Raw genomic sequence first — 110,888 nt, 5'->3', positions numbered from 1 at the left:
CCCCCAGGATGCGCTTGGTATTGGCCTTGGTAACGATCTCGATGCCGCGTTCGGTGAGCGCCTTTTCGAGCATATAGGCGGCGGCCGGATCGAGCTGCCGCTCCATGATCGTCGGCATCAGGTGGATGACGGTAACGTCCATGCCCTGACGCTTGAGACCGTAAGCCGCCTCGAGACCGAGCAGACCAGCGCCGATGACGATGGCGCGGCCACCATGCCTGCTGCCGGCGAGCATTTTCTCGACGTCGTCGAGATCGCGATAGGCGAGCACGCCTGGCAACTGGTGGCCGGGCACGGGAATGATGAAGGGGCTGGAGCCGGTGGCGATCACCAGCTTGTCGTAGGTGGCGGTGATGCCGTTTTCCGCCGTGACCGTGCGAGCGACCCGATCGATCTCTGCGACCTTCGCGCCCTTGTGCAAGGTGACGCCATTTGCGGCATACCAGGCGTCTTCGTGGATGACGATATCCGCATAGGCCTTCTCGCCAGACAGCACCGGCGACAGCATGATGCGATCATAGTTGACGCGTGGTTCGGCGTTGAAGATCGTGACCTCGTAACGATCAGGGGCCTTTTCGAAAAGTTCCTCGAGCATGCGGCCGGGCGCCATGCCGTTGCCGATGATCACGAGTTTCTCGGGAGCTTGGTGAGCCATGGGAAATCACTCCGCAGCTTCGACGAAACGGTGGCGCTCGTAGAGGAACTTGAGCACCGCTTCGCGGCATTTGAGATAGGTTCGGTCGGCCGCAAGCTCGATGCGCCGGCGCGGACGGGCAAGCGGCACGGCGAGGATCTCGCCGATGCGCGCCGACGGACCATTGGTCATCATGACGATGCGGTCCGAAAGCAGCACCGCCTCGTCGACATCATGGGTGATCATCAGCACCGTGTTGCCGAGTTCGGCATGGATCTGCATCACCTGGTCCTGCAGGTGGGCGCGGGTCAGCGCATCGAGCGCGCCGAACGGCTCGTCGAGCAGCAGAACCTTCGGCTCCATGGCCAGCGCCCGGGCGATGCCGACGCGCTGTTTCATGCCGCCCGACACCTCGGAGGGGCGCTTGTCGCCGGCATGCGCCATCTGCACCAGCTCGAGATTGCGCATCGTCCATTCATGGCGCTCCGCCTTCGACTTCGTCGAACCGAAAACCTTGTCGACGCCGAGGCGAACGTTCTCGTAGACCGTTAGCCAGGGCAGCAGCGAGTGGTTCTGGAAGACAACGGCGCGGTCCGGTCCCGGCTCGTCGGCAACCCGGCCGTCGAGCAGCACCACGCCAGTGGTGGCCTGTGTCAGGCCGGCGACGATGTTGAGCAGCGTCGACTTTCCGCAGCCGGAATGGCCGATGATCGAGATGAATTCGCCCTTGTCGACGGAAAGCGAGACCTGCTTCAGGACCTCTGTCCTGACATTGCCGCGTTCAAAACTCTTGTCGATCAGTTCAAGCGAGAGATAGCTCTTGGTCATGATCTTTACCTTTCTCACGCGGTGGCAGTGCCGCGGGTGACGACGCGGCCGACGAGGGCGATGAGACGATCGAGGAAGAAGCCGACGATCCCGACGTAGATCAGCGCAACGATGATGTCGCTGATCAGCGACGAGTTCCACGCATCCCAGATGAAGAAGCCTATGCCGACGCCACCGATCAGCATTTCGGCGGCGACGATGGCGAGCCACGACAGGCCGATGCCGATGCGAAGACCGGTGAAGATGTAGGGGGCTGCCGCCGGCAGCATGATCTTGCCGAAATATTCGAAGGCATTGAGCCGCAGCACCTTGGCGACGTTCTGGTAGTCCTGCGGAATGTTGCGGATGCCAACGGCGGTGTTGATGATGATCGGCCAGATCGCCGTGATGAAGATCACGAAGATCGCCGACGGGGTACCGTCCTGGAAGGCGGCCAGCGACAAAGGCAGCCAGGCAAGCGGCGGTACCGTGCGCAGCACCTGGAAGATCGGATCGAGGCCACGCATGGCCAGCTGGCTCTGGCCGACCAGTGCACCGAGCGCGATGCCGACGACTGCAGCGAGCGCATAGCCGATGGCCACCCGCTGCAGGCTCGCCGCAATGTGCCAGAACAGGCCCTGGTCGACGCCCTGGCCGACATAGAAGGGATGGGCGATCAGCTCCCAGCTTTCCTCAAGCACCCGTGTCGGAGACGGCAGGCTGGAATCGGGCGCCGAACAGATGATCTGCCAGGCGATGAGGATCAGCGAAAGCGTGACGATGAGCGGCGCGACGTTTGCGGCCCCGGCGGCGAGCCGCGCCAGCAGCGGACGGCTGCCTGCCTGCTTCACCGAGCGGGTAAAGGCAATCACGGGGGCCGCAGGCCGCGACGCCGGCTGGTCCTTGAGTTTGAGGTTGGTGACGGACATACCGTTCTCCTTGGAATTCGAAACCGGATGCCGGCGAGCGACGCCCGCCAGCACCGCGATGGTTCAGGCGACGCGCGAGATCGAAAGGCTCTTGAGATAGGCCTGCGGGTCCGCGGGATCGAAAACCTTGCCGTCGAAGAATTTTTCGATGCCGCGCGATGTCGAGGACGGGATATCGGCAACGCCGAGATCCTTGGCCGCCTCACGCCAGATGTCCTCGCGATTGACCTTGGCAACCAGCGCCTTGATATCGGTATCGGGCGCGAACTTGCCCCAGCGGATGTTCTCGGTCAGGAACCATGCATCGTGGCTCTGGTAGGGATAGGAGGCGTGGTCTCGCCAGAATTTCATGAGATGCGGGCTGGCCTCGACGACCTTGCCGTTGCCGTAGTCGTATTCGCCCTTCAGCCGATCGACGATGTCCTTCGGAGGAACGTTGAACCAGCTGCGCTTGCCGACGATCTTCGCCAGTTCTTCCTTGTTGGCCATGTCGTCGCACCATTGCGCCGCTTCCTGGATCGCCATGGTGAGCGCCTTGGCGGCGCGCGGGTTCTTCTCCACCCAGTCGGCGCGCATGGCGAAGGATTTTTCCGGATGCTCGTTCCAGATCTCGGCGGTGTTGACGGCTGTGTAGCCGATCTTCTGGTTGACGAGCTGCTCGTTCCACGGCTCGCCGACGCAGAAACAGTCCATGGTGCCGACCTTCATGTTGGCGACCATCTGCGGCGGCGGGACAACGATGGTTTCGACGTCCGTGTCCGGATCGATGCCGCCGGCAGCAAGCCAGTAGCGCAGCCACAGATCATGGGTGCCGCCCGGGAAGGTCATCGCCACCTTGGCCGCAGCGCCTTCCGCCTTCTTCCTGGCAAAGGTCTCCTTCAGGGCAGACGCGTCCAGACCGACCTTGAGATCGGCATAGGCGCCACCGACAGAGATCGCCTGCGCATCGAGGTTGAGGCGAGCGAGGATCGCCATCGGCAGCGGCTGGTTGTTCTGCGTCACCTTGCCGGTCGAAATGAGATAGGGCATCGGCGTCAGGATATGGGCGCCGTCGATGCCGGCACCGGCCGAACCGAGCACCAGGTTGTCACGCGTCGTGCCCCAGGACGCCTGCTTGACGACGTCGACTTCGGTCATACCGTATTTGTCGAAGAAGCCTTTCTCCTTGGCGATGATCAACGGCGCGGAGTCTGTCAGAGCAATGAAGCCGAGAACGGCCTTGGTGGTCTCGGGACCGGCCGATTGTGCAAAGGCGCCGGTCGGGAAGGCCGTCTTGACGGCACCGAATAGGGCGGCCGTCGCCGTGGTCTTCAGCAGGCTGCGACGGGTCAGTCCGCCGGTCAAAAACTTGGTCATGCGCAGGTTCCTCTGCTGCTGCCGGGCAAAGCCGGACATAAAAAAACGCCGCTTGGAGATTGCGTCCGGGATCAGGAGGAATCCTCGGGAAACAAAAACCTTGCGACGTCAGTGTCTCTGGCAAACGCGATCTGGCGTTTGAACTCGCCTCAATCGCCGTTGACCGAAGCGATTTCTAAAATGCAAAGGCCGTGCCAGTTCGAATGGCCACAGCCTAGAGTATTGATATAAAAGGAGAAAAACTCGATCGACACAAATGAACAACAAAATAGCTGCTTTAGACTCTGCTGAATTATTGTGCGCCGCACACAACGGGTCTGGCGACTCTGCCCAAACAAGCAGCGCCGGACAGCGTCAGTTGTCGGCGTCAAACGGCGCCGCACTGCCTCTGGTCCGGACCGGGAACGCCTCGACATAGGCCTCGATGGCGGCCGGGTCGAATACATGTCCGTCCATGAAACGATCGTCGGCAGATGCGCCCTCAATCCCGATGTCGGGCCCCGCCGGTACGGCGTCCTTCCCGAGAGCGAGGCGATAGAGATCCGGGCGGTATGCAGACGCCGCCGCCGTCAACCCTTCCGCGCTGATGCTCGCCTGCCCCCAACGCGCCATCTGGCTGTAGATCCACAGCGCATGGCTGGAGCGGGGATAATTGGCGAAGCCGCGATGGAAGACGAAATAGTCATCGATGACCCGGCGCTGCCCTTCCGAGTCGATGGTGAACTCGCCGGAAAGCACGCGGCGGATGATTTCTACCGGGGCGCCGACATAGTGCTGGTCGGCCAGCACACCGGACAGGCTATCGCGATTTTGCGGATCGTCACACCACTGCGCGGCGGCATCCAGCGCCACGATCAATCGCGAAACGGTCTCCGGATTGGCCTCGGCCCATTCAGGGCGCATGCCGATGACCTTTTCCGGCGCCGACGGCCAGATATCCTGCTTGGCGGCAACAATCCGGCCGACGCCGCGCTCGGACGCGACCATGTTCCAGGGCGCACCGACACAGAAACCATCGATCGCGCCAGCGGCGAGCGCGTCGGAGGTCATCGGCGGCGGCACGACCACGAGCTTGACGTCACGATCCGGATCGATGCCGCCGGCAGCCAGCCAGTAGCGGAATTCGTAATTGTGCGAGGAAAAAGGATAGGTGACACCCAGGGTCGGCGGCGCTTCGCCCAGTGAGGTCATGCGCGCAAGCACGGCGGCAAGCGCCCGGGCATTGGCAAGCGCGTCTCCGGCTCCCCCAAGCCCACCCTCCTCGACCATCCTGGCATAGAGCCGGTTGGACAGCGTGATGGCGTTGCCCCCGCGCCCAAGCGAAAAGGGCGCGATCGCCGGCGACGGGTTGGAGCCGAGACCGAGCATGGCCGCGACCGGCATCGGCGAAAGCATGTGGGCAATATCGAACTGGCGAAAAGCCAGCCGATCGCGAACATTGGCCCAGGACACGTCCTTGACCAGGTCGAGCGTCAGGCCTTCCCTGCGGGCGAAACCGAATTCGCGCGCGGCGATCAGCACAGATGCGTCGACAAGCGGGATGAAACCGGCACGCAGCGTGCGGGCACCCTCGCCACGCAGCTTTTGCGGGGCCGACAAACCGCGACCCGTCGGGGTCTGGCCGCTGCCGAGATCGCCGAAATTGGCCATGACGTTCACTCCACTCACTCCTTGCAGCAAGCCGATGCGCAGCACGTCTTTGCCATCACATCAACAGGCCGGCAGCCGTCACCACGCTTTGCGCGATTTCCGACATCTTCTTCTTTTCGTTCATCGCCGTCTGGCGCAGCAGGGCAAAGGCTTCTTCCTCCGACAAACCGCGGATCTTCATCAGGATACCCTTGGCGCGCTCGACGACCTTGCGCTCCTCAAGCGCCGATCGGGCATCGGCCAACTCCCTCTGCAGCCGGCTGAAGGCATTGAAGCGGCTGACCGCCATGTCGAGGATCGGTTTGACGCGTTCCTTCTTCAGTCCGTCGACGATATAGGCCGATACGCCCGCCTCCACCGCCGCCTCGATCGAGGCCGTGTCGGAGCGATCGACGAACATCGCGATCGGCCGCCCGACCGTGCGCGTCAACTGGAAGAGATGCTCCATCATGTCGCGATTGGGGTTTTCGATATCGATGACGATGACATCGGGCCTGAGGCTGTCGATGATGCGCGCGACGCCCTGCACCTCATGAATGACGGTGACCTTACGATGACCCGCCTCGTGCAATCCTTCCTCGATGATCGAGGCACGGATGGCGTTCTCGTCGATGACGAGAATGGTGAGGTCGCGGTTTGTCATGGCACAATCATGATGCAGCGCAGCAATTTGCGCAACATATTTGCCTATTTTCTTGACAAATTTGTTTCCGCCTATTTTTTAGGCCAATTGCTCACCACGTTGGCGTCAACCGGTTCACGGGAATTCCACGCCAAACGACGGTCGCATCGAGGCCACATCGCCGGCCGCGCAAAAACCTGCCCGCGCCGCATGCAAGGCGAACGGTCTCACGAGCGAAGCGGCCCGATTACGGAAGCGGTAAGCCTAGTTCTTCTCGACCTGTTCGGCCAGACGCCGAAGGCCTGGCAAATCACAGAGCAGCAGCTTCTGCCGCCCGCCCTGAACCAGTCCCCGTCCCTCCCAGGCGCTGAGAATGCGCGAGACCGTATGAAGGGTCGTGCCGGTCATTTCCGCGATATCCTGGCGGGAGATCGGGAAATCGATGCGCACGCCGAGCTCTTCGCGTTTGCCCGCCTGTTCGGCGAGCCGCAGGACCGCGTGCGCGACGCGGCGCTCGACTTCCTCCGTCGACATCTCGCGAATGCGGGTATGGGCCTCGTCGAGCCGCTGGCCGATCGTGTGCATCGCATTGATGGCCAGATGCGGATTGCTCTCGACGAACACGTTCCAGAGCTCGGTCGGCCAGGCAAGAACCAGGCTTTCCGTCGCCGTCATCGCCGTGCCCGGATAGTCGCTGCGCTGCAGCGCGCGGGCAAAGCCGAACAGATCGCCCGGATTGACGACACGCACGATGATCTGTTGGCCATCACGGGTGACCTGCGTGACCTTGAGACGCCCGTGCAGCAGCAGGTAAAACGAGTCTGCCGCAGCCCCCTGCTCGAAGACCGCTTCATTCTGAGGAACGCGCCGCACCGTCGCATGCGCAAGAAGCCTGTCCAGCTCCTGGTCGCTCATCTTTTGAAACAGCGGGAGGGATTTGACGAGTGTTCGGTCCAGTGCAGCCACGTCGTTTCCTGTCTCCTGCAGATCGGCGATGCGGGCTGCTATATCACGTGCGACCGAACCGAAAAAGCAGCCAGCGTCCACTCATCGCCTTGCAGGGCCGACAATGTACGCCTGCGCTGTTACACCGCACCGGGGAAACGGCGCTCGAAGGCGTACAGCATGTTCGCATACCAACGATCATCGCGAACCAGGCGGAAGCCGAGATTGTCCGGCGGCACGCCGACGGCACACCCGCCGCTCTTCGGATCGCGAATGAAGAAGCTCATCGATGCGCGGTGCTTGCCGTCGACGACGTAGATGCCGCAGGCCGGTGCCTCCTTCAGCACCTCGCCGTCCTCGCCGACCGTCACGCGACGGTGGCAGGTTTGCGTCCACTCCCACACGTTGCCATCGAGATCGGCGACGCCGAATTCGTTCTCGCCGAACGTGCCCGACGGTTGCGGCATCGGGTTCTTCGACTTCTGCCGGGTCGACTCGCGCTCGTAGTCCGCAAGCCACCGGAGCGCCGGATTGTCCTTGCTGCCATCGATGCCGAGCGCATCGTCGGGAAACTTCTTGCCGGCGGCAAATGCCCATTGCCGATCGGTCGGCAGCCGCCAGACCTGGCCGGTCTTTTCGGTCAGCCAGGCGGCATAGTTGCTGGCGTCCGTGTAGTTGACACCGGTCATCGGCGTATCATTGCCAAGGCTTGCCGCCGGCTCGCCCTTTTCGCAGGCGCCGTCTTCGACGCAGCGTTGATAGTCAGTGCGACTGACCTGGTACTTCATGATCCTGAACGGTTTTGCCAATGTCGCATCGACAAGCGGCGCATCGACGGCAAAGCCATTCTTGATGAAGTGGCCCTCGGCCCGATACTCCATGCTGCGCGGTTCAATCGTCACCGTCACCGGCGCTTCGACGCGGGTATCGACCGATGTGTCGAGATCATCCAGCAGCCCGACCTTGGCCGAAAGCACCCCGCCGATGGCAACCAGCAGCAAGGCGGGAACGGCAACGGAAAACACCGAGACCGCATTCTTGTGACGTCTATCGCGCATGACCTTCCCCTTCTGTTGGCATGCGCCGATGAACCCGGCGCATGTCTTGTCGCTGGCTCGCGCTGTCTGAAGTCCCCCTCGGACAGCGCAGCCAATTGGCCGGCCGGGGTTACATCGACGCCGGCTTGACGACCGAGGTCATCAGATCGTCATTCCACTCGCCGGTGACCTTGAAGTGTCCCGCCGCGCCCAGCTCGAAAGCCTCGATCAGGTTGTGGTTGACGTAGGCATAGATGCCCGGCTGGCGGAATGTGTAGAAGGCCGCGCCGGCAGTGCCGCCCGGAATGAACCAGGTTTCCTGGTCGAGCTCCGGCGGGTTGCGGAACTTGCCGGTTGCCCAGACATAGTCGCCGTGTCCGCCGATCAGGTGCGGCCGCGTATCGCGGTTGGCCTGCGAGTGGATGACGAGCACATGCTCGCCCACGGCTGCCGTCAGCGCCTTCTCGCCGGTGAGTGCTCCGACCGCGCCGTTGAAGACGACGTGGGTCGGCGTCAGCGTGCGCATGGCCTTGACGGTATCTTCATAGGCTTCGCCGGGCGTTTCGTATTTCTTGTAGTTGCCGGCCTCGTCGCGCGGAATGTAAAAGTCCTGCTCGCCCACATAATAGACCTTGTCATAGGTCAGCGGCTGTCCCTTCTCGTCCTTCAGCCCGTCGCGCGGCAGCACCATGATGGCGCCGTTCATGCCCGAGGTAACGTGCCAGGGCACCATGCCTTCCGGCGCGCAATGATAGACGAAGACGCCTTGCTTGGTCGCCTTGAAGCGCAGGGTCGTCTCCTCGCCGGGATTGACCTGCGTCAGGCCGCCGCCGCCGAGCGCACCCGTTGCCGCGTGAAAGTCGATATTGTGCAGCAGCGTGTTGGTCGCGGGGTTGATCAGCCTGAGTTCGACATAGTCGTTCTCATGGACCACCATCAGCGGGCCGGGAACCGAGCCGTTGAAGGTCATGGCGTGCACTTCGGTGCCGTCGCCGTCGATCACCAGCTTCTTTTCTTCGATGGTCATGGTGAATTCGACCACGCGCGGGCCGGTCTTGGCGACCTGATCGTGAGCGTGAACGAAGGGCGGCGCGACCAGGTCGACCTTGACCCGCTCCAGTGTCGCAATGTCGACCGGTGCCGCGCCCGTAGCCGCGGGAGCGGCGGCCGTTGCGGCCTGGGTCGAGGTCGCCGTCAGGATCGGCGTCAGCGCGCCAGCGAAGGCGGCGCCGGCCAGGATCGTGCGGCGAGTCATCTGCAGCTGTTCTGTCATCATTGCTCTCCTTTGGCACGACCGCGCGACCGGAATAGTCGTCCGAAAATCGTGCCTATATTCAACGTGTTACGGCGGCCTCTGCCGTCCCTGGCGGGCTCGCCTCAGGTTTTGACCACCTGTTTTCCAGCAGTCATGTCTCAAGTAGAACCGGGAGCGAACGGCGTCTTTGTCATGGAACAAATCGGCCGAGGAAGGCGACGTTTTTCTGCAAATCTTCGCGCGGGAATGAATTGGCCGGGCTCTATAATTGCGTTTTCGCAAAGAGACCTCGGCAAGCCCCGGATACATCGATCCCATCCACCCGTCCGCTCGGTGAAAGAACAGGATCGAACAATGATTAGTCTCCTCAGCAAACCAAGGCCCAGCGGAGGAATCCCGCGCGGGATCGCCACCACTGGTCCCGTTCTCTTTTCCTATGGCTTCAGGCCATTCTTTCTCGGCGCCAGTCTTTGGGCGATCTTCGCCATGGCCGCATGGATCGCCGCCCTGACCACGGGCACCGACTTTGCCGGGGCCTACGGGCCTGCCCATTGGCACGCGCACGAGATGCTGTTCGGCTTCTCGTCCGCCGTTCTCGCCGGCTTCCTTCTGACCGCGGTTCCGAACTGGACCGGCCGATTGCCCGTTTCCGGGTGGCCGCTCGCCTACCTGTTCGGTCTGTGGCTTGCCGGAAGGCTGGCGCTGCTCATAACGGATGTCATCGGAGTGACGCCGGCGGCCATCATCGAAGCGCTGTTCATGCCGGCATTGCTCGCGATCTGCGCGCGGGAAATCATCGTCGGTCGGAAGTGGAAGGATCTGAAGGTCGTCGGCGGATTGGTTCTTCTCTCGACTGCCAACGCGTGGTTCCACATCTCCGTCATCCGTCAACTCGACGTCGATGCAGCAGCACGGCTGGCGATCGGCGCCTATGTCATGCTGATCATGATCGTCGGCGGCAGAATTCTGCCGAGCTTCACCCGCAACTGGCTGAACAAGTTCGGCCGGACAGACTTTCCGGTTCCCTACAACCGCTTCGACACTGCGAGCATCCTCGTCGGTGTCGCGGCTTTAGCCTGCTGGACCTTCTCGCCCCAGCACATCGTCACCGCCGCCGTCGCAGCCACCGCCTCGTTGATGCAGGCGGCCCGGCTTATCCGCTGGCGCGGGTGGACGACGTGGCCGGACAAGATCGTGTTCGTCTTGCATGCCGCCTATGCCTTCGTGCCCCTCGGCTTTGCCGCCGTCTCTGCCGGCGCGGTCGGCGCGCTCGACGGGTACCCGGTCATGCATGTGATGACCGTCGGTGTCATGGCCTCGATGATGCTGGCCGTCATGACGCGCGCAAGCCGCGGACACACCGGACGGCCGCTGGCTGCCTCGAACCTAAGCTGCGCCTCTTACATCGCGATCATCGGTGCGGCTTTGGCACGACCCTTCGCCGAAATCCTGCCAACTCACTACCATCACCTGCTCGCCCTTTCGGGTGCTCTCTGGATCATGGCCTTTGGGTTGTTCTGCATCGAATACGGTCCTATGCTGGTTCGCGCCAGGCGCGCACCCAGAGGCGCCGCATAACACGCCCTGAAAGTCACATCCCACAAGCAAAAAAGGTTGCCGCAGACACGGCAACCTTCATCAGGCATTCACGGCTGTCGACCGGCAGCTGCCTAGTGCATCATTTCAGGGGTCCATGGCGGCTCATAGGTGAGCCGCACTTCGGCATACTCGACGCCCGGCACATACCAGACGCAGTTCTGCACCGCCTCCTTGAGAAAGGCAGTCGCCGGGCAACCCTTTATCGTCGTCGTCATCGTCACCCGGACAAGGCCGCCTTCCTGGACGGCGATATCATAGATCAGACCGAGATCGACGATATTAGACCCCATCTCCGGATCGACGATCGTGCGCAGCGTGTCGCGGATTCTGTCGACCAGTTCTTCGCTTTCAGCCGGCTGCATTTTCGTGCCCCTTGCGTCCGCCGACGCGGATCAGGATGCGATAGGTTTCTCCGGTCGCATCAAAGTTGCCGGCCCATTTGTGCCCGCGCTTGGCAAGCTCCGGGTAGAGAAACAGCGGTTCGCGCGCCAGCAGTGCGAAAAGCACCTCGCCGGCCAGCATCTTTTCCACGACGGCGAGGATGCGAACCATGGGCTCGGGCGGATCCAGATCCGTCAGGTCGAGCTGGCGTGCTGGGTCCGGCCAGGTATCGAGATCCGTATCGCCGGCCGAAACCCTGATCTCGTCCACCTGTTCCTCCGGTGTGAACAGGACTTCCCAATCGCCGTTGCCGAGAGGTTGATCCTGATATGCAAAACCACGGCCGGCCATGACGCTGAAGAGCGGCACCGGCCGGAACGTGGCGATCAATTTCAGCGGCTGGCCGGGTGCGAGACCGTCGACGGCGCTCATGATGGCCTGGAACGGATCGCTGCCGCTCTTCAGAAGCGGCCTGACGTCGAGCTCATAGGGGTCTTTGGTCATGGTTGTCTCCGTGACTGAAACGATGGGAAGAAAAGATGCGGACCGGTGAACCCGCCGGGAAGTCGAAGATTGCTCGGCACGTTGCTGAGCCGTCGTGTTGCCACGAACTCGAAGACCAGCGCATTGACCGCAATCAACTGGCCAAGGCTGCCGGCTCGAAACAGCCATGTGCTGTCGAGATAAAGCGCGACCGAGGCAACGGCCACGGTGAGATAGAAGAGCCGGAACCAGAACGCTGCTCGCGTCTCGACGACCAGATCCTGAACCCGCGGCGTCGGCATGCGTCCGAGCAGAGGGCCGTAGCATTCGAGCCAGGTGATGAAAGGCACGATCTTGTAGAGCTGCGCCAACCCCATGCCGGTCAACCAGCCGAAGGTGACGAGATAGACGAGCGGCCCCACGCCTTCCGGGATCTGGCCGCTGATGAGCAAAGCCACGAAGATGACGGTCGCGACAATCAGTGCGGCGAACGCGCCGATGCCGGCGCGGCTGTTTAGCTCGATCAGCTTGCGCTTTCGCCCGCGGTAGATCCTGACGATGTCGGCCATGTAAATTCCGATGGCGATCACGCTGGCAAGCGCGGCAACGACAAGCACTGTTGTCCGGCCGGCAAAGCCGACAAGGATCATCGGCACGATGCAGACGATCATGCCGAGGGCCGCAGCGCCCAGTATCCAGACGGTCCTGCTGCTGCGTCGTTCCCGGTCGGGCGACAGCATGAACATGGTCAGGAGCCGGTAGCTGACCCCCATGGTCGTAAAGCTCAACCAACCACCCAGCCCCAGTGCCGCGTGAAGCGAAACACCTTCGAGCGTCAGATCGATCGCGCCCGGCGCATCGGCAAGTCCGGAAAGGACGAATGCGTAGGTGCCACCAAGCAAACAAGCGATGACGAGCGACCCGAGGCCGGCAGCGACGAAACGCGCAGGCAGCGGCAGCGGACGCGCCTGCCATAGTGTCGTTGCAAAGACGCTGACGAGCAGGCCGAAACCGGCAATCGTCACAGTCGCCCCCACCGGGAGCAGGAGCGGCGAAAGGCCGTCGGTACCCGCGAGGCTGGCAAATCCTAGGACCAGGCTGGTTATACCGACAACCAGCAGCACCAAAGCTGGAAAAGCCAGGTGCGGAAACGAAAGCGGCCGACCAACGAGAACAGGCACGAATTGCAACAGGGCTCCCGCCATCAGCAGGCTGAGCCAGCCAAGCGCAATGGTATGAACGAGTGCCAGGGTTTCAGGGGCTTCGATGGAAGAAACCGGATATCCGAAGCCGAGAACCATCATCATCTCGCCGATGGCGAGAAAAATCAGCGCCGCCGCGAAATAGGACATCGTCCAGCGAGATAGCGTGGCTCCGAACATAGCGGTTCATCCTGAACGATGAGCATTTCCAGGAAAAGTGAGGAACGGTCTTCCGCCGGGAAATGCGTAAACACAAGGGAATTGCGCGTCTGCGGCCCCGCCCAAACCGCAAACGCTTTGGCTGTGGGCGCCCTCTCAGTGGCCGCTGCTGCTGCCGCAGCAGCAATCGCAGCCGGAAGCCTGTTGCCGGCCGATCTCCACCCGCCAGACGTCGGGTCCGTTTTCAAGGTATTCCCAGGTGAATTCACCGGGATAACGGCTTTCCAGCTGGTAGTGCAGCGGGCGGGGATCATGGTCGTTGACGATGATGAAGGAGCCGCCTTCGGCCAGCGCATTGAGCATGCCGAAGATCTTCGGATGGCGCTCGACGGGCGGAATGGTACGCACGTCGATGAAGGGCTTGGTTTCTGTTTCTGCAGTGGTCATTTCAGTCCGTTCAGGGCGCCGTTGTTGCCTCGGTTTCCGGGAAACGCCGACGCAAACGGCCCGGATTTGCAAAGCCTAGTGCCACCGGCAACGCGACATTTTGTCGAAGCGCAAACAAATCCCGCTTTGCCGCCTGTTGCCCGCTTACTTGGCTTTTCGCAAAGAACGAGGACGGCCATCCGGCCTAGAACGGTTCGATCGTTCGACATCGATAGGAACCGCCATGCAGTCCACCGCCCTCATGAAATACGCCGAGATGCACTTGCCGCGTTACACCAGCTATCCGACCGCGCCGCGGTTTTCCGCCGGCATCGGTCGCGACACCTACGCCGATTGGCTCGGCGCGGTCCCGGCGGACAGGGATGTTTCTCTCTATCTGCACATCCCCTTCTGTCGGTCGATGTGCTGGTACTGCGGTTGTCACACCACGATTACCCGGCAGGACGAGCCGATCCTCGATTACCTCAATGTGCTGAGGCAGGAGATCGGCATGGTCGCCGATCATGTGTCGGGACCGCTGCCGATCGGCGAGGTCCATTTCGGCGGCGGGACGCCGACGATCATCGAACCGGAAGAATTCCTGGCCCTGATGGCACTCCTGCGTGCGCGTTATCAGTTTGGTGCCGAAACGGGCGTGGCTGTCGAAATCGATCCTCGCCGCCTGACCGTCGCCATGGCGCAGGCGCTTGGCGAAGGCGGCGTCAGGCGCGCCAGCCTCGGCGTGCAGAGCTTCGACCCGGTCGTGCAGAAGGCCATCAACCGGATCCAGAGCGAGCAGCAGACGGCCGACGCGGTGGCCCATCTTCGCAACGCCGGTGTCGCAGGTATCAATTTCGACCTGATCTACGGGTTACCGCACCAGACGGTTCGCTCCTGCGTCGAGACGGTCCAGGCTGCGACCGCGATGCGACCGGAACGCTTTGCCGTCTTCGGCTACGCGCATGTGCCATCCTTCAAGAAGCACCAGCGTATGATCGACGAGGCCGTGCTGCCCGACGCTTCGGCGCGCACCGATCAGGCGCTCGCCATCAGCGAAGCGCTTTGCCAAGCGGGTTACCGCCAGATCGGGCTCGACCACTTCGCCCTGCCCGACGACGATCTGGTGCTCGCACAATCGGCCGGCGTGCTTCGGCGGAACTTTCAGGGCTACACCACGGACAATTGCGAAACGCTGATCGGCTTCGGCGCCTCGGCAATCGGCCGCTCGCGAGACGGCTATGTGCAGAACGAGGTTCCTCCGGGGCTTTATGCCAGCCATATCGCCTCCGGCCGACTGGCAACCACGAAGGGTTACCGGCTGACCGAGGAAGACCGCCTGCGTGCCGAAATCATCGAGAGGTTGATGTGCGACTTCACCGTCGACATCAAGGCAATCGCCACCGCACACGGACGAGACCCGGATTTCCTTCTCGGCGGCAATGTTCGGCTGGCAACGATGGTCGATGATGGCGTGCTCGATATCGCCGATGGCGTCTTGACGGTCAGGCAGGATCATCGCTTCGTGATCCGCGCCGTCGCCGCAGCGTTCGATGCCTACATCGACGACGGACAACGCACGCACAGTAAAGCCGCCTGAACCGCTGACAACACCCAACAAAAAAGGCCCGGTCGCAACCGGGCCTTTTTCTGTTTCAAGTAACGTCCTATCCCGCGAGGCTTCGGTATATCGCCGGTAATGCCGCCGGCAGCCGGGCGATATTGCCGACCAACGCATAGCCGTTATGGCCGAACATGGCCGGCACGTAGGACTGCGCCTCGCGGTCGACGGTAACCGCAAAAGTGCTGATGCCGCTGCGGCGCGCTTCCATGACGGCCTTGCGGCTGTCCTCCAGCGCGAAGCGCCCTTCGTAATGATCAATGTCATTCGGCTTGCCGTCGGTCAGGACCAACAACAGCTTCTTGCGGTTGGGCTGTTTCTGCAGTTCGGCTGCGGCATGGCGGATGGCGGCCCCGATGCGGGTGTAGTATCCCGGCTTCAGGGCGGCGATACGGCTTTCGACGAGCGAACTCATCGGCTCGTCGAAAGCCTTGACGCTCTCCACCTTTACCCAGTCGCGCCGGCGCGAGGTGAAGGTGAGGATCGAATGATTGTCGCCGCAGGCAGACAGGCCGTGGGCGAGAATGAGCAGGGCCTCCTTCTCCACGTCGAGCACCCGGCGATTGTCGGACCAGGCATCGGTCGAAAGCGAGACGTCGACCAGGATCGTGACCGCGAGATCGTGAACCTGCGTGCGGCTCATCAGGTGGATGCGATCGCTCCCCTGCCCGCCTGCAGCCAGATCGGTGCGGGCGCGCACCACGGCATCGAGATCGAGGTCAGCGCCGTCGATCTGCGCGCGCAGGATTTCGTTGCGCGGCCGAAGCACCTCGAACTGGCGCCGTACCCGCCGGATCAGGCTCCTGGTTTCCGCCGTAAGCTCAGCCCGGTCTTCGGTGCCCGAGGCCGGGCCCGCCAAGACGCGGCAATGGTCCTTGAGATAGCTCGACGTCCTGTAGTTCCATTCTGGATAGGTCAGCTCCGATGTCAGCGGCGTCGGATCGACGGCTTCCGGCGGCAGGTCGAGATCGAAGCGGAAACGGGCGGACGGGCGACCCTTCCGCTCGCCCAGCGTCATCTCGTCAAGATCCTGCGCCGCTTTGTTGTCGTGTTCGTCGCTGTCGTCGGATGGCCGGTCGACATTGACCATCTCGGCCATCGCCAGGATCTTCTCGAAGCGATTGAGGATGAAGGGGCTGCGATCACCCTTGCGGTTCTCCGGGCTCTCCCGGACGGCCACGTGGCGTTCGGTCTCGGCGATCTGGCTGGAGGCGGCACCTGTTGCCGCGACATCGTCATCGCGTTCTGTCGTCGTTTCCGGCCGCAGCAACGTATCCGGCCACAGCGGGACCGGCAGCAGCGGCAGATATCCCGGCGGGGCGCGATGCGGGAAGATCACCGGCAAGGTCGTATCCAGCTGGCCGGCCGCCTTGCGCAGCAACCGCAGCACGCGGTTTTCGACATGCTGCTCCACCGACGGAAGGGAGCCGCGCTGACGCTCGACCAGAACGGCTTCGGCAAGACGGCAGTACTTGTGGCGCATGCCAGGAAAGCGCTGGAAGACCTCGGCCACGGTCTCCTGCGCCCGGGACAAATATGTCAGGTCAGCCAGCAAGGGATCCGCTTCGTCGCGCGGGACGAGCGGCATGGTCGCCATGTACGCGACCAGCCAGAAGTAGAGATCGATGTTGAGGCGTCTGTCTGGAAAAATGTCAATCTCGCCGGGCAACATCAGCGAAGCGTGATCCCGGCCGGGCTGAACGAGCTTTTCCTCGCCGAGCCCCATCTTCTGTCGCCACTTCAGCCGATGGCCCGACGTGCGGCCGCGCGCCGGCACGATCTGGACGGCGGTTTCACCGCCGTGCCCCCGAAAGCAGATCGCCAGCATCGGCATCATGTCGACCAGCTTGACGGCCTCATCGGGATAGCGCCGCCAGGTACCCGTGTTGCCGATAAAACGGTGCCAGGCGCGCCCGACAGTTTCTTCGAGTTCGAGGAAATCCAGCATGGCGCAATCCTCAAGCGATCAGGGAGGCAGCAACCTCGAGAAGGGCTGCGCGCACGTCCGGCTCATCGGTCAACGGCTCGATCATCGCGGCACGCACCGCATCGCGGACAGGCATTCCGGCATCGATGAGGCAGGCGCAGTAGACCAGCAGGCGGGTCGATACTCCCTCCTCAAGATCATGCCCCTTGAGGGTGCGCAGGCGGTGAGCAAGGTTGACGAGCGGTGCCACCTGGCTTGCAGCCAGTCCGCTCTCACGCGAAACCACCTCGATCTCCTCGTTGCGTGGCAGGAAATCGAACTCGATGGCGACGAAGCGTTGCCGCGTGCTGGGCTTCAGGCTCTTGAGCAGGTTCTGGTAGCCGGGGTTATAGGAAACGACCAGCATGAACGCCGACGGCGCTTCGAGCAGCTCGCCGGTCCGCTCCAGCGGCAACATGCGGCGGTCGTCGGTCAGCGGATGCAGCACGACGGTGACGTCCTTCCGCGCCTCGACGATCTCGTCGAGATAGCAGATCCCGCCTTCGCGTACGGCCCGTGTCAGGGGACCGTCGACCCAGACCGTATCGCCGCCCTTCAACAGGTAGCGCCCGGTCAAGTCCGCTGCTGCCAGATCGTCGTGGCAGGAAACGGTGGAAAGCGGCAGGCCGAGTTTTGCCGCCATATGGCTGACGAAACGGGTCTTGCCGCAACCGGTCGGCCCCTTGAGCAGGAGCGGCAACTGTCGGACCCAGGCATTCTCGAACAGCGCGCACTCATTGCCCGAGGGACTATAGGCGGGAATGTCGATCGATACCGGAACCAGGCTTGGTTGAACAATGCTCATGGCATGTCTCCGTGAAAGGGGGGAGGAAAAGATTGGCCGGTCCGGCCGAGCCGGACCGGCGCGTTCATTCATTCAGCAGGCTGCATCGAGGCACTCAGCTTCTCGCTACGCTCTTTGCCGGGGACGAAGATCGCCCAGACGAACATCAGCGCCGAAATCATGACGAAGACGCCCGAGCCGAGGCGGATCCAGTAGAACAGCGCCAGCTGGTCCTGGACGTCCATGTAGCTCTCGCCCAGAACCCGCTGCAGATGGGACTGAAGGACACCGGCAAAGGTCAGCGCGAAGGTCATGACCGACATCGCCGTGCACATGATCCAGAAGCTGACCATGGAAAGCATCTGGTTGTAGGGCGCGCGCCCGCGGATTTCGGGGATCGCATAGGCCATGACCGCAAGGTTGAGCATGACATAGGCGCCGAAGAAGGCGAGGTGCCCGTGCGCGGCGGTCACCTGGGTGCCGTGGGTGTAATAGTTCACCGACGACAGCGTGTGCAGGAAACCCCAGACGCCGGCACCGAAGAAGGCCATCACCGAGCAGCCGATCGACCACAGCAGCGCCGCCCTGTTCGGGTGTTTGCGCCCGGCCTTCCAGGTCATCACGAAGGTGAAGATCACCATGGTGAAGAACGGTGCGACCTCAAGCGTCGAGAACAGCGAGCCGATCCACTGCCAGTAACCCGGCGCGCCGATCCAGTAGTAGTGGTGGCCGGTGCCAAGGATGCCCGAAAACAGCGCCAGGCCGACGATGACGTAAAGCCATTTCTCGACGACTTCCCGGTCGATCCCATTGAGCTTGATCATCAGGAAGGCGAGCACCGACGCCATGATCAGTTCCCAGACGCCTTCGACCCAGAGGTGAACGACGTACCACCAGTACATCTTGTCGAGCGCGAGGTTGATCGGGTTGTAGAAGGCGAAGAGGAAGAAGATCGCAACGCCCCAGAGCCCGAAGATCAGGATGTTGGTGACGGTCGTCTTGCGGCCCTTAAGGACTGTCAGCGTGATGTTGTAGAGGAACATCAGCGCGACGATGACGATGCCGACCTTGATCGCGAAGGGTTGCTCAAGAAACTCGCGGCCTTCGTGGATGCGCAGGAGATAGCCGACGACGGCGATGGCAGCGGCGATCAGGAAGATCCAGAACTGGGCGATCGCGATCTTGGTGCTGTAGAGCTCGGTCTCCGCCTCTTCCGGCAGGAGGTAGTATGTTGCGCCCATGAAGCCCATCAGCAGCCAAACTATGAGGGCGTTGGTGTGCACCATGCGAACGATGTTGAAAGGCAGCAGTTCGGACAGGGTATTGGGAAGGACATAGATGGTGCCGGCAAGCACGCCGAACAGCACCTGAGCGAGAAACAGGCCGATCGCTCCGTAGAAATAGAGCATTGCGACCTTCTGGGTCTGGTATTTCATGATTTCACACTCCAATCGCAACGCTTAGCCGGCCTCGTTCGGCGGCCAGTTCTGGGTCTTGATGCGGCTCGTCCACTCCAGGAAATCGGCGAGGTCGTTGAGCTCCTGTTCGGTGAGGTTGAACTGCGGCATCTGGCGGCGGCCTTCGATGCCGCTCGGCTGGGCGGCCATCCAGGCCTTCATCGTTTCGCGTGCACCTTCCGGATCGGTCTCGCCGCCCCAGCGCTTCCAGACATTGCCGAGCTCGGGCGCGAAATAGGCGCCTTCGCCAAGAAGCGTGTGGCAGTTGATACAGGCGTTCTTCTCCCAGACGTGCTTGCCGCGGGCGACTGCGTCCGTCAGCGTCGACTCGTCGGTGGAGACCGTCCGCATGTAGTAGTGGCTGTGGGCGGTGAGCCCGACAAAGATTGCAAAAAAGAAGAAGGACCCGCCGTAAAAGACGTTTCGGGCCCCGGTCTTGGTGAGGCGTTCTGCCATCACGTGATCCTTTCGACTTCAGCCGGCCTTAGACACCGGGGCCGGCTTTACTGATCCCCTCCCCGCCTGGCGCCGCGACGTGCGGCGCCGAACTATCGGGGCGCGAACCATGTCTAGGGATTTCCGGAAGGCCTTCTTTGCGTTTTGGCAAACAAGACAAAGAGTGGTTTCAAGCAGATAGCGTCACGCCCATCGCAAGCTTTGCCAGCGCCAGAAGCGCAAGGATCGCCGGCCACGCCAGGAGCCCGAACCGCAGCCCGGCCGGCGCCTGAGCGAGGCCCATGAAATCAAGGGCAACAAGCCGGCACTTGATCACCGCCAGAACCAGGAGGGCCGCTGTTGCTGCAGCCGTTCCGCCCCAGAGCGTCATCAGGATCATGCCGCAAGCAACGAGCAGGACCAGCGTCGCAAAGGTCTTCCGTAGTCGACGTTCATTGTGATGGGTCATGGCGATCACACGAGATAGACGAGCGGGAACATCACGATCCAGACAAGGTCGATCACGTGCCAGAGCGTGGTGATCAGCACGATGTTTCCGGGGCTCGGGCGCCAGGCGACCAACAGCAGGATGGCGCTGCCGAAGCCGACGTGCAGCAGGTGGAAGCCGGTGATGAGGAAATAGAGTTCGAAGAAGGCGCCGAACTGCGGCAATCCGGCCGCGCCGATTTCGGTCGAATATTCGAAAAGCTTGATGGCGACAAAACCAAAACCGAAAAGGGCTGCCAGAACGAGCGCGCGCCGGCGTGCGGAAATCGAAGCGGCCGGGCGCGCCGCCAGGGCCGCCTGCCAGCCGCTGGCCAGAAGTACGAGCGTATTGATGCCGGCGAGCAGCGGATTGAGATGCGACCGGGCTTCCGCAAACGCGTCCGCCCGGAGGAACCCGACCACCAGAAAGCCAGCGAGCAGGATGCCGAATGCCGCCAGCTCGCTCCACACCAGCACCCAAAGCAAAAGGTCGTCGGCGGATGCCTGATCTTCTTGGTCTTCCGTCGGAAGGACGTGCCCGTCCATGCGTCAACTCCTTTGCCAGAACCGCCGTCAGCTAGGCAGGCAGGCGCTTTCTGTCTTTGCGATTGCGCAAAGAGGCGGTCCAACCGGACTGATAGCAGCAGGAGCAATCCAGGAGTTTTCCGATGACAGACGCACAAATCGGCCTTTCCGTCGCAACCCCGATCATTGTCGGGTTCGCCATCCTTCTCTACCGCATGGGCGTTCTGCAGCGCGCCGCGACCCTGTCGGCCGTGCTGTTCTCCATCGCGATCGCCGTCGTGCTGTTTCTCGACCCTTCGCAGTAACTGCATCACGCCGCGGCGTTCTTCCGCGGGACGTCATCCACTTTGCGAAATGTCAAAGATCGCCCTATCGATTGCGCCTAGAGGATTGGGGGATGACAAATCTCGATCACGGAGCGGCCGATGCCTGGACAAGATGCCCTGGAGGAAGGCTATCAAAGCCTCCTCGAATTGTGCGATCGCCTTGAGGCCGTTGCCGACTCCCTGCCGCGCCGCATCGATACGGCGAGCTGCCGCGAGGTTGCGGACAAGCTACCCTCGACACTGCTGATCGTACACAGGCTGGAGGAAGAAATCCTGTTTCCAGCGATCGCGGCTGTGCGATGCCAGGACGACGGACAAAGGCTGATCGAACGCCTGCGCGACGAGCACCGGCATGATGGGCAATCGGCCGAGCAAGTTGCCCGCGTCCTCAATGAACTGCTTCATGGCCGCAGTCCGCACAGCTGGGAGGCGATCGGCTACATGCTGCGCGCCTTTTTCGAAACCGTCCGGCGCCATGTCGCGACCGAACGGTTGCTTCTCGCGCAGAGGGTTTGAGGTCCGGTCGATGTACAATTTCCTTCTGGCATTCACAGTTTTCCTTGCCCTTCACATGGTGCCGGCATTGCCGAGGTTGCGTCAGCGGCTCATCACGTTGCTGGGGCGGCGAACCTATTTCAGCCTCTATTCGCTACTGTCGATCGTCGCGCTGATCTGGGTTTTTCAGGCAGCGCTCGCGCTTGATTTCATCCCGCTCTGGGAGCCGGCCCAGTGGCAGGCCTGGACGACATTCATTCTCGCGCCATGCGGCGTCTTCCTCGTCCTCGCCGGCCTGTTCAGCGAAAACCCGCTGTCGATCTCCATTTTTCAGGGCAACGAACGGAAAGGCGCAATCGTCAGCGTGACGCGCCATCCGGTCCTCTGGGGCTTCCTGCTTTGGGCCGTCGGCCATGTCATCGCCAATGGCGACCTGCGCTCCCTGGTGCTCTTCGGTGGCTTCGCGCTGTTTGCGCTCGGTGGGTTCTTCATGGTGGAAAAGCGTGTGCGGCGGCGCCTCGGGGATACCTGGCCGGCGGCCCGGCAAGGTACCTCGGTTTTTCCCTTCGCCGCGATCCTGAAAGGCCAAGCGCGCCTGCGAGCCGATTCGGTGATGATCCTGTCGGCCTTCGCGACCGCTGCGGTTACCTTCTGGCTGCTGGCGGGCGGCCACTACGCGATGTTCGGCGCAGATCCGTTGTTGCAGGCATTGCCTTTCGGCTGAACTTCCCCCTGCCAGGCGACGGCAAGAGGCGCGATCGGCAATGCGAGAAGATCGATCGCCCTTGCGGCGAGATGATCGACGATCGCCTCGACGCTATCAGGCCGATGATAGAAGGCCGGGACCGGCGGCATGACGATCGCGCCCATCTCCGTCACCGCGCACATGTTGCGCAGGTGCCCGAGATGAAGCGGCGTTTCGCGCGCCATCAGCACGAGACGGCGACGCTCCTTGAGGTGCACGTCGGCGGCGCGCACGATGAGATTGTCGGCAAGCCCATTGGTGATCGCCGCAAGCGTGCGCATCGAACACGGCGCGACGATCATGCCGGCGGTCGGAAACGATCCGCTGGCGATCGCAGCGCCGATATCGCCGTGGTCATAGGTCCGGTCCGCCTTCTCCAAGAGCCGCAACAGTGCATGTCCGCCAACCTCATGGGCGAGCGTTCGATGCGCCGATGGCGACAGCACCAGATGCAGTTCCACTTCTTCGATCCGCGCAAGCCGCTCGGCAATGCGCAACGGAATGGCGGCACCCGATGCACCGGTGATCCCCAAGACAATACGGTGCCGGCTCATGATGTTTTCCTTTCAAGCCCGAGTTCGGCCCAGATAGCATCGACCTGGCGCACGACGTCGGGCGTCATATCGAGGACACGCCCCCATTCGCGATCGGTCTCCGAACCGATCTTCGTCGTTGCATCGAGCCCGAGTTTGCCGCCGAGGCCGGTGCGTGGCGACGCAAAGTCGAGATAGTCGATCGGCGTGTCGGCAACGACGGTGACATCGCGGCTGGCATCAAAGCGCGTCGCCAATGCCCACATCACATCTGGCCAGTGGCGGACATTGATATCCGGGTCGACGGCGATGATCAGCTTGGTGTAGCTGAACTGCGGCAGCATCGACCAGAGCCCCATCATCAGGCGCTTCGCCTGTCCGGGGTAACGCTTGTCGATCGCGACCACCATGGCGCGATAGGAACACGCTTCCGGCGGCAACCAGAGATCGGTGATCTCCGGGAACTGCTTCTTGGCAAGCGGAACAAACAGCGTGTTCATCGCCTCTCCCAGCCGCGAAGGCTCGTCCGGCGGCCGACCGGTATAGGTGGAGAGATAATAGGGTTTGTGGCGGGTGGTGATGGCGGAAAGCGTCATGACCGGAAACGGCTCGACCGAATTGTAGTAGCCGGTGTGGTCGCCATAGGGCCCTTCGTCGGCGGTCTCGGTTGCCGACACCGTTCCTTCCAGCACGATCTCGGCCTGTGCCGGAACGGCCAGCGGCACCGAGGTTGCGGCCACGAGCTGCGTTCGGCTCCGGCGCAAGAGGCCCGCGAAGTTGAGCTCGCTCATCCCCTCCGGCAGCGGCATGACCGAGGCAAGGATCGTTGCCGGATCGGCACCGATCGCCACCGCGACCGGCATATCGCGCCCCTGGCGCTGCCACAGACGGTGGTGCCGCGCACCGCCGCGATGGGCAAGCCAGCGCAGGATCACCCTGTTACGGCCGAGCACCTGCATGCGATAGATGCCGACATTGACATCGAGCGGGTCGTCCGGCGCGCGGGTGATGACGAGCGGCCAGGTGATCAACGGCGCCGGCTCGCCCGGCCAGCACCATTGGATCGGCAGGCGGCCGAGGTCGATATCCGCGCCGCGCCAGACGACGTCCTGGCACGGTGCGGCTGTCACATGCTTCGGACGCAGGAACAGAGCCGAGCGCAGTAGCGGCAGCCGATCCCAGGCATCGCGCAGAGACGCTGGTGCGCGGGGATCGCGCAGGTCCGCGAGATCGCGCGCAAGGCTGGCCAGTCCGCCGTCGCCCAGACCGAATCCGCGCTCGATCCGGCGTTCGGTGCCGAAGATATTGGCGAGCAGCGGGATGTCGTGGACCCGCCCGGAGGCATCGACGGGTCGCTCGAAGAGAAGCGCAGGGCCGTGATCGGCCAGAATGCGCCGATGGATTTCGGTGATCTCATGGACCAGGGATACGGGGCGAGAGATGCGTTTCAGCTCTCCCTCACGCTCCAGCGCACAGGCAAAATCCTGAAGCGATGCAAATCCCCTGGCTGGACGGAAGCTCTTGTTCATTCCGCCTCTTAGGGGCGGCTAATGCCCGATGTCTTTGACGTGGGACAAACAGCGGCGGCGACACGGCGACTAGCATGCCGCCATTCTTTGCTCCGTTTTCATGCAGGCAGCCCATGACCCTACCCTTTGCGATGACCGCACCGTTGCGGTTCGCGCCGCTTCCTCTCATCGAACACGCCACGCGGCTCGTCTTTGCCCAGGTCGTTCGGCAGCACCCTGATCTTTTCGACCGGCTCGGGGAGCACGCCGACAAACGCTATGCCTTCGTCCCCACGGACCTTCCACTGGGCTTTCTGATAGAGCCGGCGGCTCGACGCATTTCCGTTCACCGCAAGCCGCACCTGCCGGCCGCCGACGCCTGCATGGGCGGCACCTTCGTACTGCTCCTGGCGCTGCTCGAGGGTCAGCTCGATGGCGATGCCGTATTCTTCTCCAGAAGCCTGACGATAACGGGCGACATGGAGGCCATGTTGGCGCTGCGCAACGCGCTCGACGACTGCAATATCGACCTGCCGGCGGATATCGCCCGCATGAGCGGCCCGTTCGCGCCCCTGGTTCGGCGCGCGGCCAGCGAAATCAGGACACGCGCATTGTCGGGGGAGGCCGCGAGATGGAACTGATCTGTCCGGCAGGCACGCCGGCCGCCTTTCGCGAGGCCGTGGATGCCGGCGCCGATGCCGTCTATTGCGGCTTTCGCGACGAGACCAATGCCCGCAACTTTCCCGGCCTGAATTTTTCCCGCGACGAGCTGAAGACGGCGATTGCCTATGCCCGCCGACACAAGGTGATGACCTTCGTCGCCATCAACACCTTCATGCGCGCTGGACAGGAAAAGCTCTGGCATGACGCCGTCGATGATGCCGTGCGCCTTGGCGCCGATGCCCTGATCCTCGCCGACTTCGGCCTGATGGCCTACACCGCCGAGCGCCATCCGCAGCAACGGCTGCACGTCTCGGTGCAGGCGTCCGCCTCCAATGCCGATGCGGTCAAATTCCTGGTCGAAACCTTCGGTGCGAAGCGTGTCGTGCTTCCGCGCATCCTCACCATTCCCGATATCGCCCGCCTTGCGCGCCAGATCAGCTGCGAAATCGAGGTCTTCGTTTTCGGCGGGCTTTGCGTGATGGCGGAGGGACGCTGCTCGCTGTCATCCTACGCCACCGGCAAATCGCCCAACATGAACGGCGTCTGCTCGCCGGCAAGCCATGTGCGCTACCGCGAGGACGGTAGCGAACTCGTGTCGGAACTCGGTGACTACACGATCAATCGGTTTCCCGCCGGCGAGGCCGCCGGTTACCCCACGCTCTGCAAGGGCCGTTTCGACATAGCCGAGGAGCGGGGATATGCCTTCGAGGATCCGGTTTCGCTCGACGTCATGGACCATATCGATGCCTTGCGCGATGCCGGCGTCGGAGCACTGAAGATCGAGGGGCGCCAGCGCGGCAAGGCCTATGTCGCCGAGGTCGTTTCCGTCATGCGCCGCGCTGTCGCTGCCGATGCAACTGAGAGACCCGCCTTGCTGTCGCGCCTCAGGCGGCTCAGCGAAGGACAGAAGACGACGTCGGGCGCCTATGAAAAGCGGTGGAGATAACGACATGCCTGCTACACCCCACCTCTCGCTCAGTCTCGGACCCTTGCTTTACCTTTGGGACGGACCCAAGTGGCGTGACTTCTATTTCCGCATTGCCGACGAAGCCCCGGTCGACCACGTCACCCTCGGTGAAGCGGTCTGCTCCAAGCGCCTGCATTTCATCGAGCCGCATGTCGCCGAAGTCATCGAACGCCTGGAGGCCGCCGGCAAGAAAGTCAGCCTTGCTTCGCTGGCACTCGTCACCCTGGAGCGCGAGAGCCAACTCGTGCGCGGCCTGGTGCGCGACAGCATCCACCCGATCGAGGCCAATGATCTGTCTGCGCTCGGGTTGCTTGCCGGCAAACCGCATTCGATCGGCCCTCTGATCAATGTCTATAATGGAGCCACCGCCCGCTTGCTGGCGTCGCGCGGCGCGACCAGCATTTGCCTGCCACCGGAGTTGCCGATGGCGTCGGTCAGCGAGATCGTTCGTGATGCGCCTGACGTCGCGTTCGAAATCTTCGGCTTTGGCCGCGTGCCGTTGGCAATCTCGGCGCGTTGCGCTCACGCCCGTTCCAAGGGCCTGGTGAAGGACAATTGCCAGTTCATCTGCGGCGACGACAGCGATGGGCTCATTGTCGAGACGCTTGATCGCCAGCCGTTCCTCGTCCTCAACGGGGTCCAGACCATGTCCCACACATGCCAAAGCCTGTTGCAGGAACTTCCGGCACTGACTGCCGCCGGCATCAGCCGGATCCGGCTATCGCCGCAGGACTGCGACATGGTGACGGTCGCCCGCATCTATGAATCCGTCGCCGCCGGGCTGATGTCTGCGGCCGAAGGCCTTGCGCGTCTGGTGGCCGCCTATCCCGGCGTGCCGTTGTCAAACGGGTTTCACTATGGCCAGACCGGCGCATCGTGGATCGAAGCACCTGCCGGCGCGCGCCATGGAGGTGAAAGATGGCAGATGCGTTGACCCTTCCAGTTCGCGAGCCGACTGACGATGCCGATCCCGCTGACATCGTCGCCGGTATCCGTCGTCTGATTGCAGGCGCGACTCTCGATTGCGCCTGCCGGGCGGAAATCGATCAGTTGCTCCTCCAGTTCGAGCGGTTGGCCGCCGGCCGGTACCGGCGCCGCCGGCTGGACCGCGCCAGGTATCAACGCCGGCGCATTGCCGCCATCGCGGAACTGCTTTGCGAACTCGATGAAGTTGACGATGAGGAGGTGGATGGCAGCCTGCTGGCCGAAGCGCAATTGCTGTTCGAAGACATTGCCGAAGCCGCACGCACCGGCGCTGTCATCCTCGCAGGCGCACAACAGGTGGACCGCAATACCGAGGCCAGCGCATGACGACTGAGCGAGGCACCAAGGGCAACCTGCCCGAGCTGGAATTGGCGAACGATCCCGGCGTCGAAAATGCTACGTCCCTTTCCTTGCTGACGGATGGCCGGCTTCGCCATCGCCGGCACCTTTCTTGGCAACGTGCCGAGCACACCCTTTCTTCACCTGGTAACGGGCCGGTTCGTTCGCGCCTCGCCGGAACTTGAGCGTCAGCTGACGGCCGACGGCACCGGGCGGCTCGCCGTGATCCACCCGGTGCGGGTCGATCACGCCTCACGCTGGCTACTGTCGATCTCTCCTTCCGGCGGCGCGGCGGCATCATCCTTGAGGCCGTGCTTGAAATTGCGAATGCCCTTGGCGACATCCCCCATCAGCTCCGGAATCTTGCCCCGTCCGAACAGGACCAACACCACCGCAAGCACGATCAACCAATGCCAGATACTCAAAGACCCCATGTCTGTACTTCCTTGAAACTTTTCCGATGCGGCCGGGCGGCGACTGCTCGCCGGCTGCAACACAGGATTAGCGCGCGTTCGGCGGCATATCCTTGTCAGGCGACAAACAGACGGCAGCGTTCCTCGATTTTCGAGCCATGATCCGGCACGGCGCTGCCTGCTTGCAATTCATGTGCACCGGGCGCAGGAATCACCGATGATACCGATGGCCCGGGGGCCATTCACCTGCAGCGGCTCGATCCGCGCCGACCGGTGCCTGCATGGCAGCAACCGACAGCGCGCCACGGACTTCCGTCGGGCGCCGTGGCACACAGATCAGGCGAAATCGGTTGGCCCTGCGGTTGGGCAAACATTGCCCGTTTCGGCCGGGGCCGAGCAACGATTTGACTTATGTCATGAGCGGTGAATAATGTCAGGGAATGACAGCATGAAGGATCCCCATGCCTATCCGCAACACCGACCAGATCATGCACAAGGCCGCATGGCTCTACTACAGCCATGGGCTACGGCAGGATGAAGTCGCGCAGAAACTGGGCATATCACGTGCCTCTGTTGCCACCTATCTCAGGCGGGCACGCGAGACCGGTATCGTCAATATCAGCACATCGACGGAGCTTTTTACCGACGATGTGCTGGCGCGCGAACTGGAGGACGCAACCGGCGTGACGACCGCCTGGATCGTGCCGGAGGATCGACAGGCCATGGACCCGACGGCGGAGATGCCGGTGCTGGCCGCATCCGTCTTCCTCGAGCTGATCAACAAGGGCGACCGCGTCGGCGTCGCCTGGGGACGCACGGTTTACCACATCGCCGACGTGATGCCTTTCGCCGATCTGCGCGGCGTCACGGTGGTGCAGCTCTGCGGCAACCTCGGAGCGCCCTATTCCTATCGGCCTGATCAGTGCACGACGGAGATCGCGCGCCGGCTCAATGCCGAAGGCATCAATTTCTACGCGCCGCTGGTCCTGTCATCCGAACGGCTGGCCGAGGAGCTTCGCGGCGAACCGGTGATCCGCGAGCAGCTGTCGACGATCGCCGACTGCCATCTGGCGCTCTATTCCGTCGGCGGCATCGAAGACGACAGCCATCTCGTCAAATGCGGCGCGCTCAGCGCCGATGAAATGCACCGCATGGGCGAAGAAGGGGCCGTCGGCGTCATCGCCGGGCAGCTGATCGACGGTGACGGCCAATGGGTGAACTGCGCCCACAATCGACGCTGCATCTCCGCCGATCTCGGATCGATCCGCGCCATCGAGAAGCGCATGCTGGTCGTCCAGGAAGACAGCAAGTTCGAGCCGTTGATGGCCGCGCTGAAGGGCGGCTTCGCCTCGCATCTCGTCGTTACCACATCGATGGCGCGCCGAGTGATCGACCGCTGGCGGCGCGACGGCCTCGGCCGGGTCCAAGCAGCAACCGCCTAGGTCGCTCTTGGAACACGGCCCGACGCGCAAGGTCGGCAACATGCAAACGGGGCAGCCTTTCGACCGCCCCGCTTTCTTTCAAATTGACAGTACGGATCAGGGCTTCGGCATCCATGCCGGCATGGCAACATCCGCATGAGCGAACTGCGGCAGCTTGGTGCCGAGTTCTTCCATGTTCTTGATGTCCTGATCGTTCAGGTCCTTCTGGGTGATCAGCGTCGGAGGCACAATGACGCTACGGCCCGGATCCTCGCCGGCAAGCAGCATGGCAAGCGTTCTGACCGAAACCTGTCCGACCACGGCCGGGTTGGTGGCGGCCGTTGCCGCCCAGGCGGAATCCGGCTCGCGCATCGCGGCGATATCCGAGGTCGAGATGTCGGCGGAATAGATCTTCACGCTCTGCGACAGACCGGCTTCGTCGACCGCGATCTTCACGCCCTTGGCGAACTCGTCATAGGGCGCAAACATCACGGTGATATCAGGGTTGGCGGAGATGACCGAGCGCGCCTGGTTGGCAACCGAGTTGGCGATCGGGTTGTCCATCGTGCCGAACTGCGAGATCTCGTTGATACCCGAATACTTCGCCTTGAATTCCTTCCAGGTCTCGTCGCGGCGGTCGAGCGGCGCGATGCCAGCGACATAGACGTAGCCGGCCTTGAAGCTGTCGCCGTTGTCCTTGATCGCCTGCTCTAGGGCAAGGCGGGCAAGGTCTCGGTCGGACTGTTCGACCTGCGGGATCTTCTCGTTCTCGACGTTGACGTCGAAAGCGACGACCTTGATGCCGGCATCGACGGCGCGCTGGGCGGCTTCCTTCATCGATTCCGTCAGGCCGTGCTGGATGATGATCCCCTGCACGCCGAGCGCGATCGCCTGGTCGACCATGTCGGCCTGAAGCGCTGCGTCCTGGCGGCTGTCGAGAACCTGAAGCTGGACGCCGAGTGCCTTTGCCTGCGCCTCCACGCCGGCAAGGTAGGACTGGAAGAAGTCGCCGGTCGACAGATAGCGCACGAGCGCGATCTTGACGTCGCCTGGCTTGTCGAAGGGCTTCGGCATGTCGGCGGCAAAGGAAGCGGTGGCGAAGGCCACGGTTCCTGCAAGGCCAAGCGCCAGCTTGCCCATTGCTCTGCGTGTAAAGTTCATTTCAGTCTCCTCCACTGGTGAACGTTTGTTTTCCGCCTCCGGGGCTTTCCCGTCAGCGTTTGCCTCTTTTCGAGAGCGCAAAGGTGAAGATCAGGGCGATGACGAGAACGGCGCCCTTGATGAAGTCCTGGGTGTAGTAAGGCGCATTCATCATCGTCAGGCCCTGGAGCAGGATGCCGACAAAGAGCGCGCCGATCGCCGTACCGAACGCATTCGGCTTGGCAGCTCCGAGCACGGCAAAGCCGATCAGGGCGGCTGCGACCGCGTCGAGCAACAGGTTGTTGCCCGAGGCGATGTCGCCGCGGCCGAGACGGGCGGCGAGCAGAATGCCGCCGATCGAGGCGAAGACTCCCGAAATGACATAGGCCGAGATCTTGTAGGCATTGACCGGGGCGCCCGCCAGCCCGGCGGCGCGCTCGTTGGAGCCGACCGCATACATCATCCGCCCGAAGCGGGTGTATTCGAGGAAGAACCAGATCACGACGGCCAGCACGATCAGCACCACCACCGAGACCGGCACGAGGTTCGGCAGGATCAGATCGAAGCGATGGCGCCCGAGCGCCAGGAAGGCCGGGCTGAACGTGCCTGTCGCAACAGAGCCGTCGGGAAGCGTCATGCCGGCGGCGATCGAGCGCCCCTCGGTCGGGATGCGCTGCAGGCCGAGCAGCAGGAACATCATGCCGAGCGTCGCCAGAAGATCCGGCACGCGCATATAGACGATGATGATGCCGTTGATCAGGCCGACGAGAACGCCGATCGCCAGGCAGACGAGTGTCGCCGTCAGCGCGTCGCCGCCCATCACCACCATCACATAGGATGACGCCATCATCGACGTGGTCGCGACCGAGCCGATCGACAGGTCGAAACCGCCGACGACGAGCGTGGCCGTGACGCCGAGCGCCAGGATACCGGTGATCGATACGGATTGCAGGATGAAGACCGCGCTCTGCGGCGAGGAAAAGCCGTTGGTCACCAGCGAGAAATAGATGACCAGCCCCGCCAGCAGAACAAGGAAGCCGTACTTGATCGCGAGGTCGCGCAGGCTGAACGCGGCACTTGCCGGCGAAGCCGGTAGCACTGAAGCGGCAGGCGCCGTGGGTTTTATCTGTTCACTGCTCATGAGGCTGTCCCTGCTGATGATGTTGACCGGCGATCTCCTGGAGGAGCCGCTCGACGTCGACCGAGGCGTTGCGATGCTCGCCGACTACAGTGTGTTCCGACATCACGAGAATGCGGTCGGCGATCTCGAAGGCTTCGTCGAGTTCGGTCAGGAAAACGATGGTGGCGCGGCCCGAGGCCGAGGCGCGCAGCTTGGCGCCGATGTCGCGGCGCGCGGCAATGTCGACGCCCTGGAAGGGCTCGTCGAGGATCAGCAGGCGCGAAGGCTCGGAGAGCCAGCGCCCGACCATCACCTTCTGCTGATTGCCGCCGGAAAGGGTCTGCATCTCGTCGCGCTCGCTGCGGCAGACGACGCCAAGTGCCGCGATCTGCGCCCGCGATTTCGCCCGTTCGGCCGACCTGCTCGATATGCCGAAACGCGACAGCCGCTTAAGGAACGGCAGGCTGATGTTCTCGTAGATATTGAAGTCCGGAACGATGCCGCTGTCGGCCCGATCCTTGGCGACCAGAAACACGCCCTTGGCAATCGCCTGACCGGTCGATTGTGGATGGTAGGCCGCGCCGTCAAGCGTCATCAGCCCTGCCACGGGCGAACGCGCGCCGAAAAGCGTCTCGGCCAGCGCCGTCTTGCCGACACCGACAAGCCCGGTCACGGCGACGATTTCGCCATCGCCAAGCGCCAGGTCGAACGGACGGGACGTCTGCGTCAGCCGCAGGCTCTTCACCGAAAAGACTGCACCGGAACCGTCGCGCACGGTCACGGCACCTGCCGAAACCTTTTGCCCGAGCATTGCGTTGACAGCGCCTTCGTAATCCAGATCCGCCCCTTCGAAACGGCCGGTTATGCGCCCGTCGCGCAGCGTGACGATGCTGTCGGCGAGCCTGCGGATGTCGGACATCCGGTGGGAAATATAGAGGATGGCGACGCCGCGGGCTTTTAGCCGGTCGAGAAGCTCGAACAGCCGATCGGCCTCGGCACTCGACAGCGACGAGGTCGGCTCGTCGAGGATCAGCACCTGCGGTTCATGCGCCATGGCGCGGGCAATCGCCACCATCTGTCGGTCGGCAAGCGTCAGGTCGTTGATATCGGCGGAAAGATCGATCGCGAGGCCCATGCGGGCCGCAACGACGGCTGCCTCACGCCGGACACGGCGCGGGTTGAAAAACAGGCGTGCACCGCGACCGTTCAGCCGGTCGAGCGTGAGATTGGTCGCCACATCGAGATCGGCGACGACGCCGTCATTGATGTTCTGGTGAACCGTCACCACGCCGGCCCGGATCGCCTCGGCCGGCGTTGCCGGGGCAAATGGAATATCGCTGAGCCGCATATCCCCGGCATCGCTGACGTAGACGCCACTGAGGATGCGCACCAGTGTCGACTTTCCAGCGCCGTTGGCGCCCATCAGCACCGTGACGGCACCCTTGCGCAATTCGAGATCGACGCCCTTCAGGACCGGTATCGGCCCGAAGGATTTGCGCACGCCCTCGATGCGAAACACTGCTTGTTCGCTCATGCTCTCCTCCCAATGAAGGCAGGTTAGGATGGCTATCCATCAAATGTCAAGGCTGTTGACATTTGACAGAATGGCGACTTACCTATGACCCAAGACAGCATGACGAGGAGCGGTGAAGGCCGGTCATGTCGATAGGGAGGACCATATGGACAAGCACGTGTTCGAGGCGCTCAGCGCCGAAACGCTGCCATTGAGACTGAGCGATAACACGGCCCTTTGCGACAGGATCGGCGCGGACCATCTTCGCTGGCAGGTCAAGGAGGTCGGCGATGGCAACCTCAACCTCGTCTTCATCGTCACGGGCGAGAAGGGGGCTGCGATCGTCAAGCAGGCGCTCCCCTATGTCCGGCTTGTCGGCGAACGCTGGCCCCTGCCCTTGAAGCGCTCGTTCTTCGAATACCACGCCCTCATTCGCCAGGCTGCCCGCGATCCGGGCATGGTGCCGGAAATCCTGTTCTTCGACGCCGAGCAGGCGATGATCATCATGGAATACCTGACACCGCACGTGATCCTGCGGCGCGCTCTGATTGCGGGGCGCATGTTGCCGAAGATCGGCCGCGATCTCGGGCTTTTCGCGGCCCGCACGCTTTTCCGCGGCTCGGATCTTTCGATGCCGACACGCGACAAGAAGGCCGATCTCGCCCTCTTCGCCGATAATGTCGAACTCTGCGACATCACCGAAAACCTTGTTTTCTCCGATCCTTACTTCGAAGCGGAGATGAACCGGCACACGAGCCCGCACCTCGACAGCCTGGTCGAGGAACTGCGCCGCGACCGTGACCTGAAGGTGGAAGCCCAGCGGCTGAAACACATCTTCTCCGCCAAGGCCGAAACCCTATGCCACGGCGACCTGCACACCGGTTCGGTCATGGTCACCGACGACGAGACGCGTGTCATCGACCCGGAATTCGCCTTCTACGGCCCGATCAGCTTCGATGTCGGTATGCTGCTTGCGAATTTCTGGATGAGCTACTTCTCGCAGGAAGGCCACGAGACCGTCGCCGGCGAACGCGACCGGATGCGCACCTACCTGCTGGATACCACGGAGACGATCTGGGAAACCTTCTGCGACGAGTTTTCGGCTCTGTGGCGGAGCGAGCGCAAGGGCATCCTCTACCAGGCAAGCCTTTTCGAAGACCGCGACGATCCGTTCGGCTCGGAACAGGCGCTGACCATCGTTCTCGATGAGATCTACCGCGAGATGCTCGGCTTTGCCGGCGTCGAGATCCTCAGACGCATCCTCGGCCTTGCCCACAATGCCGATTTCGAAACCATCGACGACCTCAACCGCCGCGCCGAATGCGAAAGCAAGGCACTGAAGCTCGGTCGTCATCTCGCCGTCAACCGGGATCGCATTGCGAGCCTCAGGGACATTCGCGCCACCGCGCAACGGCTTCAGCAGGAGACACTTTCGTGAAAGTCGGAGAAAAGCACTACCATACGATCTGGCTCAACGCCGACGGCCGCTCGGTCGACATCATCGACCAGCGCTGGCTGCCGCACGAATTCCGGATCGTCACGCTGAAGACAGTCGCAGACGTGGCGGTCGCCATCCGCGACATGTGGGTGCGCGGCGCGCCGCTGATCGGCGTCACCGCCGCCTACGGAGTCGCGATTGCCATGGCGCACGACCCGTCCGACCGGCATCTCGATGCGGTCTGGGAGGAGCTCAACGAGACCCGACCGACCGCGATCAACCTTCGCTGGGCGCTCGAGGCCATGCGCCAGTTCCTGCGGCCGCTGTCGGTCGACGACCGCGCCGAGGCCGCCTACCGGCGCGCCGGCGAAATCGCCGAGGAGGACGTGCAGCTCAACCGGGCGATCGGGGCGAACGGCCTCAAGATCATCCGCGAGATCGCGGCGACGAAGAAGCCCGGCGAGCCGGTCAACATCCTGACCCATTGCAACGCCGGGTGGCTTGCGACCGTCGACTATGGAACGGCGACGGCACCGATCTATATGGCGACCGAAGCGGGTATTCCCGTGCATGTCTATGTGGACGAAACCCGGCCGCGCAACCAGGGCGCTCAGCTGACCGCCTGGGAGCTCAACGGCCATGGCGTGCCGCACACGCTGATCGTCGACAATGCCGGCGGCCACCTGATGCAGCACGGCGCCGTCGACATGGTGATCGTCGGCACCGACCGCACGACGGCCAACGGCGATGTCTGCAACAAGATCGGCACCTACCTGAAGGCGCTCGCCGCCAGCGACAACGATGTTCCCTTCTATGTCGCGCTCCCGTCGCCAACCATCGACTGGACGGTCAAGGACGGCGTCAAGGAGATCCCGATCGAGGAACGCACCGGCGACGAGGTAAGCTTCGTGCAAGGGCGTGGCCCCGATGGCGCGATCATCTCGGTGCGCGTCTCACCCGAAGGCAGCCCCTCGGCAAACCCGGCCTTCGACGTGACGCCTGCGCGCCTCATCACCGGCCTCATCACCGAACGCGGCGTCGCCACGGCGTCGCCGCAGGGCCTCAAAGCGCTGTTTCCGGAAAGGAGCTGACCGGTGAGCCTGACAAACCAGAAGACCACCGAGGAGATCGCACTCGGCATTCGCCGCCGCGTCTTCTTCCACACGATGAAGAACAATGGCGGCTATCTGAGCCAGGCCTGCTCGGCCGCCGAAAGCCTCGCTCTGCTCTATAACGAGTTCCTCAAGCTCGGCGAACCGACCCTGCCGAAGGTGCCGCTGCCGTTTCGCGGCGTGCCCTCCGCCGATAACCCCGACGCCTTTACCGGCGCCGGCTACCACGGCCCGTCGGCCCCGGAATATGATCGCTTCATCATCTCGCCGGCGCATTATGCGCTGGTGATCTACTGCGCGCTGATCGAGGTCGGGCGCATGGATGAGCATGCGCTCGACCATTTCAACAAGGACGGAAGCTCCGTCGAGATGATCGGCGCCGAGCACAGCCCGGGCATGGAAGTCACGACAGGCTCGCTGGCGCAGGGCCTTTCCATGGCTGCGGGCGTTGCCTTTGCTCGCAAGAGGCGCAACGAGCCGGGCAAGGTCTGGGTCTACATGTCCGACGGGGAATTTCAGGAGGGCCAGACCTGGGAGTGCCTGGCGGCAATGGCCCACCATGGCATCGACAACATCCGCGTCATCGTCGACGTCAACCGTCAGCAATGCGATGGTGCCATGTCGTCGGTTCTCGATCTCGGCGATCTTGCCAGCCGCGTTGCAGCCTTCGGCGCCACCTGCCGCTCGATCGACGGCCACGACCTTCAGGCCATGCGCAACGCTGCGGACAGCGCCGAGCCGGGCAAGCCGCTGGTCATTCTCGCCAACACGTCGCCGTTCCAGGGAATGAACTTCCTCAAGAAGCGCTTCCCGCGCCTTCACTACGTGCGCTTCAAGAGCGCCGAAGAGCGGCTCGAGATGCAGGCGGCACTCGCCGCCGAACTGGGCGTCAGCCCGAACGAAATGGAAGGGGCCTGACCATGGTCGAAATCGTCAATCGCCCTTACGCGAAGGCATTCGAGGCTTTCGCGACAGCACGCCCGGATGTGCTTTGCCTCTCCGCCGACCTCACTTCTTCTTGTGAGGTCGATGGTTTCCGCGACCGGCACCCGGAGCAGTTCCTGTCGTTGGGCATGGCCGAGCAGAACATGCTCTCCTTTGCCGGCGGGCTTGCCATGCAGGGCTATCGGCCCTTCATCCACACCTTCTCGGTGTTCCTCTACCGGCGCCCCTATGACCAGCTGATCAATTCGATCGCCTATTCCAACCGCAAGGTGCGGCTGATGGGCTTCCTGCCTGGCATCACCACGCCCGGCGGCATCACCCACCAGGCGATCGAGGACATCGCCGTGCTGCGCGCCGTGCCGAACATGACGATCCTGGAAACCGGCGATGCGACCGAGGTCGAAACGGTACTCGAGGTTGCCGATGCGATCGACGGACCGGTTTATGTGCGCATCCTTCGCGGCGAAGTCCCTCGGCTTTTCTCAACGCCGTTTGCGTTCAACACGCTGCGTACCCTGTCGGAAGGCGACGACATCCTCGTCGTCAGCTCCGGCGTCTGCACCGAGGAAGCCTTGCGCGCCACAAAACCGATCGAGGCGCGCGGCATCGGGCTTCATCACCTGCACGCCTCGACGCTAAAGCCGTTTGACCGCGAAGGGCTGCTCAAGGCCGCGCGCGGCAAGAAGGGCATCGTCACGCTCGAAAACCACACGATCGTCGGCGGCCTCGGGTCGATTGTTGCCGAGATCGTGGCCGAAGAGGGCCTTGGCGTTCGCCTCAAGCGTCTCGGCCTGAAGGACACGTTTGCGCATGGCGCCTCGAAGCCTTACCTCATGAAGAAGTATGGCCTCGACGCCGGCGCGCTGGTGGCCGCGATCGAGGAGCTGACCGGCAGGTCGCTCGAAATCGGCGAAGATGAACTGACCGAGGTTCGCCTCGATCACGTCCACTCTGCGCAGAAGGCGGAGGCGCTCTGATGGCTCCGCGGTTCACCGTCAGCTACTACATCAGGGCGGCCGACGAGGCGGAGGCGCGAACGCGGGCGCTTGATATCGCCCTGGAACAAACGGTCGAAATCCCTCGGGATGTCGTGCCCAAAGGCTATGTCGAGGACGAAATCCTCGGCAAGCTCGAGGCGCTGGCAAAAGATCCGGACGGTCGGCCCGGCTATCTCGCCGAGATCTCCTACAGCGAGGACGATGTCGGCGGCGACTTCCTGCAGTTCCTCAACATTGTCTTCGGCAACAGCTCGATCAAGCCGGGCCTGAAGGTCGAGAACATCGGCCTGTCCGCGGGCATCCTTGCGCTTTGCCCCGGCCCGAAGCATGGAATTGCCGGCTTGCGGCAAAGGGCCGGCATCGGCGCGCAGCCGCTGTTGATGTCGGCGATCAAGCCGGTCGGCCTGTCTTCGGCCGAGCTTGCCCGCCGCGCGCATGATTTCGCGCTCGGCGGCATGCATTTCGTCAAGGACGACCACGGGCTGGTGGACCAGCGGACGTCGCCCTTCGCCGAACGGCTGGCCGCCTGCGTCAATGCCGTCGGCGAAGCCAATGCCAAGAGCGGCGGGCGGGCGAGTTTCGTGCCGAACATCACCGCGTCGGCAAAAGACCTGTTCGAGCGCGCGATGATGGCGCAGGAGGCCGGCGCCGGTGGGGTGATGATTTCCCCGGCCCTTGCCGGCTACGATGTGATCCACACGCTAGCCTCCGATCCGGCCTTCACTCTGCCGATCGTTTCGCATCCTGCGTTCTCAGGTGCCAACGTCGTTTCGCCCGATACTGGCTTTTCGCACAGATGCTTCTACGGCGCCTTGCAGCGCCTGATGGGGGCCGACGCAGCGATCTATCCGAATTTCGGCGGGCGCTTTGGCTTCACCCGCGAGGAATGCCAGTCGATCGCCAAGGCCTGCGCCACCGACATGGGTGGCCCGAAGGCGATCGTGCCTGCCCCCGGCGGCGGCATGAACCTCGGCCGCGTGCCGGAGATGCGCGACGCTTACGGAAACGATGTGATGTATCTGATCGGCGGCGCATTGCTGCAGGATACGGACATCGTTTCGGCCAGCCGCAGGATCGTCGAAGCGGTCGCGCGCTAGGCGTCCAGCGGTCCGGCAATAAGATAACCTCCCCGGGTGCTGCCGAGCGCGATGGTGCGCTCGGCAGCCTTGACCACCGTCGCGGCCGCAACGCTGACAGCCTATTCACCGCAACGGGCACGGCGCTTTCCGCATGGCTACTCACCCGCCCTGGCGACGTCATCGCCGACGGGGAGCCTTGCCGCATTGCCGATCCGCCTGCGGTCAAGCTGCTTCAGACCCGGCAGAAAGACGGCGATCACCGTCGTGCCGGCGAGCGCTGCGGCGCAACCCAGGAGCAATGGCTGAGCGCCAAAAACCTCGACCGCTCCACCGGCCAGAATGATGGCCAGCGGGATCGCCGAGAGCTCCAGCGCATCCGCAGCACCCAGCGCCCGCCCGCGCAGCTTGACCGGCACACGGCGAAGTGCTGCGGTCGCGACGATCGGCCCGATCGGTCCCGTCGCGAAACCGGCCACAGCGCCGGCGGCGATCAGCAGCGAAACCGGAGGCGCCAAGGCCAGCACGAGAATGGCGAGCGCCTCGACGGCGCAGCCGAAGATAAGGATGCCACGCCCGGAGAGCCGATGGCCCCAGGCCGCATAGGCAAGCGTGCCCAAAATGGCGCCGCCGCCGCTTGCCGACAGGAACAGGCCGAGGCTCATGGCGCTTTGCCCGGTCGCCTTGAAAAAGGCCGGCATGACGACGGCCTCCATCGCGCCGAAGATGATGCCGAACAACGTGCCCAGCATGATCAGGCTGCGCAGCAGCGGATCGCGCAACAGGAAGCGAACGGCTTCCCATGCGCCAGCCAGGCCGATGGCGACCTGTTCGGCGCCAACCGATTTGCGCCGCGTCGGCAGGGAGATAACGTCGAGGATCGCCGCGGCGAGTGAACATCCAGCGGTCAGCCACAAGGTGTCTTCGACGCCAACAAGCGCGATCATCACGCCGGCAAGCGCCGGCCCGACGAGCACGCCGGCATTCTAGATCAGCTCATCCACGGCCTTGACCCGCTCCAGCCGGAACCCCGCAAGACGCGCCAGTTCGGGGTGGCGGCTTTCGGCGGCGATCGATGCCGGGCCGTCCATTGCAGCGCCGATGGCGATCAGAGCGACGAGCGTTCCGATCCCGAGCATATCGAGATGATAGAGAAGCGGCACCGCTGCGACCGCAAGCGCGCTCGTCAAATCACCTGTAAATGCGATCCAGCGCGGGCCGAAGCGATCGACAAGACCGCCGCCGAACAGCGAGCCGGCAATCACCGGCAAGACGCCTGCGGCGGCGGCAATGCCGGTCCACAGAGGGCTTCCGGTCAACGTCAGCACGAACCAAGGCAAGGCCACCATGGCGACGGCATTTCCGAGCGTCGAGAACGCGCCAGCCATGACGCTTCCCAAGACCGGCAACCGCCGTCGGATGCGAATGGAGTGGCGGCTCATGCGGATGCCATCGAGCGCAAACGGCAATGGGCGTGGCAGATGGAGTTGAGCATCGGATCGCAGTTGGTGTTGGAGGGTGGATGAGCGTGCGCGCTGCCTAGGGATCGGCCGGCTTTATTAATTAATCGACTACTTGATCTATTATTTACACGTGTTGCTTCTGCCGTCAAGCAGGACCCTGACCTCACACGAACAATGCGGTTCGCGTGGGCTCAGGGGCCAAATTGACGTGACTTCTGTCTGTCTTTGCACAAGACATGACCGATCTTCTGCGGAGGCCTTTCCGAGGCGGAGATGTGCCCGCCCGCTATGACGGCTCTGTTATCTCGGTGAACCCCGATTTGAGCGACGAGGACCGAATGATAGTGCTGGAAGCCGTCGGCTGTCGGACCATGGCGGCGCTGACGCCTGCGCCAGCGCAAATCGGCAGATGCCCGATCGTTAGTCGGTGTCACGATCGAACTGGTTGACGATGCGCATGTTCGCCGTCCTCTGGGCGTGGCGCACGTCGGCATCGCGCTTGCTTTTCAGCATCAGGTGGGCGGCACGCACAGCCGGAAGGGCCACCGGCTTGTAACCGGGAACGGGGATCGGGCGTGCTGCTTCAGTCAGTTTAGGCTTACGCATCTGTTCACTCCTCATTCGAACACTGGCCAGGTCATCGTCGCGGCTCGACAGGAATGGTCGAGGACCGGGCAGGAAGGGAGCGTGCCTGCCAATGGAGGCGAGTGTTTGATTGGCCGTTTCAAGATTTGTTGCGGACTGAAATCACGGCACGGCTCGATTGCACCGCCCGCCCCCGAAAGTCTTCCGTCGGGACGGAGCAGCCAAAGCGTGACTTTCGGCGGCCTTGCGGAAGGGAATGCCCAAGCCGAACGCGTGTTGACAAGGGCGGGCACGCCTCATAAATTCATCATTTAGTACATGTTCAATATATTGAACGAGAATGAATGCGATGAGCGGCCGAGGTGCGGAGAGAATTTTGGACCTGATCGAGTGGTTGGCATCGCGCAGCGATGCTGTCTCGCTCGTCGAGACCGTGCAAGCGCTCGCCCTGCCGAAAAGCAGCACGCTGCTGCTGCTGCGCACGTTGGTCGACGCCGGTTATGTCACCCGCCAGGCCGACGGGCGCTATCTGCTGATCCGGTTGCCCGGCGAGCCGTCGGAAACAAACAGCGGCTGGGGCACGATCCTGAGGGTCGCGGAACCGATCCTGCGCGAAACGGTGGCTGCAATCGAGGAAACCGGCTTCATCGCCGTGCTGACAGGTGACCGGCAGGTTCGCTATCTCAACAAGGTCCTCCCGATGCGGGAGATCCGCTATGACCGCGACATTGCAACCCAGCGTGTCGCCCATTACGTGGCAAGCGGGCTGATGCTGCTGTCCGGCCTCGCGGACGAGGATCTCGAAGCCTATCTCCGCCTCTCCGTCCCCGACGAGGACGACCCGGGAGCCATCGCCGCGCGCGTGAGCGCCGCGCGCCGGCAAGGCTATGTCGCCAATCTCCATGGCCGGGTCGAGGGAGCGGCGGGGGTCGCAGCGCCAATTCGCGACCCCGAGGGGCGTATCGTCGCCGTCGTCAACATGTCCGGCCCGCGCGAACGGATCGCCAACAACCTCAGTCGCGTCACCGAGGTGACGGTCGAGGCTGCACGCCGCGCAAGCGAGGCGCTCTCGCGGCGGATGTTCAAGAGCGAGAAATCGCCAGCGAGGAATTGATGTTCTATTCGACAAAAGCTTGCGTCGCCTTTGCCTGCCGCATAGGCGTGAATGTCGGTCTCGCCGAACCCCAGACGGGACCATCGCTTTCGCTTGGACAGAGCACCCGTGGCATGCTCCGCGCCGCCAATCTGTCGGCCGACGAAGGTACCGTGGCTATGGGAGGCCGGTCCAAATGAGGATGCGTTCGCTGCTTTATGTTCCCGGCAGTTCGCCCCGCTTTCTCGAAAGAGCCCACGAGCGTGGGGCCGACGCGATCATCGTCGATCTCGAAGATGCGGTGGCGGCGAACGAGAAGGACGCCGCGCGGGCTGCACTCGGTCGATCCGTAGCCATGGTTGGTCGGGGCGGCGCCCAGATCATCGTCCGGATCAACACCCACGACGTACCCGCCATGTTGGCCGATGCCGCTGCGGCCTGCGAGGCAGGCGCGCAAGCGCTTTACATTCCCAAGGTGTCTTCGCCCGATGTTCTCCATCGGCTCGACGCGCATCTGCGGCCGCTGGAAGAGGCTGCAAACCGACAGGCGATGCGGTTTGCTCCGCTGATCGAGGACCCCGCGGGCCTGCTGAACGCCGCGTCGATCGCCGCGGGGCCGCGGGTCTTCGCGCTTTCTGCCGGCAGCGAGGATCTGGCCACGTCGATGGGCGCCCAGCCGACGCCCGAGGTTCTGCGGGTGCCGAAGCTGATGATCCATTATGCCGCGAAGGCCGCCGGCGTTCTTTCCTTCGGGCTGTTGCGCAGCACCGCTGACTATGCCGACCGGCAGGCACTGGCCGCAGCCATTGCGGAAGCCAAAGACTTCGGCTTCGATGGCGCCACCTGCATTCACCCGAGTGTCGTGCCCCTCCTCAACGAAGGCTTTTCGCCTTCGCCAGAAGAAATCGAGCGTGCGAGGCGCCTGATCGACGCCGCCGACCAGGCCGATCAGGCCGGGATCGGCGCCTTTACCTTCGAGGGAAAATTCGTCGACCGGCCGATCGTCACCCGCGCCCGCGCCCTTCTCGCACGCGCCGCGGGTTGATCCCGTCACCAAGGCGACGGGTCAGCCGATGGCGGTGTCGATGCGATCAGGTCGCCAGGTTCAGATCGGTGGCGCGCCTATCCGGCATCCGCCACGAAGCCGACAGCCTCGATGCCGGCGACGGCGCAGGCTTCGTCATTGTCAGACGTATCACCGGTGATACCGACCGCACCGATCAGGTCGCCGGCCGCCGTGCGCACCAGAACGCCGCCGGGCACCGGCACGATGCGGCCGCCCGAGACGGCCGAAAGCCCTTGCACGAAATGCGGCCGCTCGATCGCCGTGTTGCTCAGCCAGCGCGACCCCATGCCGACGGCAAGCGCGCCATAGGCTTTGCCCGAAGCGATCTCGAAGCGAAGCATCGACGAGCCGTCCTGCTTCTGAAACGCGATGAGATGGCCACCGGCATCGAGGACAGCCACCGAAAGCGGTTTCATCCGGGCTTTTGCCGCAGCGCCGAAGGCGGCTTCGATGATCCCGTTGGCGAGATCGAGAGTGAGTTGGGGCATAAGAGTTCCAATCGCATTTTTGCCGGCGCATGCCGGCAGGAAGATTTCAATCGATGGCCGGGAGGCAGGTTGGAATCCTGAATGCCATCCGCCCGCTTCGTAAACCATCACGAACGCAACTCACCCGCCTCCTTGGAAAAAAATATCGTTCAGGGAGGCGGGTAAGATCGAGCCGCTGCTGCGCTTCCGTTTAGGCGAAACCGCAAAAGTGCCCTATCTCTTATTCACGCGTCGCCTACGCAGATGCGCTTCGCATCGACCTGCAAAGGTCAGCAGTGTCCCGCTTTCCGGTGCAATCACCGAAGACGGATAACATGCGACAAAATCGAAGTGCCAGCGCGTCCTTTGTGGGTACTTCCGAACGCACGGTTCTCTAGCTTGCAACGCCCATGACCTTGCCGAGATAGGCGACGTATTCGCCGAACTTTGGCATGGCACGCGTGGTGGCGGCGTTGCGCGGACGCGGCAGATCGATCGTCACTTCCTCGACGATCTTGCCCGGTCGATCGGCCATGACGAGGACCCGGTCGGAGAGGAAAACGGCTTCGGCAATGCTGTGGGTGATCAGCATCACCGTCTTGCGCGATTCCTGCCAGATACGCAGCAATTCGACATTGAGCTTGTCGCGCGTCAGCGCGTCGAGCGCACCGAAGGGTTCGTCCATCAGCAGGATCTGCGGATCGAGGACCAGCGCCTGGCCGATCGATGCGCGCTGGCGCATGCCGCCCGACAACTGATGCGGGTGGGCATCGGCAAATTTGGTCAGCGACAGCACATCGAGGATCTTGTCGACCGCCGCGTCACGCGCATCGGCCGGCATGTTGCGGATGCGCGCTCCAAGCTCGACGTTGCGGCGCACGGTCAGCCAGGGCAGCATGTTGTTGGTCTGGAAGACCACGCCGACGTCAGGGCGCGGTGCCCGCACTGCCTCACCCTTGATCGTTGCCGAGCCGCTCTCATAGGGGATCAGGCCGGCGACGATGCGCAGGAGCGTGCTCTTGCCGCAGCCGCTCGGTCCGAGCACCGACACGAACTCCTGGTTCTTGATGGTAAAATCGATGTCTTCCAGCGCCTTGAACGAGCCGAAGGTCTTGTTGAGGCCGCGTGCCTCGATGTGGTTGGCGGCAGCTTCCGCCGCCGGGTTCAAGGCCCTGCCTGATTGCGGCGCTTCGGCCGTGGCTGTCGACACCATCTTTTCCTCCCGAACTGAAATGTTCATACCTGAATTCCCCGCCACCAGACGGACTTGGCCGCAAATTCGATCAGCGCGTAGAGAGCCAGCGAGATCAGCGTGATCACGATGATGCAGCCGAAGACGAGGTCGGTGCGCGTCGATGCGGTTCCCAGCATGATCAGGTTGCCGAGGCCACGCTCGGAGCCGACGAGTTCGCCGATGATCGCGCCGATCATCGCTAGCGGCATCGCCACACGACATCCATCGATGAAGCTCGGCAGGGCGCTTGGCAGCCGGAGCGTCGTAAAGGTGCGCCAGGGGCCCGCATTCAGCGCGCGAAAATGTTCCTCGAGGTTCTTCGCCGTGCCGGCAAAGCCGCCGAGCGTCGCGACCACGATAGGGAAGAAGGCAAAGAGAAACGCCATCGCCACCTTGGAAATGAAGCCGTAGCCGAACCAGACGATCATCAGCGGCGCGAGCGCGCTTTTCGGCGTCGTCTGCAGGGCGGTGACAAGCGGATAGATGGTGCGCTGGGCAAAGGGCGAGACATAGACGACCATGCCGAGCATGACGCCGACGACGACGGCAGCGCCAAAACCGATCAGCACCTCGGCAAGCGTGTACATCGAGTTCTCAAAAATTTCGCTTCGCGCCTCCCAGACCGCGACGGCGATCGCCGAGATCGGCGGAAGAATGTAGCTTTTCACTTCAAAATATCGGACGCCATATTCCCAGAAGAGTAGAAAAGCACCGAAAAACAAGACGACTTGGCTATAGGCGGCAAGTCGCGAACTAACGCCTGGCATGAGAGCCTCCGAAGAGCGAGTTGGCATCCGTGGTGAGGCGCGCCGGTCGATGCCGGCGCGCAAGAGCATTTCCAGGAAAAGCGTAACGGCTTTCCGGAGAGAAATGCTTGCGAACAAAGCGGAGCGTTTCGATCACTGCGTTCGAGGCCGAAACGCTCCCGGGATCACTGACCCTGCTTGTCCTTGACCACCTGGTGTGGTGGCGGCACGACGAAGCGCTTGAAGCGCCATTGGTCGAACGCGTCGATGTTTCGTTCCCAGACCTGCGGCGTATGCGGGTTCTCCTCCGTGACCTGGATCATGTCGCAGTAGATCTCGCAGTTGTTGCCGTCGGGATCCTTGAACACGAGGAAGCAGTTGGCGCCCGGACCGTGCTTGCCGATACCGCGGACGATCTCGACGCCCCGCTCCTGCAACATCTCGGCGGCAGCTTCCATGTCTTCGAGGCTGTCGACGAGATAGGAGAAGTGCTCGAGGCCGGGCCTCGTGTACTTCGGCAGGTCGTCACGATCCGGCGAATCCGCCGGCAGTTGCGACAGAGCGAGATCGTGATGGTCGCTGCCTGCACGCAGGAATACCATCTTGTCCTCGATCCAGTCCGAGACCTCAAGGCCGACGACATTGGTATAGAAGTCGACGGATTTGTGGATGTCGCGGACCATCAGCACCATGTGGCCAAGCTTCCGCACGTTGATCTTCTTCTTCATGTTCCTCATCCCAGGTTTGGGCCGACCTCAGCGACTGATGTTGCGGTAGAGGTCGACGGTCTTGATGCTGTCGTCGACGACGAATGCCTCACGCACGAAGCCCATCGTCTTTTCCATGCGATCGGCGCGAACGAAGCCGAGATCCTTGTTTTCAGCGTGTGGATCCCGCACGAGCGCATTGATCTGCTTGATCTGGTTGAGCACGACGGTCTTTTTCAGCGTCGGATACTGCTTGACGATCAGGTCGGCGGATTCTTCCGGATGCGCGGCCATGTATTCGTAGCCGCGGTAGGAGGCGTCGAGGAACTTGTCGACGACCTCGGGCTTCTCGGCCAGCATCGCTTCGGTGGTGACGAAGCCGCTTCCGTACATGTCGAGACCGAAATCGCGATACTTGATCATGCCGATCTTCTTGCCGCTCTCCTGCGCATTCTCATGGAGAATGGGCAAACTGGCACCTTCCCAGCATTCGGCAAGGTCGACCTGGCCTTCGAGGAAGGACGAGGTGATGACCGCCGGGTTCATCCGGAGCAGCTTCAGATGATCCTTCGGCAGCCCGTTCTGCTCAAGCCAGGCCGGCACGATGTTCTGGACCGGCGACGTGGCGCCGCCACCGACGGACTTGCCGCTGAAGTCTGCAAGCACCGGCGTCTTCTCGCCGTCCTTCTGGATGTAGCAGAGCGCGCCCGGCCAGACCGTGTTGATCGAGCCGACGAAGACGGCCTTGCCGCCGTTGACGCGGTTGAGAATGACGCTCACCGGGTCGCCATAGCCGATATCGAACAGGCCCTGGTCGATCTCGTTGACGGTGCGCTGGCCGCCATAGCCCTGATAGACCGAGACGTTGAGACCTGCTTCGTCGAAGAAGCCCTTGGCCTTGGCAACGAGAACGCCTCCCACGCTCCCTTGCGGCAACCACGACATGTTGAACGAGATTTCCTCGGCCGCCGAAGCCGCCGTCATCATCGATGCGAGCGCTCCGGCGAGCGCTGCCAGGCGAAGCGAATTTCCAAACTTTTTAGCCATACTGTCCTCCTCAGTTTAGCCATTGCTGGCGGTTTGGGTGTTAATCGATCCGAGCTCCTCTGATCGGATTGGTGATGGTGCCGACCTTCTCCACGGCGGCCGTCACGATGTCGCCGGCATTCAGGAATTCTCCTGTGCCCATTCCGACCCCGTCGGGGGTGCCGGTGGCGACGAGATCGCCGGGACGCAAGGTCAGGATCGACGACAGATAGGAAATCTGCTCGGCCACCGAGAAGATCATCGAGCCGGTGCTGTCGTCCTGCTTGCGAGTTCCGTTGACGTCGAGCGTCAGGCGCAGGTCCTGCGGGTTGCCGACGCAATCGGCCGGAACCAGCCAGGGGCCGAGCGGCGCGAAGGTGTCGAAGCTCTTGCCGCGGAACCAGTCATGCTTGAAGGGAAAGTCGGTGCGACGCGTCAGGTCGCGCGAGGTGATGTCGTTGATGACGGTATAGGCGGCGACGTGGTCGAGCGCCTTGTCGACCGGAATGTCGCGACCGCCGATGCCGATCACCGCGGCAAGCTCGACTTCCCAGTCGACCTTCTCTGCCCTCTGCGGAAGGATGATCGCCTCATCAGGGCCGATGACGCTCGAATCGGCCTTCATGAAGACGAAGGGCTGACTCTCGGACTTCGCCGCTAGCACCGTCCCCATCTCCTGCGCATGCTCGACATAATTCGAAGCGGTAGCAAAGATCCTGTTCGGACGATAGGGCGCGCAAAGCTTCGTCCCCGTTCCAAGCGGCTCGAACTTCGGACCGCTGGCGGCGAGATTGTCGGCAAGCGCTGCCAATGCCGGTTCGACGTCGATCCAGGCGTCCAGCATCGCGGCAATGCCGCCGGCACGCCACCGGCTCCAGTCCTCGCCCGGCGGCCCCAGGACCCGCGACACCAGATCCAGATCGTAGACCCCCTGCTCGGTCACGATGACCGGCCGTATTTCTTCCCTGATGAGCCTTTGCCCAAGCGCATGCCAAACCACCGGCTGTCTCCTTCCATGCTGTCGGTATCTTATTGCATACAATTTCGTCATTATGTATTCTTGTCAAGTGCATCGGTGCACACAGAAGCGAAAGTTGCAAAGAAATGCGCAAAGGAAACGGCGAGCGGTCCACCGACGGGTCTGACCGGGTTCGTCTTGGCTGCCGGGAACGCAATTTTCGGGGAATTTTTCCGGCGCTCCGGCCTCAAGGCCTAGCCGAGCCCGAGCGGGCACCGGCTGCTCACCGGCCGACAGGCCGACCGCAGCGACCACACGATCAACGTCAGAGATAACCAACGTCCGAAGGGGACCCCATGGACCATCAAAGCCTTCAAACCACACCGGCCGACACCGCCCTGCTCGGGAAAATCTTCACGGAGGCGAGGAGCCAAAACGGCTGGCTCGATCGTCCGGTGCCGCACAGGCTGCTGGAGCAGATCCACGAACTCGCATGCCTGGCGCCGACGAGCATGAACTGCTCGCCGCTAAGGATCACCTACCTTGTGACGGCAGAGGCAAAGGAAAGGCTGCGCCCGGCGCTGGCTGCCGGCAACGTCGACAAGATGATGACCTGCCCTGTTGTCGCCATCTTCGCGACCGATTTCGCCTTTGCCGAGCGCCTGCCGTTTCTGTTTCCGCATACGGATGGCAAAGGGTTCTTCGAGCGCAATCCGCACCTCGTCGAGGACACGGCCTTGCGCAACGCCACACTGCAGGCGGGATACTACATGCTGGCAGCCCGCGCGCTCGGGCTCGATTGTGGGCCGATTTCGGGTTTCGATGCCAAGGTGGTCGATGCGACCTTCTTCAGCGAGAGCTGGCTGAAGTCGAACTTCATCTGCGGCCTCGGTCATGGCGATCCGGCAAAGCTGTTTGCCCGGCACCCACGCCTGTCGTTCGAAGACGCCTGCCAGATCCTTTGAACGCAAGCAGCCCCCGACGGCACCGCCGGGGGCTGCTTTTTGGACCGTCGCAAAGCGTCAGGCCGGTGCGCGTGCAACCACCTTCAGTTCCACGACCATATCGGGATGCGGCAGTTCGTTGACCCCGACCGTGGTGCGGGCCGGCCCATCGGCGGCAAACCACATATTGTATTCGTCGTTCATCGCCCGGTAGTGGCGCATGTCGGTCAGGAACACCGTGACATCGACGATATCGCCGAAGCTTCCGCCATTGCGGGCGAGCGTTTCGCCGACCTTGCGCAGGATCACCCGCAACTGCTCGGCGACATCGTAGGTCTCGGCACCATCAGCGGCCCTTGCGGTGCCGGCGATGGTTCCATCCGCCTGCCGGGCGCTCATGCCGGACAGGAAAAGCAACCCGCCTTCCCGCCTGAGATCGGGATAGTTGGCAAGCGGCTTCACAGCCCCGGAAACCGCCGCGCTCATGCGGGCTCCATCGTCGCAGCCCAGGGTCTGAAACCGATCTCGGTGCAGGCGGACACGAACTTCTGTTCAGCCTGGCGATCGAGCTCCACCAGTGGCGGACGTACCGCGCGCCAGGTCTCGTCGCCGGTGTGGCGGGCCATCGTCACCTTCATCGCCTGGATCATCGGGAACTGCTGGAACAGCGCGCGGACCGGCGCGACCGGCGCAAATGCCTCTACGGCGCCCACCGCGCCGACGGCCGAAACCGCATCGACCATGGCCTTGGCATTGACGTTGGCCGTCGCCGAGATGCAGCCGACCGCGCCGCGCTCGATGGTCTCGCCAAGCAGAACCTCCGACGCCGGAAAGACGCGGAACCCGTTACCAACCGAGAGAAAGCCGTTCAGCGTCTCGCGATCGCCGGAGCTGTCCTTCACGCCGAGAATGTTGGCGGGGTAGCGCCGCCTGAGCGTCTCGATCAGCTCGAGGGTGATCGGCACGCCGGTGAATTGCGGGATGTGATAGAGCACGATCGAAAGACGGTCGGATCCAACAGCTTCGATCAGCCGCCCATAGTAGCGCGCGAGACCGTCCGTCGTCAGCGGCTTGTAGAAGAACGGCGGCAGCACGAGCACGCAAGGCGCGCCGGCGTCGACGGCCGCGCGGGTAAGCTCGATCGTTTCCTCCAGGCTGCAGGCGCCGACGCCCGGCATCAAGGACTTCGTCGGGATGCCGGCCAGGACGACCGCATCGAGCAGGTCGCGCTTCTTGCGCAACGCAATCGACGCCGCTTCACTGTTGGTCCCGAAGACCGCGAGCCCCGCGCCCTGTTCGACGATCCAACGGCAATGCTCGATGAAGCGGGGCGTGTTGCAGCTCAGGTCCGCCTTGAAAGGTGTCAGGACGGGAGCGTAGACGGAAAAGAGGTCTGGTTTCATGGCTTTTCACTTTCGATTTTGACAGGTGAGACCGCAGGAAAAGAAGCCGCATTCCTGCTGGGCGAACCGGACGATCTCGCGTCCGAGCTCCTCCTCGCGCGTATCGAAATGCGCGACGATGGACGTGTGATTGTGGCGGTTCAGCTGCAGGAAACGCGGCGCCTTGCCCTTGCGGAGCGCATGGCGCTGGACGAACTCGGCACCATAGGCATCGATGTAGCGGTTCTCGTGCTCGGCAACGGCGACCAGCACCGGCAGGTCGCTCGCGCCCGCATGGGTTACGGGGGAGCGCAGCTCGTAGGCGGCGAGATCATCCCCGAAATATTGGCGGACGTTGGCGGCATTGGGGTTGTCGGGCAACTGATCGGCCCGGAGCCGCGCACTGATGAACACGGCCCCCTTGACTGCGGGGCTCGCCAATCGGCCGACAGCCGGATCATAGAGATAGCCCGCGACATGGCAGCCGCCAGCGGAATGGCCGATCAGCAGGATCGATTGCGGGTCGCCGCCGTAATCGGCGATCGATCCGGTAATCCAGTCGATTGCCGCGGCGACGTCGCGCGCGCCCTCAGGATACTGCGACCCCGGCGCCAGCCGGTACTCGATGTTGACGCCGACGAAGCCCTGTCGGGCGAACCAGCGCAGCACGTTGTCGTAGATCAGCCCATCGGCGCTCTTTGAACCGCGCGTAAATGCGCCGCCGTGGACGAAGGCGACGACGTTGCGCGCACGTCCGCCGGCGCAGGCGTAAGCGCTTTCGAACACATCAAGGCGTTGGGCACCGTCTTTGCCATAGGGAATGTCGCGATGCTCGACGAGCGGCTGGCGGACAACGCTTGCCTCGACATGCAGGCGGTAGACGTCGAGCACGACCTTGCGGCTTGCCGCCAGGTCGTCGTTCCAGATGGCGCCGACGGCGTCCAGCCGTGCCTGATCCGTGACCGTCAATCCCGCAAACCTCATCCCGCGCCTCCAAGCTGCTGTGAGCGACGGCTTTCCGTGCACCGTCGTCTATGTGCATTTTGATAACATCCAAAAACACACTTGACAACCATTTTGCATACACAGATTAGTATTTGCATACACGAAACGATTTGATCTCGTGTTGCGCTCCGCATGTCGCGTCGCGCCAGTCATCGACAGAAGGAAATTGACCAATGGCAAAATTGCGCCATCTCGCTATCGCGGTTTCGGATCCGGAAGCTGCAGCCCAGTTCTTTGAAAAGGCATTCGGCATGACCCGCGCCGGCCAGGCCATGCGCGGCGTCTACATGACCGACGGCATCATGAACGTGGCCCTGCTCAACTTCGGCGAAGAGCCGGTTCCGGGCTTCGAGACCGAGAAAGACTATAACGGCCTCATCCACTTCGGCGTCTGGGTCGACTCCGTTGAGGAAACCGACCAGCTCGTGCGCGCAGCCGGCGGCTCCTACATGGCCGGCCGCAAGGAAACCAACCCGAACGTGTTCTACGAGGTCAAGTACAAGACGCCCGAAGGCATCGTCTTCGACGTCACGGAGAATGGCTGGAAGGGTGCGGTCAAGAACGTCAACGCCGCCTGATCAGGCCCGTCGCGGCCGCGCCTCAGGCGCGGCACGCCACACAGCTGAAACAATCGTCCGGCGCGCATGACCGAACGACACGACAAACGCATTGGAGAGACTGACATGGCAAGAAAGACGATTGTGGTTTCGATACCGGTTTCCGAAAAGTGCCTGTCACGCCTCTCCAGCGGCTACGATGTGATCACGCTGCCCAACGGCTTGGGCAGCGGATCGCCGGAACTGGAGCGCAGCGCCATCTGGGCGGTGGTGACCAATGGCAGCACCGGTCTGTCGCAGGCCGATATGGCACGGCTGCCAGGCCTCAACCTCGTCTGCTCCTATGGTGCCGGCTACGAAAACATCGATCTCGAAGCAGCAAGGCAGCAGGGCGTGTCCGTCACCCATGCGCCGAACACCAATATGCAGACGGTTGCCGATCACGCGCTTGCCTTGATGCTTGCTGTCTCGCGCGACATCTGCGCCCGCGACCGGGCACTGCGGGCCGGCGCCTGGGCCGCGATCCGTTCGCCCCGCCCGACGCTGTCGGGGTCAAGGCTCGGCATGATCGGACTTGGCAATATCGGCCAGGCCATTGCCCGGCGCGGCGAAGCCTTCGGCATGACGGTCACTTACACGGCGCCGGAAGACATGCCCGGTGTCGTCTGGCCCCGTGTGCCCGACGCTGTGGCGCTTGCAGCCGTCAGCGACTTTCTGGTCGTCGCCTGCCCGGGTGGACCGGCGACACGGCACCTGGTCAACCGTCAGGTGCTGGATGCGCTTGGTCAGAGTGGCTTTCTGGTCAATATTTCCCGCGGGATGGTCGTAGATACCGACGCGCTGGTCTCAGCTCTGCAACGGGGCGACATCGCCGGTGCCGGTCTCGACGTCTTCGAAGGCGAACCGGACCTGCCGGCGGCACTTTCCGGCCTCGACAATGTCGTCCTCACGCCGCACATGGCCGGACGCTCGCCGGCAGCGGAAGAGGCCCAGATATCCGTGCTTTTGCACAACCTTGACGCGGCTCGTGAAGGCCGGCCGCTGACAGCTCAACTTGCATAAATCCCCGGCTGTCATTAAATCGATTCCAAGCACCTTCGGCTGAAGGTCGCTCAATGTCGTGAAGACAGGAAAGCTGCGCGCATGACAACTATCGCCTCTCAGATCTATCAGGCTCTGGCGGAAGAAATCGCCAAGGGTGTGATGACCCCTGGGCAGAAGCTTGAGGAAAAGATGATCGCCGAGAAATTCGGCGTCTCAAGAACGCCCGTGCGCGAAGCGATGCGCGAACTGGGCGCGCGCGGACTGATCGAGATGAATCCTCGCCGCGGCGGCATCGTCGCGCGCATCGATGTCGAGCAGATGGCCGACATGCTCGAGGCCGAATGCGAGATCGAGGCGTCCTGCGCCCGGCTGGCCGCCCAGCGCATGACGGGCATGGAACGCGAACAGCTCTACGAACTGCATCGGCTCTATGCCGAGTGCGTCGGCAATCAGGATCTCGACGGCTGCCGCGACATCAACCGCAAGTTCCACGACGCGATCTGCCGCGGCGCCCACAACACCACGATCGCCGCCATGGCGGTCGAGCTCAGGGTCAGGCTGGCACCGTTCCGCCAGCATCAGGCAGGTCCTGCCGACGTCCGGCTGCAACAGTCGCTCGACGAGCACCAGAAGATCGTCGACGCCATCCGCGCCAACGACGCCGCGGGCGCGTATGCCGCCCTTTCCGAGCACAATGCCCGCCTGAGCGCCGGCGTCATGCGGCGGTTTACGGCAGCAGCCAGCAAATAATCTTGCCCGCAGGCATTTTCAGACCTGAACCGGTCGCGGGGCGAACCCGCCTGCGCTGTCTTTCGCGGGTTGGCTGCCCCGTCAACGCATGGCGTTGCCTGGCTGAGTGACAACGCAGCCTCAGCCTGCCTTCATCGACGAACGGCGCCTGTTCCGGTGCTGCCTTCGCTCGTCTTCATCCCGTCATCCTGAATTCCTGACGGCGCGGCCGATTGCCGGGGCATGTCGAGGGCATGACTCGAGGTGGCTTTCGGCCATCCTGCGCCAACTTACAGATGTTCAAATTTATGTGTTTGCATTCCTGTAATCATCTGTGCATACATTATAGCCGTATTGAATGCACAAAGGTCGGCGCACCACAACGCCCGACAAAATTCATGACCCGAGTTCTGGAGGAGAAATCATGGGCAGGAATGCACGATATATGACGTTGGTTCTGGCGGTCGCCGCCATGGGCGCGCTGGCCACTCCCACTTCAGCCGAAACGCAGAAGACGATCGGGGTGACGGTGCCCTATTTCGCCTCGCCGTTCTGGAAGGCCGGGTTGTACGGCGTCGAAACGGCGGGCAAGGAGAGGGGCTACGCCGTCATCAAGGGAGACGCCAAAGATAAGGCCGAACTGCAGATCGAGCAGATCCGCGGCTTCATCGACAAGAAGGTTGCAGCCATCATCATCGGCGCTGCCGACGCCGTGGCCGTTGCACCGGCCGTCGAGGAAGCCATCGACAAGGGCATCCCTGTTATCGCGCTTTCGGTTCCGCCGAAGTCCGACCGGCTGACGTCCTTCGTCGGTGCCGACAATATCGGCATGGGCCGGCTGCAGGGCATCTGCCTCGGCCGAGCAATTGGCGGCAAGGGCGAAGTCGGGCTCTTCGCCGGCCCGGACGAGATCTGGGCGAAGCTTCGCGTCACCGGCTTCAAGAACACGATCGAGGCCGATTTCCCCGACATCAAGATTGTCGCGGAAAAGGCCGGCGGCACAAAGGATGCCGGCGCTGCTGTCGCCGAATGGGCCAAGGCCTATCCCGGCATGCACGGCATCTTCACCGCGGCCGACACGATGGCGGTGGAATCGATCAAGTCGCTCGATGAAGCCAAGGCCATGGACAAGTTCAAGGTATCCACCTCGAACCTGAACGACGAGGCACGCGCAGCACTCGACAATGGCACGCTGACCTGCGCGTCGCTGCAGCCGGCGGTGTCCATGGGACGCGACGCGATGCGCGAAGCCACGGCCGCGATCGAGGGAGGCAAGGTGCTCGGCCGGATCGAAGCGCCGGCGCTGTTGGTCACCCGGGAGAAGGTCGCCTCCTACGACTTCAGCAAGATCATCGCACCGGCCGACTACCAGCCCTAGAGCGTTTCCGATTTAGACGGAACACAGAAACGCTCTATGTCTCTGTTTTTACGCATTTCCTGACGGAAAACCGCTCCGCACTTTTCCTGGAAATGCTTTAAGCATTCGTGATCTTTCGAAAACAAGCACAAGATCGACAGGGCCCGCCGAGCCGGGCCCTGTTTGCATGTGCGGCTTGGCCGCGCGCGCCGTCAACGTTCACAGCGTGGAACGGCTTGCGGCCCGAACCACGGCGCCCGTCATCAACCGGCACTCATTCTGGCTGACCCGTCGTTGAGATCCGCGCAGCCCTGTTTATCGCCGCCGGCTTCTTGGCTAGCTGTGCTGCAGACCTGTTATCATCGCGATGATCTCATTCTTGTCGGTCTTTGCGGTTTCGCGCACACCGATCTGCTTGCCGCGTCGCAGAACACAAATGCGGTCCGACAATTTGAACACCTGGTCGAGACTATGGCTGATGATCAGGACGCCGATGTTGCGGCTCTTCAGCGACTGCACGATTTCCTCGACCTTGGCCGTTTCGGCAACCCCGAGCGCCGCCGTCGGCTCATCGAGCAGAATGAGCTTGCTTGCCCAATGCGTGGCGCGCGCAATCGCCACGCCCTGGCGCTGTCCGCCGGAGAGATCCCGGATCGTCGCATGGGCTGACGGGATGCGAACATCCAGTTCCTTCACGAGCTTGTCAGTCTCATCGATCATCCGGCGACGATCCAGCAGGCCGAAGCGGTTTGTCGGTTCGCGCCCAAGGAACATATTCATGTAGACGCTCTGCTGATCGGCGAGCGCGAGATCCTGATAGACGACCTCGATGCCGTGCGCCCGCGCCATCGTGGCGTTCGACATGGTCACCGTTTCGCCCTCGATCGTCATCGTTCCGGATGTCGGGGGATGAACGCCGGAGATGATCTTGATCAGCGTCGACTTGCCGGCACCGTTGTCACCGACAAGCGCCACGATCTCGCCGGGATAGACCTCGAGCGAAAAGTTCTCGATGGCAACGATGCCACCGAACGATTTGCGGATGTCCTGCAGCCGAAGAACCGGCGCATTCTGTGTGGCTTCTGCATTCACAGTCATGCTCGTCCTCCTAAACCGGCCAGGCGGCGGCTTCGCCGAACCCGTTTTCGATTGTTTCGACCACCGGCTCTCCCTTTGCGATGCCGGACACGCCCACGACATAGGCACGGGTAACGAATGCCTGGCCGCGGAAGCCGAACACCGCCGTGTCACCGGGCTTGGGTGCTGCAGCACCGGTCGCGTCGATCATCGCGTAGTAGTCGATGGCGGAAGGCGGCGGCACCTCCACGCTGCGCAGCGCAGCGGCAGCGGCGGTGGGCTCGGCACCAACAATCGCCTTGACGTCATAGGGCGGGAACACCGGGTCGATGTAGAAGCCGCCGCCAAAACAATAGGCCTTGCCACCCGACAGGTGCGACACCTCGGTCAGGTAGAGCACCGCCGGGACTTCCGGCAGGTCCTCCATTGCGTGCAGTGCAGTCGTGCCGTGCAGGCCGTTGCCTGGCTCGCATTGCGTCGCGCCGGCCTCGGCAAGCGCGGCCAACATGACACTCGACGTGGTTCCAGGGGCATTGACTTCGATGTCCTTGCGTCCGGCTCTCGCAAGCGCCTCCGCCGCCCTCGACAGGGTGGCAAGGTTGTGCGTCGGCAGAACCTTGCGGGTGGCGAGATCAAACAGAAGGGCCGGAAATGTGGTGATGCCTGCAAACCGTCCGCCATCAAGCGCATCCAGCCGGTCGGCAACGGCCGCGACCTCGCTGGCATCGTATCCGCCTTCGTGGCCGCGATAGAACGTATCGCCCTCGGCGCGAATGCGCGCGAGCAGGCCCTGCGTTCGCCCTGCCGCCTTCGCGCCCGCCGACGCTTCTTCGGCCTTGGTGTCGTTGAAAACCGTCCAGTATTCAGGTTCGAAGCGCTTGGCCGCCGCTGCCGCTTCATGGCGCGCGACCTGCTGCAGATGGCCGAGGTGGGCAAGCTTCAGGCCGGCATTGTGGGTTGCCCGCGCGCAAGCCATATCCACCGCCACGGCCCGTTCGATACCGCCACGCTTGACCGCACGGCAGAAGGAGCTGGAGCGTCCGACCTGCTTCGTCATCGCGAAGGTCTTGAGGCCCAATCGAGCCGCTTCGTCACTGAGAACGCGGGCATTGCGTTCGACCGCGTCCAGGTCGAGCACGTAGGCGTTGGCAGGGATCTTACCCTGCTGATGCAGGGCCATTGCAGCCTCGATGAAGGCAGGGTTGCGGCGGCGCAAAACGTCGAGAAACATGGTGGATCTTCCTTCAGCGGGATTTTTCGCGCAGCGATACCGCGACCGCCGCAAGAATGATGAGACCACGAACGATCATCTGGTCGGAGACGGACAGGCCCATCAGGATCAGTCCATTGTTCAACATGCCCATCATCAGCGAGCCGACCAATGCCCCGATGATCGAGCCCTTGCCGCCATTGAGCAGCGTGCCGCCGACGATGACGGCTGCGATGACCGTCATGAGATCGGTCTCGCCGAGCGTGTATTTCGCCGCCTGCAGACGGCCGGCGTAGAGCAGACCGGCAAGGCCGGCGAGGCCGCCGCTGATCATCAACACGGTGAGCCGGATGCGCGGCACGCTGATGCCGGACACACCCGCTGCGCGGCTGTTGTCGCCGACGGCAAGCACATGCGCACCGAAACGGGTTTCACGGTAGATCAGATGACCGACAGCGACGGCGATCGCCGTCCACCAGATCAGCGAGGGAATGCCGAGGAATGCACCCGAGCCGAAAAAGCCGGTGAAGGTGCCATTCGTGACCGGAATCGACCGAAGATCGGTCATCGACCTCGAGACGCCGGCGAAAAGACCAAGCGTCGCCAGGGTGACAAGAAACGAGGGCAGCTTCACGTAGGCGACCAGCGCGCCATTCAATAACCCGACCAGCAAACCGGCGCCGAGCCCAGCGAGCACGCCGGCGACCAGCCCGTAGTCGTTCATCGTCACGGCCGCGGCAAGCGCCGAGACCGCGACGGTCGAACCGATCGACAGGTCGATTTCTCCAGCAGACATGACGAAAACCAGGCCAATCGCCATGATTGTCGCCGGTGCGGTCTGCAGCACGATGTTCGACAGGTTGCGGACGGTCAGAAAGCCGCTGTCTTTCAAGACGATGGCGAAGAACAGGAAAATCGCCAGAAAGCCGAAATAGACGACGTATTGTTGCAGGTTTATGCGGTTGGCAAAGCCATTCGGCCTGCCTGACGCAGCGGTATTGGCACTGGGCATCCTATTTCCTCCAGAAGGCAGCAGGGAGACAGGCGCTCCCTGCGGCAGGCATCACTTCAACGCATCGGCGATGGTCGCGGGTACGTCCTTGTTGAGGGACCTCTTCCAACCGTCGGCAACGGTGTCCTTGGTCACGGCCAGCGAATCGACCACCAGGAACGGTTGCGACGGCTTGCCGACCAGAGAACCGGCAGCGGCGCGGGCGACTGTCACGCCAATTGTGTAGGCCTCGTCGGCGACGAGCGCGGCGACATTGCCGCCCTTGACCATGTCGAGAGCCGCGGGTTCATTGAGATCCAGGGTGACGATTTTCGTATGTGTGTTCCCGGCACCCCGCAGGCTCGACAGAACACTGAGCGCGGGCTCCGCCCAAGTGACGTAGATGCCGTCGAGATCCGGGTTCTGCGTGATCATGCCCTGCGCGATCTCCTCGCTGCGGGCCGGGTCAGCCATGCCGGCTTCGGCGACGATCTTCATCTCGGGATAGTCCTGCCCGATCGTCGCCTTGAACGCGCCATCGCGCTGATTGGTGACGTAGAAATCTGCGTCGTGATAGATGTAGCCGATCTTGCCCTTGTTGCCGAGCGCCTGGGCCATGGCAATTGCAGCCTTGTTGCCCATCTGGAACAGGTCGTCCGAGACGATCGTCACATAGTCCTTGCCATGCACGTAACCGGCCGGAGAGTTGTCGACAAAGGCGAGTTTGGTGCCGGCTGTGCGCGCAGGGTCGTAGACGACGGCTGCGGTTGCCGGATCCACGGGCAATGAGACGATAATCGAAGGTCTTTTTGCAAGAACCGTCTCGACATCAGCCTTCTGTCGGGCGGCATCGAAGCCCGCGTCGGTCTGCGCAACGACCTCGATGCCAAGACGCTTGAACTCGTCCTGCGCACCGTTGTTGACGGCGTTGGTGTATTCGCTCATCTCGTGCCAGACGAGCGCGGCGGTAAATTTTCCATCCTTGATCTGGGCTTCTTCCGCCGCGGTCAGTGACACGCTTGCAGCCGGTGTCGGCTTTTCACCGTGCGGACCCGTGGTGACGCCATCCGCGGCGTAGGCACTCGTCGTCGCCCACATCGTCGCTAGCAGGGCCAGCCTTGTAACTTCCTTACGCATCGATCTTCCTCCCTTAAGACAGATCCAGCGACCCCGGCGGCGGCAAGCGACGCCGGGGTCGAGAGTTATTTTGCAGCGTCGAGCACGGACTGCGGCGCATCGCGATTGAGCGACTGCTTCCAGCCGTCCGAGACGTTGTCCTTGGTGACGGTGAGAGCGGGAGCGACGACAAAGGCAGGCGTCGGCTGACCGAGCAGCGACTTCAACCCTGCGGCAGCCATGGCGCGGCCGAGTTCATAGGCCTTGTCGGCCACGAGCGCGGTTACGCTGCCGCCCTTGACCATGTCGAGCGCAACCGGTTCGGCCAGGTCAAGCGTAACGATCTTGGTCTTGGTATTGCCGTTGGCACGCAGCGCCGACAGGACACCGTCGGCAGGCTCTGCCCAGGTGACGTAGATACCGTCGAGATCCGGGTTCTGCAGCAGCATCGCGCTTGCGAGTTCCTCAGCCCGCGCCGGATCGGATATGCCTTGCTCGGCGACGATCTTGATATCGGGATAGTCCTTCTCGATCGTCGACTTGAAAGCCTGATCCCGCTGGTTCGTCACATAATAGCTCGCGTCATGAAAGATGTAGCCGACCTTGCCCTTGCCGCCGATCCCCTTGGCGAGCGCATCGGCCGCCTGTTTGCCCATCTGGAAAAGGTCGTCCGTGACGATCGAGGCATAATCGGTTCCGTGGCTGTAACCGCTTGGCACGTTGGACAGGAAGACCAGCTTGGTGCCATCCTTGACGGCCTGGCGGAACGCTTCGGCTGACGTGACCGGATCGAGCGGCAGGGCGAGGATGACATTCGGCTTGGCAGCCAGCGCCGTTTCGATATCGCTGCGCTGACGGGCTGCGTCAAAGCCGGCGTCGGTGGTTACAGCCACCTCGACACCCGCGCGCGTGAACTCGTCTTTTGCGCCGGCTGAGACGGCATTGGTGAAATCGGACGATGTGTGCCACAGGAGCGCTGCCTTGTAGCCTTTGCCGGTCAATGCGGCGATGTCGGCGTCCGACAGCGTCACGTCCGCGCTCGGCGTCGCGGCTTCACCGGATGGCCCGACCGTCTGGGCATTGGACGGGCTGGCGGCGAACATCAGCCCTCCGGCAATCGCCGCCGCAATGATCTTTTTCAGCATGCTCTTTCTCCCTTTTCTCCTCTAGGGGTGGCAGTTCAAACGGTCACGCCGCAGTAGCGGGCGATGAACGCGGCAAACCCGACGACGCCGGCGAGGTATTCCTCCACCTCGACCCGCTCCTCGTACGTATGGCAATTGCGGATATCGCCCGGCGCGCAATAGACCGCCGGCACCCCGAGACGATTGACGAAGAACGGGGACTCCGACCAGAACGGCGCGCCCTCGATCACACCTCGCCCACTCAGTGCCTCGGCCATCGACGCCGACAGCAAACCGACCTCGGCACGGCCTTCATCGATCTCGGCCGCCGTCCCGCCGAGCGCGTGGTCGCGGCCCGCCGGATAGGCGAACTCGACCTTGATTTCCGGATCGGTGATTGCGGAACGGACGGCCGCTTCGATTTCGGCTGCGGCCGTATCCAGGGATTCGCCCGGCAGAAGCTTGCGGATCAGCGACAGCGTGCAGCGCTCGGGCACGGCGATATATCCGCCGCCGGCCAAACCGGTGATCAGCAGGAAACTGCGCCCGACAAGCTTGTGTTCGGCGCGGGCGGCGACCTCGTCGGAATGTTTCCACAAGGCGCTCATCGCCGCGTGGCTGGCGCGCAGCGCATCCTTGCCGAGTTCGGGCACGCCGAAATAGGCAGATTTGCCGGTGATGGTAATGTCGGCGATGAAAAAGCCGATCTGGGCCGGATAGACCGAGAGCCGTGTCGGCTCGACATAGACGACGAAATCGGGCCGGGCGATTGCGCCCGCCTCGATGCGCGAAACGAGATCCTTGATGCCCGCCGAGACGCCGGTATCGGGCTGACCACTCTCTTCATCGCCGATGAAGGCGAAGGCGACATCACCGCGGAGGTTTATCGATGCCTTGTCCAGCAACGAAAGCGCCGCAAGCGAGGCGGAGATGCCGGCCTTCAGGTCACCCGAGCCACGCCCCCAGACCGCGCCGTCGATGATCGGCGCAGCGAAAGGGTCTTCGCGTTCCGTGCCAGCCCAGTGCTCGCGCCATCCGTCGACATGCACCGTATCGGTATGGCCGACAAACAGCAGCCGAGGACCATCGCCCGCCCCCTTCCGTTCGCCCCATATGTTCGGCCGACCCGGCAGGAATTCCGCCGTCTCAAGGTTGTTAAGGCCAAGGGCCGACATTTTTTCGCGCAGATAGGCAACGAAGTTGGCCTCGTTGCCGGTGATGCTCTGGCGCCCGATGGCGCCGCGGAAAAGCGCGATCGCCGCATCGCGATCCAGAGCCTCCGTCAAGCGGGTGACCAAGTCGTTCGGCACCGTCATCGTACAGCCTCCTGCAGCGCGGTCATGCTGGCCCGCGGCAATGAAATCCGGCCGTCCGGCGCATCGACGCCGAACAAGGTGTTGTGCAATTGACCAAGGCCGATGGCAGCAGCCCCAATGATGGCCGCGCGCGATCCGAGCTCCCCCGTCTCGACGTTGACGGGATAGGGGAAGCATTGCGGCAGAAACGCCTTGACCCGTTCGAGTATCTCCGGCCTGAGGCCGATCGAGCCGCCAAGAATGACTTTTTCCGGGTTGGCAATTGCGGCGATCGCGCCGATGCCTCGAACGAGGTAACGGGCCGTTTCATCCAGAACGGCGAGCGCCGCTTCGTCGCCATTCTGCGCATTCTCGAATATCGCCGGCACGCTGATGAGCCTGCCCGAGAGCGCGGCGTAGCGATCCGCCATGCCATGCGATGCGACGGCGCGCTCGAATGCGCCCGTTCGCAGCGACTCCGCCTCGAACGGATCGGCGCCAAGCGGAAGAAACCCAAGCTCGCCTGCCGCGTTGATGGCACCGCGAACGAGTTGCCCGCCGACCATCAGGCCGCTGCCGACGCCGGTGCCGAGCGCGACATAGGCCAGGTTGTCGATGCCCTGGCCCTGGCCGAGCCAGTTCTCGCCCAGCACCGCCAGATTGACGTCATTCTCGAGCATGGCGTCGAAACCGAACGCACGCTCGAAGGCCGCGACCACATCCATCTTGTCGAAGCCGGCAATATTGGGGGCAAGCAGAACCCGCCCGGTCTGGGCATCCGGCGCACCCGGCACGCCGACGACCGCAAGACGGATCTTGTTGCGAGCAATTCGCTGGCGTGAGGCCGCCTGAAAGGCGAGCTGTGCGATCTGGTCGACGATGAACTGGCCACCGCGCGGATCTGTCGGCTCGGTATCTTCGGCAAAAATCTGGCAAGCCAGGTCGGTGATCGCCACCCTCACCTTCGTACCGCCGAGATCGACCGCGACAATGTAGGCGGCATCGTAGACCAGCTCGTACGTCACGGCCGTGCGCCCGACATGGCCACTGGTTCGGCCGGTCTCCTTGACCCACCCCTCCAGCTCGAGCGCGCGCACGATTTCCGAGATCGTCTGCTTGGACAGACCCGTCTGCTTGGCGATCGAGGCGCGGGATATCGGCCCACCCTGAACAATGGCCTCCATGACGGAGCGCTGAGAGAACTTTCTGGAAATACGAAGACTGTCGCTCACGGCATCCTCTTTAATTCGTTCTGTTACCGAACTTATTATCAGGTCGGACGTTTTGTCAAATGTTTTGCGCAGGTGTCAGCGCAAGCCGCATCATTTCTGTCGCGTCAATCCATGCACCGCGGGCCGAGGTGATGGCACGAATGCCCCGTTTTTATCCAATCTGTCTCTCGTGAAGAAAATTCGGACGCCTTAGTGTCTGCCCATGCCGACGGTCGGTGTCGCAAGGGAGACGAAGATGGAAAGCACGTTGGAGATCCATAGGATCTGCAGACGCCAGTTCCTGCTTGTGGCAACAGCCTTGGCCGCGACGGGCACAATTTCGAGGAGTAACGCCATGGCCGAAGTAAAATCAGAGAAGATCGTCAGCGCCAATGGCGTCACGATCGCCACGGAGGCCTTTGGCGATCCGGCGGCGCCGCCGGTGCTTTTGATCATGGGCGCGATGGCTTCGATGTTGTGGTGGCCGGATGCATTCTGCCGCAAGCTGGCGGCAAGCGGTCGCTACGTGATCCGCTACGACAACCGTGACACCGGGCTTTCGACAAAGTATGCCCCGGGCAATCCGCCGTATTCGATGGACGACATGGCGGGCGACGCGGTTGCCGTGCTCGACGCGTACGGCATCGCAGCCGCCAACATCGTCGGCATGTCGCTTGGCGGCATGATTGCCCAGATCGTGGCATTGTCGAACCCGGCGCGCGTGTCATCGCTGACGCTTGTCAGCACGACGCCGATTGGCCTCGGACTCGAGCTCCCGCCGATAAGTGCGGCCTACATGGAACACGCCGCCTCAGCCGAAAGCCTCGACTGGTCGGATCGGGCCCAGGTGATCGATTTCATGGCCAGGGATGCCCGTATAATCGCGAGCACCGCACACCCCCATGATGCGGACCGGATCCGTGCCTTCATCGGGCGGGACTACGACCGTTCGGGCGGGCTGCTCTCCGCCACCAACCATTTCATGCTTCAAGGCGGAGACAGCATCAAAGGCAAACTCAAATCGCTCAAAGTGCCGCTCCTGGTCATTCACGGCACCACCGACCCGATCTTTTCGGTCGAGCACGGGATGGCGATTGCCGACGCGGTGGCCGGCTCCGAATTTCTCCCGATCACCGGCGGCGGCCACGAACTTCATGGCGACGATTGGGGTATCATCCTTGCTGCCATCACACGGCACACGACGTAAGAGAGGCATGCCTGTCGTCATTTTCTTGGCAGCACGCAGGGTCGAACGGTTCGTGTGCTGCTCTCCCTCGCGCTCGTTCTGCGTAGCCAAGGGCAGGAAGCGAGCAATGCTGTTGCCGCCGGCAGCCTTCAGCGGCAACGGGTCCTGTTGCGGGCAATGTCGCGTCGGATTTCCTTCAGCGTGTGCCGCAACTCTGTGAGGGTGCCATCATCGCTCATGGCAGTGCTGGTGCACTCGAGAAGATCGAGCTTGAGCTCCAGCTCATCGTGCCGTTCGATCAGTCCGGCCAAAATTCGAGACATGCGCATGTCATACCCATCAAACGTCGACGCCGCCGCGGGCGAGCGCGGACGTCAGGATTGCTTCGCAGTCTGCGATACCGTTCCTGTGCGACAGTTTGTTGAAACGTCAGGCCTTTCACGCGAAGTCCTCTGCCTGAATAAGCACGGCACGGAAATCGTTGACGTTCGTCCTGGTCGGGCCGGTGACGATCAGATCGCCGAGCCGTTCGAAGAAGCTGTAGGCATCATTGTTGGCGAGATGTTCGGCAGCGTCGAGACCAAGCGCCTTTGCGCGCGTCAGTGTATCCGGCCGCAGGATTGCACCGGCATTGTCCTCCGACCCGTCAATACCATCGGTGTCGCAAGCCAGCGCATGGATACCCGGGCAACCTTCCAGGCCCACCGCCAGCGCCAGCAGGAACTCGACGTTGCGGCCGCCCCTGCCCTTGCCGCGCACGCTGACCGTCGTTTCTCCGCCCGACAGCAGCAAAGCGGGGCCGGCAATCGGCTGACCGAAATCGCGGACCTGCCGGGCAATCGCGGCATGGACGGCGCCGACATCGCGCGCCTCGCCTTCGATGCGGTTGCTGAGAATGAGCGGCGCGAGCCCAAGTTCCCGCGCCTTTTCCGCCGCCGCCTCCAGAGCGTGCTGGGCTGTCGCCACCACCGTAACCCGGTTCGCGGCATTCGGTGCTGTCAGCGAACGTACACTCGGTGCAGTCAGCGCGGTCCGCACAGACGGCGGCACGTCAATTCCATATCTGTCCAGAATGGTCAGAGCGTCGGCGGACGTGCTGGCATCGGGGATCGTCGGACCCGACGCAACCACCGCCGGATCATCGCCCGGCACATCGGACAGCACCAGCGTCACGATCCGCGCAGGCCCGCACGCCTCCGCCAGCCGTCCGCCCTTGATCGCCGACAGATGCCGGCGGACACAGTTCATCTCGGCGATCGGCACACCGTTCAGCAGGAGGGCGCGGTTGATCGCTCGTTTTTCGGCAAGCGTCACGCCTGGCCGTGGCATGGAAAGCAGGGAAGAGCCGCCGCCGGATATGAGACACAGGACCAGGTCGTCCGGCCCGAGCCCGCCGACACTCTCCAGGATGCGCCGCGCCGCATCGGCGCCCGCCTCGTCGGGAACCGGATGCCCTGCTTCCACGACCTCGATGTGCCGACAGTCAGCGCCATGGCCGTAGCGCGTAACCACGAGGCCTTCGAGATCGCCGTGCCAATTGGCTTCCACCGCCTGGGCCATCCGTGCCGCCGCCTTGCCGGCGCCCACGACCACGGTGCGTCCGTTGCGCGGCGGGGCTGGAAGAAACGGCGGCACGACAAGCAGGGGATCGACCGCCGCCAAGGCGGCCGCGAAAACTGCGTTCAGGCAATTGTCGGGTGCCATGCGCGGCACCAATGCCGCCCGGCTTCTTGCGAACTGGATATGCGGTGCGGCTGTGCTCATCTGGCGTCTCCCACGGTTTTGCAGACGTTGATGGAATACCGGCGGCGTGTTTCACGAGCGCCGGATTTAGGGTTGGGACTGTCGGACCATACTCCCGGTCGGCCGTCGTCCGGCGCGACCGGGTTAGGACCGCATCAGCGTTGCATGGTCTTCGGAATGAAGGCGATGACGCAGACCGCGCCGATGCAGAGGCTCGCCGCCAGGGCGTACATTCCGGCATCGGTGCTGCCCGTGGCGTCGCGCACGGCACCGATCAGGTAGGGACTTGCGAAGCCAGCGAGGTTGCCGATGGAGTTGATGATCGCAATGCCGGCCGCGGCGGCCACTCCCCCGAGATAGCCGGTCGGCAGCGTCCAGAACAATGGCAGCGTGGTCAGAATGCCGAGCGTTGCCAGCGACAGGGCTGCAAGCGACAGCGGAATGCTGCTGATGACCAGCGTCGAAAGCAGCAGTCCGATCGCGCCGATCACTGCGCAGACGGCGATATGCCAGCGGCGCTCACCGGCCAGATCGGAATTGCGGCTGATCAGAACCATGCCGACGGCAGCGACCGCATAGGGAATAGCGGTCAGGAAGCCGACTTCCATCACATCCTTGGCGCCGGCATTCTTGATCAGCTGCGGTAGCCAGAAGCTGATGCCGTAAAGGCCCATGATGCAGCAGAAATAGATGCCGGACAGCAGCCAGACCTTGCCGTTGCGGAAGACCGAGCCAAGCGTCATCGCCTGCTTCTTGCGATTGTCATTTGCAAGGTCGGCCTCGATCAGGGCCTTTTCCTCATCTGAGAGCCACTTTGCGCCACGCACGCTGTTGTCGAGATAAAACAGCACGAAGACGCCGAGCAGGACACTCGGAATGCCTTCTAGCAGGAACATCCATTGCCAGCCCGCCCAACCGTTGACGCCGGCGAATTCCTGCATGATCCAGCCCGACAGCGGTCCGCCGATCACGCCGGCGAAGGCGATGCCGGTCATGAAGGTTGCAACGATGCGTGCCCGACGCTCGGCAGGGAACCAGTAGGTCAGATAGAGGATGACGCCCGGGAAAAAGCCCGCTTCGGCAACGCCGAGCAGGAAGCGCAGCACGTAGAACATCTCCGCCGACGTGACGAACATCATCGCGGCCGAGATAATACCCCAGGTCACCATGATCCGGGCGATCCAGGCCTTGGCGCCAACGCGAGAAAGAATGATGTTGCTCGGCACTTCGAAGACGAAGTAGCCGATGAAGAAGATGCCCGCGCCGATGCCGCAGACCGTGTCGCTGAGCGAGAGGTCGGACATCATCTGCAGCTTTGCAAAACCGACATTGACGCGATCAAGGTACGAGGCGACGTAGCAGATGAAAAGCAGAGGTACGAGGCGCCAGAACACCTTGCTGTATACGGCATTGGCCTTGGCGGCGCGGTCGGGCTGCAACGAACGCGCGTCCGCTGCGTAGGCAGTTCCTTCTTGCATGCTATCCTCCCAGATATAGGCCACGGCTCCCACCGTGGATGTCAATGAGCGAGGACTAACAGCGGCCCTTCGGCAGTTCCAATCGCATTTCGGAATTGCGGCAATTCCGAAACGGAATGAACCGGAATTCCTCATCTATCTATCTGATTATATTTCCTGTTTTTCAGCGCCAAGGCTTACTGACAGGTTAACACTTTCTTCAACCATGCTCTCGAGTACGTGGAGCATGGTGGCAATCGGCGCATCTGTCTTGCGGTTTTCGAGGTAGATGAACGACAGGGGGCAGAGCGGAATTGCACCGTCCCACATCACCAGTTCTCCATTGTCGACATCGCCTCGCGACACCTCTTCCCGCATGAGACACAGTCCCACACCGCTCTTGACGAGGCTGATCATGGAGGATTCCTGATCGACCTCGATCGCGGCCGCGGGCGGCGCAACCCCGGCATCCGCAAACAGGTCGTGCAGGATACGATGCTGCGAACTCTGCGTGTTGGGTCCCACCCAGGGAAGCCCTGCCAGATCCTGAAGCGTCGCACCGTTCAGCTGCGGCACCCAACTCGGCGGAGCGATGACAACATAGACCACCTTGCGAAGCTCGAGCGCGCCCATGCCGGGCGCCTCGACCCGTCCAAGATAGTAGCCGGCATCCAGATCGCCTGCGGTCACCTGCTGCGCAATTTCACCGGAGATCCCGTGCTTGAGCTTCACCTCGATCATCGGGTGCCATTGCAGCATGCGGGCAAGAAACTCTCCGAGCCGCAGCGATTCCGGATCGACGATGGTCCCCAGCTTCACCGTTCCGGCGACCTCGCCTCTGAGCTGTGCCGCCTTGTTGGTCAGCGCCATGGCCGAGCTGAGGGTGACTTCGGCAAGGTGAAAGATCTCCTTGCCGCTTTTCGTCAGGAACACGCCTGCCGGTGTCCGCTCGAAGAGCGACAGCCCCAGTTCCTCTTCGAGCGCCTTGATATGCTTGGAAACGGCCGGCTGACTGACATGAAGCTGCTCGGAGGCGCGGGTCAGATGCTGGCAGCGCGCAACGGCAAGGAACGTTCTGAGCTGGTATATTTCCATGAGGGCCTACCTGGAACACGCGTGAGACGCTGGATCGATGGTCGCGGGATGGCCGTTGGCCGCCGCGCGCTCGCCATTGCTTTGAGTTCAGCTTTCGCCCGCCGAAATCAACTGCAACGAAAGCAGCCTTCGCGCGCCCGTTCAAGCCTGACTTTGCACGCGTTTGCGTGCATGGAAAGTCGATCGCAACCCAAGATTTTCGACCGATAAAGAATCGGAGCGATCTTTCGATCGTCGTTTCTGGATTAACGCAGCGTTAATTTGTGAATGCAAAATATAGCCAGGCAAAATCTGGGGGTTACACATGCGCATGATGCGCCGATGGCAATCCCGGTTGCGATGATGTGCGTTTAGCTGTGCGGCAGCTCTCTCTTCGAATGAGAGCTGGCGTCGTCACGGCTGCAGGTCGTACTCTACAAAGGACATTCAAGATGAAACGTTTTTCGGTTGCCTTCGGCTCCGAGGCCAAGGCCGTGCGCGATGCTATGTCTCGCTCCCAGGCGATTATCGAGTTCGACCTCACCGGCCGGATCCTGGATGCGAACGCCAACTTCTGCGCCGTCTTGGGCTACGAGCTTGGGGAGATCGTGGGGCAGCATCATCGGCTCTTTGTCGACCCAGTCGAAGCGGCATCGGCCGACTATAGCGCCTTCTGGGCAAAGCTTGCCCGCGGCGAATTCGACCGCCGGCAGTACAAGCGCTTCGGCAAGGGCGGCAAGGAGATCTGGATCGAAGCGTCGTACAATCCGGTCTTCAGAGGGGGCAAGCCCTACAAGGTTATCAAGCTTGCAACCGATATCACCGAATACAAGCGCAGGAGCGTGGAAGATGCCGGCAAGCTTGCCGCACTGTCGCGAGCGCAGGCTGTTATCGAATTCACGACATCAGGTGAAATCCTGACCGCCAACGAGAACTTCCTGGCGACACTCGGCTACACGCTATGCGAAATCCAAGGCAGACACCATTCGATGTTCTGCGACCCGGCCCACACCACCAGCGAGGCTTATCGCCGCTTCTGGCAGAGGCTGGCCAGCGGCGAGTTCGTGACCGACGAATTCATGCGGCTCGGCAAGGGCGGCCGCAAGGTGTTCATCCAGGCGTCCTACAATCCGATTTTCGACGTGAACGGCAAGGTGTTCAAGGTGGTGAAGTTCGCAACCGACGTCACCGGTCGTGTCAGCAACGTGGAAGTACTTGCCCGTGCGCTGCAATCCCTCTCCGATGGCGACCTGACGCAAACCCTGGATACGGCGTTCATCCCGACACTCGATAAGCTGCGGGTGGATTTCAACACAGCCGCTGCCAAGCTGAAGAACGCCATGCAGACCGTCGCCGACAATGCGAGCGCGATTGCAGCTGGCGCGCAGCAGGTTCGCACTGCCTGCGATGATCTGTCGAAACGCACGGAACAACAGGCGGCATCGGTCGAAGAAACGGCCGCGGCACTCGAAGAGATCACCACCACGGTTAGCGATTCCAGCCGGCGCGCGGAAGACGCTGGAGAGCTGGTGCGCAAGACCCGCGAGAACGCTGAACAGTCCGGCTCGGTGATGCGCAGCGCCGTCGAGGCGATGGGACGGATAGAGAACTCATCGGCAGAGATCTCCAACATTATCGGCGTCATCGACGAAATCGCATTCCAGACCAACCTGCTGGCGCTCAACGCCGGCGTGGAAGCCGCCCGCGCTGGCGATGCCGGCAAGGGTTTTGCCGTCGTGGCGCAGGAGGTGCGCGAACTCGCGCAGCGCTCGGCAAAGGCCGCGAAGGAAATCAAGGCTTTGATCACCGCATCCAACGGGCACGTGAAAAGCGGCGCGACGCTTGTCGGGCAGACGGGAGCCGTGCTCGAAGAGATCGTCACGCAGGTCCTTGCGGTCAATGGCAATGTCGGAGCCATCGTCGACGCATCGAAGGAGCAGGCGACGGGATTGAAGGAGATCAATCAAGCCGTCAACGTCATGGATCAGGGCACGCAGCAGAACGCCGCCATGGTCGAGGCGTCTACCGCGGCCGCGCGTCGTCTGTCGAGCGAAGCCGACGCCCTTTTCCAGCTCCTCAGTCAGTTCAATATCGGCGCGAACACGGCGCCCCCGGAAGCCGTCCGGGGGGGCGCAGCGACCCTGTCGAAACCTGCCTTGCCCCCTGCGCACAGTGCGGCTGCGAGAAGGACTGCGGCCGGCCGTGGCAACGTAGCACCTGCGAGCGACTGGGCAGAATTCTGATCATATCCGAGGTTCGCACCGGCCACCCCGTTTCATGATTTGAAGAGCAATTCAGGAGAGGTATGCACAAGCGAATACGAAGACATCAGGTCCGGCTCGGGATGTTCGTCGAGGAGCTTGAAGGTGGAACCACCGCAGCGGGTCTGCGGCGCGGCTTCCTGTTGAGCACGGAGCAGGAGGTTGATCGTGTCCGCGCCAGCAATGTTATCAGTGTTCTCATCGACGTGCAGAAGGGTTGCGACATTGCCGGCCGAACACGGGACGCGCCGCCTTTCGGCAATGCGGCCCTGGGCACGATAACCGCTGCCGAAAACAGAGCGGTTTCGCGAACGATCGATCAGACGAAACACCTGCTCGCGGGCGTGTTTACCGATGCCCGCATGGGCGGAACGGTTGCGCTCGGCCAAGCGGAAGAAGCCGTCGAGAAAATCGCTTCGGCCGTGGAGCACAACCCGATCGCCTTGATCGGCATCAGCCGCCTGAAGAAGAAGGACGAATACACCTTCCTGCACTCGATCGCCGTCAGCGGTTTGATGGTCCATTTTGGCCGCTGGCTGAAGCTCGACGAACGAGCTGTCCAGATCCTGGGGTTGAGCGGGTTGCTTCACGATATCGGCAAGCTGCTGCTGCCGAAGGGGCTGTTGAACAAGACCGAACGGCTCGACGATCAGGAGATCGCGCAAATTCGCACACACACCCGGCGCGGTTACGACCTGCTCAGCGCCAATGGCGACGTCCATGAGACTGTGCTGGATGTCTGTCTTCATCACCACGAACATGTCGACGGTGGCGGCTACCCCGACCGTCTTCGCGGCGACCAGCTCAGCATGCCCGTCCGGATTGCTGCCATTTGCGACGTCTATGATGCCATGACCACGCTCCGGCCCTACAAGCGTGCGTGGACGCCTGCCGAGACGGTTCAGATGATGTTTGGCTCGAGGGGCCATTTCGACCGCGAACTTCTCTGCGAATTTGTCGAAAGCCTCGAACCGTTCCTTCGGCTGAAATCTGCAGGCCCATAGTCTGCGCGCCGATCCCACCATATAGTCGCGGCGAGGCTCATCCCGGACAGCATCTCACGGTCGTCTGGCTGAGCAGACAAAGGGCGCAGAAGGGAGCTGCTATATGTACTACGCCATCCTCGCCTATCACGAAGAGGGAGTGGTTGATTCCTGGTCGAAGGAAGAAGACGCCGCGTTGATGACCGACCTGCTCCAGGTCAACGATCGTCTCGTGCGCGAAAAATCCTTAGGCCCGGCAGCACGGCTTGGCCCCACGGAGCGCGCGGTGACGCTCAGAGGCAAAGGCGAAGGCGTCGTCATCGATGGCCCCTTTGCCGAAACCAAGGAGCAGCTGCTCGGGTTTTACGTCGTCGACTTTCCAACGCTTGAGGCAGCCGTTGCAGCTGCCCGCGAGCTGCGCCGCGCCAACCCGACTGCGGTCTACGAAATCCGGCCGGTTTCGCTGTATCTTCCCGGTACGCCACTGGGATCAAGCGGGCAAAAATCGTAAGCTATAACTTACGGAAAGAGACAGGGCTCTCCGGCTTGGAGAGCCCTGTCTGCTGCGCCTGCGGACCTATCCTACTTGGCGGCCGGCTCGAGCCTGTTCGATGAAGGAGCGGCTTTTCTCGCCTGCATCTTCTTGTAGAGGAAGAAATAGAGCCTGATGTACTGGCCGACCAGGACTGCGTTCAGCACCGTGCCTTCGCGGATGAAGGGGATGTCGGCCAGGAAGGCGAGACCGATGCCGGCCGACACGACCAGCAGCGCGCAGTCATAGCCGGTCTTGATATTGCCCCACTTCCAGCCCGTCCGCTTGCAGAGCGTGTTGACGAACATGTCCATCGGCATGAGCACCAGATTGGCACGGATCATCAGGAACAGGCCATAGGCCAGCGCCGCATCCGCGAACACCAGAAGGGCGACTTTCGCATAGTAGATGTCGAGCTTGACGAACTCGGTCATGCTCAAGTTGAAATCAAGGAATACCGCGAGCGCAAAGGCCGGAAGCAACGAGGCAAAGCTCTTCAGCTTGAAATCCGACGGCAGCACCAGATAGGTCAGTGTCAGCATGACCAGTTCGGTGATGAAATTGTAGGTGCCCTGGCTCAAGGGCGGATAGACCAGCGTCATTGTCCGCGTCAGGCTGCTCAGCGGCGACACGCCGATACCGGCCCGGATCGCCAGGCTGACCCCAAAGGTCAGCACGTAAATGCCCACCACATACATGATCCATCGCCGGGTCAGGCTGCCGGTATCGACGATTTCGGCCTCGTCCGTCTTCTGTGCCATTGCTCATTATCCTCCCAGATTATCCTGATGCCTTTTCGCTACCGCCATTTCAACGGCTGCGGGCATGTCGCGTCATGATTTCGTGGATGCCACGGACTCCTCCCGGTCGATCCACGCCCCTCGTCGACAGGCGCCGCAGCGCCTGCCTCGTTTCTCTCCGTCGGCCGTCAGGCCATCAATCGGAACCTGTGCAGCGAGATGAACAGGCTCAGAAGCTTGTTCACGACCGGCTCGCCTTCATTGCGGTTGCCCATCTCCTCAAGGGCCGCATCGATGGCGCCGGCAGCAGCAGTCAGTTCGGACACGCTCATGTTCGCCATCACGCCATAGATCTCGAGCGGCATGACGGCCTTCTCGACCCTGTCCTCCGTGACGATGCAGGCTCCGGCATAGGTGTCGACCCGCTTGAGGCAATGGCACATTTCCGCGCTGTCCTTGCCGACGACGACGAAGTAGGGCTTTGGCGCCGGCCAGAAGGTGGCAACCGCGCCGCGGTCCACGTGAACGCCCTTGAACAGCCCGTTGACCACATGGCGCTTGCCATCGGCATAACGCTGGACCACCGACAGCCGGCTCAGTGTCGCGCCCTCATACTCGGCAACGACCTTGCCGTCCCTTAGCGGCACCCAGACCTCCTGGTAGAACTTTGCATGTCCGCGACCGTAGACGTCGAAAAGGTAGACCTTGGCCTGGCTTCCGTCTTGCGAGACTTCCAGAGGCACGATATCGAGCTGATCCGCCGTCAGGTCGTCAAGCCCGGGCACACCCTGCTTGCACATGCCGGAATAATCGATGTCGGCGTTCTTCAGCAGCTTGCGATCCCTGGCGACCAACTCGCCATCCTTGAAGACGTAGAGCGGGTTGATCTGCGACAGGCTGTCGGTCAAGACGATGTCGGCAAACCGGCCGGGCGTGAGCGAGCCGATCTGGTCTTCCATATGGAACGATCGGGCGGTGTTGTAGGTCGCCATCTTGATTGCGTGGATCGGGTTCAATCCCATCTCGGCGCAGAGCGAAATGATCCAGTCCATGTGACCCATGGTCAGCAAGCGCTCGACGGAGATGTTGTCCGTGCACAGCATGAAATTGTCAGTCGGCCACTTGCGGTCGACGATGGCGCGCAGCAGGATCTTGATCACCTCGCTGCTGCCGACGCCAAACTTGATGTGCGTCGGGAAGCCGTAGCGAATGCTCTTTTCGATGTCCTTCTCGTTCCAGACGTCGTGATTGTTCGACACGCCGATCGCCGGCAGATAGTTCAGCACCATGTCGGAAAGCGCGGTCACGCCCCAGTGGCCGTTCATGAAGCCGCCCTTGGCGCGCACCCAGGCCGCCTTGCGGAAATCGTCGTCATCGCCGGAGCTGTACGTGAAGTGCTCGAATTCGCCGAGGCCGATGACCGGCTCCATCTGCAAAACCGCCTCGGTGACGGACGCCGCCGTCTTCTTGCCCGGTGCAAAGGCATAGAGCCGATAGGGCAGCTTGTCGTAGTCCTTGAACAGGCTTTCGGCCGCCTTAACGCCCTCATCACCCGCCGCACTCAGGAGATCAAGGCATTCGGCATAGATCGTCGTCGTGCCGCAGGGAACCATCGCCTCGGCCAGTGCCGTCGGATGCGCCAGCTGGGACTCGAAATGGATGTGGGCGTCGATCAGGCCGGGGATCGCGTAGAGCCCCTTGCCGTCGAAAACATCCTTCACCTTCAGGATGGCCTCATCGGGATTGAGCGCAACGATGCGCTTGTCATAGACGAGGATGGATCCCTGATAGACGGTTTCGCCGTGAACATCGAGGATGTTGAGGTTCTTCAGAAGAAGATCTGCCTCCTTCTTTCCATTCAGGATATCAAAGATGGCGCGCACTTTGTCGTAGTGCACGGCTTCGGTTTTGTTCACGCGTCTTTCCTCCACTTGCAAGTCTCGTCGGCATGGGCAGAGCCAGGTGTTCAAGCCCTCCTGGGGCAGCGCCCGCGCCGATCTCTCCTCGTTGTCGAAGGCCATAAGAAGTTATTGCACCGCTTCCGAAAAGCAGTATTTTCTGCGCGCAGCGTACTCTTTTCGAGATCGCTTGAATTGGAGGAGACCGGGCATGTTGCACTCGCGCGTGCTGCGCTACATTGACGAAGTCGCCCGCTCGGGTTCCATCCGCGCCGCCGGCGAGCGGCTGAACGTGGCCGCGTCGGCAATCAACAAACATGTGCTGCAACTGGAGGAGATGATCGGCGAGCCGCTGTTTGAAAGGCTGCCAAGAGGGTTGCGGCTGACGCCGGCCGGCGAAATTCTCGTCGCGCATGTGCGCCGGACGATCAAGGAGTACAGCCAGGTCGAGGCCGAGATCCGCGACCTGAAGGCGCTCCAGAGCGGCGAGGTGATCATCGCCACCATGAACGGCCTTGCCGGCGGCATCGTGCCCAAGGCGGCCGCCAACTTCTGCGCCCGCCATCCACGCCTGAAAATCTCGATCCGGGTGATGTTCATTCATGACATCGTCCAGGCTGTTGTCGACGGCGAGGCCGACCTCGGCCTCGCCTTCAACCTGCCACCCACGCCGCAACTCGAAACGCTGTGGAAGATGGACACCCGGCTCGGCGCAGTGGTCTCGCCCGAACATCCGCTCGTCGGGCTCGACTCGCTGCCGCTCGCCCACTGCGAACCCTATCCGCTGATTTTTGCCGACAAGTCGATGCTGATCCACGGCATCGTCGCCGATGCCTTCGCCAATGCCGGGCTGACCGTCGAGCCGGCGTTCCTGACCAACTCGATCGAAGCGATGAAATGCCTTGCCGCCGCCGGCGACGGCATCGCCTTTCTCAGCAAGTTCGACATTGCCGAGGAACAACGCAATGGCGTGCTCACCTATCTGCAGATCCGCGACCGTACCTTTGGAAAGAACGTGCTTTCCCTCGTCCAGCGCGAAAAGCGCAGCCACGGCCTTGCCACATCGATGTTTGCCGAGGAAATCATGCGGGCGTTGCGGGCGACGACGGAGTGACGGGCTGCCGGGCCGGCGCTGTCAATCGCCGCTTGGGCGATTGGTTCGCTCGGCGTCGAGGATCTTGCGGACCCGCTGCAATGTGGGAAGGCTCGATTCCAGTTCGGCGCGATCGAAAAGCGATGCGACGGTTGCCATCGCGGTTGTTACCTCGCCGATCGCTTCCAGGCGGAACGCCCTCCCGGCTGGCGTCAGAAAAACCTTCTTTGAACGGCCATCCCTGGGGTTCGAGCTGATCTGCACCAGCTCACGTTTCTCCAGCACCGACAAGGTGTGCGTCATCGTGGCCTTCGTCACCTGCATGGCATTGGCGATCGCCAAGGGCGTACTGCCGTCGCCCACGCGGTAGAGGTGGTTCAGCGTCGCAAAGTGCGAACTGTGCAGCCCATCGGGAAGGTGGCGATTGAGGAATGCCTGGGACAGCTGGCTGACGATGCCGATTTCATTGAAGAACGTAAAGATAAGGGTGTCGTCGTCCAAGGCCTATGCTCCAGCCGCGTTCAGATGATCTTGGCATCCAGCGGCCATCTCGGGCTGGGCTCAACCGGAGCAGCATAGCCGAGCCGGCCCAGCATTTGAACGGTCCCGCCTTCGGGCGACAGCATTTTGTGCGCCTGCCGGTAATACCAGCCCATCTCAGGGAATTCCTGCAGCGTCTGGCTGAGCGGCTGCAGGCCTGCTCCAAGGGCGGTGGCGGTGAGATTGATCCGGACCCAATCGCGGCCGGCGGCAATCTGCTCGGCGCGACTGTTGCCCGGTGTCGTCAGCCAGACATGCGCCATGGCTGTGTCGGTGTTGGCGAGCAGTGCGGCCCGTCCTTGCGCAAAGGCGGTGGACGTCGTGTCGAGTGCCTGCTCGCGGCTCAGTTGCCCGATTGCCGCGAGGCCATCGAAAAGCGGACCGCCGAGGTCGATGCCATCAGGGTTGGCCTCGATTTCGGCCTTGCCGATCCTCAGGAGATCGACGCTTTCCCTGTAGGTTCGCTGCGTGTTGATCTCCAGTTCCAGGGCCGCATGGGTCATTTCCCTCAGGGTCGCCACCACGGCCGGATCGTTGCTGGATCCCGCCAGTGCGCCATGGCGGACGGATGCACCAAGGGCGCCAAGCACCTCCCCTGGCACGGGTTTGGTCAAATCGAACGGCTCCTTCAGCGACCGACGCCGCAAAATCTGTTCGAAGAGGGGATCAACGCCGATCGTCGGATCCCGCACGAAGCGGATGACGGCGACGGGACGGGCGTCGAGCGCCTGTGCGTCGCTGCCTTCAGGAAAGAGGGAAACGTCCAGCCTGTAATTCTGCGTGGAGGCGGCAATGGCCATCTGCTCGATGAAGCAACCGAGCCCGATGGTGATCTGACGGTTGTGGGGGTCTGTCTCGGGCAGCAGGCGGGTCGTGTCGACATAGAGCGTCACCTGATCCTTGACCCCGAGATCGACGAGCCACGGTTGCCGGTTGTGCGGATTGGGCGCCAGGATCGCGTAGGATAGCGCCCGGCGCCGCGGCTCCTGGTCGGGCATTCCAGCCACCGTCCACGGCGCCAACGCGCGATCGGGCCTGCGGGTCAGCAGGAATGCCGTGGATGCACCGACAGCCGCCAGGACGACACCACCACCCAACACGGCCAAAAACTGTCTTCTCTTCATGTCTCACCCCATTTAGTTTGACATCAAACCAAATAGTACGACATCAAACTAAAGTCAATCGGAACAGCCGTTGAAGAGAAGCCTTCACATGTTTGGGGCGAGAGGAAGCCAGACCACCGTCAGAAGCGGATCAGATGCCGCCGGCCTTGGCCGCAACGACCCGGTCCCAATCATCCTGTTTCAGGCGGAAACACATCCACGGCGATGGCGTACCCGACAGGTCCAAGGTCGCGTCGTAGACATGTTCCGCACCGAGCTTTGCCGTCGCCTTTTGCGAGCGAATGTTTGTCGGCGCGATATGAAACCAGACATCGCGATAGGCGAGAAAGGCATGGCCGAGCATCAGCCGTTTCATTTCGAAATTGGTGCCACCACCCCAAAATGCGTTGTTGAGGAAGGTGAAGCCGATCGAGATGCTGTCCGGCATATCGGGGGCGACGTAGTAGCGCGAGCATCCGATGATATCGCCGGACTGCCGGTCGATGGCCACAAGCGTCGCTCCGCTTGCCAGCAACGTGGCGAAGTAGGGTTCGAATTTTTCCCGTTTGTAGCGATCCGTTGCCGGATGTCCTGCCCACACCGCAGGATCACTTGCGGCCGAATACAGCCCCTCGAGATCGTTTGGCCCGAGCGGCCGGAGATGAATGGCCGCACCACGCAGTGTCGGCTGCGGATTGAAATCAGGTCTGAACATGCATCTGTCTCACGATGAGGATGGTGGAACGGGGATCATCCCCGCAATAGCGCGGTCAAAATCGCGATGGCTTTCCGCAAGGCCGTTCCTGACGCCCACCCGGTCCGCTTCTGAACGGTTCTGGCTGAGCTTGCGCTTGCCGGTCAGGTGCGTGATCGGCATTCGGATCCCGACGATGCCACGCAATTGCGCGGCGATGAATGCCGGCGGGGCATCGCTGACGGCCCATGGGTTTGCTGCTCCCCCCTCATGGAGGTCTGTCAGCCGCGTGACGACATCGAGCAGCCGGGCCGGATCATCAAAGAACTCCACCGGGCCTTTTGCCTGGACGGCGGTGTAGTTCCAGGTCGGAACGACCTTTCCATGGTCGGCTTTGGTGGCATACCAGGCCGGCGTGATGTAGGCGTCGGGGCCCATGAAGACGGCAAGACCGTCGCCTATGACCGGTTTCTGCCATTGCGGGTTCGGGCGGGCGAGATGGGCGTACAGCGTGCCGCCGTCGCCCTCTCCGGCGTCGAGAAACATCGGCAACGGTGTCGCCACAGGGCCTTCAGCCGTCGCGGTGATGAAGGTGGCGATGCGGTATGCCCGCATCATCGCGTGGATTTCACTGGTGTCGTCGACCACAAAAGCTGGCGGCGTATACATCGAACTCTCCTTGAACTCGGCAGAGCATCGGCGTTAACTGGCACAAGATAAACATCCAGTTTCGGAGATTTTCATTGGGCCAGTTGGATGATGGGAGACCAAGACGCACGGGCGCCGCCCGCCGCATCTACCTCGATCTGCGCGATCAGATCGGCGCTGGCGTTTACGCCCCCGGCGACCGGCTGCCATCAAGCCGGACGCTCGCGGACGAACTGGGCGTATCGCGCACAACGGTCACGGCCGCTTTCGACCAGCTCGTCTCCGAGGGCTACGTGACCAGCCACCAGGGCGCTGCATCCGTCGTCTCCGACATGACCAGGCCCGGAACGTTGCGTGGGAGACAAGTTGAGCATCGTTTGCCGTTGCCACTATCCGACTATGCCGCCCGTCTGATGGAACTTCCGATCCACTATCCGACGCGGCAGAAGGGGCTGGAGTTCGATTTTCGCTACGGCGATATTGCCTCCGCCGACTTTCCGACGCTCCTGTGGCGACGGGCGATGAATGCCGCGCTGCTTCGCCGCCGCGACAGCCTTTCCTACGAACATCCGGCCGGCTCCGCCGCCCTGAGACAGCAGCTCCAGGGTTACCTCTGGCGGGGGCGCGGCATTCGCTGTGACGTCGACCAGATCATCGTCGTGTCGGGCTCGCAGCAAGCGCTCGACCTCTGCGCACGCGTTCTCGTCAATATCGGCGATCGCGTCATCCTGGAGGACCCGTGCTATGCGATGGCACGCAACGTCATGGCCGCCGCTGGTGCCGACATCGTTGCCGTATCCTGCGACAATTCCGGGCTCCTCGTCGAAGAATTGCCACATCAGGAAAAATCGGCTCTCGCCTTCGTGACGCCGAGCCACCAGTTCCCGCTGGGCGGCGTCCTGCCCCAGAGCCGGCGGGATGCGCTGCTGCAATGGGCCTATTCGGTTGGAGCCTATATCGTCGAGGACGACTACGACGGCGAGTACCGCTACGACGTGAAGCCGATACCGCCCTTGTTTCAATCGGATCAGGATCGGGTCATCTATATCGGCACGGTCTCCAAGACGCTCTCACCGACTCTCCGGCTCGGCTATCTCGTCATTCCCAGGCCACTGATCAACGTGTTCACACGATGCAAGCAGCTTGCCGACCGCCATAGCGCGAGCCTTGAGCAGGAGGCGCTCGCGATCCTTTTGGACACCGGGTCATACGAGCGACATGTCCGCAAGATGCGCCGGTCCAATGCCGAACGCCGCGCCGCCCTGATCGCGGCGCTGACATCATGCTTCGGTGAAAAGATCGACATCGTCGGCACATCGGCAGGGCTGCATGTCGTGGCCTGGTTCCGCAACATCGGTGCGCGGCATGAGGCGCGGCTGATCGAAATCGCCAGAGCCGCGGGGATCGGCATCTACCCCGTGTCGCCGCTCTATCTCGAGCGCAAACCCGTCGTCGCCGGTCTGGTGCTCGGCTATGCCGCGCTGACACCAGAAGAACTGCGCCAAGGAGTCGAAAAACTGGCATCGGCCATCGACAGTTTTGCGGCACGCGCGCGCGACGAAAACAAGGGGTGAACGGAACAACGACGCTAGGTTTCCGCCACAAGCCTCGCGAGCGCCAGAGATGCGGTGAGGCCAGGCGATTCGATGCCGAAGAGGTTGATCAGACCGGGCACCCCGTGCACGCTTGGCCCTTGCACGACGAAATCCTGGCTTGCCACTTCGGGCGGCACGATCTTCGGCCGGATACCGGAATAGGCCGGCACCAGTGCGCCGCCCTTCAGATCGGGGAAATAGCGGCGGACACCGGCATAGAACGACGTGGCCTTCGCCGGATCGACGTCATAGTTCAACGTGTCGATCCACTCGATATCGGGTCCGAAGCGGACCTGACCGGCCATATCGAGCGTCAGATGAATGCCGAGACCGCCCTTAACCGGCACAGGGTAGATCAACCGCGAGAACGGCGCCTTGCCGACATGCGAGAAATAATCGCCCTTGGCATAATATTCCCTCGGCACGAGTGCTGGGGGCATCCCCTCGATCAACCGCGCCAGCTTCGGTGCGGCGAGACCCGCGGCGTTGACGAACAGGCGGCACGCCAGGCTCACCGGCTCGGCCCCGCCGACATCCACGACAACACCGCCATTGGTAACCCGGCCACGCTCGACGGGGCTGTTGAGTGCCAAAACCGCGCCGGCATTCTCGGCGTCGCCAAGCAGCGCCATCATGTAGGCATGGCTGTCGATGATGCCTGTCGACGGCGACAGCAATGCGCCTGTCGTGGCGAGCGCAGGCTCGAGACTGCGGGCGTCCGCAGCCGAGATCTGGCGCAGATCCGTCACGCCGTTTTCCGTCGCCCGGGCGGCGATAGTAGGCAAATGCAGCAGTTCGGCAGCCGAGGTCGCGACGATCAGCTTGCCGCACTGCCGGTGACCAATGCCGCGTTCGCGGCAATAATCATAAAGGAGAATTCTGCCTTCGACACACAGTCGCGCCATCAGGCTGCCGGGCGGGTAATAGATGCCGGCGTGGATGACCTCGCTGTTGCGCGACGATGTCCCGCTGCCGATGCGATCGGCCGCTTCGACGAGGATCACCTCGCGGCCGGCTTGCGCCAGCGCACGCGCGACGGCGAGGCCGATGACCCCGGCGCCCGCAACGATGCACTCCACTTGCTCGACCGACATGGCAGACCCCGATACCGGCGCGCATCACGGATGACGCGCGCCGCAAGGACGATGCAGTAGCACGGAACCGGCAGAAGGGTCAGGCCGCCCGAGCGCTTGCCGCGAGCGGGATCTCGATGTCGACTTCCAGCGTCGTCACGTGCTCGCCGCGGTCCATCTTGACGGTGACCTTGTCGTCGTCGATCTGAACGTGCTTGGAGATGACCGCAAGGATCTCTTCCCTGAGGATCGCGACGAGGTCCGATTGGCCGACCGAGGCGCGCTCGTGGGCCAACAGCACCTGCAGCCGTTCACGCGCCGTCGGGGCCGAGGTCTGCTTTTTGAAGAAACGGAAAATGCTCATGCTGCCCTCCGTCCGAAGATCTTGCCGAACAGGCCGCGCTTTTCACCCGGGATGGTCATCGGCACGGCTTCGCCGGCCAGCCGGCGGGCGGCGTCGAGATAGGCGAGCGCCGGGGCGGACTTGCTGTCGGCAAGCGTCACCGGAGCGCCGATGTTGGAAGCCCTGAGCACGTCCATGCTCTCGGGCACGATGCCGAGAAGCGGGATCGACAGGATCTCCAGCACATCTTCAACCTTCAGCATGTCGCCACGCTCGGCGCGCAGCGCGTCATAGCGGGTCAGCAGCAGGTGCTTCTCGACCCGTTCGCCGCGCTCAGCCTTTTCGGTCTTGGCGTCGAGCAGGCCGATGATCCGGTCGGAGTCGCGAACCGAGGAAACTTCCGGATTCGTGACGATGACGGCCATGTCGGCATGGCGCATGGCAAGCGTCGCGCCGCGCTCGATGCCGGCGGGGCTGTCGCAAATGATCCAGTCGAAGTGCTTCTTCAGGTCGTTGATGACCCGCTCGACACCCTCCGGTGTCAGGCTGTCCTTGTCACGGGTCTGCGATGCCGGCAGCAGGAAGAGCGTGTCCAGGCGCTTGTCGCGGATCAGCGCCTGCGGCAGCTTGGCGTCGCCCTGAATGACGTTGACCATGTCGTAGACGACCCGGCGCTCGGCACCCATGACGAGGTCGAGATTGCGCAGGCCGACATCGAAATCGACGACGACGGTCTTCTCGTTGCGCTGCGCGAGCGCCGCGCCGAGAGCAGCGGTCGACGTCGTCTTGCCGACGCCGCCTTTGCCCGATGTAACAACAACTACTTTCGCCATCTTCCGCTCCTGTTTCCTGGCCGGCACCGGCTCAGTTAAGTCTCTCTGCCATGATCGAATCGTCTTCGAGCCAAAGCTGCACCGATTGTCCGCGAAGCTCGGCGGCCATGTCGTCGGCGGTCTTGTAGACGCCGTCGATCGCCAGCAACTCCGCTTCCAGACGGCGGCAGAAGATGCGTGCCGAGGTGTTGCCCACCGAACCCGCAAGCGCCCGTCCGCGCAGCGCGCCGTAGATATGAATCGAACCGCCCGCGATGATTTCCGCACCGGATGCGACCGAACCGATCACGGTGACGTCGCCTTCCGGGAAGATCACCGACTGCCCCGAGCGAACCGGCTCCCGGACAATGATCGAGGCTGTCGCCCTTGCGGCCGGTGTTTCCTGGCCGATGACGGTGACAACCTCAGTGACCTTAGGCTCTCCGGCAATCAATTCGCCCGCAGCCGCTTCGAAATCCGGCGCCGGCCGGCCACCTCTCATCGAGGGTGGCATGCCCGGTTCGAACAGCGACGGGCGCCCGCCCTCGATGCCCAGAACCCGGACGTTTCTGCTCGCAAGCTCGTCGAGCAGGCCCTTCAGCTGTGGCCGGTCGATGTCGAGATCGACGATATCGAGCACAACAGGCCGGCCGAGAAAAAACCCGGCCGAGCGGGCGGCCAGATCGTCAAGCCGCGTCAGCCACTGATCGAGCGGCAGCTCGGGCGACAGCGCCAGGCTCAGGAACGAGCGGCCCTTGATACGGATCGAACGAGCGTCTGTTAGCACTTTGATCATCTTCGTTAATTTTTCGTTGACGGGATCTAGGCGACGGATGGTTAACAAAAGGTTAACGACGACCTGTCGCTTCTCGCAGGCGAGCTCGGAGAAAGCTCGGCGATGCGTTCTCTGGCCGTGCCCGACGCCGCTCGCGCACGCTGTGAAATCCCGTTCCGATCGCCCTTTGAACACGAAGGGGCCTTGCGACGCCGGCCGGTCGGTGCCTGCAATTTTTTCTGGCTTCGAGGGCTCACTAGTGCCCGCGTGCACGCCACAGCAGCCCAGATCCTCGGGAACCGAACGCAACCCCATGACGTTGAGCGGTGCGGCGGAGGTCGTCGCATCTCGCAAACGGAAGGTGATTCCCTCAGATGGCGCCCAAACACTTCATCGTCGCATTGATACTGTCGCTCCCATGCGCTGCTGCGGCACGCGCCCAGACACCCGAGGACCCCGCGGTCACTGCCTGCAAATCGACCGGTCTTGTCGCGCTTCAGGAACATTCCGCCGACATTACGGGGCTGGTCCTGGACCCGGAAAGCCTCGCAATCACCGCCGCCGACACCAAGGTCGAAGACGTGTCGGTCAAGACGGTGATCCTCGGAGAGGCCTATATCGAGCGCAACGGCACGGCCGGCAAGGCAGATCGGTTCGTGTGCCTGCTTGGCGAGAAGGGAAAGGTCCTCTTGACGTTCTTCACGGCGAAGTGACCGTCCACCTCCGGCGGGCATTCACAAGACCCAACCGGCCCGGGGTGGCCTGGCGATCGTAACCGGCTTTGCCAACGGCACCACGTCACGAAAGTTCAGTTCTTGGGCCGTGTCACCGTTGCGGAGCGGTCTTGCGGCGGAGAGCCCGGCGGCCGCCGACGAACTCGCCGGCATCTCAGGCCGCTCCGGTCCGAATGACGGCAGGTCGTCGGCGCCCACCACGCGAGCTGAATGGGCAAAGCGTTCCATCGATGATGGGCGTCGTGATCCGTCATTACTTCGCCTTGTCGGCCAACGATCGGCGCATGAAGAATTTGTAATTATATTCCAGTGACTTGCGCCACCAAAATGTCACGATTGGCTACCATTTTTCAGTCATCGGAACGGCACAATCCAGCACTGATTGCTGGGGGGCTAACTGTCCCGACATTCGAAACAACCCGGCATCTTCAGTGTGGGCGAAAACGCCCGCAAACGACCTGTGGCGACCAATGAGACCCGTTTGACGACGGCTCGCAGGGGTTCACCTCGGCCTAACGCACATGCGGGATGCTGCACAACCAAGGAGAATGATCATGAACCGCATCGCAAAGCTCTCCCTTATCGCAGCGCTTTCCGCCATGACCTTTGGCGGCATCTCCTACGCGGCAAGCACGACCATGAACTGGCCGGCAGAAATCGAACAGACGGTGCACAGCTTCAAGGGCGACAACTTCACGGTGGTCAATATCGACACCTTGGACAAGTTGAGCGAGACCAGAACCTGGATCGACCAGGCAACGCCCGCCCAGCTGGCCGCCCTGCACAAGGCGGTCGACGGCAACAAGGATCTTGTCGCCAAGCTCAAGACCCAGAATGTTGAGCTCAACAACATCGTCGGGGCTGAACAGGCAGCCGACGGCAGCCTGACCCTGTACCTCAAGTAAGACCGAAGGCACACGGCGCCATCGCTCTTCCTGTCAAGAACGATCGCGCCTGTTGCCGTTGACCCGTCACCGGTGACCAGATGCGGGCTTCCGGCGTGCACCCGGACTGTTTGACGAAACGACATCGGATTTCGAACCGGCCAAATGGAAGAGGGCGCCAACGGACATGGTTTGGCGGCCGAGCCGTCCGTGACGTTCTGGACCGGTCGGAGCCTGATGCCTGGCTTGCACGTCGAGCGAGCCCGTGGCCGCTGGCATCGGCATCTTCGACAGGCCTGCTCAAATCAGAAATCAGAGCTTTCTGATGATCGCGGCAGCGACAGGCGGAGCGATGACTTGCAACAGCTTCAACAGTTTTGCCTTGCCGACATGAACCCGCGACCTGCCGGGCTCCAGAGCGCGTACGATTGCCGCGGCGGCCGCTTTAGCGGTGATCTTGCCGCGGCCGCGCCCAGCGGTCATCGGCGTCTCGACCAGCGGCAACACCACATCCACCACTCTGACGGAGGTCTGCTCGTATTGCACCCGAAGAGCATCCGAAAACATGCGCAAGCCCGCCTTCGTGGCGCTGTAGACTGCCGAAGTCGCCTTTGGATAGCACGCAAGGGCAGAGCCGATATTGACGATCACGAACGGGCGCGCAGGCGTGTTCGGCAAAAGCAGCCGCGACAGGATGATGGGGGCGACAAGATTGGTCTCGACTTCAGCGACGATCTGGTCGATGCCGTAGTGTGGCTCATCGAGCCTGACATTGTGTTGGATGGCCGCGTTGTTGATGAGACCGTCGATGACATCTGCTTCCGCCAATTCGGCACCAAAGGCGGCAATGGCCGCCTTGTCTCGGATATCCAGCACCCGCACCTCGATCCTTTGATCACGCTGCGCCAGGCCTCTCAGTCGCTCCCTGTCGCGGCCGAGCGCAACGACGCTGTGGCCTTTTGCGGCCAGGTGCAGCGCAATTTCCAGACCTATCCCGGAACTTGCCCCAGTGACGACATATCGTGCCATGTTATCTATTCCTGTTGATTGAACAATCGAGCCTGGAGCAAGAGGAAGCGGATGGCATTAACCGAGGTTAAGCACGCGAACGGGGCGGCGATTTCACTGTTCGAGCGTATTGCGGGGCAATCGCTTGCGAATACGGACCGCCTGGCCGAGGCAATTCATGTTCGCCCGGTGAAGCCCGGAGAGACGATTTTCGGCCAGGACGAGCCGCATCCCTACATTTATATAATCGAGACCGGCCTGGTTAAGCTCACCTACCTTCGCGCCGACGGCGAGGAATGGATCAAATCCTTCGCTACCGAAGGGCGGTTTTTCGCAAGTCTTTCGGCCTTGCTGCCAATGGGACGCGCCACCTTTTCCGCGGTCGCCATCGAAACCTGTCGTCTGGAGAGAATTCCGTTCGCGACGCTGCAAGCGCTGGTCGACACCGATCTCGGCTGGTCGCGGATGCTACGCAACGCCCTGATGATCCTTGCCGAACGCAAGGAGCGTCGCGAGCGCCAGTTCCTGACGCTCGATCCGGAGGAACGCTACCGGTCGCTGATCGCCGAGGAACCGGATCTGGTCTTGCGCGCACCCCAGAAGGACCTTGCAGGCTATCTCGGCATCACGCCGGTCGGCCTCAGCCGCATCGCCAAGCGCGTTCGCGAGGAAGCGGATACCTGACTTAACCCGGGTTAATGCTTGCGGCGCTGCAAGGCGCAATACCTGCTCCCGTTCACCAACGGGAGCCACACCTTGACCAATACCGCATCGGACACCCTGCTCTTCCTGCGCTCATGGCTGACAAAGCCATTGGAAGTCGCCGCTATCGCACCTTCGAGCACGCGATTGGCCGCAGCCATGACCACCGAAATCGGCCGGTACACCGGTGATGTCCTGGAGCTTGGCCCAGGCACCGGCATTTTCACGCGCGCACTTCTGCAAAATGGTGTCCGACAGGACCAACTGGTTCTGGTGGAACGAAATCCGGCCTTTGCCGCGTTGCTGCGGGGCCGTTTTCCAGAGGCAACGCTGATCGAGGGTGATGCGCAGCACTTGCGGTTGCCGAAAACACGCAAGATCGGCGCCGCCATCAGCGGCCTGCCGCTGCTCTCCATGCCGAGACAAGCGGTTCGCGATATCCTTGAGGCAGTCTTTCTGCACCTTGCCGATGACGGTTGCCTCTTCCAGTTCACTTACGGACCGCGTTGCCCTGTGCCGGCAGCGCTGCTCGAAATACTTCGCCTCGAGGCATCGTTCCTGCGCTGGGTACCGCTCAATCTCCCGCCGGCGAGCGTCTACCGGCTGTCGCGCCGTCGAGCATGACGGGGCGATCAGACCAGCGCTCGAGGCTGTTCGCAGCTCACCTGCGCACGCGATGGACGACCACGATGCCCGCGGCGCTCATCACGGCCAGCACGAACCAGGTCGCCGCGTAGACGAGGTGGCTGTTGCGAAAGCTGATCACGGTCAAGCCGCCGACCGGCAGGCCGCCGGGATTGGGCGTGGCGTCTGCATCGATAAAATAGGGCGCGACATCCACCAGGTCCTGCGCTCTGGCAATCGCATCGACATCGCGCGAATACCATCGGCTGGCGGCCGGGTCGTTGGCGCGCAGGAAACCGCCGTCCGGCTCAGTCATGCGAAGAAGGCCGGTGACCCGGCCAGCCCCAGGCAATTCGCTTTCCGGACGTGCGGCAGCATCGCGTCGATCCGCTGGCACAAAACCACGGTTGATCAGGATGGTCGTGCGGTCGTCAACGACCATGGGCGTGATGACCCAGAAACCGGCGCCCCGTTCCGTGACAGCCTGGACCAGGACTTCCTTGTCATGCGCAAAAAGGCCCGTCGCAGTGACGCGACGATATTCGTCCTTGTCCGCGCTGATGCCGGGCCATTCCGATTGGGGTGGAGCCGGCACCGGTTCGGCATGCACCCGGGCGTCTACGCGCGCGATCAGGTCGAGCTTCCAGAAAAGCCGCTTCACCTGCCAGGTGCCGAGAGTGACGAAAGCCGCCATCAGCACCGACAAGGCGACAGTCAGAACGAGACGGGAGCGGGAGGGCTCTGCCCCCCGCCTTGTCTCTGCCGAACGGTCGTCCATCGCCGTACCCGTCAACGGGCCGTCACGGCATGTTCTTCATCATCTCGTGGGTCATCGGCATCATGTTGACGTTGAGGTGATGCATGACCCAGAGCGAACCGGCGAGCGCGATACCGACGATGATGAGGGTGAAGATCAGCGCCATCATCGTCCAGCCGCCTTCCGAGCGCTGGTTCATGTGCAGGAAGAAGATCATGTGCACGACGATCTGGATGGCGCCGAGACCCATCACGACGACGGCCGTCGCCATCTTGCTGTCGAGCGCACCGCTCATGACCAGCGCGAAGGGAATGGCCGTCAGGACGACGGACAGCGCAAAGCCGACCATGTAGCTTCGCAGCGACCCATGGCCCGCTTCATGGCCGTGGCTGTGGCCGTGATGGGCCTCATGAGCATCTTCGTGCGCAAGGCTGTGGGGCTGTGAGCTCATCCGATGACTCCGATCAGATAGACGAAGGAGAAGACGCCGATCCAGATGACGTCGAGGAAGTGCCAGAACATCGACAGACACATCAGCCGGCGGCGGTTCTCCGGTATCAGTCCGTGCATCCTGACCTGCACCATCATCGTCACGATCCAGATAATGCCGAAGGTGACGTGCAGGCCGTGGGTGCCGACGAGCGTGAAGAACGACGACAGGAAGGCGCTGCGCGTCGGGCCGGCGCCCTCCTGGATCAGATGGTAGAATTCATAGAGTTCGAGGCTAAGGAAGGCGAGGCCGAACACGGCAGTGACGCCGAGCCAGAAGATCGTCTCCATCTTGGCGTTGCGCTCCATCTGGAGCATGGCAAAACCGTAGGTGATCGACGAGAGCAACAGCATCGCCGTGTTGATGGCGACGAGCGACAGGTCGAACAAATCGGCAGGTGACGGGCCGGCCGCATAGTTTCGCCCAAGCACGCCATGGGTGGCAAACAGCACAGCGAAGATGAGGCAGTCGCTCATCAGGTAGATCCAGAAGCCCAGCATGGTGCTGCCTTCGGGATGGTGCTCTTCCTCAAGGTAGAACTGCGGCGCTTCGGTTTGGGTGGCGTTCGTCATCTCAGCTGCGCTCCGCCAGAAGTTCGGACCGGGCGTCCTCGGTTGCCGTCACGGTCTCGGCTGGGATGTAGAAATCCCGGTTGTAGTTGAACGTATGGCCGATCGCCACGACCAGGATGGCAACGAACGACACGACCACCAGCCACCACATGTACCAGATCAGCGCGAAGGCGAGCACGACGCTGATACCGGCGAGGATGACGCCCGTGCCGGTGTTCTTCGGCATATGGATCGGCTTGAAGCCGCCGAGCGGGCGCTCGTAGCCGCGGTTCTTCATGTCGTACCAGCTGTCATGGTCGTGCACGACCGGGGTGAAAGCGAAGTTGTAGTCCGGCGGCGGCGACGAGGTCGACCATTCCAGCGTGCGGGCATTCCAAGGATCGCCCGTGGTGTCGCGCAGCTGGTCGCGCCTCAGATAGCTGACGACGAGCTGGACGACGAAGGAGGCGATGCCGAGCGCGATCAGCACCGCGCCGAAGGCGGCGATGACGAACCAGATCTGCAGCGAGGGATCCTCGAACTGGCTGACGCGGCGGGTGACGCCCATCAGGCCGAGCACGTAGAGCGGCATGAAGGCGAAGAAGAAGCCGATCTGCCAGAACCAGAAGCTCATCTTGCCCCAGAACGGATCGAGCTTGTAGCCGAACGCCTTCGGCCACCAGTAGACGAGGCCCGCCATCAGGCCGAACACGACGCCGCCGATGATGACGTTGTGGAAGTGGGCAATCAGGAACAGCGAGTTGTGCAGCACGAAATCGGCCGGCGGGATTGCCAGCATCACCCCCGTCATGCCGCCGATGACGAAGGTGACCATGAAGCCGACGGTCCACAGCATCGGCACTTCGTAGCGGATGCGGCCGCGATACATGGTGAAGAGCCAGTTGAACATCTTCGCGCCCGTCGGGATCGAGATGATCATCGTGGTGATGCCGAAGAAGGCGTTGACCGACGCACCCGACCCCATGGTGAAGAAGTGGTGCAACCAGACGAGATAGGACAGGATCATGATCACGCAGGTGGCGTAGACCATCGAGGCGTAGCCGAAGAGGCGCTTGCCACAGAATGTGGCGACGACTTCGGAGAAGATGCCGAAGGCCGGCAGGATGAGGATGTAGACTTCCGGATGGCCCCAGATCCAGATGAGGTTCACATACATCATCGGGTTGCCACCAAGGTCATTGGTGAAGAAGTTCGTGCCGGCGTAGCGGTCGAGCGACAAGAGCGCCAGCGTCGCCGTCAGGATCGGGAAGGTGGCGACGATCAGGATGTTGGTGCAGAGCGACGTCCAGGTGAAGACCGGCATCTTCATCAGCGTCATGCCGGGCGCGCGCAGCTTGACGATGGTCGCGATCAGGTTGATGCCCGACAGCGTCGTTCCGACCCCCGCCACCTGCAGGCCCCAGATATAATAGTCGACCCCGACGCCCGGACTGTAATCGGCGCCCGACAGCGGCGGATAGGCGAGCCATCCGGTGCGCGCGAACTCGCCGACAAACAGCGACATCATGATGATCACCGCCCCGGCCGTGGTCATCCAGAACGAGAAATTGTTGAGGAACGGGAAGGAAACGTCGCGCGCGCCGATCTGCAGCGGAACCACGTAGTTCATCAGGCCGGTGACGAAAGGCATGGCCATGAAGAAGATCATGATCACGCCGTGGGCGGTGAAGATCTGATCGTAGTGATGCGGATTGAGATAGCCCTCGTTGCCGTTGAAGGCGATCGCCTGCTGCAGGCGCATCATGATCGCATCGGCAAAGCCGCGCATCAGCATGACCAGCGCCAGGATCACGTACATGATGCCGATCTTCTTGTGATCGACCGAGGTGAACCATTCGTGCCAGAGATAGCCCCAGAGCTTGTATTTGGTGATCAGCGCCAGGACGGCGATGCCGCCGATCGCAACGGCGATGAAGGTCGCGACCAGGATCGGCTCGTGATAGGGGATCGCCTCCCAGGTGAGCCGCCCGAAGATGAATTGTGTGAGGTTGGTGCTACCGAACATAGGGCTATCCAAATTCTCTTGAAATGCGGCTTCAGGGCTGAGTGGTAGTGCCGGAATTGTTCAACTGCGCCGGCGCCGGACCGTCCTGGCTCTCGGCGGGCGGCTTCTGATCGCCGTGCATGTTGTGCATATCGTGGTTCATCGACTGCGGTTCCTTGTCGATGCCTTCGGCCGGCTCTTCGCTCTTCGACGGATTGCCCGTTGCCGGGAAAGTCGCGCCGGGTGCCGCTTCGCCGGCATGGCCCGTCTCACCCGCATGGCGGTTGTCGTGCTCGAGCTTGGCGCGGTTCTCGTGACTTTCGACGCCGCCGCCGCCCATCATGTCGATGTGCATCATGTCCCTCATGCACATCTGGCCGGGGCGCACGCACATGTTCAGCACAGCTTCAAAAAGCCCATCCTCGACGCTGGAAAAGTAGCGGACCGGTTCCTTGGTGCTCGGCTTCTCAAGCTTCAGGTAGGCGTCGCGGTTGAGCATCGTGCCGTTGCTCTTGACCCTTGCGATCCACCGATCGAAGCCGGCCTGGTCGAGCCCATGGAACTTGAAACGCATGTGCGAAAAACCGTCGCCGCTGTAGTTCGACGACAGCCCTTCATACTCGCCCTTCTTGTTGATGACGGCGTGCAGCCGGGTCTGCATGCCGGGCATCGTGTAGATCATGCCGGCGAGCGCCGGCACGTAGAACGAGTTCATCACCGAGGAGGCGGTGAGCTTGAAATTGATCGGCACGTCGACAGGTGCCGCCATCTCGTTGACGGTGGCGATGCCGTAGTCTGGATAGAAGAACAGCCATTTCCAGTCGAGCGCCACCACCTCGACGGTCAGAGGCTTGATGTCGGCAGGCACCGGCCTGTCGGCGTCGATCCGGTCGAGCGGCCTGTAGGGGTCGAGCTTGTGGGTGCTGATCCAGGTGATGGCCCCGAGCGCGATGATGATTGCCAGCGGCGCGGACCAGATGACGACTTCGAGCCCGGTCGAGTGATGCCATTCCGGATCGTATTTTGCAGCCGTGTTGGACTGGCGGTAGCGCCAGGCGAAAAACAGCGTCAGGAAAAGCACCGGCACGATGATGATGAGCATGAGGATCGTCGAAACGACGATCAGATCTCTCTGCTGTGCCGCGATATCGCCGGAGGGCGACATCACGACCATGTCGCACCCGGCAAGGACCAGGGTCGATAGAAGAACGGCCGATCGTCCGGCGAGCTTCAATGGAGTGGGCATTTCGGGCTCCATTTGCGTTTTGTCTATTCGGCACTAGTCGCGTATCGGGCTCGGCGGAATGAGGTTGTTCGTCGCACTGCAGCATTCTGTCGCATCGCAGCAGAATAGACAGCGACGTCCGCAAATGCCCAATCTAGTGCATCCTCGCCGGCTGACCATTGGGAAGATGCCGGTGAGTCCACGTTTTTTTTCGCCGCTTCCTTGATCTCGGGCGTTGATTGATCAACATTTCGACGAGGCGGCACAAATCGCCGGGAGGAATTCATGAGCTCGGTCGTCAATCCTACGTCTTCAGGCCTTGAGCGGGACGCCCGTCGCATCCATGACGACAAGCCCTTGTCACCGGGCAGCATCGCCATCGGCGTTGTCATTGGCCGCATGTCGGAGTTCTTCGACTTCTTCGTCTACGGCCTCGGCTCGATCCTGGTTTTTCCGAAACTCATCTTCCCGTTTGCGCCCAATCCGGTCGCGGCCACATTGTTGTCGTTCGCGATCTTTCCGCTGGCCTTCATCGCGCGCCCTGTCGGCTCGCTGGTTTTCATGTGGATCGACCGCAACTACGGCCGCGGCACCAAGCTGACGATCGCCCTGGTGATCCTTGGCGGCTCGACCGCATCGATCGCCTTCCTGCCGGGCTTTGAGACCATAGGCTTCTGGGCGGTGGCGCTGCTGGCGCTGTTCAGATTGGGCCAGGGTTTTGCGCTCGGCGGCGCCTGGGATGGGCTGGCGTCGCTGCTCAACCTCAACGCGCCCCCGAACCACCGCGGCTGGTATGCAATGATCCCGCAGCTTGGCGCACCCATCGGCTTTGCGCTCGCCAGCATCATCTTCTGCTATTTCGTCGCCAATCTCTCCGAGGAGGATTTCCTTTCCTGGGGCTGGCGCTATCCCTTCTTCGTGGCGTTTGCGATCAACGTCGTGGCGCTGTTTGCGCGCCTGCGTATCGTCGGCAGCAAGGAGTTCGGCGCGGCGATGGACGCGCAGGAGCTGCAGGCCCGCCCGGTGTTCGAAATGCTGAGCAAACATGCGGTCGACGTCGTACTCGGCGCTTTCGTGCCGCTCGCCAGCTTTGCGATGTTCCATCTGGTGACGATCTTTCCGCTCAGCTGGGTCATCCTCAATGGCGGACAGTCGGCGGCCCGGTTTCTCATGGTCCAGGTGGCAGGTGCCGCCGTCGGCGTCGTCGGCATCGTGGTGTCGGGTCTGATCGCCGACCGGATCGGCCGCCGCAACGAGCTGATGCTCGGCGCGACGCTGATCGCGATCTTCAGTTTCTCCGCCCCCTTCCTGCTTGACGCCGGTGGGGCTGGACAGGATGCCTATATCCTGATCGGCTTTGCCGTTCTCGGCCTGACCTTCGGCCAGGCCTCCGGTGCCGTGTCCTCGCGCTTCACCCAGTACTACCGTTACACGGGGGCAGCGCTCACCTCGGATCTGGCCTGGCTCGTCGGTGCGGCGTTCGCGCCGCTGGTGGCGCTTGGGCTTGCAACCAGCTTCGGCATCGTCTTCATCGGCGGTTATCTGATCTCCGGCGCGATCTGCACGCTGGTGGCACTGAGCCTTACGAAGGCGCTCGACCAGAATTAACGGCTTCGCGGCTTCAGAGAGCTTTCTCCCGCATCCTCAGCGGCAGCGACGATCACTCGCCGTTGCTGCGCAGGCCTTTACTCCGGCCGCTCGCCGGGAGAATAGTTCCCCTATAGCAGCTATTACTCCGGAGATCGGCAGAATGGACCGCATCGACGCCATGAAGGTCTTCGTCACCGCAATCGACGAGGGCAGCCTCGCCGGTGCCGCAAGGCGGCTGAACCGCTCACCGACGGCGGTCAGCCGGGCATTGGGATTCCTCGAGGCGCATGTCGGCGTCGAGCTCTTGCATCGCACGACGCGCAGCCTGAAGCTGAGTGAAGCCGGCGAACGCTATGCGGCTGCGTGCCGGCGCGTGCTCACCGATCTCGAGGAAGCAGACTTGCTTGCCGGCGGCGAACGCTCGGCACCGCGCGGCACGCTGACGATCTCGGCGCCACCGATTGTCAGCGAGGAGGTGTTGCGCCCGATCGTCGATCGTTTCCTCGATCTCTACCCGGATGTCTCGGTCCGGCTCCTTTTGCTCGATCGCTTCGTCAACCTCGTCGACGAGGGCATCGATATCGCGCTGCGCATTGGCCGACTGGCCGATTCATCCGATATCGCCACCCGCCTCGGCGGTGATGTCAGGCGCGTCGTCGTCGCATCACCGGATTATCTCGCCAATCACCCGCCGATCGAGGAGCCGGCGGATCTCGCCAACCATCGCATCGTCGCCTTCAGCAACTTCGGTCTTGAAAGCTGGACCTTTACGCCGGCGAAGGGCTCGACCATCCCTCGAACGGTTCACCTGCAACCACGTTGCATCGTCAACAGCGTGCGCGCCGCGGCCGATTCGGCCGCGGATGGCAAAGGGCTGACAAGGCTCTATTCCTACCATGTCGCCGAGCACATGCGGAACGGCCGACTGAAGATCGTGCTGGCTGATGCCGAGCACCCACCCTTGCCCGTCCATCTGCTGGCGCCACCGGGCCGCATGTCCGTTCCGAAAGTGCGCGCCTTCGTCGATTTTGCCGCTCCGACCCTGCGCGCGGAATTTGCGCGCCTGGCCCGCGAGGCCGGAACGCTTGGCTGATTGTACCGATTTTCGCACGGATGTCCGCCAACTGGCGATTATTCTGCCGGATCGAGAATGGATCTAAAACAGCTGTACCAACGCCGAGGGCGTAGGGCGATCGCCAATGGCGGTCGCTGCAACTGAAAAGGATCGAGATCATGAGCCAGGAGCAGAAAGTCGTCATCATCACCGGTGCATCGCAAGGCATAGGCGCCGCAATCGTGCAAGCCTACCGCAGCCGTAACTATCGCGTCGTCGCCACGTCCCGGTCGATCGGGGAGAGCGGTGACCCCGACGTCGCAACTGTCCAGGGCGACATTGCCAAGCCGGAAACGGCAGATCGGATCGTGGCGGTGGCTCTGGAGCGCTTCGGCCGCATCGATTCGCTGGTGAACAATGCCGGCGTCTTCCTGTCGAAGCCGTTTACCGAGTTCACCCTGGCGGACTACGAACACAACCTGGGTGTGAATGTCGCCGGCTTCTTCCACATCACACAGCGTGCCGCCGCCGAAATGCTGCAACAAGGCTCAGGCCACATCGTCAGCATCACCACGAGCCTCGTCGATCAGCCGATCGCCGGCCTGCCGGCGGCGCTTGCCTCTTTGACCAAGGGCGGACTGAACGCCGTGACCCAGTCGCTCGCCATGGAGTTTTCAAAAGCCGGAGTACGCGTCAACGCCGTCTCGCCGGGGATCATCAAGACCCCGATGCATGCGCCCGAGACCCACGCCGCACTGGCGACACTGCATCCGGTCGGCCGGATGGGCGAGATCGACGATATCGTCGATGCGGTGCTCTATCTGGAGGCGGCCAATTTCGTCACCGGCGAAATTCTCCACGTCGACGGAGGCCAGCACGCCGGACGCTGGTGACCCCGTCGATCCTGGCTCGGCCGCTGGTCGAGCCAGTCATTTTAGACTTTCCACCTTAACGCAAAGGAGACTGCCATGCCTATCGTCACCGTCCAGGTCACCCGCGAAGGAACGTCCGCCGATCGCACTTCGGTATCGCCAGAAGAAAAGGCGGCCATCATCAGCGGCGTCAGCGAAGTGCTGCTCAACGTGCTCAACAAGCCGCTTGATTCCACCTACGTGATCATCGAGGAGGTCGAACTCGATAATTGGGGCTGGGGCGGCGTTCCGGCCGCGCAGTACCGGGCTCAACGCGCCGCGAAGGCGATTTCCTGACGTCCGACACCGGATCCCTCGGCACTCTCCGAAAAGCGCCGAGGGCGGCAACGGCGCCGGCGTTTTTCGAGGCCATGGAATAAACGCCGGCAGCATCCGTTCTTCCGTCCACCCGAACGGAGAACGGACATGTTGCACTTCTGGAAGAAAGACCCGTCAAACATCCAATTCCTCTGCGATCCGCAGGACCTTGGAATAATCGCGCCACCGCTGGCAGCAAAGAACAGCCTGCCCGACTGGTATCGCAAGCTTCCGGCGGTCGACCCTGAGCATCTTTCCGCCAGGGACAATGGTCTTACCATCAAGCGCTGCATGCCCTTCCTCGACGCCATGACGACAGGGTGGATCCTGCCTCTGGCAGCCACGGTGCGCCTCGAAATCCGCGACGACGGGCAGAATGTCGAGGCCGGCTGGGAATTCGACCGGGTGATGGTCAGCAATCATGGTGCCCATCAGGTAGCCGGCAATCCGAAGGCGCCGAGCCCGCCCTGCAAGTTTCACAATTACTGGTCCATCCGCACCCCGCCCGGTTGGAGTTGCTTGTTCGTGCCGCCGCTCAACCGGCCGCCCCAGCCGTTCGAGTGCGTGGCCGGCGTCGTCGATACCGACACCTACAGCGCCAACATCCACTTCCCGTTCTTCGCGACGGCAGCGGATGGCGTGCATGTGATCGAGAAGGGCACGCCATTGGTTCAAGTCATTCCTTTTCGTCGGGACGATGCCGCAATCCGGGCGGAGATCCGGGCGGAAACGGGCGAAGAGGCTGCAAGCCGGGACGTGGTCTACCGCAACACGATCGCAAGCTCCGGCTGGTATCGAAAGATCGCGCGCGCCGCGCGCTGATTTGCTGCCGACAACAGGAAGCGGGGACCGGTTGCCCGGTCCCCGCTTTGTCTTGTTTGTCGTGCGACCTCAGCGCGTATGCCACACCTTGCCCGGGCGATAGGAACGGTCCGAGCCATTCGACGAGGAATTGGAAGAGCTGTTGGAGGACGAGTTCGAACTGGAGTTCGAACTCGAATTGGATGAACTGTTCGACGAAGAATTGGAGCTTGAATTCGACGAACTGTTCGATGAGGAGTTGCTCGACGAATTGGAGGAACTGTTGCCGGCAACCATGATGGAGCCGTCGTTATGGCCACCCGCCTGCCTGTGGACGGATTGCGCCGGCACTGTGCTTTGTTTTGCCTGTGCCTGCGCACCGGCAAAGGCGGCAACGCCGGCGACGAGGGCGGCGCTCAGTTTCCAGTGGTTTTTCATGCCCGTAACTCCTTGTTGAGAACGAACCGGCATTTCCGGTCCGAAGGAATAACGGGCGTCACGAGACCTTATTCCACCGGGAACAGCTTTCTCCGCTCGAACGTCGACGAGGCGCACCGTCGACGTTCGGTCATCACGCCGGCAACACACCTGCCCGGCGCTCCCGGCTTGCCAGCAGCCCTCCGACCGCAGTGACTATGATGACGGCCGCGTAGGTGTCGGTCGTCGCCTGGTAGCCGAGCTCCTTTGCCAGAAAGCCTGCTGCCATTGCCGGCAGGCTGAAGGCGAGATAGCTCTGGATGTAGAAGGCGGACAGCAGCCCGGCCCGTTCATCAGCCTTGGCGAGCGGCATGATCGACCCCATGATGCCGAGAAAGCTGGTGCCGAAGCCGGCGCCGGTCAAAAGCGTGCCGATGATCATCACCGGAACGTTGGCAAGGTGCGTGCCGGCAACCACGACCAGCATGCCCAAGGTCGTTGCCGCGACGCCGAAGGTTACGTTGGCCCGGGCACCGCGTGCGCGACGCAGGAAAACGCTGACGGCACCGGCTGCCATCAACGCCGCGACGACGGCTCCGCCCGTCAGCGGCGCACGGCTTCCGGTCACGGATGCGACAAGCGACGGCATCAGCGAGAGATAGAAGCCGCCAAGCGCCCAGTTGGCGATGTTGATCGGGGTCGCCTGCGCCAGCGGCCGCTTGATCTGAGGCGGTATGGCGATCGTCGGCCTGAGTGAAGACAGGGCGCCCGGCCGTTTGCCGCCGGTCTCCGGCGTCAGCCATATCACTGCTGCCAGCACGACAAAGCCGATCAAGAGCAGCCCATAAACGAGATGCAGCGGAAATGGCCCGTATTGAATGAGCGCACTGGTTCCCAAGGCGCCGACGGCCATGCCGATCAGCGGCGCCAGCGAATTGACGAGCTGGCCCTTCACGCGATCGACGTCGACCAGCGCTGCGCCGATCGATGCGCCGGCGATGCCAGTCGCAAGTCCCTGAACGATGCGCGCTGCGATCAGCCAGGACGGTGCATCGGCAACGACGAAGAGCGCCATCGCCACGATTTCGAGCAGCAGCGCACCAAAGATCACCGGTTTCCGGCCGAGATGATCCGATATCGAGCCGGCCACCAGCAGCGCGGACAGAAGCGCAAAGGCATAGACCGCGAAGATCCCGGTCATCATCACAGGCGAGGCAGCAAAGCTCTCCTGATAGATGCGGTAAAGCGGCGTGGGTGCCGCCGATGCGCCGAAGAATGTGGCAAGCGTGACTGCGTGGAAGGCGATGGGATTGGCGCCAGCCCGACTGGATTTGGTAGAGGAGACCATCTATATCATCCTTAACGCTAAATCATTGCGTTTACGCGATGTAAGGGCGAAGCGTCACAAAAGCAAATAATTTGCGTTTATGAAGCAGTGAAAGTTTCTGATCCATGCGCAACGGGGAAGGACACGTTGAAAATGGCAGGCAGGGAAGGTCCACGCCCGGGCGGGCGCAGCGCCAGAGTGCAGGCATCGGTGCACGCAGCCGTGCAAGCGCTGATGACAAGGATGGAGCGCGCCGCAATCACCATTCCGGCGATCGCGGCGGAGGCGGGCGTGACGCCCTCGACCATCTATCGCCGGTGGGGCGACATCCAGGAATTGCTGGCCGATGTCGCGGTCGAACGCCTGAAGCCCGACATGGTACCGATCGATACCGGAAATGGCGGCAACGACCTTCTGGCCTGGGCGGAACAATATGCCGAGGAAATGTCGTCAAAGCCGGGGCGCGAGATGATACGCGATGTGTTGGCGTCCCAGGATGGCAGCGGCGCCTATCAGTGTTGCAACTTCACCAGGCAGCAGATTGAGGTGATTGCCGCGCGAGCGCAGCTTCGTGGCGAAGGGTTTCCGGACGTCGACTCAATCATGGACCGCGTCGTCTCGCCCATCATGTACCGTATCCTCTTTGGCGAGGCGCCAGATGCGGCACATGTTGCACGTCTGGTTGCGGGCGCAATGGAACTGGTTTCGCCAGCTCGCGCTTCGGTCGACGAACCTGCTTGATCAGAGTTTGGTGGCCACGATGGAGCGGCGCTGCCAGAAACGGCCGCGCGTCGCCAGCCCGAGCACGATGACGGCACCCAGCCCATAGGCGAGCACATCCCACCAGTCCGGGGTAGCGCCGACGACGATCCGCAGGATCCGATTGGAAATGCGAAGTCCAAACGTAGCCGCCAGATACTGTGCAAGTTCAATCGCCACGCCCAGCAGGAAGGCGACACCGGCAAGCAGTGACGGTCGCGTCTGCAGCACCGATGCGAGCATGCAGTAAACCCACATCACCGCCAGGACATCCCCGGAAAAGCCGCGAACCCACCCCGAGCCGGCACCATGCGTCGCAAGCAGGACGAGGACGGCGAATAGCAGGACGGAAAACAAGGATGCGGTGCGGTCGAAGCGAAATTGCATGGCAAGCGATGTAACGGGACACAACCAGCCTGTCGAGCGGCGAAACAGCGCCATAACGGCATCGCACGCAGCAAGCCCGCCGCCTCACGCCGCCCAAGGTCGAAAGTCGGAATAGGACCTAAGCCCACTCCCGCTAGAACAGCAGTTCGCCGACAGAGAGCTTTCTGAGCGCGACGGCGATGTTGGCGACGAGCGCCTCCTTGTTCGGACCATGGTCCGGATAGCGGGTCATGTTGTCGCCGTTGTGCATGAAGACGTATCCGCCGCGTGCCGTCGGCGTGGGATATTGCCAGATCCAGTCGGCCGGTTTCGGATCGCTCTCGGGGCCGACATCGGTCAGCCAGATCGCCCCGGGGGGCGGATCTGTCCAACCGCGCGCATACTGGCCGAAAATGCCCTGCCAGCCATCGAAACCGTCTCCAAGGTCGGAGAAGATCCCGAAGCGGTCGTTGCGCACCCGAACCTTGATGTTGCTGAACGGCCGCGGCGAAACCGCGTGGAACGGCGCCATGAAGGGCAGCCATGGCTGGCATGGTTCGGCGCAGATGACCAGGTTTCCACCGCTCTCGAGAAAGGCGATGAGATCGTCGGACCGGCTCTTCAGGAAGAACTCGTCGTGGCTGCTCGGGATGTAAAGCGTGTCCGTCTTGCTCAGCAGTTCGGGCCCGAGCTCGTAAAGCGGAGCGAACAGCGGCTCGAAGCCCGCCTGTTTCAGGCTTTGCTCGATCCATTCTGGATGCCATTCCGACGGGACGTGCGAGCATTGCAGATAGGTGAAACGGTTTCTCTGTGGTCGTTCGATCCCGAGTTCCCGGTTCAGCCAGGGATAGAAAGATTGCAGGAAGCGTGTCGTCGCCGGCATGAAGCGCTGGCCGTTGTGCGAATGCGGGTCGAGCGTTGCCAGCAGCAGCCGTCCGCCGCCCGAAAGCGACGGAAAGTCGAGGAACAGGCTGCCGCCGCCGTCGTCGATCTCGAGGATCGAGCGCGCGCCCTCGGGCACGTTATAGGAGCCGCCCCAATGCCAGCTCATATGCGAAAGCGGCAGGCTTTCGGTAATCGGGTGATGCGGCGCGGAGAGACTGACTTCCAGCCTTTCGCCCTTGGTCCACCACAGCCAATCACGGCAGTTGCCGGGCGTCCATTCCAGGCCGGGGACATCGAGCCAGGCGGCGTGGCCCTGCAGGCAGACGACGAGAAAACCGCCGCCATGCATGTAGGCGTTCAGTTGCCGAGCATGCGCCATCGGCGCTGCCGCGTCCATCGCATCCGGCATGACCACCGCCGCATAGGCCGACAGGTCGACCTTGGGCAAGTCGTGGATATAGATGAGGTCGTCGAGATAGTGGCGGAAATCCTGGAAGCTGCGCAGCTGCCAGCTGTTGCCCCAGTGGATATAGGCGATGCCTTTGCCACGTCTCGTGTCAGCCATCGAAATTGGCTCCATCATGCCGGAACACCGGCGCATAGGTGTGTTTGGATAACCCGTCGAAATCCGCACGCGCGATCGGCAGGTCGTAAAGGGCGCTCAGGTTTTCGGCGCTGAGCGCGTCCGCGGTCGGGCCGCAGACATAGCTGTTACCGCTGGTCATCAACAGCACGTCGCTGGCAATTTCGACCGCGTGCTGCGGCATGTGGGTGGAAAAGACGATCGTCATGTCGTGCGTCTCCCTGAGGTGCTCAAGCAGCCCCAGAACCTTGTCCTGGTTCTTGTAGTCGAGGGCCGCGCAGGGCTCGTCGAGCACCAGCAGCTCGCATTCCGATGCCAGCGCCTGGGCGATCATCACCAGCTGACGCTGGCCGCCGCTCAAGGAATTGAACACCTGCGGTTCGAAATGTTCGATGCCGAGCATGTGGAAATAGTGCCGGACGATCTCATAATCCCTTTTGCCGGGCGCACCGAACAGGCCGAGATGGCGGGCTCTTCCCATCAGCGCGATATCGAGCGCGGAATAGGCGAACGGCACTTCAAACAGTTGCGGCACGAAGCCCACCTGTCCGCCGATCGACAATAGGCCGGACCTGGGCTTGATCAGGCCAATCAGCGTGTTGATCAGCGTCGTCTTGCCGACGCCATTGGCGCCGAGAACGGCGAGCGTCCGCCCGCGCGCAAGCCGCAGGCTGTAGTTCCTGAGGATGGTCTTGCCACCGCGTTCGACGGTGAGATCGCTTGCCTCAATCACTGGACCAGCCTCCCTTTGCGTGCAGGCGCCGCAGGATCACCGCGAAGACCGGCACGCCGATCAGCGCGGTAATGATGCCGAGCGGGATTTCTGCCGTCGTCACCGTGCGCGCGAGATTGTCGACCATCAGCAGATAGATCGCGCCCATAACGCCAGAGACAGGCAGCAGCCGTTGATGATCGGCGCCGACCAGAGCGCGGGCAACGTGGGGAATGACGAGGCCGACCCAGCCGATGATGCCCGAGGTTGCGACCACCCCCGCCGAAATCAGCGCCGAAGCCAAAAGGATGATCCACTGCACCAGCACGACCTTGGTGCCGAGCGCGCGCGCCTTCTCCTCGCCGAGCGACATGATGTTGATCTGGAAGCGCAAGAGGTAGATCGCGACGGCGGAAGGCACGACAGCCGCTGAGACCAGCAGAACATCTAGGTAGTTGCTCGACGCGATGCTGCCCATCAGCCAGTAGGTGATCGCCGGCAGTTTCTGAAAGGGATCCGCGAGCAGCTTGGCGATGGAAATTGCCGCCGAAAAGAACGCCGATATGACCACGCCGGCCAGAACCAGCGTCAGCATGCTTGTGCGCCCACGAACGGTCGCCAGCAGCTTGACCAGAAAGACGCTGCCGACACCGAAGAGAAATGCCATGCCCAGCAGCAGATAGCCCTGCAAGCCGATAAGGATTGCCAGCGTCCCGCCGAAACCGGCACCGGACGTGACGCCGATGATGCCGGGATCGACCAGCGGATTGCGGAACAGTCCCTGCAGTGCTGCGCCCGAAACCGCAAGCCCGAAGCCGACGATAACGGCCGCCATGATGCGCGGCAGGCGAACCTGCTCGACGACGACTTCCTGCACCGGATCCCAATAGGGCGTGACCAGCGGGTGGAGGTTATCGATCAGGATGTAGGCGACATCGCGCACCGACAGGTCGTAGCGCCCGATCGTTATCGAATAGAGGACGACTGCGACCAGCAGCGCAATCAGCGCCGGGAGGACGGAAACCGAAGCCAGTTTCCGGCCGACCCAGCCCGTTGATGGTGCCTCAGTCGAAGAGTTCGGCATATTGGGTCGCCGGCGCGTTGCGCTCGGATTCGAGGATCTTCTTCACCTGCTCGTCCGAAAGGGCGGCGCCGTAAATCAGCTTGTAGGTATCGCCGATCTGCTTCTTGAAATCAGGCGCGAAATCGGGACCATGGGCAATCGCTGCCAGCCATTCCGACGTCAGGAAGATTTCCGGTGCATCGGGCGTGCGGGCGAAGACCGGCTGCTTGTAGACGCGCTTGTCCTTGACCGCCTTGAGGCTCGCCAGCACCGGATTGTCGAAGAAATCCTTGGGATTGAGGTCGTCGGCATAGGCCGGGATGATGATGATATCCGGGTTCCAGACGAGCAACTGCTCGAAATCGACCGTGCGCCACCATTCGCCGGTGCCGTCGGCCGCCGGGTTGGTAACGCCGCTCAGCGACAGGTCCTGCGAGCCGTTGGCGATGACCTGGATCTGGTCGGCCACCTTGTCGATGTGCAGCACCGAAGGAAGCTTGGCCTTGTCGAGCTTGGCGACCTTGCCGTCGAGCTCCTTCAGGATATCCGACTGCGCCTTCAGGATCGCCTGGGCGCGGTCGTTGCGGCCGGTCATGTAGCCGGTCAAGCTGACATAGTCGAGCCGGTCCTGCTCCGAGCAGCACTGCCAGCCGACGACGGTGAGCCCCACGCGCTCCAGCGGCTCGATCAGCTTTTCGTCATGGGTCCACTGGATCACCGCGTCCGGCTTCTGGGCGAGGATCGCCTCGACATTCGGCACGAAGCCGTCCTGAGCGGCACCGGCGTTGATCTTCGCCATCTCCGGCAGCATGTCGGCGTAAATGCCCTTGGTGAAATAGCGCACCAGGCTATCCTTGTTCATGCCGGCGATGTTGTCCGCCTTTGCATCGACGGCGCGATAGATGATCGGTGCGGAGCGGACGATGGTGACGACCCGTTCCGGGGGCTTGGCAAACGTGATCGTCTTTCCTCTGTGATCGACAAACGCGCTTTCTGCCTGCGATGTCGCCGGCAGAAAGAGCGACAACGACACGACCAATGCGGAGAAGGCCTTGAGACGGCTGGACATGGATCACTCCCTTGACTGGCCCGCCGGCGGGCGGGTGACCCGAGCGCCGACGACCCTGTGGCAATTTCATGAGTTTGCTAGTCAAGTTAAAGCTGTGTGTCCAGTGCAAATTGAGGGTATGAAGGCCTCTTTCGAACGGCGTTGCACGCGTTGGGCGCAAGCAGATCCAGTTGATCAATGCGCGATTGAACAGTCGCCGCACGCACCTTGACGATGGGCGATCGAGGAGCGCCGGATTTCGGAATCGCCGAACATTCCTCCATACCCTCTATCAATCAAACAGCCGCTGCCTTGACGACAGCGGCTGAAAAAAAATCGGCCGATCAAACCCCGCGGTGACGGGCAATGCAGGAGCTCCTTGGTGCGCTCTTCTGAACGCTCGGCGCTCTAGAACCGACCACCGACCCCGACGCGGGCGCCGACATAGGCTTCGCCATCCCCTTCGACGGTGGCGCGCAGCATTGCGTCGATGACCCAGGCCTCGTTTGCCTGCAGCGACACGCCCGCCAGCACCGAGCCGAACATGCCGCTGCCATCGAGACCGGAATAGCCGGCCGCGGCACCGACCCGCGGCTTGAGCGTCACGTCGTTCTCCATCGTAAACTGTCGCTCGATCTCCGCCCCAAGGCTCACCCGGAACTGTTCGAGGGCAAACCCCTCCAGACCAAGCTCGCCGCCGGCGTCATTCCGGACACCGTAGTCATCGACATCCTCATTCAGATAGACGGCGCGCAGCTTGGGCGTGAGGATCGTATCCTCATCCAGGTCCCATTGGCCGGTAATGGAGCTGTCCCACAGCCAGCGACTGCTATCGAAAGAGCCATCGAAGAAGGCCGTGTCGATGTCGTTGTCGGAGCCGCCATAGAGAAGGCTGGTATTGAAGAAGATGCCCTGCATGAGCTCGAGCGAGGTATATGGGCCGGCGAGCCAACCGGTACCGCGGATCTCGGCGTCGTCCTTCGTCGGATCGGTCATATGATCGATATGGAACGAGAAGCCGATCAACGCCTTTTCGTTGAGGAGATAATCGACGCCCGCCGAAAACAGGCCGAAGCCGCCCCAGCGATCGTCATTCTGTTCGCGGTTGTGGAGCATCATCGTGGCATCGAGCCAGACGTTCAGCGGCGAGACTTCGCCGCCCTCGATGCCATCTGCCGCATTTCTCGCCGCTTCGAGCTGCGCCAGGCTGGTGGCAAAACTCATGCCGACCCCATCCCTCGAAGGCGACACGCGCATTGTCACCGGATCGGTTGCGCTCAGCATCCGGCGCCGATCGAGCAACCCAGGCACCTGGATGCTCGACGCCAGCAGATTCTGCCGGGCCTGAACAAAGCCGCGCACGAGGCTATCGATCTCGCCGACGACAGCATCCGCATCGAAACTTAAATTGTAAGTGATCACGCCGACATTGGAGGCGCCGGCGGCGGCCGTCAGCTGGTACGCGATCTTGACCTGGCCCGAAAAAGCGGGGTCCGGTGTAAACTTGAGGTAATAGCCGACGGGCGCGAATGCACCGACCTGGGCGAGCTCACCCTCGATGATCTCCGCCTTGCCGGCGTTGGCCGGCGTCACGGTCAGGACCTGGGCATCGCTGAACGGTCCGCCCGTCGCACCGCCGTTCAGATAGACGTTTGGTGGTGATGAGCCAGCGGGAACGTTGACGGTCTGGTCGGGGGCACTGACCTCGCGAGCTACGACCTTCAGCGTATAGGCGGCGCTCGCAGAGCTGCCGGCGGCATCGGTGACGGAAAGCGTGAAGCTGTAGTCCGTGACTTCGGCATCTTCGCTGAGCGGCCCGGTCAATTCGCCTGTCGAAACGTTGAGGACCATGCCCTTGGGCAGGGTGCCGCCACTGACGGCATACAGCAGTGCGCCGTTGCCGCCGGTCGCCGATATCGGCTGGGCATATTTTTCACCGGCCATGGCCTGCGGAAGGGCCCCCGCCGCCGGCGTGAATGTGAATGTGGCGGCAGGTGCTGCCCGGGTGACCATGATCGTATAGGTGTTCACGGAGCCATCCTCAGCCGTCACGGCCGTGGTCACCGTGTTCGAACCGACGGCGAGCGAAATCGGACCGGAGGCCGCACCAGACGCGACCGCCACCCCGTTGACGGTGACTGTCGCCACCGCATCGCTGACGACAGGTGTCACCGTCAGCGACGTCGTCGCATTGGAAACCGAAGCGGTGTAGGACGTAGAGCCCGCCGAAAACGCCGGCGACAGCGAGCCGCTGCTCAACGACAGGCCCGAGAGGCTGGCATCGCTCGAAGCCGAAAGGGCACGGGTCACGATAACCGTGTAGCTCGTCTGCGTCGTGCCATCCTCAGCGGTGACCACCGTCGTCACCGTGTTGGAACCGACCGAAAGCGCGATCGCTCCGGAAGCGGCACCCGAAGCGACGGCCACGCCGTTGACCGTTACCGTTGCCGTTGCGTCGCTTGTCTGCGGCGTCACCGCCAGCGACGTCGTGGAGTTGGAAACCGAAGCCGTGTAGGACGTCGTGCCGGATGCGAAAGCCGGCGACAGCGTGCCGTTGCTCAGGCTCAAGCCCGACAGCTCGGAGTTCGTCGAAGCTGCGCGGGTGACCGTCAGCGTATAGCTCGTCTGCGTCGTGCCATCCTGAGCCGTCACCACCGTCGTGATGACATTGCTGCCGACTGAAAGCGTGACCGAGGCCGATGCCGCACCCGACGCCACGGAAACCCCGTTGACGGTGATGGACGCTGTCGGATCGCTTGCGACCGGCGTCAGCGTCAAGGAGGCAGCGGCATTGGGCACTGAGGCCGTGTAGGCCAATGTGCCCGTCGCAAACGCCGGCGACAGCGTACCGCTGCTGAGCGACAGGCCGGACAGGGCTGCATTGGTCGACGGCGCGCGCGTCACTGTCACCGTGTAGGTGTTCGTCGTGCCGTCCTCTGCCGTCACGACGGTCGTCAGGGCATTCGCTCCGACCGCAAGCGTGACCGAACCGGAGGCGGCGCCTGACGTTACCGTCACGCCGTTAACCGTGATCGTTGCGGTCGTATCGCTGACCGTTGGCGTGACCGTCAGCGACGTTGTCGTATTCAAAACGGAAGCCGTATAGCTGGTCGTGCCGGAAGCGAACGCCGGCGACAGCGTGCCTGCAGACAGCGAAAGGCCGGACAGGTCGGCATTCGACGATGCGGCACGGGTCACGGTCACCGTGTAGCTGTTCACTGTCGTACCATCCTGCGCGGTAACGACCGTCGTCACGACATTGTCGCCGACGGCAAGCGCGATCGGGCCCGAGGCAGCGCCCGAAGCGACAGCCACGCCATTGACCGTGATCGACGCCGTCGTGTCGCTTGCCCCCGGTGTCAGCGTCAGCGACGTCGTCGCATTGGGCACCGAGGACGTGTAGGTCGTCGTGCCGGAAGCAAAGGCAGGAGAGAGCGTACCAGCGCTTAGGCTGAGGCTCGACAGATCCGCATTCGCTGACGCCGCGCGCGCGATCGTGGCCGTGTAGGTCTTCGTCGTGCCATCCTGAGCGGTGACCACAGTCGTCACGACGTTGTTGCCAACTGCAAGCGTGATTGGCCCGGAGGCCGAACCGGAAGCGACCACGGCGCCGTTGACGGTAACCGTTGCCGTCGTGTCGCTGACCGTGGGCGTCACCGTCAACGATGCCGTCGCATTGCCGACCGAGGAGGTGTAGGCGGTCGTCGCGGAAGCGAAGGCGGGAGAGAGCGTACCGGCGCTCGTGCTCAGGTCGGACAGGTCGGAATTGGAAGAGGCCGCCCGGGTCACCGTCACGGTATAGGCCTTGGTCGTGCCATCGTGGGCGGTGACGACGGTCGTTACGACATTGTCGCCCACGGCAAGCGCGATCAATCCGGAAGGGGCTCCTGATGTAACCGACGTGCCGTTGACTGTGACCGTGGCATTCGCATCGCTGTTCGTCGGGGTCAAAGTCAGTGACGTCGTCGCATTCGGCACCGAGGCCGTATAGGCGGTCGTGCCAGAGGCAAACGACGGGGACAGCGTGCCTGCGCTTAAGCTCAGCGCTGACAAGTCGGCATTCGCCGAGCGCGCACGTGTCACCTCCACCGCGTAGGTCTTCGTCGTCGTGCCGTCTTCGGCCGTCACCACCGTCGTCAGTGTGTTCTTGCCGACGTCCAGCGGGATCGAGCCGGAGGCGTCCCCTGACGTAACCGCCACGCCGTTGACCGTGATCGTGGCCCCGGCGTCCGTGACCTTGGGTGTCACTTTCATCGACACCGTCGTGTTGGGAACAGAGGCCGTATAGGTCATCTCGCCCGACGTAAAAGCCGGATTCAGCGCGCCGGCGCTGAGCGCGAGGCTTTGCAAGGTCGCATCCGCCGACGGCGGCCACGAGCAACTGACCGTTGCCTGCGCCGTAGCACCACTGAAGTTACTCCAGGCATAGACTACGTACTTGCCACCGGCGGGCACGGTGTGCGTGCCGGTCAGGTCGAGTTCGCTGACCGATGTTCCGTACTCTTCGACGATAACGCCGTAGTTTGGCGGGGAGCCTTCTTCCGTGTAAAGCGCGAACCCCCCTCCGCTATAGCGATCATTGGCGGCATTCAAGCTACCGGAAGTTGTCGCGTGATACGTGATCACTTCACCGGCGTTCATCACCAGCGACTCATCCCATAGCTCCGCTCCGGCCGTGAGCGTCTTACCCGCGCCCCAGGTCGAGTTGATCGCCGTGCAACCAGCCGAAGGAGCCGCTATCGCGGCTTGCGGCGCGGCCAGCGCAACAACAAAAAGTGCAAACAACGCCCACAGAACACAAACGAAACGCGACAAGATCTAACCCCTCCCGCATGAATCACCAGCGGGCTTCCCGGCGCACAACTAGCAATTGGGCAGGATGGGGCCAACCCCTCATTTCAAACATACGTAAAGTCGCATTCGCCTATCGTTAACCGCCTTTTAACGAATAGGAACTGCTGTGCCCGCGCGCCGCCGGCTGGGAACATTGGGAACATAGTGGCTGCGTTTGAAGGTCGCGGCAAAGCGGCCAAAGGTCTTGTTTGGGAGCATCGGCCTAAATGACCGATGCCGCTTCACACAGTGGAGACAACAGCATTGAGCCTGCGCAAACCCGGCGTCGGATTGCGGCGGTTTGCGGTAGCTTCACCCGGTCACCGCCCCCTCGTTGGCCGGTCGGGCCAGGGCTGCAAACTTTGCCAGTACGCCGCGTTTGTAGCGGGGTTCCGGCTGCCGCCACAGGGCGCGTCGCCGTGCCAGTTCTTCCGGGTCGACATCGAGTTGCAGCAGTTGTTGATGGGCGTCGATGACGATGCGGTCGCCCTCTTCCACCAGCGCGATCGTACCGCCCTCGAAAGCTTCCGGCGTGACGTGGCCGACGACCATGCCCCAAGTGCCGCCCGAAAAGCGGCCGTCGGTGATGAGCCCCACGCTGTCGCCGAGCCCCCTGCCGATGATCGCCGAGGTCGGCGCGAGCATTTCGGGCATTCCGGGTCCGCCTTTCGGCCCGAGGTAGCGAAGCACGAGGATGTCGCCCGGCCTGATGCGGTCCGACAGGATGGCGTCCATCGCCGATTGTTCGTCCTCGAAGACCCGCGCGGGCCCGCTCATGACAGGGCTCTTCAAGCCGCTGATCTTGGCAACGGCACCGCCTTCGGCCAGGTTTCCCTTCAGCACCGCCAGGTGGCCCTCGCGGTAGATCGGTCTTTCGTAAGGCCGGATAACCTCCTGGTCCGTCCGTGGCTGGTCCGGAACGGCCGCAAGCTCTTCACCGATCGTCCTGCCCGTGATCGTCAGACAGTCGCCATGCAGAAGACCCGCATTCAGAAGGATCTTCAACACCTGCGGCACGCCGCCCGCCCGATGCAGATCGATGGCCATGTACCGGCCAGACGGCTTGAGGTCGCAAAGGACCGGAACGTTGCGGCGAACGCGCTCGAAGTCGTCGAGCGTCCACTCGACCTCCGCCGCATGGGCGATGGCAAGGTAGTGCAGCACCGCATTGGTCGATCCACCCGTCGCCATGATCAGGGCGACGGCATTTTCGATCGACTTGCGTGTCACGATGTCCCGGGGCTTGATGCCCTTCTTGACCGCTTCGACCAGGACATGGGCCGATTGAGCGGCGCTGTCCAACTTCTCCTGATCGGGGTTGGCCATGTTGGAGGAATAGAGCAGCGACATTCCGAGCGCCTCGAAGGACGAACTCATGGTATTGGCGGTGTACATGCCGCCGCAGGAGCCGGTCGACGGACAGGCATTGCGTTCGATGCCCTCGAAATCCTCTTCGCTCATCTTGCCCGCCATGAAGGCGCCGACGGCTTCGAAGGCGGAGACGACGGAAAGGCTCTGCCCCTTCCAATGACCGGGCTTGATCGTGCCGCCGTACACGTAGATCGCCGGAGCATTGGCCCGAAGGATGCCGATCATGCCGCCCGGCATGTTCTTGTCGCAGCCGCCGAGCACGAGCACGCCATCCATCCACTGACCCTGCACCGAAGTTTCGACGCAGTCGGCAATGACTTCGCGCGACACAAGCGAATATTTCATCCCTTCGGTGCCCATCGACATGCCGTCGGAGATCGTCGGCGTTCCGAAGACCTGCGGATTGGCGCCGGCAGCCTTGATGGCAGCCACCGCGGCGTC

General features: G+C 62.5%; 109 protein-coding genes and 1 pseudogene (2 of these 110 running past the window's edge). 39 read left to right on the top strand and 71 right to left on the bottom strand.

Annotated elements, in window-relative coordinates; genetic code table 11:
- The 9 genes from nirB to nirK all read right to left on the bottom strand — a co-directional run.
- On the bottom strand, window positions 1-655 hold the beginning of the coding sequence (gene nirB / locus LPJGGPFB_RS18395) for a nitrite reductase large subunit NirB (protein WP_173421392.1). It extends 1,805 nt beyond the left edge of the window; the window shows 655 of its 2,460 coding nt (coding positions 1-655); it begins with the start codon at window positions 653-655; the stop codon falls past the left edge of the window.
- Between the two features lie 6 nt (window positions 656-661).
- Window positions 662-1,462 (bottom strand): ABC transporter ATP-binding protein, encoded by an 801-nt coding sequence (locus tag LPJGGPFB_RS18390; protein ID WP_173421391.1) that lies wholly within the window; start codon window positions 1,460-1,462, stop codon window positions 662-664.
- A 14-nt stretch (window positions 1,463-1,476) separates the two neighbouring features.
- On the bottom strand, window positions 1,477-2,370 hold the full coding sequence (gene ntrB / locus LPJGGPFB_RS18385) for a nitrate ABC transporter permease (protein WP_173421390.1): 894 nt from the start codon (window positions 2,368-2,370) through the stop codon (window positions 1,477-1,479).
- 63 nt (window positions 2,371-2,433) lie between these two features.
- The gene (locus LPJGGPFB_RS18380; RefSeq protein WP_173421389.1) at window positions 2,434-3,726 is read right to left on the bottom strand and encodes a CmpA/NrtA family ABC transporter substrate-binding protein; all 1,293 of its coding nucleotides are present in this window, start codon (window positions 3,724-3,726) and stop codon (window positions 2,434-2,436) included.
- A 354-nt stretch (window positions 3,727-4,080) separates the two neighbouring features.
- Window positions 4,081-5,376, bottom strand: a complete 1,296-nt coding sequence (locus LPJGGPFB_RS18375) for a CmpA/NrtA family ABC transporter substrate-binding protein (RefSeq protein ID WP_173421388.1) — start codon at window positions 5,374-5,376, stop codon at window positions 4,081-4,083.
- A 55-nt stretch (window positions 5,377-5,431) separates the two neighbouring features.
- Window positions 5,432-6,019, bottom strand: a complete 588-nt coding sequence (locus LPJGGPFB_RS18370; protein WP_053248712.1) for an ANTAR domain-containing response regulator — start codon at window positions 6,017-6,019, stop codon at window positions 5,432-5,434.
- 243 nt (window positions 6,020-6,262) lie between these two features.
- Window positions 6,263-6,964, bottom strand: coding sequence for a Crp/Fnr family transcriptional regulator (locus LPJGGPFB_RS18365; protein WP_327795819.1), 702 nt, complete (start codon window positions 6,962-6,964; stop codon window positions 6,263-6,265).
- Between the two features lie 119 nt (window positions 6,965-7,083).
- Complete coding sequence (locus LPJGGPFB_RS18360; RefSeq protein ID WP_173421387.1) at window positions 7,084-8,001, bottom strand: SUMF1/EgtB/PvdO family nonheme iron enzyme; 918 nt, start codon at window positions 7,999-8,001, stop codon at window positions 7,084-7,086.
- A gap of 109 nt (window positions 8,002-8,110) precedes the next feature.
- The gene (gene nirK, locus LPJGGPFB_RS18355) at window positions 8,111-9,253 is read right to left on the bottom strand and encodes a copper-containing nitrite reductase (RefSeq protein WP_173421386.1); all 1,143 of its coding nucleotides are present in this window, start codon (window positions 9,251-9,253) and stop codon (window positions 8,111-8,113) included.
- 336 nt (window positions 9,254-9,589) lie between these two features.
- On the opposite strand from nirK, the gene LPJGGPFB_RS18350 reads away from it, so the two are divergent.
- Complete coding sequence (locus tag LPJGGPFB_RS18350) at window positions 9,590-10,813, top strand: NnrS family protein (protein ID WP_173421385.1); 1,224 nt, start codon at window positions 9,590-9,592, stop codon at window positions 10,811-10,813.
- Window positions 10,814-10,905: 92 nt separating this feature from the next.
- On the opposite strand, the gene LPJGGPFB_RS18345 is transcribed toward LPJGGPFB_RS18350, so the two are convergent.
- The 4 genes from LPJGGPFB_RS18345 to LPJGGPFB_RS18330 form a co-directional block, all read right to left on the bottom strand.
- A complete protein-coding gene (locus tag LPJGGPFB_RS18345) occupies window positions 10,906-11,196 on the bottom strand; it encodes a metal-sulfur cluster assembly factor (protein WP_173421384.1) in 291 nt (96 codons plus the stop codon).
- Window positions 11,183-11,719: a DUF2249 domain-containing protein gene (locus LPJGGPFB_RS18340; RefSeq protein WP_173421383.1), complete on the bottom strand. Its 537-nt coding sequence runs from the start codon at window positions 11,717-11,719 to the stop codon at window positions 11,183-11,185. The genes LPJGGPFB_RS18345 and LPJGGPFB_RS18340 overlap by 14 nt, the downstream gene beginning before the upstream one ends.
- Window positions 11,716-13,080 (bottom strand): hypothetical protein, encoded by a 1,365-nt coding sequence (locus LPJGGPFB_RS18335; RefSeq protein ID WP_173421382.1) that lies wholly within the window; start codon window positions 13,078-13,080, stop codon window positions 11,716-11,718. The genes LPJGGPFB_RS18340 and LPJGGPFB_RS18335 overlap by 4 nt, the downstream gene beginning before the upstream one ends.
- Window positions 13,081-13,215: 135 nt before the next feature.
- A complete protein-coding gene (locus tag LPJGGPFB_RS18330; RefSeq protein ID WP_173421381.1) occupies window positions 13,216-13,506 on the bottom strand; it encodes a DUF2249 domain-containing protein in 291 nt (96 codons plus the stop codon).
- Window positions 13,507-13,729: 223 nt separating this feature from the next.
- On the opposite strand from LPJGGPFB_RS18330, the gene hemN reads away from it, so the two are divergent.
- Window positions 13,730-15,082: an oxygen-independent coproporphyrinogen III oxidase gene (gene hemN / locus LPJGGPFB_RS18325; RefSeq protein WP_173421380.1), complete on the top strand. Its 1,353-nt coding sequence runs from the start codon at window positions 13,730-13,732 to the stop codon at window positions 15,080-15,082.
- Between the two features lie 67 nt (window positions 15,083-15,149).
- Here the strand turns inward: hemN and LPJGGPFB_RS18320 are convergent, their stop codons facing one another.
- The 6 genes from LPJGGPFB_RS18320 to LPJGGPFB_RS18295 all read right to left on the bottom strand — a co-directional run bounded on the left by LPJGGPFB_RS18320 (window position 15,150) and on the right by LPJGGPFB_RS18295 (window position 20,777).
- Window positions 15,150-17,051, bottom strand: a complete 1,902-nt coding sequence (locus LPJGGPFB_RS18320; RefSeq protein ID WP_173421379.1) for a nitric oxide reductase activation protein NorD — start codon at window positions 17,049-17,051, stop codon at window positions 15,150-15,152.
- Between the two features lie 10 nt (window positions 17,052-17,061).
- Window positions 17,062-17,874 carry a CbbQ/NirQ/NorQ/GpvN family protein gene (locus LPJGGPFB_RS18315; RefSeq protein WP_173421378.1) on the bottom strand — a complete coding sequence of 271 codons (813 nt, stop codon included), beginning with the start codon at window positions 17,872-17,874 and terminating at the stop codon, window positions 17,062-17,064.
- A 68-nt stretch (window positions 17,875-17,942) separates the two neighbouring features.
- Window positions 17,943-19,289, bottom strand: a complete 1,347-nt coding sequence (locus tag LPJGGPFB_RS18310; RefSeq protein ID WP_173421377.1) for a nitric-oxide reductase large subunit — start codon at window positions 19,287-19,289, stop codon at window positions 17,943-17,945.
- 24 nt (window positions 19,290-19,313) lie between these two features.
- Window positions 19,314-19,766 (bottom strand): c-type cytochrome, encoded by a 453-nt coding sequence (locus LPJGGPFB_RS18305; RefSeq protein ID WP_025430210.1) that lies wholly within the window; start codon window positions 19,764-19,766, stop codon window positions 19,314-19,316.
- A gap of 169 nt (window positions 19,767-19,935) precedes the next feature.
- Complete coding sequence (locus tag LPJGGPFB_RS18300; protein ID WP_173421376.1) at window positions 19,936-20,214, bottom strand: cytochrome C oxidase subunit IV family protein; 279 nt, start codon at window positions 20,212-20,214, stop codon at window positions 19,936-19,938.
- Between the two features lie 5 nt (window positions 20,215-20,219).
- Complete coding sequence (locus LPJGGPFB_RS18295; RefSeq protein WP_173421375.1) at window positions 20,220-20,777, bottom strand: cytochrome c oxidase subunit 3; 558 nt, start codon at window positions 20,775-20,777, stop codon at window positions 20,220-20,222.
- A 122-nt stretch (window positions 20,778-20,899) separates the two neighbouring features.
- On the opposite strand from LPJGGPFB_RS18295, the gene LPJGGPFB_RS18290 reads away from it, so the two are divergent.
- The 3 genes from LPJGGPFB_RS18290 to LPJGGPFB_RS18280 all read left to right on the top strand — a co-directional run bounded on the left by LPJGGPFB_RS18290 (window position 20,900) and on the right by LPJGGPFB_RS18280 (window position 22,301).
- Window positions 20,900-21,061, top strand: coding sequence for a hypothetical protein (locus LPJGGPFB_RS18290; protein WP_173421374.1), 162 nt, complete (start codon window positions 20,900-20,902; stop codon window positions 21,059-21,061).
- 120 nt (window positions 21,062-21,181) lie between these two features.
- Window positions 21,182-21,598, top strand: a complete 417-nt coding sequence (locus tag LPJGGPFB_RS18285; protein ID WP_173421373.1) for a hemerythrin domain-containing protein — start codon at window positions 21,182-21,184, stop codon at window positions 21,596-21,598.
- A gap of 10 nt (window positions 21,599-21,608) precedes the next feature.
- On the top strand, window positions 21,609-22,301 hold the full coding sequence (locus LPJGGPFB_RS18280) for an NnrU family protein (protein WP_173421372.1): 693 nt from the start codon (window positions 21,609-21,611) through the stop codon (window positions 22,299-22,301).
- Here LPJGGPFB_RS18280 and LPJGGPFB_RS18275 read toward each other — a convergent pair.
- Window positions 22,250-22,876, bottom strand: a complete 627-nt coding sequence (locus tag LPJGGPFB_RS18275; RefSeq protein ID WP_173421371.1) for a UbiX family flavin prenyltransferase — start codon at window positions 22,874-22,876, stop codon at window positions 22,250-22,252. The genes LPJGGPFB_RS18280 and LPJGGPFB_RS18275 overlap by 52 nt on opposite strands.
- Complete coding sequence (locus LPJGGPFB_RS18270; protein WP_173421370.1) at window positions 22,873-24,384, bottom strand: UbiD family decarboxylase; 1,512 nt, start codon at window positions 24,382-24,384, stop codon at window positions 22,873-22,875. Before LPJGGPFB_RS18270 ends, LPJGGPFB_RS18275 begins: the two co-directional genes overlap by 4 nt.
- A gap of 113 nt (window positions 24,385-24,497) precedes the next feature.
- Here LPJGGPFB_RS18270 and ubiT point away from each other — a divergent pair, with 113 nt between their 5' ends.
- From ubiT to LPJGGPFB_RS18250, 4 genes are read left to right on the top strand one after another with little or no spacing between them, the layout of a single operon-like run.
- A complete protein-coding gene (ubiT, locus tag LPJGGPFB_RS18265) occupies window positions 24,498-25,004 on the top strand; it encodes a ubiquinone anaerobic biosynthesis accessory factor UbiT (protein WP_173422221.1) in 507 nt (168 codons plus the stop codon).
- Window positions 24,995-25,972, top strand: a complete 978-nt coding sequence (gene ubiU, locus LPJGGPFB_RS18260) for a ubiquinone anaerobic biosynthesis protein UbiU (protein ID WP_173421369.1) — start codon at window positions 24,995-24,997, stop codon at window positions 25,970-25,972. Before ubiT ends, ubiU begins: the two co-directional genes overlap by 10 nt.
- A 4-nt stretch (window positions 25,973-25,976) precedes the next feature.
- A complete protein-coding gene (gene ubiV / locus LPJGGPFB_RS18255; protein ID WP_173421368.1) occupies window positions 25,977-26,927 on the top strand; it encodes a ubiquinone anaerobic biosynthesis protein UbiV in 951 nt (316 codons plus the stop codon).
- Window positions 26,912-27,304 (top strand): hypothetical protein, encoded by a 393-nt coding sequence (locus tag LPJGGPFB_RS18250; RefSeq protein WP_173421367.1) that lies wholly within the window; start codon window positions 26,912-26,914, stop codon window positions 27,302-27,304. The genes ubiV and LPJGGPFB_RS18250 overlap by 16 nt, the downstream gene beginning before the upstream one ends.
- A 257-nt stretch (window positions 27,305-27,561) precedes the next feature.
- Here LPJGGPFB_RS18250 and LPJGGPFB_RS18245 read toward each other — a convergent pair whose 3' ends face one another.
- Window positions 27,562-27,750, bottom strand: a complete 189-nt coding sequence (locus LPJGGPFB_RS18245) for a twin-arginine translocase TatA/TatE family subunit (protein ID WP_173421366.1) — start codon at window positions 27,748-27,750, stop codon at window positions 27,562-27,564.
- A 440-nt stretch (window positions 27,751-28,190) separates the two neighbouring features.
- Here LPJGGPFB_RS18245 and LPJGGPFB_RS18240 point away from each other — a divergent pair, with 440 nt between their 5' ends.
- On the top strand, window positions 28,191-29,171 hold the full coding sequence (locus LPJGGPFB_RS18240; RefSeq protein ID WP_173421365.1) for a sugar-binding transcriptional regulator: 981 nt from the start codon (window positions 28,191-28,193) through the stop codon (window positions 29,169-29,171).
- 96 nt (window positions 29,172-29,267) lie between these two features.
- Here the strand turns inward: LPJGGPFB_RS18240 and LPJGGPFB_RS18235 are convergent, their stop codons facing one another.
- Genes LPJGGPFB_RS18235 through LPJGGPFB_RS18225 form a run of 3 tightly spaced genes read right to left on the bottom strand, consistent with a single transcriptional unit; the run spans window position 29,268 to window position 32,944 of the window.
- A complete protein-coding gene (locus tag LPJGGPFB_RS18235) occupies window positions 29,268-30,311 on the bottom strand; it encodes a substrate-binding domain-containing protein (protein ID WP_112833332.1) in 1,044 nt (347 codons plus the stop codon).
- 52 nt (window positions 30,312-30,363) lie between these two features.
- Window positions 30,364-31,431: an ABC transporter permease gene (locus LPJGGPFB_RS18230; RefSeq protein WP_173421364.1), complete on the bottom strand. Its 1,068-nt coding sequence runs from the start codon at window positions 31,429-31,431 to the stop codon at window positions 30,364-30,366.
- A complete protein-coding gene (locus LPJGGPFB_RS18225; RefSeq protein ID WP_173421363.1) occupies window positions 31,421-32,944 on the bottom strand; it encodes a sugar ABC transporter ATP-binding protein in 1,524 nt (507 codons plus the stop codon). The genes LPJGGPFB_RS18230 and LPJGGPFB_RS18225 overlap by 11 nt, the downstream gene beginning before the upstream one ends.
- A 145-nt stretch (window positions 32,945-33,089) precedes the next feature.
- On the opposite strand from LPJGGPFB_RS18225, the gene mtnK reads away from it, so the two are divergent.
- From mtnK to LPJGGPFB_RS18200, 5 genes are read left to right on the top strand one after another with little or no spacing between them, the layout of a single operon-like run.
- The gene (mtnK, locus tag LPJGGPFB_RS18220) at window positions 33,090-34,361 is read left to right on the top strand and encodes an S-methyl-5-thioribose kinase (protein WP_173421362.1); all 1,272 of its coding nucleotides are present in this window, start codon (window positions 33,090-33,092) and stop codon (window positions 34,359-34,361) included.
- Window positions 34,358-35,452, top strand: coding sequence for an S-methyl-5-thioribose-1-phosphate isomerase (gene mtnA / locus LPJGGPFB_RS18215; protein WP_173421361.1), 1,095 nt, complete (start codon window positions 34,358-34,360; stop codon window positions 35,450-35,452). The genes mtnK and mtnA overlap by 4 nt, the downstream gene beginning before the upstream one ends.
- 3 nt (window positions 35,453-35,455) lie before the next feature.
- Window positions 35,456-36,391, top strand: a complete 936-nt coding sequence (locus LPJGGPFB_RS18210) for a 1-deoxy-D-xylulose-5-phosphate synthase N-terminal domain-containing protein (RefSeq protein WP_173421360.1) — start codon at window positions 35,456-35,458, stop codon at window positions 36,389-36,391.
- A gap of 2 nt (window positions 36,392-36,393) precedes the next feature.
- Entirely contained in the window at window positions 36,394-37,395 is a 1,002-nt protein-coding gene (locus tag LPJGGPFB_RS18205; protein ID WP_173421359.1) for a transketolase family protein, read from the top strand.
- The gene (locus tag LPJGGPFB_RS18200; protein WP_173421358.1) at window positions 37,395-38,513 is read left to right on the top strand and encodes a RuBisCO large subunit C-terminal-like domain-containing protein; all 1,119 of its coding nucleotides are present in this window, start codon (window positions 37,395-37,397) and stop codon (window positions 38,511-38,513) included. The genes LPJGGPFB_RS18205 and LPJGGPFB_RS18200 overlap by 1 nt, the downstream gene beginning before the upstream one ends.
- A gap of 137 nt (window positions 38,514-38,650) precedes the next feature.
- Here LPJGGPFB_RS18200 and LPJGGPFB_RS18195 read toward each other — a convergent pair.
- A pseudogene (locus tag LPJGGPFB_RS18195) lies at window positions 38,651-39,880 on the bottom strand (MFS transporter).
- Window positions 39,881-40,375: 495 nt separating this feature from the next.
- Window positions 40,376-40,561, bottom strand: coding sequence for a hypothetical protein (locus LPJGGPFB_RS18185; RefSeq protein WP_173421355.1), 186 nt, complete (start codon window positions 40,559-40,561; stop codon window positions 40,376-40,378).
- Window positions 40,562-40,916: 355 nt separating this feature from the next.
- On the opposite strand from LPJGGPFB_RS18185, the gene LPJGGPFB_RS18180 reads away from it, so the two are divergent.
- On the top strand, window positions 40,917-41,654 hold the full coding sequence (locus LPJGGPFB_RS18180) for an IclR family transcriptional regulator (RefSeq protein ID WP_173421354.1): 738 nt from the start codon (window positions 40,917-40,919) through the stop codon (window positions 41,652-41,654).
- Between the two features lie 175 nt (window positions 41,655-41,829).
- Window positions 41,830-42,678 carry an HpcH/HpaI aldolase/citrate lyase family protein gene (locus tag LPJGGPFB_RS18175; protein ID WP_173421353.1) on the top strand — a complete coding sequence of 283 codons (849 nt, stop codon included), beginning with the start codon at window positions 41,830-41,832 and terminating at the stop codon, window positions 42,676-42,678.
- Window positions 42,679-42,755: 77 nt separating this feature from the next.
- Here the strand turns inward: LPJGGPFB_RS18175 and LPJGGPFB_RS18170 are convergent, their stop codons facing one another.
- The 6 genes from LPJGGPFB_RS18170 to LPJGGPFB_RS33100 form a co-directional block, all read right to left on the bottom strand.
- The gene (locus LPJGGPFB_RS18170; protein WP_173421352.1) at window positions 42,756-43,187 is read right to left on the bottom strand and encodes a GlcG/HbpS family heme-binding protein; all 432 of its coding nucleotides are present in this window, start codon (window positions 43,185-43,187) and stop codon (window positions 42,756-42,758) included.
- A gap of 373 nt (window positions 43,188-43,560) precedes the next feature.
- Complete coding sequence (locus LPJGGPFB_RS18165) at window positions 43,561-44,406, bottom strand: ABC transporter ATP-binding protein (RefSeq protein ID WP_234902930.1); 846 nt, start codon at window positions 44,404-44,406, stop codon at window positions 43,561-43,563.
- Entirely contained in the window at window positions 44,403-45,167 is a 765-nt protein-coding gene (locus tag LPJGGPFB_RS18160) for an ABC transporter permease (RefSeq protein WP_112811892.1), read from the bottom strand. The genes LPJGGPFB_RS18165 and LPJGGPFB_RS18160 overlap by 4 nt, the downstream gene beginning before the upstream one ends.
- Window positions 45,168-45,331: 164 nt before the next feature.
- The gene (locus LPJGGPFB_RS18155; RefSeq protein ID WP_209789048.1) at window positions 45,332-45,874 is read right to left on the bottom strand and encodes a VOC family protein; all 543 of its coding nucleotides are present in this window, start codon (window positions 45,872-45,874) and stop codon (window positions 45,332-45,334) included.
- Between the two features lie 27 nt (window positions 45,875-45,901).
- The gene (locus LPJGGPFB_RS18150) at window positions 45,902-46,900 is read right to left on the bottom strand and encodes an ABC transporter substrate-binding protein (RefSeq protein WP_173421351.1); all 999 of its coding nucleotides are present in this window, start codon (window positions 46,898-46,900) and stop codon (window positions 45,902-45,904) included.
- Window positions 46,901-46,940: 40 nt separating this feature from the next.
- Window positions 46,941-47,879: a fumarylacetoacetate hydrolase family protein gene (locus LPJGGPFB_RS33100; RefSeq protein WP_345791045.1), complete on the bottom strand. Its 939-nt coding sequence runs from the start codon at window positions 47,877-47,879 to the stop codon at window positions 46,941-46,943.
- Window positions 47,880-48,193: 314 nt separating this feature from the next.
- Here LPJGGPFB_RS33100 and LPJGGPFB_RS18140 point away from each other — a divergent pair, with 314 nt between their 5' ends.
- Entirely contained in the window at window positions 48,194-48,802 is a 609-nt protein-coding gene (locus LPJGGPFB_RS18140; protein WP_173421349.1) for a malonic semialdehyde reductase, read from the top strand.
- Window positions 48,803-48,859: 57 nt separating this feature from the next.
- Here LPJGGPFB_RS18140 and LPJGGPFB_RS18135 read toward each other — a convergent pair whose 3' ends face one another.
- The 3 genes from LPJGGPFB_RS18135 to LPJGGPFB_RS18125 are packed head-to-tail and all read right to left on the bottom strand — an operon-like array spanning window position 48,860 to window position 51,147.
- Complete coding sequence (locus LPJGGPFB_RS18135; protein ID WP_173421348.1) at window positions 48,860-49,267, bottom strand: RidA family protein; 408 nt, start codon at window positions 49,265-49,267, stop codon at window positions 48,860-48,862.
- Complete coding sequence (locus LPJGGPFB_RS18130) at window positions 49,264-50,184, bottom strand: dihydrodipicolinate synthase family protein (RefSeq protein WP_173421347.1); 921 nt, start codon at window positions 50,182-50,184, stop codon at window positions 49,264-49,266. The genes LPJGGPFB_RS18135 and LPJGGPFB_RS18130 overlap by 4 nt, the downstream gene beginning before the upstream one ends.
- 6 nt (window positions 50,185-50,190) lie before the next feature.
- Window positions 50,191-51,147: an alpha/beta hydrolase gene (locus tag LPJGGPFB_RS18125; protein ID WP_173421346.1), complete on the bottom strand. Its 957-nt coding sequence runs from the start codon at window positions 51,145-51,147 to the stop codon at window positions 50,191-50,193.
- A 194-nt stretch (window positions 51,148-51,341) separates the two neighbouring features.
- Here LPJGGPFB_RS18125 and LPJGGPFB_RS18120 point away from each other — a divergent pair, with 194 nt between their 5' ends.
- From LPJGGPFB_RS18120 to LPJGGPFB_RS18105, 4 genes are all read left to right on the top strand, one after another.
- Window positions 51,342-51,746 (top strand): VOC family protein, encoded by a 405-nt coding sequence (locus LPJGGPFB_RS18120; protein WP_077501493.1) that lies wholly within the window; start codon window positions 51,342-51,344, stop codon window positions 51,744-51,746.
- 105 nt (window positions 51,747-51,851) lie between these two features.
- Window positions 51,852-52,787 carry a 2-hydroxyacid dehydrogenase gene (locus tag LPJGGPFB_RS18115; RefSeq protein WP_173421345.1) on the top strand — a complete coding sequence of 312 codons (936 nt, stop codon included), beginning with the start codon at window positions 51,852-51,854 and terminating at the stop codon, window positions 52,785-52,787.
- An 81-nt stretch (window positions 52,788-52,868) separates the two neighbouring features.
- Window positions 52,869-53,519: a GntR family transcriptional regulator gene (locus LPJGGPFB_RS18110; RefSeq protein ID WP_077501495.1), complete on the top strand. Its 651-nt coding sequence runs from the start codon at window positions 52,869-52,871 to the stop codon at window positions 53,517-53,519.
- Window positions 53,520-53,943: 424 nt separating this feature from the next.
- Complete coding sequence (locus LPJGGPFB_RS18105; RefSeq protein WP_173421344.1) at window positions 53,944-54,876, top strand: sugar ABC transporter substrate-binding protein; 933 nt, start codon at window positions 53,944-53,946, stop codon at window positions 54,874-54,876.
- Between the two features lie 315 nt (window positions 54,877-55,191).
- On the opposite strand, the gene LPJGGPFB_RS18100 is transcribed toward LPJGGPFB_RS18105, so the two are convergent.
- The 7 genes from LPJGGPFB_RS18100 to LPJGGPFB_RS18070 form a co-directional block, all read right to left on the bottom strand.
- Window positions 55,192-55,953 (bottom strand): ATP-binding cassette domain-containing protein, encoded by a 762-nt coding sequence (locus LPJGGPFB_RS18100; protein WP_173421343.1) that lies wholly within the window; start codon window positions 55,951-55,953, stop codon window positions 55,192-55,194.
- A gap of 10 nt (window positions 55,954-55,963) precedes the next feature.
- Complete coding sequence (locus LPJGGPFB_RS18095; RefSeq protein ID WP_173421342.1) at window positions 55,964-57,163, bottom strand: alanine racemase; 1,200 nt, start codon at window positions 57,161-57,163, stop codon at window positions 55,964-55,966.
- Between the two features lie 13 nt (window positions 57,164-57,176).
- On the bottom strand, window positions 57,177-58,154 hold the full coding sequence (locus tag LPJGGPFB_RS18090) for an ABC transporter permease (protein ID WP_173421341.1): 978 nt from the start codon (window positions 58,152-58,154) through the stop codon (window positions 57,177-57,179).
- 51 nt (window positions 58,155-58,205) lie between these two features.
- Complete coding sequence (locus LPJGGPFB_RS18085) at window positions 58,206-59,270, bottom strand: substrate-binding domain-containing protein (protein ID WP_234902929.1); 1,065 nt, start codon at window positions 59,268-59,270, stop codon at window positions 58,206-58,208.
- A gap of 65 nt (window positions 59,271-59,335) precedes the next feature.
- Complete coding sequence (locus LPJGGPFB_RS18080; RefSeq protein WP_210264520.1) at window positions 59,336-60,394, bottom strand: substrate-binding domain-containing protein; 1,059 nt, start codon at window positions 60,392-60,394, stop codon at window positions 59,336-59,338.
- Between the two features lie 35 nt (window positions 60,395-60,429).
- Window positions 60,430-61,689 carry a M20 family metallopeptidase gene (locus LPJGGPFB_RS18075; RefSeq protein ID WP_173421340.1) on the bottom strand — a complete coding sequence of 420 codons (1,260 nt, stop codon included), beginning with the start codon at window positions 61,687-61,689 and terminating at the stop codon, window positions 60,430-60,432.
- Window positions 61,686-62,900: an ROK family protein gene (locus LPJGGPFB_RS18070; protein WP_173421339.1), complete on the bottom strand. Its 1,215-nt coding sequence runs from the start codon at window positions 62,898-62,900 to the stop codon at window positions 61,686-61,688. The genes LPJGGPFB_RS18075 and LPJGGPFB_RS18070 overlap by 4 nt, the downstream gene beginning before the upstream one ends.
- 334 nt (window positions 62,901-63,234) lie before the next feature.
- Here LPJGGPFB_RS18070 and LPJGGPFB_RS18065 point away from each other — a divergent pair, with 334 nt between their 5' ends.
- Window positions 63,235-64,086 carry an alpha/beta fold hydrolase gene (locus LPJGGPFB_RS18065; protein WP_173421338.1) on the top strand — a complete coding sequence of 284 codons (852 nt, stop codon included), beginning with the start codon at window positions 63,235-63,237 and terminating at the stop codon, window positions 64,084-64,086.
- Between the two features lie 128 nt (window positions 64,087-64,214).
- Here the strand turns inward: LPJGGPFB_RS18065 and LPJGGPFB_RS18060 are convergent, their stop codons facing one another.
- From LPJGGPFB_RS18060 to LPJGGPFB_RS18045, 4 genes are all read right to left on the bottom strand, one after another.
- The gene (locus LPJGGPFB_RS18060; protein WP_158556168.1) at window positions 64,215-64,388 is read right to left on the bottom strand and encodes a hypothetical protein; all 174 of its coding nucleotides are present in this window, start codon (window positions 64,386-64,388) and stop codon (window positions 64,215-64,217) included.
- 115 nt (window positions 64,389-64,503) lie between these two features.
- Window positions 64,504-65,769, bottom strand: coding sequence for a glycerate kinase type-2 family protein (locus tag LPJGGPFB_RS18055; RefSeq protein WP_210264553.1), 1,266 nt, complete (start codon window positions 65,767-65,769; stop codon window positions 64,504-64,506).
- Window positions 65,770-65,963: 194 nt separating this feature from the next.
- Window positions 65,964-67,286, bottom strand: a complete 1,323-nt coding sequence (locus LPJGGPFB_RS18050) for an MFS transporter (protein ID WP_173421336.1) — start codon at window positions 67,284-67,286, stop codon at window positions 65,964-65,966.
- 147 nt (window positions 67,287-67,433) lie between these two features.
- On the bottom strand, window positions 67,434-68,360 hold the full coding sequence (locus LPJGGPFB_RS18045; protein ID WP_173421335.1) for a LysR family transcriptional regulator: 927 nt from the start codon (window positions 68,358-68,360) through the stop codon (window positions 67,434-67,436).
- A 431-nt stretch (window positions 68,361-68,791) separates the two neighbouring features.
- Between LPJGGPFB_RS18045 and LPJGGPFB_RS18040 the strand changes: the two genes are divergently transcribed.
- The 3 genes from LPJGGPFB_RS18040 (at window position 68,792) to LPJGGPFB_RS18030 (ending at window position 72,094) form a co-directional block, all read left to right on the top strand.
- Window positions 68,792-70,582, top strand: coding sequence for a methyl-accepting chemotaxis protein (locus LPJGGPFB_RS18040; RefSeq protein WP_173421334.1), 1,791 nt, complete (start codon window positions 68,792-68,794; stop codon window positions 70,580-70,582).
- Window positions 70,583-70,644: 62 nt separating this feature from the next.
- On the top strand, window positions 70,645-71,604 hold the full coding sequence (locus tag LPJGGPFB_RS18035) for an HD-GYP domain-containing protein (RefSeq protein ID WP_173421333.1): 960 nt from the start codon (window positions 70,645-70,647) through the stop codon (window positions 71,602-71,604).
- A gap of 103 nt (window positions 71,605-71,707) precedes the next feature.
- On the top strand, window positions 71,708-72,094 hold the full coding sequence (locus LPJGGPFB_RS18030) for a YciI family protein (protein ID WP_173421332.1): 387 nt from the start codon (window positions 71,708-71,710) through the stop codon (window positions 72,092-72,094).
- Between the two features lie 71 nt (window positions 72,095-72,165).
- On the opposite strand, the gene LPJGGPFB_RS18025 is transcribed toward LPJGGPFB_RS18030, so the two are convergent.
- A complete protein-coding gene (locus LPJGGPFB_RS18025; protein ID WP_173421331.1) occupies window positions 72,166-72,876 on the bottom strand; it encodes a YczE/YyaS/YitT family protein in 711 nt (236 codons plus the stop codon).
- A gap of 167 nt (window positions 72,877-73,043) precedes the next feature.
- On the bottom strand, window positions 73,044-74,771 hold the full coding sequence (locus LPJGGPFB_RS33605; RefSeq protein WP_210264519.1) for an amidohydrolase family protein: 1,728 nt from the start codon (window positions 74,769-74,771) through the stop codon (window positions 73,044-73,046).
- A gap of 193 nt (window positions 74,772-74,964) precedes the next feature.
- Between LPJGGPFB_RS33605 and LPJGGPFB_RS18015 the strand changes: the two genes are divergently transcribed.
- Window positions 74,965-75,867 (top strand): LysR family transcriptional regulator, encoded by a 903-nt coding sequence (locus LPJGGPFB_RS18015; protein ID WP_173421329.1) that lies wholly within the window; start codon window positions 74,965-74,967, stop codon window positions 75,865-75,867.
- A gap of 21 nt (window positions 75,868-75,888) precedes the next feature.
- Here LPJGGPFB_RS18015 and LPJGGPFB_RS18010 read toward each other — a convergent pair whose 3' ends face one another.
- The 4 genes from LPJGGPFB_RS18010 to LPJGGPFB_RS17995 all read right to left on the bottom strand — a co-directional run bounded on the left by LPJGGPFB_RS18010 (window position 75,889) and on the right by LPJGGPFB_RS17995 (window position 78,852).
- A complete protein-coding gene (locus tag LPJGGPFB_RS18010; protein ID WP_173421328.1) occupies window positions 75,889-76,347 on the bottom strand; it encodes a MarR family winged helix-turn-helix transcriptional regulator in 459 nt (152 codons plus the stop codon).
- Window positions 76,348-76,367: 20 nt separating this feature from the next.
- The gene (locus LPJGGPFB_RS18005) at window positions 76,368-77,510 is read right to left on the bottom strand and encodes an Acg family FMN-binding oxidoreductase (RefSeq protein WP_173421327.1); all 1,143 of its coding nucleotides are present in this window, start codon (window positions 77,508-77,510) and stop codon (window positions 76,368-76,370) included.
- A gap of 130 nt (window positions 77,511-77,640) precedes the next feature.
- The gene (locus LPJGGPFB_RS18000; protein ID WP_173421326.1) at window positions 77,641-78,204 is read right to left on the bottom strand and encodes a GNAT family N-acetyltransferase; all 564 of its coding nucleotides are present in this window, start codon (window positions 78,202-78,204) and stop codon (window positions 77,641-77,643) included.
- Between the two features lie 9 nt (window positions 78,205-78,213).
- The gene (locus LPJGGPFB_RS17995; protein ID WP_173421325.1) at window positions 78,214-78,852 is read right to left on the bottom strand and encodes an FMN-binding negative transcriptional regulator; all 639 of its coding nucleotides are present in this window, start codon (window positions 78,850-78,852) and stop codon (window positions 78,214-78,216) included.
- Between the two features lie 74 nt (window positions 78,853-78,926).
- Between LPJGGPFB_RS17995 and pdxR the strand changes: the two genes are divergently transcribed.
- Window positions 78,927-80,405 (top strand): MocR-like pyridoxine biosynthesis transcription factor PdxR, encoded by a 1,479-nt coding sequence (pdxR, locus tag LPJGGPFB_RS17990; RefSeq protein WP_234902928.1) that lies wholly within the window; start codon window positions 78,927-78,929, stop codon window positions 80,403-80,405.
- Between the two features lie 14 nt (window positions 80,406-80,419).
- Here the strand turns inward: pdxR and LPJGGPFB_RS17985 are convergent, their stop codons facing one another.
- The 4 genes from LPJGGPFB_RS17985 to minC form a co-directional block, all read right to left on the bottom strand.
- A complete protein-coding gene (locus LPJGGPFB_RS17985; protein ID WP_173421324.1) occupies window positions 80,420-81,520 on the bottom strand; it encodes an NAD(P)/FAD-dependent oxidoreductase in 1,101 nt (366 codons plus the stop codon).
- A 79-nt stretch (window positions 81,521-81,599) separates the two neighbouring features.
- Window positions 81,600-81,863 (bottom strand): cell division topological specificity factor MinE, encoded by a 264-nt coding sequence (gene minE, locus LPJGGPFB_RS17980; protein WP_077501524.1) that lies wholly within the window; start codon window positions 81,861-81,863, stop codon window positions 81,600-81,602.
- A complete protein-coding gene (gene minD / locus LPJGGPFB_RS17975; RefSeq protein ID WP_173421323.1) occupies window positions 81,860-82,675 on the bottom strand; it encodes a septum site-determining protein MinD in 816 nt (271 codons plus the stop codon). Before minD ends, minE begins: the two co-directional genes overlap by 4 nt.
- A gap of 31 nt (window positions 82,676-82,706) precedes the next feature.
- Window positions 82,707-83,450 (bottom strand): septum site-determining protein MinC, encoded by a 744-nt coding sequence (gene minC / locus LPJGGPFB_RS17970; RefSeq protein ID WP_173421322.1) that lies wholly within the window; start codon window positions 83,448-83,450, stop codon window positions 82,707-82,709.
- A gap of 353 nt (window positions 83,451-83,803) precedes the next feature.
- On the opposite strand from minC, the gene LPJGGPFB_RS17965 reads away from it, so the two are divergent.
- Together LPJGGPFB_RS17965 and LPJGGPFB_RS17960 are read left to right on the top strand one after the other, a co-directional pair.
- Entirely contained in the window at window positions 83,804-84,142 is a 339-nt protein-coding gene (locus LPJGGPFB_RS17965; protein WP_173421321.1) for a hypothetical protein, read from the top strand.
- A 575-nt stretch (window positions 84,143-84,717) separates the two neighbouring features.
- A complete protein-coding gene (locus LPJGGPFB_RS17960; RefSeq protein ID WP_173421320.1) occupies window positions 84,718-85,068 on the top strand; it encodes a hypothetical protein in 351 nt (116 codons plus the stop codon).
- Window positions 85,069-85,359: 291 nt separating this feature from the next.
- On the opposite strand, the gene LPJGGPFB_RS17955 is transcribed toward LPJGGPFB_RS17960, so the two are convergent.
- Entirely contained in the window at window positions 85,360-86,076 is a 717-nt protein-coding gene (locus tag LPJGGPFB_RS17955) for an SDR family NAD(P)-dependent oxidoreductase (protein ID WP_173421319.1), read from the bottom strand.
- 51 nt (window positions 86,077-86,127) lie between these two features.
- On the opposite strand from LPJGGPFB_RS17955, the gene LPJGGPFB_RS17950 reads away from it, so the two are divergent.
- Both LPJGGPFB_RS17950 and LPJGGPFB_RS17945 read left to right on the top strand, forming a co-directional pair.
- Complete coding sequence (locus tag LPJGGPFB_RS17950; protein ID WP_173421318.1) at window positions 86,128-86,739, top strand: Crp/Fnr family transcriptional regulator; 612 nt, start codon at window positions 86,128-86,130, stop codon at window positions 86,737-86,739.
- 72 nt (window positions 86,740-86,811) lie between these two features.
- Window positions 86,812-87,381 (top strand): class I SAM-dependent methyltransferase, encoded by a 570-nt coding sequence (locus LPJGGPFB_RS17945; protein WP_173421317.1) that lies wholly within the window; start codon window positions 86,812-86,814, stop codon window positions 87,379-87,381.
- Between the two features lie 37 nt (window positions 87,382-87,418).
- On the opposite strand, the gene LPJGGPFB_RS17940 is transcribed toward LPJGGPFB_RS17945, so the two are convergent.
- The 5 genes from LPJGGPFB_RS17940 to cyoA are packed head-to-tail and all read right to left on the bottom strand — an operon-like array spanning window position 87,419 to window position 92,430.
- Window positions 87,419-88,159 carry an SURF1 family protein gene (locus LPJGGPFB_RS17940; protein ID WP_173421316.1) on the bottom strand — a complete coding sequence of 247 codons (741 nt, stop codon included), beginning with the start codon at window positions 88,157-88,159 and terminating at the stop codon, window positions 87,419-87,421.
- A gap of 22 nt (window positions 88,160-88,181) precedes the next feature.
- The gene (gene cyoD, locus LPJGGPFB_RS17935) at window positions 88,182-88,589 is read right to left on the bottom strand and encodes a cytochrome o ubiquinol oxidase subunit IV (protein ID WP_173421315.1); all 408 of its coding nucleotides are present in this window, start codon (window positions 88,587-88,589) and stop codon (window positions 88,182-88,184) included.
- Window positions 88,586-89,200, bottom strand: coding sequence for a cytochrome o ubiquinol oxidase subunit III (gene cyoC / locus LPJGGPFB_RS17930; RefSeq protein WP_173421314.1), 615 nt, complete (start codon window positions 89,198-89,200; stop codon window positions 88,586-88,588). Before cyoC ends, cyoD begins: the two co-directional genes overlap by 4 nt.
- A 1-nt stretch (window position 89,201) precedes the next feature.
- Window positions 89,202-91,205 carry a cytochrome o ubiquinol oxidase subunit I gene (gene cyoB, locus LPJGGPFB_RS17925; RefSeq protein ID WP_173421313.1) on the bottom strand — a complete coding sequence of 668 codons (2,004 nt, stop codon included), beginning with the start codon at window positions 91,203-91,205 and terminating at the stop codon, window positions 89,202-89,204.
- A gap of 31 nt (window positions 91,206-91,236) precedes the next feature.
- Entirely contained in the window at window positions 91,237-92,430 is a 1,194-nt protein-coding gene (gene cyoA / locus LPJGGPFB_RS17920) for a ubiquinol oxidase subunit II (RefSeq protein WP_173421312.1), read from the bottom strand.
- A gap of 264 nt (window positions 92,431-92,694) precedes the next feature.
- Here cyoA and LPJGGPFB_RS17915 point away from each other — a divergent pair, with 264 nt between their 5' ends.
- The 6 genes from LPJGGPFB_RS17915 to LPJGGPFB_RS17890 all read left to right on the top strand — a co-directional run bounded on the left by LPJGGPFB_RS17915 (window position 92,695) and on the right by LPJGGPFB_RS17890 (window position 97,540).
- Window positions 92,695-94,017, top strand: coding sequence for an MFS transporter (locus LPJGGPFB_RS17915; RefSeq protein WP_173421311.1), 1,323 nt, complete (start codon window positions 92,695-92,697; stop codon window positions 94,015-94,017).
- A 142-nt stretch (window positions 94,018-94,159) separates the two neighbouring features.
- Window positions 94,160-95,092 (top strand): LysR family transcriptional regulator, encoded by a 933-nt coding sequence (locus LPJGGPFB_RS17910; RefSeq protein WP_173421310.1) that lies wholly within the window; start codon window positions 94,160-94,162, stop codon window positions 95,090-95,092.
- Between the two features lie 140 nt (window positions 95,093-95,232).
- Window positions 95,233-95,946 (top strand): SDR family NAD(P)-dependent oxidoreductase, encoded by a 714-nt coding sequence (locus tag LPJGGPFB_RS17905; protein ID WP_173421309.1) that lies wholly within the window; start codon window positions 95,233-95,235, stop codon window positions 95,944-95,946.
- Between the two features lie 75 nt (window positions 95,947-96,021).
- Window positions 96,022-96,261 (top strand): tautomerase family protein, encoded by a 240-nt coding sequence (locus LPJGGPFB_RS17900; protein ID WP_173421308.1) that lies wholly within the window; start codon window positions 96,022-96,024, stop codon window positions 96,259-96,261.
- 129 nt (window positions 96,262-96,390) lie between these two features.
- Complete coding sequence (locus LPJGGPFB_RS17895) at window positions 96,391-97,104, top strand: DUF6065 family protein (RefSeq protein WP_173421307.1); 714 nt, start codon at window positions 96,391-96,393, stop codon at window positions 97,102-97,104.
- A gap of 142 nt (window positions 97,105-97,246) precedes the next feature.
- Window positions 97,247-97,540, top strand: coding sequence for a hypothetical protein (locus tag LPJGGPFB_RS17890; RefSeq protein WP_173421306.1), 294 nt, complete (start codon window positions 97,247-97,249; stop codon window positions 97,538-97,540).
- A gap of 114 nt (window positions 97,541-97,654) precedes the next feature.
- Here the strand turns inward: LPJGGPFB_RS17890 and LPJGGPFB_RS17885 are convergent, their stop codons facing one another.
- The gene (locus LPJGGPFB_RS17885) at window positions 97,655-98,848 is read right to left on the bottom strand and encodes an MFS transporter (RefSeq protein WP_173421305.1); all 1,194 of its coding nucleotides are present in this window, start codon (window positions 98,846-98,848) and stop codon (window positions 97,655-97,657) included.
- A gap of 132 nt (window positions 98,849-98,980) precedes the next feature.
- Here LPJGGPFB_RS17885 and LPJGGPFB_RS17880 point away from each other — a divergent pair, with 132 nt between their 5' ends.
- Window positions 98,981-99,568 (top strand): TetR-like C-terminal domain-containing protein, encoded by a 588-nt coding sequence (locus tag LPJGGPFB_RS17880; RefSeq protein WP_173421304.1) that lies wholly within the window; start codon window positions 98,981-98,983, stop codon window positions 99,566-99,568.
- Here LPJGGPFB_RS17880 and LPJGGPFB_RS17875 read toward each other — a convergent pair whose 3' ends face one another.
- The 7 genes from LPJGGPFB_RS17875 to ilvD form a co-directional block, all read right to left on the bottom strand.
- A complete protein-coding gene (locus tag LPJGGPFB_RS17875) occupies window positions 99,569-100,027 on the bottom strand; it encodes a ribosomal maturation YjgA family protein (protein ID WP_234902927.1) in 459 nt (152 codons plus the stop codon). It abuts the gene before it with no gap.
- 79 nt (window positions 100,028-100,106) lie between these two features.
- A complete protein-coding gene (locus tag LPJGGPFB_RS17870) occupies window positions 100,107-101,402 on the bottom strand; it encodes a hypothetical protein (RefSeq protein WP_173421303.1) in 1,296 nt (431 codons plus the stop codon).
- Window positions 101,395-102,153, bottom strand: coding sequence for an ATP-binding cassette domain-containing protein (locus tag LPJGGPFB_RS17865; RefSeq protein ID WP_173421302.1), 759 nt, complete (start codon window positions 102,151-102,153; stop codon window positions 101,395-101,397). The genes LPJGGPFB_RS17870 and LPJGGPFB_RS17865 overlap by 8 nt, the downstream gene beginning before the upstream one ends.
- Window positions 102,146-103,216, bottom strand: coding sequence for a FecCD family ABC transporter permease (locus tag LPJGGPFB_RS17860; RefSeq protein ID WP_210264518.1), 1,071 nt, complete (start codon window positions 103,214-103,216; stop codon window positions 102,146-102,148). Before LPJGGPFB_RS17860 ends, LPJGGPFB_RS17865 begins: the two co-directional genes overlap by 8 nt.
- On the bottom strand, window positions 103,197-104,264 hold the full coding sequence (locus tag LPJGGPFB_RS17855) for an ABC transporter substrate-binding protein (protein WP_173421301.1): 1,068 nt from the start codon (window positions 104,262-104,264) through the stop codon (window positions 103,197-103,199). The genes LPJGGPFB_RS17860 and LPJGGPFB_RS17855 overlap by 20 nt, the downstream gene beginning before the upstream one ends.
- 387 nt (window positions 104,265-104,651) lie before the next feature.
- Window positions 104,652-109,058, bottom strand: a complete 4,407-nt coding sequence (locus LPJGGPFB_RS17850) for a cadherin-like beta sandwich domain-containing protein (RefSeq protein WP_173421300.1) — start codon at window positions 109,056-109,058, stop codon at window positions 104,652-104,654.
- Between the two features lie 330 nt (window positions 109,059-109,388).
- Window positions 109,389-110,888, bottom strand: the 3' portion of a protein-coding gene (ilvD, locus tag LPJGGPFB_RS17845; RefSeq protein WP_173421299.1) for a dihydroxy-acid dehydratase. The gene runs 174 nt beyond the window's last position; 1,500 of the gene's 1,674 nt are visible here — the last part of the coding sequence; the start codon falls outside the window, past its right edge — the gene reads right to left on this strand; its stop codon occupies window positions 109,389-109,391.

The sequence above is a fragment of the Ensifer adhaerens genome (genome assembly GCF_013283195.1).
Taxonomy (GTDB): Bacteria; Pseudomonadota; Alphaproteobacteria; order Rhizobiales; family Rhizobiaceae; genus Ensifer; species Ensifer adhaerens_G.
Note: the sequence above shows the minus strand (reverse complement) of the source record. Positions and strands in the feature narration are given on the sequence as shown.

What these genes read in the sequence shown, in the direction of transcription:
- LPJGGPFB_RS18170 (WP_173421352.1), bottom strand. Translation starts at nt 43,187, where the DNA reads ATGCCCCAACTCACTCTCGATCTCGCCAACGGGATCATCGAAGCCGCC.
- LPJGGPFB_RS17940 (WP_173421316.1), bottom strand. Translation starts at nt 88,159, where the DNA reads ATGGACGACCGTTCGGCAGAGACAAGGCGGGGGGCAGAGCCCTCCCGC.
- LPJGGPFB_RS18080 (WP_210264520.1), bottom strand. Translation starts at nt 60,394, where the DNA reads ATGCTGAAAAAGATCATTGCGGCGGCGATTGCCGGAGGGCTGATGTTC.
- LPJGGPFB_RS18345 (WP_173421384.1), bottom strand. Translation starts at nt 11,196, where the DNA reads ATGCAGCCGGCTGAAAGCGAAGAACTGGTCGACAGAATCCGCGACACG.
- LPJGGPFB_RS18205 (WP_173421359.1), top strand. Translation starts at nt 36,394, where the DNA reads ATGGTCGAAATCGTCAATCGCCCTTACGCGAAGGCATTCGAGGCTTTC.
- LPJGGPFB_RS18050 (WP_173421336.1), bottom strand. Translation starts at nt 67,286, where the DNA reads ATGCAAGAAGGAACTGCCTACGCAGCGGACGCGCGTTCGTTGCAGCCC.
- LPJGGPFB_RS18225 (WP_173421363.1), bottom strand. Translation starts at nt 32,944, where the DNA reads ATGAGCGAACAAGCAGTGTTTCGCATCGAGGGCGTGCGCAAATCCTTC.
- LPJGGPFB_RS18290 (WP_173421374.1), top strand. Translation starts at nt 20,900, where the DNA reads ATGACAGACGCACAAATCGGCCTTTCCGTCGCAACCCCGATCATTGTC.
- minD (WP_173421323.1), bottom strand. Translation starts at nt 82,675, where the DNA reads ATGGCGAAAGTAGTTGTTGTTACATCGGGCAAAGGCGGCGTCGGCAAG.
- LPJGGPFB_RS18040 (WP_173421334.1), top strand. Translation starts at nt 68,792, where the DNA reads ATGAAACGTTTTTCGGTTGCCTTCGGCTCCGAGGCCAAGGCCGTGCGC.
- LPJGGPFB_RS18140 (WP_173421349.1), top strand. Translation starts at nt 48,194, where the DNA reads ATGGACCATCAAAGCCTTCAAACCACACCGGCCGACACCGCCCTGCTC.
- LPJGGPFB_RS18155 (WP_209789048.1), bottom strand. Translation starts at nt 45,874, where the DNA reads ATGAAGAAGAAGATCAACGTGCGGAAGCTTGGCCACATGGTGCTGATG.
- ubiU (WP_173421369.1), top strand. Translation starts at nt 24,995, where the DNA reads ATGGAACTGATCTGTCCGGCAGGCACGCCGGCCGCCTTTCGCGAGGCC.
- LPJGGPFB_RS18280 (WP_173421372.1), top strand. Translation starts at nt 21,609, where the DNA reads ATGTACAATTTCCTTCTGGCATTCACAGTTTTCCTTGCCCTTCACATG.
- LPJGGPFB_RS17955 (WP_173421319.1), bottom strand. Translation starts at nt 86,076, where the DNA reads ATGGCACGATATGTCGTCACTGGGGCAAGTTCCGGGATAGGTCTGGAA.
- LPJGGPFB_RS18055 (WP_210264553.1), bottom strand. Translation starts at nt 65,769, where the DNA reads ATGGCACCCGACAATTGCCTGAACGCAGTTTTCGCGGCCGCCTTGGCG.
- LPJGGPFB_RS17855 (WP_173421301.1), bottom strand. Translation starts at nt 104,264, where the DNA reads ATGTCCAGCCGTCTCAAGGCCTTCTCCGCATTGGTCGTGTCGTTGTCG.
- cyoA (WP_173421312.1), bottom strand. Translation starts at nt 92,430, where the DNA reads ATGCCCACTCCATTGAAGCTCGCCGGACGATCGGCCGTTCTTCTATCG.
- LPJGGPFB_RS17870 (WP_173421303.1), bottom strand. Translation starts at nt 101,402, where the DNA reads ATGGCTGACACGAGACGTGGCAAAGGCATCGCCTATATCCACTGGGGC.
- LPJGGPFB_RS18005 (WP_173421327.1), bottom strand. Translation starts at nt 77,510, where the DNA reads ATGAAGAGAAGACAGTTTTTGGCCGTGTTGGGTGGTGGTGTCGTCCTG.
- cyoD (WP_173421315.1), bottom strand. Translation starts at nt 88,589, where the DNA reads ATGAGCTCACAGCCCCACAGCCTTGCGCACGAAGATGCTCATGAGGCC.
- LPJGGPFB_RS18375 (WP_173421388.1), bottom strand. Translation starts at nt 5,376, where the DNA reads ATGGCCAATTTCGGCGATCTCGGCAGCGGCCAGACCCCGACGGGTCGC.
- LPJGGPFB_RS17875 (WP_234902927.1), bottom strand. Translation starts at nt 100,027, where the DNA reads ATGGCGCTGTTTCGCCGCTCGACAGGCTGGTTGTGTCCCGTTACATCG.
- LPJGGPFB_RS18035 (WP_173421333.1), top strand. Translation starts at nt 70,645, where the DNA reads ATGCACAAGCGAATACGAAGACATCAGGTCCGGCTCGGGATGTTCGTC.
- LPJGGPFB_RS18090 (WP_173421341.1), bottom strand. Translation starts at nt 58,154, where the DNA reads ATGCCCAGTGCCAATACCGCTGCGTCAGGCAGGCCGAATGGCTTTGCC.
- LPJGGPFB_RS18160 (WP_112811892.1), bottom strand. Translation starts at nt 45,167, where the DNA reads ATGCCAGGCGTTAGTTCGCGACTTGCCGCCTATAGCCAAGTCGTCTTG.
- LPJGGPFB_RS18135 (WP_173421348.1), bottom strand. Translation starts at nt 49,267, where the DNA reads ATGAGCGCGGCGGTTTCCGGGGCTGTGAAGCCGCTTGCCAACTATCCC.
- LPJGGPFB_RS17995 (WP_173421325.1), bottom strand. Translation starts at nt 78,852, where the DNA reads ATGTATACGCCGCCAGCTTTTGTGGTCGACGACACCAGTGAAATCCAC.
- LPJGGPFB_RS17985 (WP_173421324.1), bottom strand. Translation starts at nt 81,520, where the DNA reads ATGTCGGTCGAGCAAGTGGAGTGCATCGTTGCGGGCGCCGGGGTCATC.
- LPJGGPFB_RS18200 (WP_173421358.1), top strand. Translation starts at nt 37,395, where the DNA reads ATGGCTCCGCGGTTCACCGTCAGCTACTACATCAGGGCGGCCGACGAG.
- LPJGGPFB_RS18060 (WP_158556168.1), bottom strand. Translation starts at nt 64,388, where the DNA reads ATGTCTCGAATTTTGGCCGGACTGATCGAACGGCACGATGAGCTGGAG.
- LPJGGPFB_RS18000 (WP_173421326.1), bottom strand. Translation starts at nt 78,204, where the DNA reads ATGTTCAGACCTGATTTCAATCCGCAGCCGACACTGCGTGGTGCGGCC.
- ubiT (WP_173422221.1), top strand. Translation starts at nt 24,498, where the DNA reads ATGACCCTACCCTTTGCGATGACCGCACCGTTGCGGTTCGCGCCGCTT.
- LPJGGPFB_RS18275 (WP_173421371.1), bottom strand. Translation starts at nt 22,876, where the DNA reads ATGAGCCGGCACCGTATTGTCTTGGGGATCACCGGTGCATCGGGTGCC.
- LPJGGPFB_RS18230 (WP_173421364.1), bottom strand. Translation starts at nt 31,431, where the DNA reads ATGAGCAGTGAACAGATAAAACCCACGGCGCCTGCCGCTTCAGTGCTA.
- LPJGGPFB_RS18065 (WP_173421338.1), top strand. Translation starts at nt 63,235, where the DNA reads ATGGCCGAAGTAAAATCAGAGAAGATCGTCAGCGCCAATGGCGTCACG.
- LPJGGPFB_RS18130 (WP_173421347.1), bottom strand. Translation starts at nt 50,184, where the DNA reads ATGAAACCAGACCTCTTTTCCGTCTACGCTCCCGTCCTGACACCTTTC.
- LPJGGPFB_RS18110 (WP_077501495.1), top strand. Translation starts at nt 52,869, where the DNA reads ATGACAACTATCGCCTCTCAGATCTATCAGGCTCTGGCGGAAGAAATC.
- LPJGGPFB_RS18380 (WP_173421389.1), bottom strand. Translation starts at nt 3,726, where the DNA reads ATGACCAAGTTTTTGACCGGCGGACTGACCCGTCGCAGCCTGCTGAAG.
- LPJGGPFB_RS18340 (WP_173421383.1), bottom strand. Translation starts at nt 11,719, where the DNA reads ATGACCAAAGACCCCTATGAGCTCGACGTCAGGCCGCTTCTGAAGAGC.
- LPJGGPFB_RS18015 (WP_173421329.1), top strand. Translation starts at nt 74,965, where the DNA reads ATGTTGCACTCGCGCGTGCTGCGCTACATTGACGAAGTCGCCCGCTCG.
- LPJGGPFB_RS18245 (WP_173421366.1), bottom strand. Translation starts at nt 27,750, where the DNA reads ATGGGGTCTTTGAGTATCTGGCATTGGTTGATCGTGCTTGCGGTGGTG.
- LPJGGPFB_RS18075 (WP_173421340.1), bottom strand. Translation starts at nt 61,689, where the DNA reads ATGACGGTGCCGAACGACTTGGTCACCCGCTTGACGGAGGCTCTGGAT.
- LPJGGPFB_RS18295 (WP_173421375.1), bottom strand. Translation starts at nt 20,777, where the DNA reads ATGGACGGGCACGTCCTTCCGACGGAAGACCAAGAAGATCAGGCATCC.
- LPJGGPFB_RS18025 (WP_173421331.1), bottom strand. Translation starts at nt 72,876, where the DNA reads ATGGCACAGAAGACGGACGAGGCCGAAATCGTCGATACCGGCAGCCTG.
- minE (WP_077501524.1), bottom strand. Translation starts at nt 81,863, where the DNA reads ATGAGCATTTTCCGTTTCTTCAAAAAGCAGACCTCGGCCCCGACGGCG.
- LPJGGPFB_RS18335 (WP_173421382.1), bottom strand. Translation starts at nt 13,080, where the DNA reads ATGTTCGGAGCCACGCTATCTCGCTGGACGATGTCCTATTTCGCGGCG.
- LPJGGPFB_RS17910 (WP_173421310.1), top strand. Translation starts at nt 94,160, where the DNA reads ATGGACCGCATCGACGCCATGAAGGTCTTCGTCACCGCAATCGACGAG.
- LPJGGPFB_RS18350 (WP_173421385.1), top strand. Translation starts at nt 9,590, where the DNA reads ATGATTAGTCTCCTCAGCAAACCAAGGCCCAGCGGAGGAATCCCGCGC.
- LPJGGPFB_RS17895 (WP_173421307.1), top strand. Translation starts at nt 96,391, where the DNA reads ATGTTGCACTTCTGGAAGAAAGACCCGTCAAACATCCAATTCCTCTGC.
- LPJGGPFB_RS17915 (WP_173421311.1), top strand. Translation starts at nt 92,695, where the DNA reads ATGAGCTCGGTCGTCAATCCTACGTCTTCAGGCCTTGAGCGGGACGCC.
- LPJGGPFB_RS18300 (WP_173421376.1), bottom strand. Translation starts at nt 20,214, where the DNA reads ATGACCCATCACAATGAACGTCGACTACGGAAGACCTTTGCGACGCTG.
- ntrB (WP_173421390.1), bottom strand. Translation starts at nt 2,370, where the DNA reads ATGTCCGTCACCAACCTCAAACTCAAGGACCAGCCGGCGTCGCGGCCT.
- LPJGGPFB_RS18240 (WP_173421365.1), top strand. Translation starts at nt 28,191, where the DNA reads ATGCCTATCCGCAACACCGACCAGATCATGCACAAGGCCGCATGGCTC.
- LPJGGPFB_RS18250 (WP_173421367.1), top strand. Translation starts at nt 26,912, where the DNA reads ATGGCAGATGCGTTGACCCTTCCAGTTCGCGAGCCGACTGACGATGCC.
- LPJGGPFB_RS17900 (WP_173421308.1), top strand. Translation starts at nt 96,022, where the DNA reads ATGCCTATCGTCACCGTCCAGGTCACCCGCGAAGGAACGTCCGCCGAT.
- LPJGGPFB_RS18165 (WP_234902930.1), bottom strand. Translation starts at nt 44,406, where the DNA reads ATGAACATTTCAGTTCGGGAGGAAAAGATGGTGTCGACAGCCACGGCC.
- LPJGGPFB_RS18175 (WP_173421353.1), top strand. Translation starts at nt 41,830, where the DNA reads ATGAGGATGCGTTCGCTGCTTTATGTTCCCGGCAGTTCGCCCCGCTTT.
- LPJGGPFB_RS18330 (WP_173421381.1), bottom strand. Translation starts at nt 13,506, where the DNA reads ATGACCACTGCAGAAACAGAAACCAAGCCCTTCATCGACGTGCGTACC.
- LPJGGPFB_RS17860 (WP_210264518.1), bottom strand. Translation starts at nt 103,216, where the DNA reads ATGCCGAACTCTTCGACTGAGGCACCATCAACGGGCTGGGTCGGCCGG.
- cyoC (WP_173421314.1), bottom strand. Translation starts at nt 89,200, where the DNA reads ATGACGAACGCCACCCAAACCGAAGCGCCGCAGTTCTACCTTGAGGAA.
- LPJGGPFB_RS18085 (WP_234902929.1), bottom strand. Translation starts at nt 59,270, where the DNA reads ATGCGTAAGGAAGTTACAAGGCTGGCCCTGCTAGCGACGATGTGGGCG.
- LPJGGPFB_RS18030 (WP_173421332.1), top strand. Translation starts at nt 71,708, where the DNA reads ATGTACTACGCCATCCTCGCCTATCACGAAGAGGGAGTGGTTGATTCC.
- LPJGGPFB_RS17880 (WP_173421304.1), top strand. Translation starts at nt 98,981, where the DNA reads ATGGCAGGCAGGGAAGGTCCACGCCCGGGCGGGCGCAGCGCCAGAGTG.
- LPJGGPFB_RS17950 (WP_173421318.1), top strand. Translation starts at nt 86,128, where the DNA reads ATGGCATTAACCGAGGTTAAGCACGCGAACGGGGCGGCGATTTCACTG.
- LPJGGPFB_RS18100 (WP_173421343.1), bottom strand. Translation starts at nt 55,953, where the DNA reads ATGACTGTGAATGCAGAAGCCACACAGAATGCGCCGGTTCTTCGGCTG.
- LPJGGPFB_RS18120 (WP_077501493.1), top strand. Translation starts at nt 51,342, where the DNA reads ATGGCAAAATTGCGCCATCTCGCTATCGCGGTTTCGGATCCGGAAGCT.
- LPJGGPFB_RS17885 (WP_173421305.1), bottom strand. Translation starts at nt 98,848, where the DNA reads ATGGTCTCCTCTACCAAATCCAGTCGGGCTGGCGCCAATCCCATCGCC.
- LPJGGPFB_RS18390 (WP_173421391.1), bottom strand. Translation starts at nt 1,462, where the DNA reads ATGACCAAGAGCTATCTCTCGCTTGAACTGATCGACAAGAGTTTTGAA.
- LPJGGPFB_RS17960 (WP_173421320.1), top strand. Translation starts at nt 84,718, where the DNA reads ATGAACCGCATCGCAAAGCTCTCCCTTATCGCAGCGCTTTCCGCCATG.
- nirK (WP_173421386.1), bottom strand. Translation starts at nt 9,253, where the DNA reads ATGACAGAACAGCTGCAGATGACTCGCCGCACGATCCTGGCCGGCGCC.
- LPJGGPFB_RS18150 (WP_173421351.1), bottom strand. Translation starts at nt 46,900, where the DNA reads ATGGCTAAAAAGTTTGGAAATTCGCTTCGCCTGGCAGCGCTCGCCGGA.
- LPJGGPFB_RS18315 (WP_173421378.1), bottom strand. Translation starts at nt 17,874, where the DNA reads ATGAGCATTGTTCAACCAAGCCTGGTTCCGGTATCGATCGACATTCCC.
- LPJGGPFB_RS18270 (WP_173421370.1), bottom strand. Translation starts at nt 24,384, where the DNA reads ATGAACAAGAGCTTCCGTCCAGCCAGGGGATTTGCATCGCTTCAGGAT.
- LPJGGPFB_RS18285 (WP_173421373.1), top strand. Translation starts at nt 21,182, where the DNA reads ATGCCTGGACAAGATGCCCTGGAGGAAGGCTATCAAAGCCTCCTCGAA.
- LPJGGPFB_RS17905 (WP_173421309.1), top strand. Translation starts at nt 95,233, where the DNA reads ATGAGCCAGGAGCAGAAAGTCGTCATCATCACCGGTGCATCGCAAGGC.
- LPJGGPFB_RS18125 (WP_173421346.1), bottom strand. Translation starts at nt 51,147, where the DNA reads ATGAGGTTTGCGGGATTGACGGTCACGGATCAGGCACGGCTGGACGCC.
- LPJGGPFB_RS18185 (WP_173421355.1), bottom strand. Translation starts at nt 40,561, where the DNA reads ATGCGTAAGCCTAAACTGACTGAAGCAGCACGCCCGATCCCCGTTCCC.
- LPJGGPFB_RS18310 (WP_173421377.1), bottom strand. Translation starts at nt 19,289, where the DNA reads ATGAAATACCAGACCCAGAAGGTCGCAATGCTCTATTTCTACGGAGCG.
- LPJGGPFB_RS18370 (WP_053248712.1), bottom strand. Translation starts at nt 6,019, where the DNA reads ATGACAAACCGCGACCTCACCATTCTCGTCATCGACGAGAACGCCATC.
- LPJGGPFB_RS18045 (WP_173421335.1), bottom strand. Translation starts at nt 68,360, where the DNA reads ATGGAAATATACCAGCTCAGAACGTTCCTTGCCGTTGCGCGCTGCCAG.
- minC (WP_173421322.1), bottom strand. Translation starts at nt 83,450, where the DNA reads ATGATCAAAGTGCTAACAGACGCTCGTTCGATCCGTATCAAGGGCCGC.
- hemN (WP_173421380.1), top strand. Translation starts at nt 13,730, where the DNA reads ATGCAGTCCACCGCCCTCATGAAATACGCCGAGATGCACTTGCCGCGT.
- LPJGGPFB_RS18320 (WP_173421379.1), bottom strand. Translation starts at nt 17,051, where the DNA reads ATGCTGGATTTCCTCGAACTCGAAGAAACTGTCGGGCGCGCCTGGCAC.
- mtnK (WP_173421362.1), top strand. Translation starts at nt 33,090, where the DNA reads ATGGACAAGCACGTGTTCGAGGCGCTCAGCGCCGAAACGCTGCCATTG.
- cyoB (WP_173421313.1), bottom strand. Translation starts at nt 91,205, where the DNA reads ATGTTCGGTAGCACCAACCTCACACAATTCATCTTCGGGCGGCTCACC.
- ubiV (WP_173421368.1), top strand. Translation starts at nt 25,977, where the DNA reads ATGCCTGCTACACCCCACCTCTCGCTCAGTCTCGGACCCTTGCTTTAC.
- LPJGGPFB_RS18305 (WP_025430210.1), bottom strand. Translation starts at nt 19,766, where the DNA reads ATGGCAGAACGCCTCACCAAGACCGGGGCCCGAAACGTCTTTTACGGC.
- LPJGGPFB_RS18095 (WP_173421342.1), bottom strand. Translation starts at nt 57,163, where the DNA reads ATGTTTCTCGACGTTTTGCGCCGCCGCAACCCTGCCTTCATCGAGGCT.
- LPJGGPFB_RS17965 (WP_173421321.1), top strand. Translation starts at nt 83,804, where the DNA reads ATGGCGCCCAAACACTTCATCGTCGCATTGATACTGTCGCTCCCATGC.
- LPJGGPFB_RS18360 (WP_173421387.1), bottom strand. Translation starts at nt 8,001, where the DNA reads ATGCGCGATAGACGTCACAAGAATGCGGTCTCGGTGTTTTCCGTTGCC.
- LPJGGPFB_RS18105 (WP_173421344.1), top strand. Translation starts at nt 53,944, where the DNA reads ATGACGTTGGTTCTGGCGGTCGCCGCCATGGGCGCGCTGGCCACTCCC.
- LPJGGPFB_RS18235 (WP_112833332.1), bottom strand. Translation starts at nt 30,311, where the DNA reads ATGAACTTTACACGCAGAGCAATGGGCAAGCTGGCGCTTGGCCTTGCA.
- LPJGGPFB_RS18115 (WP_173421345.1), top strand. Translation starts at nt 51,852, where the DNA reads ATGGCAAGAAAGACGATTGTGGTTTCGATACCGGTTTCCGAAAAGTGC.